Below are 110069 nucleotides of genomic sequence, written 5' to 3'. Positions count from 1 at the left end.
ATCGGACTGCTGCGTGTCCATACGAAACGGACCCCCTTCTCCGCCTCACGGGACGGACCTTAAAGGACGTCGGATTTTGCCGTGTCAACACTACCAGCCCCCGGAACATCACTGATCACCCGCCTGGAGGTGCGGGACGGCCGAATTCACGAGAAGGTCGGTACGGACCATTCGGCTTGACGCGGCCAAGTAACGCTGCGTAACCTCACAGTGAGTTACAGCCACGCGGCGCAGCCGCTTAGTGATGCAGTGTCCGGGGAGCTATATGTCCAGCGAATACGCCAAACAGCTCGGGGCGAAACTCCGCGCGATCCGTACCCAGCAGGGCCTTTCCCTCCACGGTGTCGAGGAGAAGTCCCAGGGACGCTGGAAGGCGGTCGTAGTCGGGTCGTACGAGCGCGGCGACCGTGCCGTGACCGTGCAGCGCCTCGCCGAACTGGCGGACTTCTACGGCGTGCCGGTGCAGGAGCTGCTGCCGGGCACCACCCCGGGTGGCGCCGCCGAGCCGCCGCCGAAGCTGCGCCTCGACCTGGAGCGTCTGGCCCACGTGCCGCCGGAGAAGGCGGGCCCGCTTCAGCGCTACGCCGCCACGATCCAGTCGCAGCGCGGTGACTACAACGGCAAGGTGCTCTCGATCCGCCAGGACGACCTGCGCACCCTCGCCGTCATCTACGACCAGTCGCCCTCGGTGCTGACCGAGCAGCTGATCAGCTGGGGCGTGCTCGACGCGGACGCGCGTCGCGCGGTGGCGCACGACGACGTCTGATCCGGCCACACGCAGCAGAAACGTCACAGCCCTGAGGGGGCGGAGCGATTGGGCTCCGCCCCTTCTGGGGTTTCGGGCCCGGAACACCGGGGCCCCGCGCCGCGTGGCCCCGCCCCGGACCCTGCTCCTCAAACGCCGGAGGGGCTAAAAATTCCGGTACAGCCGCCCGATCACCTCGGGCAGCAGGCGCGCGCTCAGCCTCGGTGGCAGCGCCTGGAGGACCGCGAGCACGGGCGCCATCCGCTCCGGCAGCCGGCCGCCCTCCCCCACCCCGGCGAGCGCCAGCGCGATCTCCACCTCCTCCGAGGTCAGCGCGTCCGGATCCAGCGTGGCCGCCGCCTCGACGACCTCGGGATCCACCCGAACGGGCCCCAGCTCACGCGCCCTTTTCACCGCCTTCTCCAGCTCCGCGAGGAGCAGCCGCGCGGTCTCCTCTTGCGCGACGGCCGCGGTCACTGTCAGATGCAGGGTTGCCGGTGACGCCCCGAACGCCGGCTGCGGCTGTAGATACCAGCCGCTCCCCCGCAGCTCGTCCGCCACCACGAAGACATCGATGTCCGGGTCGTCGGAGGCCACGGCGATCAGGGACGCCTCGGGCCGCGCGGCGAGCCGCAGACCGCCGATCCGTTCGACACCGTCGGCGAGCGCGCGGGTCGTGCGGTGTACGCGCGTCGACAGCACCGCGTAACCTTCGGCGCCGACGCGCTCCGTCACCGCCCAGGCCGCCGCGAGGGGCCCTGCCGACTTGGTGCCCTGGAGCGTGGAGTTGACCACGGGGTAGCCGGGCCAGGCGGCGTGCGCGAACCAGCCGTGGCGGCGCAGCCCCGCGTCCCGGAACAGGAGCAGCGAGGCCCCTTTCGCCGTGTACGCGTATTTGTGCAGGTCAACGGAGAGGGACGTCACGCCGGGGACGGACAGGTCGAACTCCGGGATGTCCGGTACGTCCCGCTCCTGCCGCGCCGCGTGCCGCAGATGCCCGAGGTACCAGCCGCCGATGCACGCGTCGACGTGGCACAGCACCCCGCGCCGCTCCGCCTCCCGGGCCACCTCGACGACCGGGTCGATGACGCCGTGCGCGTACGAGGGGGCGGAGACGACGACCAGGGCGGTGCGGTCGCTGATCGCCGCGGCGATGTCGTCCGGGCGTGCCTTGAAGGTGTCCGGGTCGACGGGGACGCTCACCACGCGCAGGCCGAAGAGCTCGGCGGCCTTGTGGAAGGCGGGGTGCGCGGTCTCGGGGAGTACGAGTTCGGGCTCGGTCACCCCGCGCTCCTTGCGGGCGTGCTGACGCGCGGTCAGGACGGCGAGCAGACAGCTCTCGGTGCCGCCGCTGGTGAACGTTCCCGCGCTGCCGCCGAGCAGTGCGGTGGCCCGGCGCACCAGGTCGTTCTCCAGCTCCACGACGCTCGGGAACGCCGTCATGTCGAGCCCGTTGACCCCGGCGAAGGCGGCCTGCGCGGCGTTCGCCAGTTCGTCGAGGCCTTCGAGCCCGGAGTCGTAGACGTACGCCATCGTGCGGCCGCCGTGCACCGGCAGATCCCCCGCGCGCAGTGCGGTCAGCCGGGCCAGGATCGGGTCGTCGGTCGTCATGCGGACTCCTCGTCTCGCCGGGTGGCCCTCGGTGCTCGCCCGGCGCGAAGGACTCGTCGAAGTCGGCGCGCAGGCGGATCAGTTCGGGCCACGTAGCCGATGCGCACGCGCGCGGGGAGGGAGTCCGGACCTGTCGGTGGCATGACCAGAACCTATGAAGAACCCCGGAAACGCACCAGGCCCGGAGCAGAACATCGTTCATGTTCTGCTCCGGGCCCGCGGAACGGTGCTGCGTCCGGCGGCGGGGCTCAGACCTCGTCGCGGCGCAGGGTCGGCTTCAGGTCCTTGAAACGACCCAACAGTCCGTTGATGAACGCCGGGGACTCGTCGGTGGAGAACTCCTTGGCCAGCGAAACGGCCTCGTCGAGCACCACGGCGTCCGGGGTCCCGTCGACCCAGACCAACTCATAGGCGCCGAGCCGCACGATGTTGCGGTCGACGACCGGCATCCGGTCCAGGGTCCACCCGACGGAGTACTGCGAGATGAGCTCGTCGATCCGGGACGCCTGCTTGGCGTACCCCTCGACCAGCTCCATCGTGTACTCGCTCACCGGCGGCTGCCGCGTGTCGCTGCGGGAGTGCCGGATCCAGTCCGCGAGGACCGTCAGGGTGTCGGCGCCGCGCTGGTCTGCCTCGAAGAGGATCTGAAAGGCGCGCTTGCGGGCCGTATTACGGGCAGCCACGGTTAGCTGTTCACCCGGCCGAGGTAGTCGCTGGAGCGGGTGTCGACCTTGATCTTCTCGCCCTGGGTGACGAAGAGCGGGACCTGGATCTGGTGGCCGGTCTCCAGGATGGCGGGCTTGGTGCCGCCGGTGGAGCGGTCGCCCTGGACGCCCGGCTCGGTCTCCTTGATGACCAGCTCGACGGCGGCCGGCAGCTCGACGAAGAGCACCTCGCCCTCGTGCTGGGCGACCGTGGCCTCGAAGCCCTCGATCAGGAAGTTGGCGGCGTCGCCGACGGCCTTGCGGTCGACGTGCAGCTGGTCGTACGTCTGCATGTCCATGAACACGAAGTAGTCCCCGTCCATGTACGAGAACTGCATGTCGCGCTTGTCAATGGTGGCCGTGTCGACCTTGACGCCGGCGTTGAACGTCTTGTCGACGACCTTGCCGGAGAGCACGTTCTTGAGCTTGGTGCGCACGAAGGCAGGGCCCTTGCCGGGCTTGACGTGCTGGAACTCGACGACGGACCAGAGCTGGCCCCCGTCGAGCTTGAGCACCAGGCCGTTCTTGAGGTCGTTCGTGGAAGCCACGGTTGCGGAATCTCCTGGACTGACGTGGACGACCCAGGGGCACGCGAGCAGCCTTTGCGGGCTAGAGCGCGAGCAGCTCCTTGGTCGTGATGGTGAGTAGCTCGGGTCCGCCGTCCGCCTCGGGGCGAACGACGAGCGTGTCATCGATCCGGACGCCGCCCCGCCCCGGGAGGTGGACCCCCGGTTCGACGGTGACCGGCACACAAGTGTCCAGTTTACCCATGGCTGCGGGGGCCAACTGCGGGTCCTCGTCGATTTCGAGTCCCACCCCGTGTCCGGTCAGCGACGCAAGCCCGTCACCATACCCTGCCGCGTCCAGGACGTGACGGGCGGCCCGGTCCACTTCGCGGCACTCGACGCCCGGCGCCAGGCTCTCCCGGCCGGCCCGCTGGGCAGCGAAGACGAGGTCGTACAGCTCGATCTGCCAGTCCGCGGGCGAGGTTCCGATGACGAACGTACGACCGATCTCGCAGCGGTAGCCGCGGTACGTCGCGCCCAGGCACACGGAGAGGAAGTCGCCCTCCTCGACCCGGCGGTCGCTGGGGCGGTGGGCGACGCGTCCCGAGTTCGGGCCCGTGCCCACGGAGGTGGGGAAGGCGGCGCCGTCGGCGCCGTGGTCGACAAGTCGACGTTCCAGTTCGAGGGCGAGGTGCCGCTCCGTGCGGCCGACGAGAATGGATTCGAGCAACTCGCCGAGCGCCTGGTCGGCGATCTCCGCCGCGATCCGCAGGCAGGAGATCTCCTCCTCGTCCTTGACGAGGCGCAGCTGTTCGACGCCGCTGTTGAGGTCGAGGAGGCGGAGTCGGGGTGCCACGGAGCCGATCGCCCGGTGCCGGGCCACGGTGAGGTGGTGCTCCTCGACGGCGAGCGAGTCCGCGCCGCGGAACGCCGCCACGTCGGCGGCGGCGACGGCCGGGTCGCCCGCGGGCACGTCCAGGACCTGTACGCGCAGTGCCTCGTCGATCCGTCCTTCGACGGGTTCGTCGCTCGGCGCCCGCGCGCACAGCAGGAGGTCGTCACCGCCGCCGGGGTCGCGGCCCAGCAGGAGGGCGGCGCCGTTCGGTGCCGTTCCCGCCAGGTAGCGGACGTTGGCGGGCCGCGAGACGAGGGTGGCCGCGCTGCCACCCGCTGTCGCGCGCTCTCTGAGCCGGTCCCGTCGGGCCGCGTACACCTCTGCCATGACGCCGAGCGTACGAGCGGCTGGGCCCCGCGGCCGTCCCAGCGCGTCCGGACGGGTCCCTCCGGTCGGAACGGGTGGGCTGCCGCCCGGGTGGGGTGGGGGTTGTTGCGGTGGGCGGAGTGGTGCGGGGGCGTGGGCGGCGGTGGGGTTCCGGCTGCCCGGGGCCGGTTGCCTCGTCGGGGGACGTCTGCCGCGATCGCTGCGGGGCGCCGTACCAACCCGGCTTCGTCGGCCCCCGGTCATCTCCCACCCGCCCGCCCCCTCCGGGGGCTGCGGCCGCCCGGGGCCGGGCCCGCTGCGGCGGGGTTGGCGCCTGCGTAGGCGCGGGGTGCGTGGCTTCCACGTGGTCGGGGCCTCACCTTCGTTGCGCGGCACCGTGCGCCGCCTTGCCCACCCTGCCGCCCAAGGCGGCAGATTGCCCAAGTCGGTGGCGGCCGACCGCAACGGGTGGGACCCCGTGAACGACGAAAGGCGGCCCAAGACGGTGGCGCGGCCGACCGCGGCGGGAGGCCGCACCCGTCGGGCCGATGCCCCCGGAGGGGGCGGGAGGGGGGGAGGTGGGCTAAGGGGACAGGCCGCGGCGCGCCGCATCCCCTCGTCCGGCAGAGCCACGGATGACCCCGGCCCGGCCGACCCACCGGAACCACATCCGACGGCCCCGCCGACTCCAGCCGAAACCTAGGCCGCCGACCCCGTCACCCCCACCGGAACCAAATCCACCGACCCCGCCGGGCTACGGCGGTGTCACCACTTCGGGGGGCTCGTGATCGCGCGGGCCAGGACCTCGTCCAGGACCTGGGCCGTGCCGGGGACGTCCAGCTGGGAGTTGTCGATGATCGGGAGGCCCGAGCCGTACCAGCCGGCCATGCGGCCGTGGATGCGGGCGACCTCCTCGTCGGTGAGGCGGCGGTTGCCGCTGCGCCGGGAGTTGCGCTCCAGGACGATCTCCAGGCCGGGGAGGAGGACGACCGGAAGAAGGCCGGGTCCCACGTGGCGCTTCCAGCCGCCCAGGCCCACCACGGGCCGGTCCGGGAACACGGCGTCGTCGAGGATGCAGGAGATTCCATTCGCCAGGAAGTTGCGCGCGGCGAAACCGCAGGTGCGGCGGGCCAGTCGGTACTGGGCCTCGCTGTTGTCGTTCCAGCCGCTCTGCGGGTCGGCGAAGCCCGAGCGCACCCATTCCCGTACGTCGTCGAGGCTGATGTGGGCCGTCGGGACGCGGCGGCTCTCCGCCCAGTGGCGGGCGACGCTCGTCTTGCCCGCGCCCGCGGGCCCGATGAGCAGCACGGCGAGCGTGGTCGAGGTGGAGTCGGCGGGCGCCTGCGCGGGCGGCGGGCTCGGCACGGCGACGGGCGCGCCGGTCGGGAGCTGCACATGGCCGGTGGTCTCGCGCGGCGGCTGCTGCGGCGGATGCGCGGCCTGCGGCGGTGGCGGGGCCGGGGCCTGCGGCGCCTGGATGTGCGGCTGCTGGGCCGGCGGGTGGTGCGGCGGCGCTCCGCTGAAGCCCGGCATGCCTGGCGGCGGCTGAGGCGCGTGACTCGCCTGCGGCAAAGGGCCGGACGGCACCTGCCCCGGCCGATGGGGCGGCGGCAGCGGAGACCCCCCTGCGTGCTGCATCCGGTGCCACTCCATCTCGTACGACGGTCACTTGGGCGCCGGCGAACGGGGCGCTACCGAACGGTACCGTCCCCGGCCGCCGTTGTGTGAACGGCCGGGGAGGTCCCGACGTGCCCGAACATCAACGGAACGGACTATTCCGCCACTTCGCCGTACGCGGCGAGCAGAACGGCCGGGTCCGGGCCCTCGAGAACGGTCGGTCGGCCGAGGCCGTCGAGGACGATGAAGCGCAGCAGGTCCCCGCGGGACTTCTTGTCGACCTTCATGGTCTCCAGGAGCTTGGGCCACTGGTCGTAGCGGTACGACAGCGGCAGCCCCACGGATTCCAGGACCGTGCGGTGGCGGTCCGCCGTCGCGTCGTCCAACCGGCCCGCCAGGCGGCCGAGTTCGGCGGCGAAGAGCATGCCGACGGAGACCGCCGCGCCGTGCCGCCACTTGTAGCGCTCGTTCTTCTCGATGGCGTGCGCGAGCGTGTGCCCGTAGTTGAGGATCTCGCGCAGGCCCGCCTCCTTGAGGTCGGACGAGACGACCTCGGCCTTGACCCGGATGGCGCGCTCGATCAGCTCGGCGGTGTGCTTGCCCGTGGGCGTACGGGCCGACTCCGGGTCCTCCTCGATGAGTTCGAGGATCTTCTCGTCGGCGATGAAGCCGGCCTTGATGACCTCGGCGAGACCGGACACGAAGTCGTGCACGGGGAGGGAGTCGAGCGCCGCCAGATCGCACAGGACCCCGGCCGGCGGGTGGAAGGCGCCCACCAGGTTCTTGCCCTCGGCCGTGTTGATGCCGGTCTTGCCGCCGACCGCCGCGTCCACCATGGCGAGCACGGTCGTCGGGATGGCGATCCAGCGCACACCGCGCAGCCAGGTCGCGGCCACGAACCCGGCGAGGTCCGTGGTCGCGCCGCCGCCGACGCCGACGACGACGTCGGAGCGCGTGAAGTTGGACTGCCCGAGGGCCTTCCAGCAGTACGCGGCGACCTCGGCGGTCTTGGCCTCCTCGGCGTTCGGCACCTGGATGGCGATCGCCTCGAAGCCCTGGTCGGCCAGGTCCCCGCGCAGCGCCTCGCCGGTCTCGGCGAGCGCCTCCGGGTGCACGATGGCGACGCGCTTGACCTTGTCACCGATCAACGAGCCCAGCTCGCCCAGGAGTTGACGCCCCACCAGGACCTCGTACGGGTCCGTGCCAGCGGTCCCGCCGACGTGGATACGGGTGACCTGCTCCGGCTGCTCGCTCATGCCTGCTTCAACTCCAGTGCGTCGAGGACCGCTTCGGTGACCTCGTCGGGGGTGCGGCCGTCGGTGGCGACGACCACCCGGGCGACCTCGGTGTACAGATGCCTGCGCGCCTCCATCAGCTCCCGCCACTGCTTGCGGGGGTTGACGGCGAGCAGCGGCCGGGCCGCGTTCAGGCCGGTGCGCTTGGCCGCCTCGTCGACGTCCATCGAGAGATAGACGACGGTCGGGTGGGCGGCGAGCAGGGCGCGGGTGTCGGCGTCGAGGATGGCGCCGCCGCCGAGCGAGAGCACGCCCTCGTGGTCGGCGAGCGCCGCCGCGACGGAGGCCTTCTCCAGGGCGCGGAAGTGCGCCTCGCCCTCGTCGACGAAGATGTCGGCGATGGTGCGGCCCTGTGCGGTGACGATGTCGTCGTCGGTGTCCCGGTAGGCGCAGCCGAGCCGCTCGGCGAGCAGCGCGCCCACCGTCGACTTGCCGACACCCATCGGTCCGACGAGGACGACCTGCGGGCCGCTCACCGGATCTGGAGGTTGTCGAGGTACGAGGTGACGTTGCGCCGGGTCTCGGAGACGCTGTCGCCGCCGAACTTCTCCGCGACCGCGTCCGCGAGCACCAGCGCGACCATCGCCTCGGCGACGATGCCGGCGGCCGGCACGGCGGAGACGTCGGAGCGCTGGTGGTGGGCCTGGGTGGCCTCGCCGGTGGCGACGTCGACGGTCTTCAGGGCGCGCGGCACGGTCGCGATCGGCTTCATCGCGGCACGCACGCGCAGCAGCTCACCGGTGGACAGGCCGCCCTCGGTGCCGCCCGCGTGTCCGGAGACGCGGCGGATGCCCTCGTCCGTCTTCACGATCTCGTCGTGCGCCTGCGAACCGGGCACCCGCGCCAGCTCGAAGCCGTCACCGATCTCGACGCCCTTGATGGCCTGGATGCCCATGAGCGCACCGGCGAGGCGGGCGTCGAGCTTGCGGTCCCAGTGCACGTGCGAGCCGAGGCCCACCGGCACGTCGTAGGCGAGGACCTCGACGACGCCGCCGAGCGTGTCGCCGTCCTTGTGGGCCTGGTCGACCTCGGCCACCATCTGCTTCGACGCGTCGGCGTCGAGGCAGCGCAGCGGGTCGGCGTCCAGCTTCTCGACGTCGGCCGGGGTCGGGTAGACACCCTGCGGGGCCTTCACCGAGCACAGTTCGACGACGTGGGAGACGATCTCGATCCCGGCCGTCTCCTTGAGGTACGAGCGGGCGACCGCGCCGAGCGCGACCCGGGCGGCCGTCTCGCGGGCGGAGGCGCGCTCCAGGATCGGGCGGGCCTCGTCGAAGCCGTACTTCTGCATGCCGGCGAGGTCGGCGTGGCCGGGGCGCGGGCGGGTCAGCGGCGCGTTGCGCGCCATGTCCTTGAGGATCTCCGGGTCGACCGGGTCACCGGACATGACCTGTTCCCACTTGGGCCACTCGGTGTTGCCGACCATGATCGCGACCGGCGAGCCGAGGGTCAGGCCGTGCCGCACACCGCCGAGGAAGGTGACCTCGTCGCGCTCGAACTTCATCCGGGCCCCGCGGCCATAGCCGAGGCGGCGCCGTGCCAGGTGGTCCGCCACCATCTCCGTGGTGATCGGAACGCCGGCGGGAAGTCCCTCCAGCGTCGCGACGAGTGCGGGGCCGTGCGACTCCCCCGCGGTCAGCCAGCGCAACCTGCTCAACGGTGCTCCTCATGCTCGCGCTCTGTGTATGGGAACGATCCTCCCACGTCCACGGAGCCCGGCGTTTCGGGTGTCCGGGGTGCGGACGCCACATGAGACGCGTGCCACACGCGCGAGCCCGGGAGCCGGGTCAGCCGAGCGCCTTGACGCCCGCCTCGCGCATCGCGGCGAGCACCGGGCGGGTGTCGCCGGTGAACTGCTCGAACTGGAAGACGGCCTGGTGCACGAGCAGGTCGAGCCCGCTGAGCACCGCCCCGCCGCGCCGCTCCCAGGCCGCGGCCAGCGGCGTGGGCCACGGATCGTAGAGGACGTCGAAGAGCGTGCCGACACTCTCGGGGACCGCCTCGACCAGGTGGTCCGTGCCGCCCTTGGGCGTCGTGGCGATCACCAGCGGCGCCTCGAAGGCCGCCGGCGCCTCGGCCCAGTCGGCCGTGCGCACCCGCACCCCGAGGCGTTCGCCCCAGCCGCGCATCTCGTCGGCGCGCTGCGCGCTGCGCACGTAGGTGACGACCTCACCGGTGCAGATCCGGGACAGGGCGGCGAGCGCGGAGGACGCGGTGGCGCCCGCGCCGAGGATCGCCGCGGACTCGACCTTCTCCACACCGCGCTCGTGCAGCGCCGCGATGAGCCCCGGGATGTCGGTGTTGTCGCCGACCTTCCGCCCGTCGGCGCGCAGTACGACGGTGTTCACCGCCTCCACGGAGCGCGCCGTCTCGGTGATCTCGTCGAGCAGCGGGATCACCGCCCGCTTCAGCGGCATCGTCAGCGAGAGCCCGGCCCACTCGGGCCCGAGCCCGGAGAGGAAGGCGGGCAGCGCCGCCTCGTCCGTCTCGAACCGGTCGTACCGCCAGTCGTCCAGACCCAGCGCCCGGTACGCCGCGATGTGCAGCTGCGGCGAGAGGGAGTGGGCGATGGGCGAACCCAGAACCGCCGCCCTGCGCACGTCAGTTGGACTGGCTGGCATTGAACTTTTCCTTCAGCTTCTCGAACTCGGCGTTGGTCTTCGCGAACTCGGTCTTGTGCATGCCGTCCGTGGCCACGAAGTAGAGCCAGCCGTTGCTCGTCGGCTTGAGCGTCGCGGCGAGCGCCACGTCGCCGGGGTTGCCGATCGGGCCGGGCGGCAGCCCCTTGCGCGTGTAGGTGTTGTACGGGTCCTTGTTGCTGTTGATCTCGGACTCGCCGATGTTGATGTTGCTCTGACCCTTGAGGTAATTGAAGGTCGAGTCGAACTGAAGGAGCTGGTTGGTCTCCGTGTTCGAGGTCTTGAGGCGGTTGTAGACGACCTCGGCCATCTTGCGGAAGTCGTCGTGCGTCTTGCCCTCGGCCTGTACGAGGCTCGCGACGGTGAGCACCTGCCACGGGTTGTCGAGGTGGAGCTGCTTGGCCTCGCCCTCGAGGTCGATCCGCTCGTACGTGTCGTTGGCCCGCGCGACCATGTCCTTCAGGACGTCCTCGGGCTTCATGCCCTTGGCGGCCGCGTAGCTCGACGGGTAGAGGAAGCCCTCCAGCGGGTCCTTCACGCCGCGGTGGTCCAGCGCCCAGTCGGGCAGGCCGAGATCCTTGTAGTCCTTCTTCGCGACCTTGGCCGTGGTGCCCTTGGCGACCTTGAGCTTCTGGTCGATCTTCTCGTAGACGGCCGCGTTGCGGGCGCCTTCGGGGATGGTGAGGTTGGCGCGGGCCGTCGGGCTGAGCAGCATGTCGACCGCGCTCGACGCGGACATCTGCTTCTCCATGACGTACGCGCCGTCCTGGATCGTCTTCCCCTTCGGGTCGGCCGCCTGGGCCGCGACGAACGCGTCGACGCTCTGCACGACGCCGGCGTCCTTGAGCTGCTGGCCGATGGCGTAGCCGCCCGCGTTCTTCGGGATGACGACGGTGACCTGCTCGCCGTTGCCGCTGCCCGCGTAGTCCGGGGCCGCGCCGAAACGATCCTGGTAGAACTGGTAGCCGAAGTAGCCGACGCCACCGACACCGGCCGCGAAGATCGCGGTCAGGACCAGGCAGGCACAGCCGCTGCGCCGCTTCTTCGGCTTCTTGCCGCCGCGGCCCCGGCGCCCGCCGCGCCCCTCGTCGTAGTCGTCCTCGTCGTCGCCACCGCCGTTGAAGAACGCTTCCTCGCCCTGGTCCGGTCCGGCGTCCCAGCCGGTCCCGGGGTCCTGCGGGCGACGGTTGCCCGGCGGCTCCGGCGGCGGGTAGGCGCCCGGAGTGTTGTAGTAGTCCGGCTCCTCGCCGTTGTACGCGGCGTGCTGACCGGTGCCGTACGGGTCCGCGGGGTCCACACCGTACGGGGGCTGACCGCCCTGGCCGTTGTCCCAGCCGCTCTGGCCCTGCTGTCCACCGCCGTACGACTGCTGCCCGTAACCGGGGTCCTGACCGTAGCCGGGATCCTGGCCGTAGCCGTAGCCCTGCTGACCGGTGTCCCAGTCACCGCCGTAGGCCTGCTGCGGGTCGTAACTCCCCTGGCCGCCGTAGGGCGCCTGGCCGCTCCCGGCCTGCTGCCCCCACCCCTGGTCCCCGTACAGCGGGTCCGCGGGATGCCACGGTTCGGGGCCTTGGCCCCGGCCATACTCAGTCATCGGTCCCCTACAAGCCGCGAGGCGGGGTGGGCCGCTCTCCGATCTGGAAGGTCAACCGTTCCGCCTCTTGATGCTGTGCGGCGGCTATTCGAACACCGCCGGTCGCGCGGAACGTTACCGTATCGCGATCAGACAACCACTTCGACGCCCTCGCCGGGAGCGGTTCCTGACGCCCGTTCGGACTCCAGGGCCTGCTGGAGGATGATGACCGCGGCCGCCTGGTCGATGACAGAGCGGCCCTTTTTGGACTTAACGCCGCTGGCGCGCAGTCCCTGACTGGCCGTCACTGTGGTCATCCTCTCGTCGAGAAGTCTCACCGGAACGGGTGCCACGCCTCGGGCGAGTTCCTGGGCGAAGCCGCGGACCTTGGCGGCCGCGGGACCCTCGCCGCCCTTGAGGGAGCGAGGGAGCCCGACGACGATCTCGATCGGCTCGTACTCCTCCACGATCTGCTTCAGACGGCGGTGGGCGGCCGGGACGTCGCGTCCCGGCACGGTCTCCACCGGAGTCGCGAGGATCCCGTCGGGGTCGCAGGACGCGACCCCGATCCGGGCGTCCCCGACGTCGATCGCCAAGCGGCGGCCTCGGCGCATCAGTTCGCGGTCTCCGCCACGAGGCGCTCGACGGCGTCGATGGCCTCACCGATCGCGGCCGGGTTCTGACCGCCGCCCTGCGCGACGTCCGGCTTGCCGCCGCCACCGCCGCCGAGGGTCTTCGCGGCCGTACGGACCAGGTCGCCGGCCTTGAGGCCGCGGTCGCGCGCGGCGTCGTTGGTGGCGATGACCGTGAGCGGCTTGCCGTTGGCCGTGGTGAAGAGCGCGACGACCGCGGGGCGGCCGCCCTGGATGCGGCCGCGCACGTCGAGGACCAGCTTGCGCAGGTCGTCGGCGGACGTGCCGTCCGGGACCTGGCCGGTGACGACGGCGACGCCGCGGACGTCCTTGGCGGAGTCGGCGAGACCGGCGGCGGCCTGGAGGACCTTCTCCGCGCGGAACTTCTCGATCTCCTTCTCGGCGTCCTTGAGCTTGCCGAGCATCGCGGAGATCTTGTCGGGCAGCTCCTCGGAGCGGCCCTTGATCAGCTCCTGGAGCTGGGCGACGACCGTGTGCTCCTTGGCGAGGAAGTTGTACGCGTCGACGCCGACGAGGGCCTCGATGCGGCGCACGCCGGAGCCGATGGAGGACTCGCCGAGCAGCTTCACCAGGCCGAGCTGGGCGGTGTTGTGCACGTGCGTGCCGCCGCACAGCTCCTTGGAGAAGTCGCCCATGGTGACGACGCGGACCCGCTCGCCGTACTTCTCGCCGAACTCGGCGATGGCACCCTGCTTCTTGGCCTCGTCGATCGACATGACCTCGGCGTGCACATCGAGCTCGCGCGCCAGGACCTCGTTGATCTTCTGCTCCACGTCGGTCATCACGGCCGTCGGAACGGCGGACGGCGAACCGAAGTCGAAGCGGAAGCGGCCCGGCTGGTTCTCGGAACCGGCCTGCGCGGCCGTCGGGCCGAGCGCGTCGCGCAGCGCCTGGTGCGTGAGGTGCGTGGCGGAGTGGGCGCGGGCGATGGCGCGGCGGCGCGCCACGTCGATGATCGCCTGGGCCGGGGCACCGACGGTCACCTCGCCGACCTGGACGACGCCCTTGTGGACGTAGACGCCGGGGACCGGCTTCTGGCAGTCGCGGACCTCGACGACCGCGCCGTTGTCCAGCTTGATGCGGCCGGTGTCGCCGATCTGGCCGCCGCCCTCGGCGTAGAACGGGGTGCGGTCGAGCACGACCTCCACCTCGTCGCCCTCGGTGGCGGCGGGCGAGGAGACGCCGTTGACCAGCAGGCCGACGACGCGGGACTCGCCCTCGGTCGAGGCGTAGCCGATGAAGTCCGTGGCACCGGCGGCGTCCGCGATCTCGCGGTACGCGCCGACGTTGACGTGGCCGGTCTTCTTGGCCTGGGCGTCCGCCTTGGCGCGCTCCCGCTGCTCCTTCATCAGGCGCCGGAAGCCGTCCTCGTCCACGGAGAGGCCCTGCTCGGCGGCCATCTCCAGGGTGAGGTCGATCGGGAAGCCCCACGTGTCGTGGAGCAGGAACGCCTTGTCGCCGGCGAGGACCGACTTGCCGGCGGCCTTCGTCTCGGTGACGGCGGTGTCCAGGATGTTCGTGCCGCCCTTGAGGGCCTTGAGGAACGCGGCCTCCTCGGCGAGCGCGACCTGCTCGATGCGCTTGCGGTCGGTGATCAGCTCCGGGTACTGCTGCCCCATCGTGTCGATCACGACGTCGAGCAGCTCCTGCACGACGGGACCGGTGGCGCCGAGGATGCGCATGTTGCGGATGGCGCGGCGCATGATGCGGCGCAGCACGTAGCCGCGGCCCTCGTTGCCGGGCGTGACGCCGTCGCCGATGAGCATCGTCGAGGTGCGCATGTGGTCGGCGACGACGCGCAGCGAGACGTCCGACTCGTGCTTGTCGCCGTAACCGACGCCGGTCAGCTCGGTGGCCTTGTCGATGACGACGCGCAGGGTGTCCGTCTCGTACATGTTCTGTACGCCCTGGAGGATCATCGCGAGGCGCTCGAGGCCGAGACCCGTGTCGATGTTCTGCGACGGCAGGTCGCCGAGGATCTCGAAGTCCTCCTTCGACGTGCCGGCGCCGCGCTCGTACTGCATGAAGACCAGGTTCCAGATCTCCACGTAGCGCTCGTCGTTGACGATCGGGCCGCCCTCTTCGCCGAACTCGGGGCCGCGGTCGTAATTGATCTCGGAGCACGGGCCGCAGGGGCCGGGGACGCCCATGGACCAGAAGTTGTCCTTCTTGCCGAGGCGCTGGATGCGTTCCTTCGGCACGCCGACGACCTCGTGCCAGATCCGCTCGGCCTCGTCGTCGTCGAGGTAGACGGTGATCCAGAGCTTCTCGGGCTCCAGGCCGTAGCCACCGTCCGCCACGGAGCTGGTGAGCAGCTCCCAGGCGTACTTGATGGCGCCTTCCTTGAAGTAGTCGCCGAAGGAGAAGTTGCCGCACATCTGGAAGAACGTGCCGTGCCGGGTGGTCTTGCCGACCTCTTCGATGTCCGGCGTGCGCACGCACTTCTGGACCGAAGTGGCGCGCGGCGCGGGCGGCTTGACCTCGCCCAGGAAGTAGGGCTTGAACGGGACCATGCCCGCGGGGACGAGCAGCAGAGTCGGGTCGTCCGCGATGAGCGACGCCGAGGGCACGACCTTGTGGCCACGCTCCTCGAAGAAGCTCAGCCAGCGGCGACGGATTTCAGCCGACTCCATCAGTGGTCCTCATTCCGATTGTTGATCGAGTACCTGGTGTTCTCGAGGTACTTGGGTTGCTTGGTGTGAACGGCCTTCGTGGTGAAGGTGTTCTGGATGACCGCGAAGCGGCGCTGCGGCAGCTCGGCGGGATCCGGCTGCTCGTTGATGCCGAGGGCGTCGCCCAGTTCGGCCTCGCGCTCCGCCATGTTGTCGCGGACGTCGAGGGCGAAGCCCTTGAGCTTGTGGCCCGCCTCGACGGCCTTGTTGGCGGCCTGCGCGGCGAGCGACTCCGGCGTCAGCTGCTTGAGCTTGCGGTTGACCTTGGTGGTGGCCCATACGCCGGCGGCTGCGCCCGCGGTGAACCAGAACGTACGGCGGAACATGTATGCGGTCAGTCCCTCTTGTTCCGGTTGGCCCGCTTGGCCCGCCGCGCCTCGGGGAGCGTGCGCCCCACGATCACGGTACGGCGCGACTCCTTGGCGGGCGCGTCCTTGCCCCGGCCACCGATGGCCCGGCGCACTCCGTAGCCGAACGCGGCCACCTTGACCAGCGGGCCGCCGAAGGTGGAGGCCACGGTGGAGGAGAGCGCCGACGCGTTCGAGGTGACTTCCTGGACGTCCGAGGCGATCGAGTCGACGCGGTCGATCTGGGTCTGCGCGGAGCGGACCGCGGCGGAGGCGTCGGCGAGCAGCGGGACGGCCTGTTCGGTCACGTCCGCGACCAGCTTGGTGGTCGCCCTGAGCGTCTGGGCCAGCCTCACGAGCGCCACCGCGAGGAAGGAGACCAGGATCGCCCAGAAGACAGCCACCAGAATCCCGGCAACCTCTCCACCGGACACTTGGCACCGCTCCCTAGCTCTGTGCGAAAGCCCTGTGCGAAAGCACAGCTGCTGAACATCGAAAAGTCGTCCCCCGAGCCTATCGCGCCCGACCCCGCGCTCCGTACCGCATTCGCGTCCCGAGCGGCGGACATTCGACGATGCGATTGTACGGACCGCACACGCGTGAGTACGCTCTGTGCCCCATGCGACGCTCTTCGCGCCCCACTGATGTCCCCGCCGGTCCCCCACAACCCGGCAACCTCCCCCACGAACTCAATCGTTTCGTCGGCCGTGCCGCCGAACTCACGGCGCTGGCGGCGGCCCTGGAGGCGGGCCGCCTGGTCACGGTCACCGGGGTCGGCGGCGTCGGCAAGTCCCGCTTCGCCGCGCATGCCGCCGCCCGGGTCCCGCGGTCCCTGTGTCCCGACGGGGTGTGGCGGGTGGAGCTGGCGACCGTGCGGCTGCCGGAGCTCGTCGAGTACACGCTCGCCGAGGCCCTCGGCCTCACCGATCACACCACCCGCGCCCCGCGCCAGGTCCTCGTGGACCACCTCGCCGAGCGCCGGCTCGTCCTCGTCGTCGACGGGTTCGAACACCTCGTCGACTCGTGCGCCTCTCTCATACGGGACCTGCTGCGCGCGGCGCCGGGGCTCCGGGTGCTCGCGGTGGGCCGCAGACCGCTCGCCGTCGACGGGGAGCAGGTGTTCCCGCTCGCCCCGCTGACGCCGGCCGACGCGGCGGAGCTGTTCACCGACCGGGCCGCGGCGCTGCTGCCCGACTTCCGGCTTGACGGGCGCACGCTGGTCGACGTGCTGGAGGTGTGCCGGCGCCTGGACGGTCTGCCGCTCGCGGTGGAACTCGCCGCCGGGCGGCTGCGGGTCCTTTCGCCGCCGCAGCTGATGGAGCGGCTCGACGACCGGTTCCGGTTGTTGCGGGGCGGCGGCCGCGACGTGTTGCCGCGGCATCAGACGCTGCGCACCACGATCGGCTGGAGCCATGAACTGTGCACGCCCCAGGAGCGGTTGCTGTGGGCGCGCCTCTCGGTGTTCTCCGGCTCGTTCGACCTGGAGGCGGCGGAGTACGTGTGCGGGGGCGAGGGCCTGCCCGCGGACGACGTCATCGACGTCATCGACGAGCTGCTCGCGCAGTCCGTGCTCGTCCGCGAGGAGGTCCGGGGCGAGGTGCGCTACCGGATGCTCGACACGGTGCGCGCGTACGGGGCCGAGTGGCTGGACGCCCTGGGCGACGGCCGCCGGATGCGGCGCAGGCACCGCGACTGGTACATGGGCCTGGCCACCTGGTGCGAGCTGGACTGGTTCTCGCCGCGGCAGGGCGAGGTGGCCTCCCGGATCGAGGCGGAGCTGCCGAATCTGCGCGCCGCCCTCGAACACTGCCTGACCGAACCGGGCGAGGCGCATCTGGGCCAGTACCTGGCGGGCACGCTCTGGTTCTACTGGGCGGGCTGCGGGCGGCTCTCCGAGGGACGGCACTGGCTGGACCGCAGCGTCGGCCTGGACGTCGAGTTCGACGACGGCGACGTCTGTCCGGGTGGCGGTGACGAGTCCATGGAGTACGCGGCCTCGCGCCTCAAGGCGCTGTGGGTGCTCGGCTACGTCGCGATCCTTCAGGGCGACACGGTGCCCGCGCTCGCCGCGTTGCAGGAGTGCCGCGAGGAGGCGGAGCGCACCGGCGACGCCACGGCGCTCGCGTACGCGGTGCACCGCACCGGGTGCCTGGCCCTGGTCAGCGACGACCTGCCGCGCGCCGAGGACCTGCTGCGCACCGCGCTGTCCAGCTACCGGGAGATCGGCGAGCTCAACAGCAACGTCCTGATGGGTCAGGTCGAGCTGGCGATGGCGCTCGCGTTCCAGGGCGATCTGGCGGAGGCGGTCGCGCTGTGCGCGGACGTACGGCAGGTGTGCGAGGACCACGGGGAGCGCTGGACCCTCGCGTACGCGCTCTATGTGCTGGCGTACGCGCAGTGGACGGAAGGCGGTCACGGGCAGGCCCGCGTGCTGCTCGACGAGTGCCTGGCGATCGACCACGAGTTCCGCGATCTGCTGGGCACCGTGCTCTCCCTTGAGCTGCTCGCCCTGGTCACGGTCGAGGAGGGGGACGCAGCCGAGGCGGCGGTGCTCCAGGGGGCGGCGGCCCGGATGTGGTCCTCCGTGGGGCTGCCGCTGTTCGGCTCGGCCCACTACAACGCGCCGCACGAACTGTGCGAGGTGCGGGCGCGGCAGTCGCTCGGTGACGCCAGGTTCGCCGAACTCGCGCGCGCGGGCGAGCAGTTGGAGCAGGAAGAAGCGGTGTCCCGGGCGCTCAGCCGCGGCGGTCGCCGGCGGGTGGCCGCGGCGGTACCGCATCCGGCCCGCCCCGCGGAGCCGGTCAGGGAGAAACGCGAACCCGCCGCCTCCCGCACCTGGAAGGGCGGGGAGACGGCGGGCTGAAACGCAGGTGGTACTGCGTCCGCTCTCCCGCGAGGGAGACTCCGGTGAGGGAGATCAGCGGGCGTAGTACTCGACGACGAGCTGCTCGTCGCAGATCACGGGGATCTCCTTGCGGTTCGGGTCACGGTCCAGGCGGAAGGCCAGGGCCTTCAGGTTCACCTGGAGGTAACGCGGGGTCTCGCCCTCGGGGGCGAAGCCACCCTCACGCGCGACCTGGAACAGCGGCTTGTTGCGGCTGCGCTCGCGGACCATGACGACGTCGTCCGGCTTCACGCGGAAGGACGGCTTGTCGACCTTCTGGCCGTTGACCTCGATGTGGCCGTGAACGACCATCTGACGGGCCTGGTAGATCGTGCGGGCGATGCCCGAACGGAGAACCAGGGCGTCGAGACGACGCTCGAGCTCGATGACGAGCGCCTCACCCGTCTTGCCCTCGACCTTCTTGGCGCGGTCGTAGGCGCGGGCGATCTGCTTCTCGCTCAGGTCGTACTGAGCGCGCAGACGCTGCTTCTCGAGCAGACGGACCTTGTAGTCCGAGTTCTGCTTGCGGCCGCGGCCGTGCTCGCCCGGCGGGTAGGGGCGGGCCTCGAAGTACTTGACGGCCTTCGGGGTCAGCGCGATACCGAGGGCACGCGACTTCTTGACCTTGGGGCGGGACTGGTTCGGCATGAACCAAACACCTCGTGTTTCTGATGCGAATACGGCTTCACCAGGGTTCGGGGAGGTCGCAATCCGCAGCCCGGGAAACCCCACCGCTGTCCTTGCGGACGGCAGGGCAGCCGCTCCCAGGTCTGGGCACATACGTGCAGCACGCGAGTGGCCCACCGACCGGGCTCCGGGCCCTTGCGGGCCGGGCTGGTGGTGGGCTGCCCGCGACACCTTCGACGGTGCGCGACGCTCCTGGATCTCCTGTGCCGTACGGCGAACGCACGGTTCGGGGGATCCGGCTTGATGTCCCGCTCTGGTGGTGCCGGTTTCCCTTTCGGGATCCCGGGCACGGGACACAGCACTTCGGGGCAGTCTACCGGATCAGTCGGACCCCTCGCCGCCAGGGCCGCCGAGCCGCTCGCGGACCCGCTCCACCACGTCCGCGTACCGGGCCTCCGCCCCGTAGCGCGTCGGCTGGTAGTAGCGGCGGCCCGCTATCGCGTCCGGCGCGTACTGCTGGGCCGCGATGCCGCCGGGCACATCGTGCGGATACACATAGCCCTGCGCGTGGCCCAGCTTGGCGGCGCCCTTGTAGTGCCCGTCGCGCAGGTGCGGCGGGACGGGGCCCGCCAGGCCCTTGCGGACGTCCTCCATGGCGGCGCCGATCGCGGTCGTCGCCGCGTTGGACTTCGGGGCCAGGGCGAGGGCGATCGTCGCGTGGCTGAGGGTGAGCGCGGCCTCCGGGAAGCCGATCATCGCGACGGCCTGGGCGGCGGCGACGGCGGTCGGCAGGGCCGTCGGGTCGGCGAGGCCGATGTCCTCGCTCGCGGAGATCATCAGGCGGCGCGCGATGAAGCGGGGGTCCTCGCCGGCCTCGATCATGCGGGCCAGATAGTGCAGCGCCGCGTCCACGTCCGAGCCGCGGATGGACTTGATGAGGGCGCTCGCCACGTCGTAGTGCTGGTCCCCGTCCCGGTCGTAGGTGACCGCCGCGCGGTTCACCGACTCCTCGACGCTTTCGAGGGTGATGCTCTCCTCGCCCTTGGCGATGGCCGCTCCGGCCGCCGCCTCCAGGGCGGTGAGCGCACGCCGGGCGTCTCCGCCGGCCACCCGCAGGATGTGTTCCTCCGCGTCCTCGGCGAGCGTCACCGCGCCGGCGAGACCGCGCTCCTCGGTGAGCGCACGCGCGAGCAGTCCGCGCAGGTCGTCGTCGGTGAGGGATTCGAGGGTGAGCAGCAGGGAGCGGGACAGGAGCGGGGAGATCACCGAGAAGTACGGGTTCTCCGTGGTCGCCGCGATCAGCGTCACCCAGCGGTTCTCCACGGCGGGCAGCAGCGAGTCCTGCTGGGCCTTGCTGAAGCGGTGGATCTCGTCGAGGAAGAGGACGGTGTCCTTGCCGTGGGCACCCAGGGCGCGGCGGGCGCCCTCGATGACGGCGCGGACCTCCTTGACGCCCGCGGTGATCGCGGACAGCTCCACGAACCGCTTGTTCGTCGCCTTGGACACCACGTACGCGAGCGTGGTCTTGCCGATGCCGGGCGGGCCCCAGAGGATCACCGAGGAGGCGCCCGCGGGGCCCGAGCCGCCATCGCCGACCAGCCGGCGCAGCGGCGAACCCTGCTTGAGCAGGTGCTGCTGGCCGACGACCTCGTCGAGGGTGCGCGGGCGCATCCGAACGGCCAGGGGGCTCGCGGTCGGGTCCTTCTCCTGGCGCTCTTCGGCTGCGGCGGTGAACAGGTCGGCTTCCACGGTCAAAACCCTAAGTCACGCCACTGACAACGCGACGGGCGCGGGCCGGTCGGGCCCCGCTCAGGCCCAGAGCGAGGCGCCCCAGCGCGTGAAGATCAGCACGGCGATGATGCCGATGTGCAGCACCGGCAGGGCCCAGGTGAAGTCCTCGAAGAACGTCCTGACCGGGCGCGGCGCGGGCAGGAAACCGTTGCGGATGTTGGAGGACGTGACGTACCAGAACATGATGATCGTGGCGACCCAGGCCAGGCAGCACCACAGGCACAGCGCGTTGATCCGGTACAGGGACTGGAACTGGAGCCAGGAGACGAAGCAGACGCCGAAGAGGCAGCCGAAGTTGAAGGTCAGCCAGTACCAGCGCGGGAACCGCGCACGGGCCAGCAGGCTCATGCCGACGCCGATCACGATGGCGTAGGTGACGAGGCCGAGCCACGGGTTCGGGAAGCCGAAGGCCGTCGCCTGGTCGCTCTTCATGATGTTGCCGCAGGAGATGACCGGGTTCAGGGAGCAGCCCGGCGTGAAGTTCGGGTCCTCGGCCAGCTTCAGCTTGTCGAGGGTGATGATCCACGAGGCGAGCAGCCCGGCCGCCCCTGTGATCACCAGAAGCAGCCCGAAGGCCCGGCTGCCGCCGACGGATCGCGGTGCGGGGTCGGCACCGGTGTCACGGGAGACGGTGTCACTTGCTGTCGTCGTCTTGCTCATCACGCCGATCCGTAGGTGAGTACGCGAGTGGGGGTGCTGCGGTGGTCATTCTGCCGCACCCGCGCCGGGGTCCACCGTTCGTTGGGCATAAGCATGTACGCCTCAGGGGGCGGAATTGTTCGAGCCCCCGGAAACCTGTTCCGGGGGCTCGAACATCAACTGTGTAAATCGGCCTACTTCAGCTTCGCGGTGAGCACGCCGACGATGTCGTCGACCGCGACGGCGTCCTGCTCGCCGGACTCCATGTCCTTGAGCTGCACGACGCCCTCGGCCAGGTCCCGCTCACCGGCGACGAGCGTGAACCGCGCGCCGGACCGGTTGGCGTTCTTCATGGCGCCCTTGAGGCCCTTGCCGCCGAAGGAGAAGTCCGCCGAGATCCCGGCCTTGCGCAGCTCGGTCACCTTGGCGAACAGCACGCGCCGCGCCTCGTCGCCGAGCGGCACCGCGAACACGCTGGTGGTGGCGGGCAGCGCGAGCTCGACGCCCTCCGCCTGGAGCGCCAGGACCGTACGGTCCACGCCGAGCGCCCAGCCGACGGACGGCAGCGAGGGGCCGCCGATCATCTCGGAGAGGCCGTCGTAGCGGCCGCCGCCGCCCACCGCGGACTGCGAGCCGAGGCCGTCGTGGACGAACTCGAAGGTGGTGCGGGTGTAGTAGTCCAGGCCGCGGACCAGCTTCTCGTCGTCCTCGAAGGCGACGCCCTCGGCGGTGAGGAGTTCGCGCACCTGCTCGTGGTACGCCTTGCAGGCGTCGCACAGGTAGTCGCGGAGCAGCGGCGCGTCCGTGAGCTGCTTCTGCACGTCGGGCCGCTTGTCGTCGAGGACGCGCAGCGGGTTGATGTCGGCGCGGCGCAGCGTGTCCTCGTCGAGGTCGAGTCCGCGCAGGAAGGTCTGGAGCGCCTCCCGGTACACCGGGCGGCACTCCTTGTCGCCCAGCGAGTTGAGCAGGATGCGGAAGTTGCGCAGCCCGAGCGAGCGGTACGCCTGATCGGCCAGGATGATCAACTCGGCGTCCAGGGCCGGGTCCTCTGCGCCGATCGCCTCGGCGCCCACCTGGGAGAAGTGCCGGTAGCGGCCCTTCTGGGGGCGCTCGTAGCGGTAGTACGAGCCCGAGTACCAGAGCTTGACCGGGAGGTTGCCGGCCTTGTGGAGGTTGGCCTCCAGGGCGGCGCGCAGCACGGAAGCGGTGCCCTCGGGACGCAGCGCGAGCCGGTCGCCGCCCTTGGTCTCGAAGGCGTACATCTCCTTGGTGACGATGTCCGTGGACTCGCCGACACCGCGCGCGAAGAGCTCGACGTTCTCGAAGCCGGGCGTCTCGATGTAGCCGTAGCCGGAGTTCCGCAGCGGCGCGGAGATCGCCTCGCGGACCGCGAGGTACGTCGCGGAGTCCGGCGGAAGCAGGTCGTAGGTGCCCTTGGGGGCCTGGAAGGTACTCACGGGAGGTTTCTCGTCACATTCCTCGTCGGGGGCCCTCGGTGGAGGGTCCCTGGCCGGCGGCCACCTGCCGCAGATACGGGTTGGTGGCGCGCTCCTGGCCGATGGTCGTCTGGGAGCCGTGTCCGGACAGCACCACGGTCGAGTCGTCGAGCGGCAGGCACACACGGCCCAGCGATTCGAGCATGTCGTCCATGGAGCCACCGGGAAGGTCGGTGCGTCCGATGGAGCCGGCGAAGAGCAGATCGCCCGAGAAGAAGACGGACGGGATGTCCGCCGCCTCGGGCATCTGGAAGGTCACCGACCCCTTGGTATGGCCCGGCGCGTGCGCGACGGTGAAGTCGAGCCCGGCGAGCTTCAACTGCGCGCCGTTGGACAGCTCCCGCACGTCGTCCGGCTCCCCCACCGTCAGCTCGCCCATCAGCGGCATGCCGATGGAACGGCCGATGCCCTTCTCCGGGTCGCTCATCATGTAGCGGTCCTCGGGGTGGATCCAGGCCGGGACGTCGTGCGCCCCGCAGACCGGGACGACCGAGGCGACGTGGTCGATGTGCCCGTGCGTGAGGACGACCGCCACCGGCTTGAGGCGGTGCTTCTTGAGCGCTTCCTCGACTCCCTGGGCGGCCTGGTGGCCGGGGTCGATGATCACGCACTCCTCACCCGCGGCGGGGGCAACCAGATAACAGTTGGTGCCCCAGGCTCCGGCGGGGAACCCGGCAATCAGCACAATCGTCCTTCGTAGGTCGTGGAATGTCGTCCAAACAGAATGCGGCGGATCAGAGCCTACCGGCGCGGCCGATTCCACAGCGAACCCATATACGGTACGGGGCACTATCAGGGGCCCGTAGAAGGTCACGAGACGTACGAGGAGAAGACCCGGTGGTCAGCAAGGATCAGCGGCAGCGTCAGCTCGCCCGGGAGAAGTTCCTGCGCCAGCAGCAGCGGCGCGAGTCCGCGCGACGCAAGGCGCGCACCCGCAACACCGTGATCGCCTCCGTGCTCGCGGTGGCCGTCCTCGGCACGGGCGGCGCGTACGCCGCCGGGGCGTTCAGCGGTGACGGCAAGAAGGACACCTCCAGCGCGAAGGAGAGCCCGTCGCCCTCGCCGAGCAAGAAGGCGTCGGAGCCCAAGATGGCGATCGACAAGAAGGCCAAGTACGACATGGCCTTCAAGACGAGCGCCGGCGACATCACGATCGCGATGGACGCGGCGAAGACCCCGCACACGGTGAACTCGTTCAAGCACCTCGCGGACAAGGGCTTCTTCGACGGGACGAAGTGCCACCGCCTCACCACCAAGGGCATCTACGTCCTCCAGTGCGGCGACCCGGAGGGCACCGGCGCGGGCGGCCCCGGCTACACGATCCCCGACGAGAACCTGAAGGGGCTCGGCAAGCCGGCCAAGGACGGCTCGGTGACCTACAAGGCGGGCACGGTGGCGATGGCCAACACCGGACAGCCGAACTCGGGTGGCAGCCAGTTCTTCCTGGTCTACAAGGACAGCAAGCTGACGCCCACGTACACGCCCGTCGGCACGATGGACGCGAAGGGCCTCAAGGTCGTCCAGGACGTCGCCGCGAAGGGCGTCGCCGGTGGCTCGCAGGACGGGGCGCCGAAGCAGGCCGTCAAGGTCAGCAAGGCGACGGTCGGCAAGGAGTGAGGCCACAGGGCCGCCCCACGCGCGCGTAGGCGCGGAATTGTGCCGCGCTGAGTGCGGACAGTGGGGCGGCCGGTCGCCTAGATTGGCTTCGTGCGGCGCGGATTCGAGCCGCGTTGTGGAGGGCGGGCCGGGCCCGCCAGGAAACTGTGGACGATGCCCCGGGGTGGGACACCCCCGCGCAGGCATCATGTGGAGGAGGCGCTGTGAGCAGCGACCCGTGGGGCCGCGTCGACGAGACGGGGACCGTGTACGTGCGTAATGCCGACGGCACCGAGCGTGAGGTCGGTTCGTGGAAGGCGGGGTCCCCTGACGAGGCCCTGGCCTACTTCAAGCGCAAGTACGACGGCCTGGTCGTCGAGATCGGGCTCCTCGAACGCCGGGTGAAGACGACCGACCTGTCGGCCAAGGACGCCATGACGGCGATCGAGCACCTGCGCGCGCAGGTCACGGACGCCCACGCGATCGGCGATCTGGACGCGCTCGGCAAGCGGCTCGACAAGCTGGTGGAGACCGTCGAGGCCCGCCGCGAGGAGCGCAAGGTCCAGAAGGCCAAGCAGTCCGACGAGGCCCGGCACGCCAAGGAGGCGCTGGTCGTCGAGGCGGAGGAGCTGGCCCAGTCCGAGCAGTGGCGGGCGGCCGGCGAGCGGCTGCGCGCCCTGGTGGACACCTGGAAGGGGCTGCCGCGCCTGGACCGCAAGTCGGACGACGAGCTGTGGCACCGCTTCTCGCACGCCCGCTCGGCGTTCTCCAAGCGCCGCAAGGCCCACTTCGCCTCGCTGGACGCGCAGCGCGAGGAGGCCCGCAAGACCAAGGAGAAGCTGGTCGCCGAGGCCGAGTCGCTGTCGAACTCGACGGACTGGGGGGCCACGGCCGCCCGTTACCGCGATCTGATGACGGACTGGAAGGCCGCGGGCCGCGCCCAGCGCGAGCACGAGGACGACCTGTGGAACCGCTTCCGCGGCGCCCAGGACATCTTCTTCGCGGCCCGCAGCGCGGTGTTCGCTGAGCGCGACGCCGAGCAGGGCGAGAACCTCAAGCTCAAGGAGGCGCTCGCCGACGAGGCCGAGAAGCTGCTGCCGATCGGGGACCTGAAGTCGGCGCGCGCCGCGTTCCGCTCGATCAACGAGCGGTGGGAGGCCATCGGTCACGTCCCGCGGGACGCCCGGCCGAAGGTGGAGGGCCGGATGCACGCCGTGGAGCGCGCCATCCAGGAGTCCGAGGAAGCCGAGTGGCGTCGCACGAACCCGGAGGCACGCGCGCGTGCGGAGGGCCTCACCGGCCAGTTGCAGGCGGCGGTGGACAAGCTCACGGGTCAGATCGAGCAGGCTCGTGCCCAGGGCAACAACTCCAAGGCGGACAAGCTTCAGAAGGAGCTGGACGGCCGTCAGGCGTTGCTGGACCAGGCGGTGAAGGGCTTGCACGAGTTCGGGGGCTGAGCCTCCGCCTCCGGCCGGAACGTGGGAACGGCCCCCGAGCACTGTGCTCGGGGGCCGTTCCCACGTCTCGGGGCTCTGCCCCGGACCCCGCGCCTCAATCGCCGGCGGGGCTTGATACACCTACGGGCGGCGTGCGGATGTCACCCGGTACACGTCGTACACGCCCTCCACGCCGCGCACCGCCTTCAAGACATGGCCCAGGTGCTTCGGATCGCCCATTTCGAACGTGAAGCGGGACGTGGCCACCCGGTCGCGGGACGTCTGGACCGCCGCGGACAGGATGTTCACGTGCTGGTCCGACAGGACCCGGGTCACGTCCGACAGGAGCCGCGAGCGGTCCAGGGCCTCGACCTGTATGGCGACCAGGAAGACGGACGACTGGGTGGGGGCCCACTCGACCTCGAGGATGCGCTCCGGCTCGCGGGACAGCGAGTCCACGTTGACGCAGTCGCTGCGGTGAACCGATACGCCGCTGCCGCGCGTGACGAAGCCGATGATCGGGTCGCCGGGCACCGGCGTGCAGCAGCGCGCCAGCTTCACCCAGACGTCGTCGACGCCCTTGACCACCACGCCCGGGTCCGCGTTCGACCGGCGCTTGGAGCGGCCGCGCGAGGGCGGTGCGCTCTCGGCGATGTCCTCGTTGGCCGCCTCCTCGCCGCCGAGCGCCTGCACGAGCTTCTGCACGACGGACTGCGCCGTGACGTGGCCCTCGCCTATGGCGGCGTACAGGGACGAGATGTCCGGGTAGCGCATCTCGTGCGCGAGCGTGACGAGCGAGTCGCCCGTCAGGATCCGCTGGATCGGCAGGTTCTGCTTGCGCATGGCCCGCGCGATGGCGTCCTTGCCCTGCTCGATGGCCTCCTCGCGGCGCTCCTTGGAGAACCACGCCCGGATCTTGTTGCGCGCACGCGGCGACTTCACGAAGCCGAGCCAGTCGCGGGACGGGCCCGCGCCCTGGGCCTTGGAGGTGAAGACCTCCACCAGGTCGCCGTTGTCCAGGGTCGATTCGAGCGGGACCAGGCGTCCGTTGACGCGTGCTCCTATGGTCCGGTGGCCGACCTCCGTGTGGACCGCGTACGAGAAGTCCACCGGGGTGGCCCCGGCCGGGAGCGCTATGACGTCGCCCTTCGGCGTGAAGACGAAGACCTCGTTGCGGGAGAGGTCGAAACGCAGCGACTCCAGGAACTCGCCCGGGTCCTCGGTCTCCTTCTGCCAGTCCAGCAACTGGCGCAGCCACGCCATGTCGTTGAGGTGGTCGTCCTTGCCCTTGCCGGACGACTTCGGCGCGTCGGTGCGCACCTTGGAGGCGCCGGCGACGGCCTCCTGCTTGTACTTCCAGTGCGCGGCGATGCCGTACTCGGCACGGCGGTGCATGTCGAACGTACGGATCTGGAGCTCGACGGGCTTGCCGTTGGGGCCGATCACCGTCGTGTGCAGCGACTGGTACATGTTGAACTTGGGCATCGCGATGTAGTCCTTGAACCGCCCCGGAACCGGGTTCCAGCGGGCGTGGACGGTGCCCAGTGCCGCGTAGCAGTCGCGGACCGTGTCGACGAGGACGCGGATGCCCACCAGGTCGTAGATCTCCGCGAAGTCACGGCCGCGGACGATCATCTTCTGGTAGACGCTGTAGTAGTGCTTCGGGCGTCCGGTGACGGTCGCCTTGATGCGGGCCGCGCGCAGGTCGGACTGCACCTCGTCGGTCACTATGGCCAGGTACTCGTCGCGCTTGGGCGCGCGCTCGGCCACGAGCCGCACGATCTCGTCGTACATCTTGGGGTAGAGGATCGCGAAGGCGAGGTCCTCCAGCTCCCACTTGATGGTGTTCATGCCCAGGCGGTGCGCCAGCGGAGCGTAGATCTCCAGCGTCTCGCGGGCCTTCTTCTCCTGCTTCTCGCGCTTGAGGTAGCGCATCGTGCGCATGTTGTGCAGGCGGTCGGCGAGCTTGATGACCAGGACGCGGGGGTCCTTGGCCATCGCGACGACCATCTTGCGCACCGTCTCTGCCTGCGCGGCCTCGCCGAACTTGACCTTGTCCAGCTTGGTCACGCCGTCGACGAGCAGGGCGACCTGGTCGCCGAAGTCCCGCTTCAGGGTGTCCAGGCCGTACTCGGTGTCCTCGACGGTGTCGTGCAGGAGGCCGGCCATCAGCGTGGCCGGGTCCATGCCCAGCTCGGCGAGGATCGTCGTCACGGCGAGCGGGTGCGTGATGTACGGGTCGCCGCTCTTGCGCTTCTGGCCGCGGTGCCAGCGCTCGGCGACCTGGTAGGCGCGCTCGACCTGGCGCAGCGTGGACGTCTCGATCTTCGGGTCGTTGCTGCGCACTATCCGCAGCAGCGGCTCCAGGACCGGGTTGTACGGGTTCGAGCGCTGCACGCCGAGGCGGGCGAGGCGGGCGCGGACGCGGTTGGAGGAGCCGGAGCGCGACGCCGGCTGGTTCGCGGCGGCGCGGATCGCGGGCGGCGGCGTGGGGCGCGGCTGGTTGGCGGGAGGCTTGGTGCGCGGCTGCTCGGCCGCCGTGCCGCTCGGCGGCGCAGGCCTCGCCGCCTTCGCGTCCTTCTCGGGCGCACGGGAGGGAGCCGCGGCGCGCGTGGCCTGTTCGTCATGCGTGGCGGCGGAGAGTGGCTTGGCCTCGTCTGGCAACGGCGCTCCTCGTGCGCGACGGGTCCCCCGTTCAGGTCCCGGAGAGCCCATGGTATCGATCCGGCGTCCTCGGCTCGCCCTGGGCCGACGGGACGTCTTCGTACTGGTGAAACACCAGAGGCGGGCACCGGATTCCTCCGGGCCCGCCGCCAGGGCTGTGAGCTGCGGTTTTACACCACGAGCAGGGCGTCGAGCGGCGCGCCCCGAAGTGTGGATTCCAGTCGTCCGCGGCCGGGCAGAAAACCCAGTTCCATGAGGACGGCGCAGCCCGCGACCTCGGCGCCGGCCCGGCGGATCAGATGCACCGCGGCCTCGGCGGTGCCGCCGGTGGCCAGCACGTCGTCGATCACCATGACGCGGTCCTCGGCACCGAGGTCCTCGGCGTGCACCTCGATCTCGGCGGAGCCGTACTCAAGGTCGTACGACTGCGCGAGCGTCGCACCGGGGAGCTTGCCCGCCTTGCGTACGGGGATGAACCCGAGGCCCGCACGGATCGCGACGGGGGCGCCCAGGATGAAGCCGCGCGCCTCCAGGCCGACGATCTTCGTGGCGCCGTTGCGGACACAGAGCTCCGCGAGCGTGTCGGTGAGGGCCGTGAAGGCCGCCGGGTCCGCGAGCAGCGGCGTGATGTCCTTGAACAGGACGCCGGGCTCCGGATAGTCCTGCACATCGCGGATGCGGCTGAGGAGCAGCTCCTTGATGTCGGTCATTTCTGCACCTCAGCGAGTATGTGAAGAGTTTTTCCAGAAGATTCGACCGCTTTGCGGCGACCGCCAACCCTAGCAGCCGCGGCTGTCGGGGAACGCCAAGGGCGCCAGGGCCTCGAAGGCTCCTGGCGCCCTTGTGACGACCTGCGGGACCGGCTCAGCGGCGCTTGCCCGAGGGGCGGCCGCGACCGCGGTTGCGGGCCGGCTGGCTGCGCGGACCCGAGGCCGTGGAACCGGCGCCCGCGGGGGCGGCGTCCTCCGGGTCGGTCTCCGCCTCCAGCGAGCCGTCGGCCTGGTGGCCCACGACGGCCGTGTCGGCCTTCGCCGCGGCGGCGGACCGCTTGGCGAGCACCCGCTTCTTGAGCGCCTTCATCTTCGGCTCGCGCTCCTTGAGGTCGGCGACCAGCGGAGTGGCGATGAAGATCGACGAGTACGCACCGGCGGCGAGGCCCACGAAGAGCGACAGGGAGATGTCGTTCAGCATGCCCGCGCCGAGGAAGCCGCCGCCGATGAACAGCAGGCCACCGACCGGCAGGAGCGCCACGACCGTGGTGTTGATCGAGCGCACCAGGGTGCTGTTGATCGACCGGTTGGCGACCTCGCTGTACGTCCAGCGGGTCTGCTTCTCCAGCCCCTTCGTCTGCTCCTTGAGCGAGTCGAAGACGACGACCGTGTCGTAGAGCGAATAACCGAGGATGGTCAGCAGACCGATCACCGTGCCCTGCGTGACCTCGAAGCCCACCAGGGCGTAGATCCCGACGGTGATCGTGATGTCGTGGATGAGCGCGACGAGTGCCGCCACCGCCATCCGCCACTCGAAGGCGATCGCCAGATAGATCACGACGAGGACCATGAAGATGGCCAGGCCCTGCCACGCCTTGTTGGCGATCGACGCGCCCCAACTGGGGCCCACCAGGTCGGCGTTGATGTCGTCGGCCTTGATGTCCATGTCCTTGGACAGCTCGGCCTTGACCTGGTCCGACTTGGCGGTGTCGACGCCCGCGACCTGGATGCGCAGACCGCCCGAGCCGAGCTCCTGGACGACCGCCGGGTGACCCGAGGCCTCCACCGCGTACTCCTCGGCCTTCTGGGCCGAGACGCTGGTCTTGGGCGTCGTGAAGATCGCGCCGCCCTCGAACTCGATGCCCATGTTCAGGCCGCGCACCCCGAGGCCGACGATGGCCGTGATGGTGATGAGGATCGAGACGCCGTACCAGATCATGCGCTTGCCGATGAAGTCGTAACCGACCTCACCGCGGTACAGCCTGGCGCCGAGATTGCCCAGCTTCGACATCTCACGCCTCCTTCGGGTCGACAGGGCGGGTGGCGCGGCGGGTGCGACGCAGCGGGGGCTGCACGCCGAGGCGCTTCGGGTCGAGGCCGGACCACTTGTGCCCGCCCGTGAAGAACTTCGTGCGGGCCAGGAGCGTCATCAGCGGCTTCGTGAAGAGGAAGACCACGACGATGTCGAGCAGGGTGGTCAGGCCGAGCGTGAACGCGAAGCCCTGCACCTTGCCGACGGTCACGATGTAGAGCACCGCGGCCGCGAGGAACGACACGAAGTCGGAGACCAGGATGGTGCGTCGGGCCCGCGGCCAGGCGCGCTCCACCGCGGGACGCACGGAGCGTCCCTCTCTGATCTCGTCCCGGATGCGTTCGAAGTACACGATGAACGAGTCCGCGGTGATACCGATGGCCACGATGGCACCGCAGACGGCCGGCAGGTTCAGCGCGAAGCCGATGGCCGGGCCGAGCAGCGTCATCAGCGTGTACGTGAGGATGCCGGAGGTCAGCAGGGAGGCCAGGGCGACGAGCGACAGGCCCCGGTAGTAGACGACCAAGTAGATGATGACCAGCGCGAGGCCGATGGCGCCCGCGATCAGGCCGGCGTCGAGCTGCTCACCGCCGAGCGCGGCGGTCACCGAGGTGACGCTCTGCTCGTGGAAGGTCAGCGGCAGGGCACCGTAGGACAGCACGTTCGCGAGGTCCTGGGCGGACTCCTGGGTGAAGGAGCCGGAGATCTCGGCGTTCTGGCTCAGGGTGGAGCTGACGCTGGGGGCGGAGACCACGTCGCCGTCGAGCACGATGGCGAACTGGTTCATCGGCGACTGCTGGCTCTTGAGCTTGCTGGTCGTCGCGGCGAACTTCTTCGATCCCGCGCCCGTGAACTCCATGTTCACGACCCACTGACCGGACTGCTGGTTGATGGTCGCCTGGGACTTCTTGACGTCCTTGCCGCCCACCTCGGACGGGCCGAGGATGTACTTCTGCCACTGTCCCTGGCTCTGACCGCAGGCAATGATCGGGTCCGAGGACTTCGCACCCTCGTTGATCTTGGTGCGGGCCGCCTTGTCCGTGCAGTCGAGCTGCATGAACTTCTTCTGGAGCGCGGCGGTCGCCGGGTCGGTGCTGGGGCTCGGGGCCGCCTTCGCCTCGTCACCGCTCTTCGCGGAGGCGCTCGGCGTCGCGTCGGCCTTGAGGCTGTCGGTGACGGCGCGGCCCTGCGTCGTGGCGCTGGGCGTCGGCGTGGCCGTCGACTTGTCGGTCGCCTTGTCCGGGCCGGTGGTCTTGTCGGTCGCCTTGCCGCCGGTCGAGGCGCTCGGGGACGGGGTGGCCGACTTGTCGCCCTTGCCGGCGGGCTGGCCGGCGGTCATCGTGAGCACGGGACGGAAGTAGAGCTGCGCGGTCGTACCGACCTGCTCGCGAGCCTGCTTCTCGTTCGTCCCTCGCGGGATGTTGACGATGATGTTGCTCTTGCCCTGCGTCTGGACCTCGGCCTCGGAGACACCCATGCCGTTGACACGGCGGTTGATGATGTCCGCCGCCGTGTCCATGTTGGTCTTGTTGATCGCGTTGGGCTTGCCCGGCTCGTTCTTGGCCTCCAGCGTGATGCTGGTGCCGCCCGCGAGGTCGATGCCAAGGCGCGGGGTGAACGTGCCGGAGGCGAACATCCCCCCGACGAGCGCGACCATGATGATCACGATCAGGCCCAGGGCGCGCCCCGGCTTCGACTGGGCACCTGCCCCTCGGCTCTTCTTAGGTGTGGCCACCTTCTCGTACTCCCTCTCCATCCGTCCGGCATCGGGGTTGGGTGCCAGGACGGCCATGAAATGGTCGAGAGTCCGCGCGGATCACGCACGGACAGGAACCGCGGGGCACATCGAGCGGTCACCCCACGGTTCCGGCCGTACTACTTCGCGTCGGACTCGCCGTCGGTCTTCTTCACCTCGGCGTCGTCGGCCTTCTCGACCTTCTCGGCCTCGACCTTCTCGGCCTTGTCGGCTTCGGCGTCCTCGGCAGGCTCGTCCTTCTTGCCGAGGTCGATGCGCGAGTCGTCGGCGGCGGTCTCGTCGGTCTCGGTGAGGGAGGACGCGTCGTCCGGCACGACGGCGTCGTTGGTCAGTTCATCATCACCAACGACTTCCTCGCCGTGGACGATGCGGTTGTACTCGTCATCGGTGAGCACGGCACCGATGGCGTTCTTCGCGAACATGAGGTGGACCCCGGGGCCGGCGTCGAGAAGGACCGCGTCGTCGTGGACCTCCTTGACCGTGGCGTACATGCCCCCGATCGTGCGGACGCCGGAACCGGGCTGCATCTCATTGCGCATGTCCGCGGCTTGCTTCTGCTTCTTCTTGGCAGACCGGGTCATCAGGAACATAGCCCCGATGAGCACAATGAACGGGAGGAGGGTCACAGGACTCACGGGTAGGAACTTCCTTCATTCGGCCGCGTCGAGATGCGGCCGTGTCGATGATGGGGTATCACGCCACCGTAATGGCGACGTCGGCGGAGTCTAAGCGAGTCCGCACGGTGGGAACAACGCTCAGCATGGCACCGGGGTTCCAGCCCCGGCGACTACGCGCGCCGTCATGCCCCGAAGAGGTCTTGTTGTCCGCCTGCCCCAGGTCTCCCTTGGGGTGCGGTGAGTCCCAGGTGGGCCCACGCGGCGGGAGTCGCCACACGTCCCCTGGGGGTGCGCGCCAGAAGCCCCTCTCTGACGAGGAAGGGCTCGGCGACCTCTTCCACCGTCTCACGCTCCTCCCCCACGGCGACGGCGAGTGTCGAAAGTCCTACGGGTCCGCCGCTGAACAGCTTGAGCAGGGCTTCGAGGACGGCGCGGTCCAGGCGGTCGAGGCCGCGGCCGTCCACCTCGTAGACGCCGAGGGCGGCGGAGGCGATGTCCCTGTCGATCTGCCCGTCGGCCTTGACCTGCGCGTAGTCGCGGACGCGGCGCAGCAGGCGGTTGGCGATGCGGGGGGTGCCGCGGGAGCGCCCGGCGATCTCGGCGGCGCCCGCTGTGTCGATCTCCACATCGAGGAGGCTCGCCGAGCGGTGGATCACCCGCTCCAGCTCGGGAGGCCCGTAGAACTCCATGTGCGCGGTGAAGCCGAAGCGGTCGCGCAGCGGCGGCGGCAGCAGGCCCGCGCGCGTGGTCGCGCCGACGAGGGTGAAGGGCGGCAGCTCCAGCGGGATGGCGGTGGCGCCGGGGCCCTTGCCGACGATGACGTCGACACGGAAGTCCTCCATCGCCATGTAGAGCATCTCCTCGGCGGGCCGCGACATCCGGTGGATCTCGTCGAGGAAGAGGACCTCGCCCTCCTGGAGCGAGGAGAGGATCGCCGCGAGGTCGCCCGCGTGCTGGATCGCGGGTCCTGACGTGATGCGGATCGGGGCGCCCATCTCGGCCGCGATGATCATGGAGAGGGTGGTCTTGCCGAGGCCGGGGGCGCCGGAGAGCAGGACGTGGTCGGCGGTGGCGCCACGCGCGCGGGCGGCGCGCAGGACCAGGTCGAGCTGTTCCCTGACCTTCTCCTGGCCGATGAACTCGCCCAGGTCCTTGGGGCGCAGCGCCGCCTCTACGGCCTGGTCCTCGGTGTCGGCGGACGCACCGACGAGCCGGTCGGCCTGCGGCGTCGCGGCGTCGTCGGTGGTCTCGTCCCAGTTCATGTGTGGTGCCTCGCGTTACGGGTGGGGGCGGGTGGCGGCCGGGTGGCTAGCGGGTGCGGTTGAGGGTTTGCAGGGCCGCCTTCAGGAGCTGGCCCACCTGCGGCGTGCCCTCGGCGGCCTCGGCCTGCGGGGCGACCGTGTCGACCGCCTCGTCGGCCTCGCGGGTGGCGTAGCCGAGGCCGATCAGCGCGGCGTGCAGCTGTTCGCGCCAGCCGTTCGTGACGGCCGTGCCGATGGCCGGGCCGCCCGTGCCGAGGGGCTCGCCGAGCCGGTCCTTCAGCTCGAGGAGCAGCTTCTGAGCGCCCTTCTTGCCGATGCCGGGGACGGCGGTGAGCGACTTCTCGTCGCCGGTGGAGACCGCTCTGCGCAGCGCGTCCGGGCTGTGCACGGCGAGCATCGCCTGGGCCAGGCGCGGGCCGACCCCGCTCGCGGTCTGGAGCAGCTCGAACGTCTGCTTCTCGTCGTCGTCCGCGAAGCCGTACAGGGTGAGCGAGTCCTCGCGCACGACCAGGGAGGTGGCGAGCTTGGCCTGCTGGCCGATGCGGAGCGTGGACAGCGTGTTCGGCGTGCACTGGAGGGCCATGCCGACACCACCCACCTCGACCACCGCGGCGTCGGGGGCGAGGGCGGCGACGGGGCCGCTGACGAAGGCGATCATGCGGTACGGCCTTTCGGTGCGTGGGCCGCGCGGGCGGCGCGGGAAGCGGGGGTTGCCTTGGGCGCCTGGGCCGTGTGCCGGGCGACGGCCTGCTGGAGTCTGTTCTGCGCGGGGGCGCGCCAGATGTGGCAGATGGCGAGGGCGAGCGCGTCGGCGGCGTCGGCCGGCTTGGGCGGTGCGTCGAGCCGGAGCAGCCGCGTCACCATGGCGCCCACCTGTGCCTTGTCGGCGCGGCCCGAGCCCGTGACGGCGGCCTTGACCTCGCTGGGCGTGTGCAGCGCCACGGGGATGCCGCGGCGCGAGGCGCACAGCATGGCGACGGCGCTGGCCTGGGCGGTGCCCATCACCGTACTGACGTTGTGCTGGCTGAACACCCGCTCCACGGCGAGGACTTCGGGCCGGTGCTCGTCGAGCCACTGCTCGATGCCCTGCTCGATGGCGACGAGGCGGTGGCCCAACTCGGCGTCCGGGGGCGTCCGTACGACACCGACGCCGCGCATGGTCAACGGCCGTCCCGCGACGCCCTCGACGACGCCGACACCGCAGCGGGTGAGCCCTGGGTCGACCCCCAGTACACGCATGCGCGCCCCCTCCCGACCGCGAGTGATCTTCGAACGTCCTCCAGGCTATCCGCTGCCACCGACAACGACGGCGGGCCGGGGAGACGTGTCTCCCCGGCCCGCCGTCGCGTTGCTGCCCGCTCAGGCGTCGACCTTCTCCATGACCTCGTCGGAGACGTCGAAGTTGGCGAAGACGTTCTGCACGTCGTCGCTGTCCTCGAGCGCGTCGATGAGCTTGAAGATCTTGCGCGCGCCCTCCTCGTCCAGCTCGACCTGCATGGTCGGGACGAAGTTGGCGTCGGCGGAGTCGTAGTCGATGCCGGCGTCCACCAGCGCGGTGCGGACCGCGACCAGGTCGGTGGCCTCGGAGAGCACCTCGAAGGACTCGCCCAGGTCGTTGACCTCCTCGGCGCCCGCGTCGAGCACGGCGCCCAGGACGTCGTCCTCGGAGAGGTCGGCCTTGGGGACGATCACGACGCCCTTGCGGTTGAACAGGTACGAGACCGAACCCGGGTCGGCCATGTTGCCGCCGTTGCGGGTCATGGCGACGCGCACGTCGGACGCGGCACGGTTGCGGTTGTCGGTGAGGCACTCGATGAGCACCGCGACACCGTTCGGCCCGTAGCCCTCGTACATGATCGTCTCGTAGTCGGCGCCGCCGGCCTCGAGGCCGCCGCCGCGCTTGACCGCGGAGTCGATGTTCTTGTTGGGAACCGACTGCTTCTTCGCCTTCTGGATGGCGTCGTACAGCGTCGGGTTGCCCTCGATGTCGGTGCCGCCCATGCGCGCCGCGACTTCGATGTTCTTGATCAGCTTCGCGAAGAGCTTGCCGCGCTTGGCATCGATCACGGCCTTCTTGTGCTTCGTCGTAGCCCATTTAGAGTGGCCGGACATCTGCCTGTCTCCTTCGCGTAACCAATTTACGAACGCCAGAGATCCTACAAGGAACCCGGGGCGCCCTTCGCCCGCACCATGTCGACGAACATGGCGTGGATCCTGTGGTCGCCCGTGAGTTCCGGGTGGAAGGACGTCGCGAGGGCGTCCCCCTGGCGCACGGCCACGATGTGGCCCTCGTACTCGGCGAGCACCTCCACCTCGGCGCCCACGGACTCCACCCAGGGAGCCCGGATGAAGACGCCCTCCACAGGATCGCCCTCGACGCCCCGAACGTCGACCGCCGCTTCGAAGGACTCGTTCTGACGTCCGAAGGCGTTGCGCCGCACGATCATGTCGATGCCGCCGATGGTCTCCTGGCCCGAGCGCGGGTCGAGGATCTTGTCGGCGAGCATGATCAGGCCCGCGCACGAGCCGTAGACGGGCAGTCCTTCGCGCACACGCGCGCGCAGGGGCTCCATCAGGCCGAAGAGGTGGGCCAGCTTCGAGATGGTGGTGGACTCGCCGCCGGGGACGACGAGACCGTCGACCTCCGCCAGTTCCTCGGGGCGCCGCACCGGCCTGGCCACGGCGTCGGCCGCGGCCAGGGCGACGAGGTGCTCGCGCACGTCGCCCTGGAGCGCGAGCACTCCGACTACAGGAGTGGTCATCACCAGCCCCGGTTCGCGTAACGCTCACCCTCGGGGAGCGTGTCGCAGTTGATTCCGACCATGGCCTCGCCGAGGTTGCGGGACGCCTCCGCGATGATCTTCGGGTCGTCGTAGAAGGTGGTGGCCTTCACGATGGCGGCGGCGCGCTTGGCCGGGTCGCCGGACTTGAAGATGCCGGAGCCGACGAAGACGCCCTCGGCGCCGAGCTGGCGCATCAGCGCGGCGTCGGCGGGGGTGGCGACACCACCGGCGGAGAACAGCACGACCGGCAGCTTGCCGAGCTCGGCGACCTCCTTGACCAGCTCGTACGGGGCGCGCAGGTCCTTGGCCGCGGCGTACAGCTCGTTGTTGTCGAAGCCGCGCAGGCGGGCGATCTCGTTCTTGATCTGCCGCATGTGGCGGACGGCCTCGACGACGTTGCCGGTGCCGGCCTCGCCCTTGGAGCGGATCATCGCGGCGCCCTCGGCGATGCGGCGCAGGGCCTCGCCCAGGTTGGTGGCGCCACAGACGAACGGGGTCGTGAAGGCGAACTTGTCGCTGTGGTTGACCTCGTCGGCCGGGGTGAGCACCTCGGACTCGTCGATGTAGTCGACACCGAGGGACTGGAGCACCTGGGCCTCGACGAAGTGGCCGATGCGGGACTTGGCCATCACCGGGATCGAGACGGCGCCGATGATGCCCTCGATCATGTCCGGGTCGGACATCCGGGCCACGCCGCCGTCCTTGCGGATGTCGGCCGGCACCCGCTCCAGGGCCATCACGGCCACGGCGCCGGCGTCCTCGGCGATCTTCGCCTGCTCGGGCGTGACGACGTCCATGATGACGCCGCCCTTGAGCTGCTCGGCCATGCCGCGCTTGACGCGTGCGGTGCCGGTGGCGGTGTTTTCGGAAGTGGACACGGGTGACCTCACTCGGTGAACGAAGGCTCTTGCAGCACCGAGGAAACCTCTGGGGAACAGGCCACTACAAGGGCCAATGGGTAGCCGGTGGCTCCTTTTGGCCTGGGAACTAGGTGGTGGCGCGGTCGGCGAGGGCCGCCGGGGGCTCGTCGTCCATCTCGAAGGCGAGCGGGAACGGGGCGTGTCCTGCGAGCCGGAACCAGCGGACCTTGCGGTGGCGGCGCAGCGCGCGGGCCGCGCGCACGGCGTCGTTGTGGAAGCGGCGGGCCATGGGCACGCGGCGGACCGCCTGGGCGAGCTCCTCCGCGGCTTCTTCGCCGCCGGGGGCCTCCCGGACCACCTCCACCTGGTCGGGTTCGCTGAAGACCGCCCTGAGCGCCTGGCTGAGCTCGCTCTCGGCGACCTCGCGCTGCTCCTCCTCGGCCTGGCGCGCGGCGTGCGCCGCCTCGTACAGCACGATCGACGCGGCCGGGTCGAGCACGCCCGACGTCGCCAGTTCCTGGGCGACGGAGGCGCGGCGCAGGAGTTGGGCGTCGAGCGCGGCGCGGGCCGCGTCGATGCGGGCGTGCAGGCGGTCGAGCCGCCCCGCGGTCCAGCTCAGGTAGAGCCCGATCGCGAAGAGGGCTACGGCGATCCAGATGAGGGTGACGGTCACGGGCGGCAAGGCTACCCGGGCAGCGGCAGGGGTCAGTCCCGCGCCAAGCCGAAGCGCGCCCGCAGGCCCGTCCGCTCGTCGGCCGCCACCGCCGCCGCGCCCTGGGTCACCGTCTCGTACACCGAGAGGATGTCCGCGCCGACCGTGGACCAGTCGAAGCGGCGGACGTGCCTGCTGCCACGCGCGCGCAGTTCCTCACGGCGCTCCGGGTCGCCCAACAGGCGCAGGGCCGCGAGGGCGAGGTCGTCCGCGTCCTCGTTGGCGAAGAGTTCGCCGGCCGCGCCCTGGGCGAGGACCTGGGCGAAGGCGTCCAGGTCGGAGGCGAGCACGGGCGCGCCCGCCGACATCGCCTCGACGAGGATGATGCCGAAGCTCTCGCCTCCGGTGTTGGGGGCGACATAGACGTCGACGCTCGCCAGGAGGCGCGCCTTGTCCTCGTCGCTGACCATGCCGAGGAACTCGACGCGGTCGCGCATCTCCTTGGGGAGCGAGGCGACCGCCTCCTCCTCGTCACCGCGCCCGGCGACCAGAAGGCGGGTCTGCGGGCGCTCGGCGAGGATCTTCGGGAGCGCCTTCATGAGTACCGGCAGGCCCTTGCGGGGCTCGTCGATGCGGCCGATGAAGCCGATCGTGCCTCCCGCCCGTCTCCCACCACCGCCCTCAACCGAGCTTCGCGCCCCTTCTGTTTGCCACTCGGCCTTGGGTTCGGCCCGCGCGAAGAAGTCGACGTCGACGCCGTTCGGGATCACGACCGCGTCGCCGCCCAAGTGCTCGACCAAGGTGCGGCGCGCGTACTCGCTCACCGCGATGCGCGCGCTGATCTTCTCCAGCGCGGGCTGGAGGATCGGATACGCGGCGATCATGGCGCGCGAGCGCGGGTTCGACGTGTGGAAGGTCGCGACGATCGGCCCCTGCGCCGCCCAGCAGGTCAAAAGGCCGAGCGACGGGGACGCCGGTTCGTGGATGTGGATCACGTCGAAGGTGCCGTCGTGCAGCCACCTGCGCACGCGCGCGGCGCTCAGGAAGCCGAAGTTCAGGCGCGCCACCGAGCCGTTGTACGGCACGGGAACCGCGCGGCCCGCCGACACGACGTACGGCGGCAGCGGGGTCTCGTCGTCCGCGGGCGCGAGGACGGACACCTCGTGCCCCAGGGCGATGAGGTGCTCCGCCAGATCGCGGATGTGGAACTGGACGCCGCCCGGCACGTCCCAGGAGTACGGGCAGACGATTCCGATCCTCACGCCGACCTCTCTTCGAAGTTGTCGAGGTCGGCCAGCCACAGGCGCTGCAACATGTGCCAGTCCTCCGGATGGTCCGCGATCCCCGTGGCGAAGGCATCGGCCAGCGCCTGCGTCATGACAGACGTCTTCTCGGCCCGCGTACCTGTCTCCGGCACGTCGACGGGTGGGTGGACGCGCCCCCGCATGATGGGCGAGTCGTCGTACCAGAGGGTGACCGGCAGCAGCAGCGCGCCGGTCTGCTGGGCGAGCATCGCGGGCCCGGCGGGCATCCGCGTCGTCTCGCCGAAGAACTTGACCTCCACACCGGAGGACGACAGGTCCCGGTCGGCGACCAGGCAGACCAGGCCGCCCGCGCGCAGCCGCCGGGCGAGCGTCCCGAAGGCGGAGCCGCCCGTGTGCGGCAGCACCTCCATGCCGAGGCCCTCCCGGTAGGCGACGAAGCGGTCGTACAGGGTCTCCGGCTTGAGCCGCTCGGCGACGGTCGTGAACGGCGTGTCCAGCTTGGTGGTGACCCAGGCGCCCGCCAGGTCGTAATTGCCCATGTGGGGCAGCGCGAGGACGACGCCCCGGCCGGAGTCGAGGCCCTCGGTGAGGTAGTGGACGTCCTTGACCGAGAAGCCGTCCCGGATGCGCTCCTTGCTCCACGCGGGGAGCCGGAAGGACTCCATCCAGTAGCGCAGGTACGAGCGCATGCCCTTCCTGGAGAGCTGTTGCAGACGCTGTGGCGTGGCGTCGGGCACCACGCGCGCGAGGTTGGCCTCCAGGCGCAGCACGCCCTTGCCGCGCTTCTTCCAGGCGGCGTCGGCGATCGTGCGGCCGAGGCGCCGGGCGACCGGCTCGGGGAGCTTCTTGACGGTCGCCCAGCCGAGCCCGTACAGCGCGTCGGTGATCCGCTCCTGCGTCCCACTCACGAGGTGGCCCCCTCCTGGGCGGCCGCGTCGGCCTCCGCGGACTCGCGGCGCACCGTGACCACGCGCTGGATCAGTGTGACCAGGCTGCCCACGGCGACGATCCACAGGGCTACCGGCAGCAGGTACTGGATGCCGGGCACGCCGAACTTGTGCAGCCCGGCGAAGCCCGCGGCGACGAGCGAGATGACGAGGCGTTCGGCGCGCTCCACGAGTCCGTTCACGGCGACCGGCAGGCCGATCGATTCGCCACGTGCCTTCGTGTAGGAGACGACCTGGCCGCTGGCGAGGCAGAAGATCGACACGGCGCACAGGACGCTGTCGTTCCCCCCACCGGCGTACCAGAGCGCCAGGCCGCCGAAGATGGCGCTGTCGGCGACGCGGTCGAGCGTGGAGTCCAGGAAGGCGCCCCAGCGGCTGGAGCGGCCCAGCTGGCGCGCCATGTTTCCGTCCACGAGGTCCGAGAAGACGAACAGCGTGATGACGACGGTTCCCCAGAAGAACTCACCGCGCGGATAGAAGACCAGCGCACCGGCCACGACTCCGGCGGTGCCCAGGAGCGTGACCGCGTCGGGGCTGACTCCGCGGCGGATGAGAAACGCGGCGAACGGTGTGAGGACACGCGTGAAGAATGCACGCGCGTACTTGTTCAGCATGGCCTTCCCGAGGGTCGGTGGCCGCGCGGCCCCTCTGGCCACCGGCTGGCCCATCGTAGCCACGCACACGTGCGAACCGCCGACGGGCCGCACGCGTGGGCGTGCGATCCCGTACGACGTATGGACGCACAGTGACCCGAGTGGAAAGCTCGAAGACACCGCGGGCGTCGCCGAAGCCGCCTCCGCACGCGGATTCGCGTGTCCGCGCCCTCAGGACCTCACCGAGCAACAAACCGGGAGGCAAGGCATGGGCGACAAGAGCAACGGACACCCCGGAGCCGCCGGCAGGGCAGCGACGGCCGACCATCCCGCGTCCGTACGGAATGTGGTGCTGGTCGGCCACAGCGGATCGGGCAAGACGACCCTCGTGGAGGCCCTCGCGCTGACCGCGGGGGCGGTGAACAGGGCGGGCCGCGTCGAGGACGGCACCAGCGTCTCCGACTACGACGAGATCGAGCACCGCCAGCAGCGATCGGTCCAGCTCTCGCTCGTCCCTCTGGAGTGGGACGGCTTCAAGATCAATCTCCTGGACACCCCCGGCTACGCGGATTTCGTCGGGGAGCTGAGGGCCGGTCTGCGGGCTGCGGACGCGGCCCTTTTCGTCGTCTCGGCGGCCGACGGGCCCGAGACGATGGCCGGCGCGACGCGCATGGTGTGGGAGGAGTGCGCCGCGGTCGGCATGCCGCGGGCCATCGTGATCACGCACCTGGAGGCGGCGCGCGCCGACTTCGAGGACATGACGCGGACCTGCGCGGAGATCTTCGGCGGCGACGACCCGGACGCCGTGCTCCCGCTGTACCTCCCGCTGCGCGGCGAACGGGCGCCGGACGGGCACGCGCCCGTGACGGGCCTGATCGGGCTGCTCACGCAGCGCCTCTTCGACTACGCGTCGGGCGAACGCAAGGAGTCGGAACCGGACGCCGGGCAGGCCTCGCTGATCGAGGAGGCCCGCAACCGGCTCATCGAGGGGATCATCGCCGAGAGCGAGGACGAGACCCTCATGGACCGCTATCTGGGCGGCGAGGAGATCGACGTCAAGACGCTGATCGACGACCTGGAGCGGGCCGTGGCGCGCGGCGTCTTCCACCCGGTCCTCGCGGCGGCCCCGGCGGCGGAGGACGCACGGCAGGGCATCGGCACCGTCGAACTCCTCGAACTGATCACCGGCGGCTTCCCGACCCCCCTGGAGCGGGCCGCTCCCGCCGTACGGGCGCGCGACGGGAAGGAACTCGACATCCACGCCTGCGACCCGGAGGGGCCGTTGGTGGCGGAGGTCGTGAAGACCGCGTCCGACCCGTACGTGGGGCGGGTCTCGCTCGTCCGCGTCTTCTCCGGCACCCTGCGGCCCGACGAGACGGTGCACGTGTCGGGCCACGGCCTGACCGACCACGGGCACGAGACGCGCGCCCTGCACGAGGCGGACGAACGGATCGGGGCGCTCTCGGCCCCCTTCGGGAAGCAGCAGCGCACGCTGACGCACTGCATCGCCGGCGATCTGGCGTGCGTCGCGAAGCTGAGCCGGGCCGAGACCGGGGACACGCTCTCGGCGAAGGAGGCCCCGCTGCTCATGTCGCCGTGGGAGATGCCCGATCCGCTGCTCCCGCTGGCCATCCAGGCGCACAGCAAGGCCGACGAGGACAAGCTCTCGCAGGGGCTCTCACGCCTGGTCGCCGAGGACCCGACGATGCGCCTGGAACAGAACCAGGACACGCACCAGGTGGTGCTGTGGTGCCTCGGCGAGGCGCACGCGGACGTCGCTCTCGAACGGTTGCGCAGCCGCTACGGGGTGCAGGTCGACGTCGTCCCGCACAAGGTCTCCCTCCGGGAGACGTTCGCGGGCAAATCGGCGGGGCGCGGCCGGCACGTGAAACAGTCCGGTGGCCACGGCCAGTACGCGATCTGCGAGATCGAGGTGGAGCCGCTGCCCGGCGGCTCGGGCATCGAGTTCGTGGACAAGGTCGTCGGCGGCGCGGTGCCCCGGCAGTTCATCCCGTCCGTGGAGAAGGGCGTGCGGGCGCAGGCGGCGAAGGGCGTCGCGGCCGGATATCCGCTCATCGACGTGCGGGTGACGCTGCTCGACGGCAAGGCGCACTCGGTGGACTCCTCCGACGCGGCGTTCCAGACGGCGGGGGCGCTGGCGCTGCGCGAGGCGGCGGCCGATGTGCGGATCCATCTCCTGGAGCCGGTGGCCGAGGTCGAGGTCCTGGTCGCCGACGACTACGTGGGCGCCGTGATGAGCGATCTGTCCGGGCGGCGCGGCCGCGTCGTCGGAACCGAACAGGCAGCGGGCGGGCGGACGTTGATCCGGGCCGAGGTGCCGGAGATCGAGATCGGCCGCTACGCGGTGGACCTGCGTTCCCTGTCGCACGGCACCGCGCGTTTCAGCCGCGCGTACGCCCGGCACGAGCCGATGCCGGCCCAGCTGAGCGAGCGGATCCGCGAACAGGCCCAGGACGTCCCGTAATCGACTCCGGTGCGCGCACCGGCACCGGCTTCCCGTTCCACGGGGCCGGTGTCGGTGGCGGCCGCTACGCTGGTCGAAGATCAGCCGGATCCGGCCGACGGCGCGCCCAACAGGTGTGCGGGACGGGCAAGTCGGGAAAAGCCGCAGCGACGGCGTGCGGTGATGGGGGTGGCAGTGGCGGACACGATCAAGCCGGCTTCGGCCGACGGAATATTCGACTTCCGGCCGGGCGCGCAGATCCCGCTCCAGGGGTCCGCGGGCCAGACCGCCGCGACGTTCGCCATCGCCTCGGCCGCGTACCGGGACGACCCGGCGGTGAAGATCGAGGAGACCAACAACGAGTGGCACAAGTCCCAGGTGAAGAGGGGCATGTGGTCGCTCATGGCGCCGAATCTCGGTGAGGCCTTCGCGCGGGCGGTGCAGGTACGGATGCTGGGTGGCGCCCGCAAGCCGCTCATCCAGTCGTTCGGCACGGAACCGCAGGTCGTGGTGGAGCACTGCCTCGCGGCCAACCGCATCCGGCGCCAGCGCGACAGCCTGCTGACGCTCGTGACCGTGGTGTTCGGCTTCCTGTTCCTGCCCGGATTCCTGCTCTGGGTGACCGCGTTCGAGATCCGCCGCAGGGACACCATCCGGGTGGGACTGGCCGAGAAGGAGGTCAAGGAGGCCGAGGGCAAGAGCACCAAGGAGAAGCGCGAGGCCAAGAAGCACGAGCGCGCGGCGCACGGCCGGGCCGCCCTCACCATGGCGATCATGGCCGTCGTGTTCGTCGCCGTCGTGATCGCGCTCGTCAAGCTTCCGTCCGACAGCGGCTGGACCTGGTATCTGCGCGCCTGTTTCGTGGCGCCCGTGATCGGCGGCTGGTGGGCACGCCGGATCTGCGAGCGCACCGCCCACGACCTGCGGGACCGCTGGGGCGGGTTGCTGTCCGGCGGCGGGATCGGGGCGAAGATCCCCGAGGCCGTGCCCGGCAGCCCCGGTGAGACCGCCGCGGAGCAACTGCGCCAGAACCTCGCCAAGTTGTCGGCCGAGCAGCAGTCGAACTCGGTGTTCTACGCCGGCCCCAAGGGCATCCTGGGCATGGGCACGCGCTGGGGCGGCTGGCAGCTCGCCGAGGACCTGGTGTCGAAGGAGCCCGGCAAGGACATCCACCCGTTCCGCAGCTGGGACGTGGTCCGCGCGATCCACGACCAGCTCCGCCTCCTGGAGCGCAAGCCGATCCACACGGGCGGCTTCCCGACGCCTTCGGTGAAGCACTGGATCGTCTCGCCGATCGGGGAGAACGCGAAGAGCGTGACGCGCCCCTCGGGCGTGAACGTGGAGGCGTTCGAGACCAGGACGCACGAGATAGAGCGGATCTGCAACGAGCAGCAGTTCGGCGGCGGCAGCCGCCACTACCTGGGCGTGCAGTTCACGCTCTGGGACGGCCAGTTGGTCATCACCATGCTGATCACGGTCACGGTGCTGCACCAGACGCTGCGGATCGAGGTGACCGGGCACGCGCTCGGACCGGTGCACTCCCTGTTCACGTCGAAGCCGGAGCCGCGGAAGAAGGAGATCTCCAAGCCCATACGGTTCTGGGAGACCACGGAGAAGACGCTCCCGCTGATCACCTCCGACGAGGCGGTCCGGATCGCGGTCCGCGCCCCCTTCACCTGGTACCCGCCGCTCCTGGACCACCTCGGCGGGAAGCTGGTGCTGCCCGAGCCGTTCGGCCTGCGGCACGCCTGGGCGGACCAGCCGTGGCGGCACCGCTTCATGGCGGACGACGCGCTGCGCACGGCCACGCCCGTGCTGCGCGTGGTGCACGCCGCGGCCATCAAGGTGCTCGACGAGAACGGCGTGGACACCGAGAAGTTCGGTGCCCGCTCGGGCTTCCTCAGCGGCGCGGTCCAGGACCCGACGCCGGGGAAGGCCGACACGTACAACGCGTAGGGGCCCGCTCGGTCAGTCGGTCGGCCAGGCCTTCGCCAGGGCCGTACGCGTGTCTGCGAGCATCTGCGGCAGCACCTTGGTGTGGCCGACGACCGGCATGAAGTTGGTGTCGCCGCCCCAGCGCGGAACGATGTGCTGGTGCAGATGGGCGGCGATACCGGCGCCCGCGACCGCGCCCTGGTTCATGCCGATGTTGAATCCGTGCGCTCCCGAGGCGGAGCGCAGCGCGGCCATCGCGCGCTTGGTGAAGTCGGCGAGTTCCGCGGTCTCGTCCAGGTCGAGGTCGGTGTAGTCGGCGACGTGCCGGTAGGGCAGCACCATCATGTGCCCGCCGTTGTACGGGTACAGGTTGAGGATGGCGAAGACGTGGCTGCCGCGGGCCACGATCAGCGCGTCCTCGTCCGACTTGCCGGGAGCCGCGCAGAAGGGACAGCCGTCGTCGGCGCCGGGGCCGCTCGGTTTGCCCTCGCCCTGGATGTACGCGATGCGGTGCGGGGTCCACAGACGCCCGAATCCGTCCGGCTCGCCCACTGGACCGACCTGCTGCTCCGGCTCACTCGTCATGCAATGCAGCATATGGCGTCACCTCACGGGGGCGTGTCGGCGGGTACCACCCCAGGTCGGCGCGGGTGATGCTGTCGGGATGACCGACACCCCACTCGCTCGCTGGGAGCGGCACAACGGCGTCGTCCTGGCGGTGGCCTCGCTCGTCTACCTCGCCGGGTACGCGGTCCGGGTCCTCGGCCAGGCCCTGCCCGGCGCCCTTCGGGATCTGTGCCTCGCCCTCACGCTCGCCGCGTGGGCGGTGTTCATCGTGGACTACGTGGTGCGCCGGCGCCTGAGCGGGCAGCGCTGGCCACGCTTCGTCCGCACGCACTGGCTGGACACGCTGGTCCTGCTGCTTCCGCTGCTGCGTCCCGTCCGGATCGTGCAGGCCTACCAGGCGGTGCAGCGCCGGCGGAACGAGCCGCGGCTCTCGCTGCACGCGCGCGTGATCGCGTACGCGGGGCTGTCCGTGACGCTGCTCGGCTTCGCGGCCTCACTGGCCCTGTACCAGCAGGAGCACACGGCGCCGGACGCGGACATCCGCACATACGGCGACGCGGTGTGGTTCACCTGCACGACGCTGTCGACCGTGGGCTACGGCGACCTGGCGCCGGTGACCCCGCTCGGCAGGCTCGTCGCGGTGGGCGTGATGGCCTGCGGCCTGGCGCTGCTCGGCGCCGTCACGGGTTCGTTCTCGTCGTGGCTGTTGCAGGTGTTCGCGCGGGAAGGGGAGAGGCCCCCGGAGCACGCTCCGGGGGCCTCTCGACGCGATACCGACTGACGGGACGGGTGGTCAGACCTGCGCCCGCTCCTCGACGACCTTCGCGATCTTCGCGATGGCCTCGTCGACCGGGATGCCGTTCTCCTGCGAGCCGTCGCGGTAGCGGAAGGACACCGAACCGGCGTTCATGTCCTCGTCGCCCGCGATGACCATGAAGGGCACCTTGGCCTTCTGCTGGTTGCGGATCTTCTTCTGCATGCGGTCCGAGGACTTGTCGACCTCGACGCGCAGGCCCTGGGCGCGCGCCTTCTCGGCGAACTCCTCCAGGTACGTCACGTGCCCGTCGCCGATCGGGATGCCGACGGCCTGGACGGGGGCGAGCCACGCCGGGAAGGCGCCCGCGTAGTGCTCCAGGAGCACACCGAAGAACCGCTCGATCGAGCCGAACAGGGCACGGTGCAGCATGACGGGCTGCTGGCGCGAGCCGTCCGCCGCCGTGTACTCCAGGCCGAACCGCTTGGGCTGGTTGAAGTCGACCTGGAGGGTCGACATCTGCCAGGAGCGGCCGATGGCGTCCTTGGCCTGCACGGAGATCTTCGGGCCGTAGTACGCGGCGCCGCCCGGGTCGGGCACGAGGGGCAGCCCCTGCTTCTCGGCGGCGGAGCGCAGCGCCTCGGTGGCCTCCGCCCAGTCCTCGTCCGTGCCGATGAACTTGTCGGAGTCGTCGCGGGTGGACAGCTCCAGCTCGAACTCGTTCAGGCCGTAGTCGCGCAGCAGGTCGAGGACGAAGGTGAGGAGGTTGTCGAGCTCCCCCGCCATCTGCTCCTTGGTGCAGTAGATGTGCGAGTCGTCCTGCGTGAAACCGCGCGAGCGGGTCAGGCCGTGCACGACGCCCGACTTCTCGTAGCGGTACACGGTGCCGAACTCGAAGAGCCGCAGCGGCAGTTCACGGTAGGAACGCCCGCGGGACTTGAAGATCAGGTTGTGCATCGGGCAGTTCATCGCCTTGAGGCGGTAGTTCTGCTCGTCGAACTGGATGGGCGGGAACATGCCCTCCGCGTAGTGCGGCAGATGGCCCGAGGTCTCGAAGAGCGCTTCCTTCGAGATGTGCGGGGTGTTCACGAACTCGTAGCCGGAGTCCTCGTGGCGGCGCCGCGAGTAGTCCTCCATGACCTTGCGGATCACGCCGCCCTTGGGGTGGAAGACCGCGAGGCCCGGGCCCAGCTCGTCCGGGAAGGAGAACAGGTCCAGCTCGGCGCCGAGCTTCCTGTGGTCGCGCTTCTCGGCCTCGACGAGGAACTCCAGGTACGCCTTCAGCTCGTCCTTCGACGGCCACGCGGTGCCGTAGATGCGCTGGAGCTGCGGGTTCTTCTCGCTGCCCCGCCAGTAGGCGGCGGCCGAGCGCATCAGCTTGAACGCGGGGATGACACGGGTGGTGGGCAGGTGCGGACCCCGGCAGAGGTCCTTCCAGCACAGCTCGCCGGTCTTGGCGTCGAGGTTGTCGTAGATGGTCAGCTCGCCGCCGCCCACCTCGGCGTCCGCGCCGTCGGCGGCCTGCGCCGCGTTGCCCTTGAGGCCGATGAGCTCCAGCTTGTACGGCTCGTCGGCGAGCTCCACGGCGGCGGCCTCGTCGGTGGTGACGCGGCGCGAGAAGCGCTGCCCCCGCTTCTGGATCTCCTGCATCTTCTTCTCGATGCGCTTGATGTCCTCGGGGGTGAACGGCTCCTTGACGTCGAAGTCGTAGTAGAAGCCGTCCTTGATGGGCGGGCCGATGCCGAGCTTGGCCTCGGGGAACAGCTCCTGCACGGCCTGCGCCATGACGTGCGCGGTCGAGTGCCGCAGGATGTTCAGACCGTCCTCGGAGGAGATCTCCACGGGCTCGACGGTCTCGCCGTCGGCGACCTCGTACGCGAGGTCCTTCAGCTCACCGGCCACGCGGGCCGCGACGATGCTGCGCTCACCGGGGAAGAGCTCGGCGGCCGTAGTGCCCGTCGTCACCACGCGCTCTTCCCGCTCGGAATCGCGTTGGATGGTCACACGGACGTCAGACACCGGACTTCTCCTACCTGAAGATGGAACGCCGCGCCATTACCTGTGACGCGCGCAGCCACGATCGTACCGAGTCACCAGGGCCGCTCGCGAAACGGTTGACCGGGGCAGCCGTCCGCAGGCAGGGCGGCTGTCGGTGCCGGGATCTAGCGTGAGACGTATGACACTCGACTGGAACACGCTCCTCGCCGACCAGCTCGACTGGCACTGGCGTCACCAGCTCCGCGACCGGCTCGCGGGGCTGACCGACGACGAGTACTTCTGGGAGCCCGTGCCGGACTGCTGGACCCTGCACCCGCGCGGCACCGGCACCGCCGCCATCCAGGGCGGCTCCGGGGACCTCACGATCGACTTCGCGTACCCGGAGCCGGTCCCCGCCCCCGTGACGACGATCGCGTGGCGCCTCGGCCACATCCTGGTGGGTGTGCTCGGCCTCCGGAACGCCTCGCACTTCGGGGCGGAGCCGGTGGACTACATGTCGTACGACTATCCCGGCACGGCCGCCGAGGCCCTGGCCCGTCTCGACGCCGCGTACGCGCGGTGGATCGCGGGCGTGCGCGGCCTGGACGAGGCGGGGCTCGCCCGCCCGTGCGGTCCGGCCGAGGGCCCCTTCGAGAAGGAGCCGATGGCGACGCTCGTGCTGCACATCAACCGCGAGATGCTGCACCACACGGCGGAGATCGCCCTGCTCAGAGACCTGTACGCGCACCGGTAGCGGTCACGGCTCCTCCCCCGCGCAGGCCTCCTCGAAGAAGTCCAGGTTCTCCTGGAGCGACTTCATCATCCGGTCCCGCTCGGCCTCCTCCACCTGTACGGGGACGATCCCGGTCGCGTCGGTGAGGCGGCGGAACCCGCCCCGGCTCTCAAGGCGCCCGTGCACCCGGATCGGCAGACCCACCAGGTGCGCGTGGCCCGCGATCCGGTACGCCTCCTCGTCCAGCGTCATCCGTACGTGCGGCACCTCGACGCCCGCGAGCACCCGAAGGCGCACCGTGCCCGCGCCGCGCGGCCCGGCGCGGCGCATGCGGACGACGGTGCCGGTGACGCGGACGGAGACGGCGGGTTCGGCGTACAGGAAGCGGGCCCCGGCCTCGCGCAGCACATCGAGGTCGCCGGGTGAGAACTCGACGGGCGCGTCGCCGTCCGTGCACTCCCCCGGCACCCCGGCGGCGGGTGCCCAGGCCACGCCGACGCGCGCGCCCTCGGTGCCGCGCACCAGCGCGACGAGCGCCTCGGTCAGTTCATGGCTGACGCCCGCCTCGATCGCGCTGTCGAACGCGTCCATGCCACCGGTGGCCCGCCGGTAGTCGATGGCCTCGCGCACCGCGTACAGCGCCTGGTGCAGCCGGACGGCGAGCGCCCGCCCCGTGGCGACGGGCACGAAGGCGGTGAGACGGCGGCCGCCGGACGCCGTCTGCACCAGTACGTTCTCCAGGGCCGCGGCCGCGGGCCGCCGGTGCCTGGCCCCGTAGTACCCGGCGCGGCCGCGCGCGGCGAGGGCCCCCGCGAGCAGCATCTGCCGCGCCGCGCCCCGCAGTCGCTCCTCGGCGGGCCAGGACGAGGCGCCCGCGGGTCCGGCCGGGACGTCGCGCGTCCAGCGGATCTCGTCGCTCGGCACGGCGAGGGAGACCAGCACCTCGCGCGCGGACGGCGTACCGCTGCGCTCCAGGGCGACGAGCGCCTCGCCGAGGAGTTCCTCGCTGTCCGGGAAGGCCCGGCTCTCCGGCACGAGCAGGCTGGTGCGGGCGCCGGCCCCCGGCAGCGTCCAGCGCGCGTACCGTCCTGCGGCCCCACCGCGCCGCTGCCAGCCGTGCCGGTCGAGCAGGGCGCCGAGCACCGCGGGGTCGACCTGCCCCGGCTCGGGTCCGACGAGGTCGACGGGGTGGCCGCGCCCCGCGCCGAGCGGACGCAGGGATTCATCGATCGGGCGGTGCTGCATCACACAACTCCCTTCGGCCCAGGCCGAGTCGAACCGTCAGGGACGTCCACCCGCGCCGGCCCTCGCCATGATTTCGCAGAGCGCGCGGTCGTCGAAGATCCGTGCCGTCGGGACGCGCACGGTGGTCCTGCGCCGCCCGGTGACCGGGTGTCCGGCGAGGTTGATCCAGTAGCAGCAGTGCCGCAGGTCGAGCCGGTCGTGGGCGGCCCGCAGCCAGTCGTCCTGGGAGCGCGGCACGAGCATCACGACGAGGATCTTGTGCACCGAGACCGGGGTGCGGGCGAGCTTCTCCAGGTGCGCGTTGTCGAGCGTGAACGCGAAGGACGGCCCCGGCGGATCGGGCGCGACCTGGTACGTCGCCTTGAGCTGCACCTTGATGGTGACCTCGTCGTCGATGGCGTGCCCGGGCGAGCTGTGGCTGACGTGCCAGTCGATGCCGTTGTCCGGAAAGGGCTGGGAGAGCGAGCACCCCGCGGCGGCGGCCACGGCGTGCAGATAGCCCACCTGGAGGGTCTCCATGCAGGCGGTGGTGGCGAGTGTGCCGCGCGGCGGTGCGATCCGCTCGGGCAGCAGCCCGCCTCGTTCGGGCCGCGCGAGCGCCATGGTCCAACTGGCCTTCCGGGAAAGCGGGTTCGCGACGATGGCACCCCGCTGAACTGCCGTGTACCTGTGTTGTCACCGCTCGGCGTACGACGCAAACAGCGCGGGTATCACCGCTTGGGGCAGGGACAACACGTCGACGGGACGTCATCTGCCGCGCGGGAAGCAGGAGTTGAGAGATCATGACGTGCTGGTACGAAGGGCCGCTGGCCGCCTTCGACACCGAGACGACCGGCGTGGACGTGGAGAACGACCGCATCGTGTCGGCCGCTGTCGTGGTGCAGGACGCGGCGGGAACGCGACCGCGGGTGACGCGCTGGCTGGTGAATCCCGGGGTGCCGGTACCCCCCGGTGCCACCGAGGTGCACGGCCTGACCGAGGAACATCTTCAACGCAACGGGCGCTGGCCCGCGCCCGTGATGGAGGAGGTCGGCCGCGCGCTCGCCGAGCAGGCCGCGGCCGGCCGGCCGCTGGTCGTGATGAACGCCCCGTTCGATCTGACGCTGCTGGACCGCGAGTTGAAGCGGCACCGGAACTCGGCGCTCTCCCACTACCTGGAGACCGCGTCCCTGTGCGTGATCGACCCGCGCGTCCTGGACAAGCACCTGGACCGCTACCGCAAGGGCCGCCGCACGCTGACCGACCTGTGCGAGCACTACGAGGTGGAGCTGACGGGGGCGCACGACGCGGGGGCGGACGCCCAGGCGTCCCTCGATGTGGTGCGGGCGGTGGGCCGCCGGTTCGCGTCCCGCCTCGAACGCCTCTCCCCCGCCGAGCTGCACACCTTGCAGGCGGTCTGGCACGCGGCGCAGGCCCGCGGCCTGCAGGCCTGGTTCGCCCGCAGCGGCAACCCGGAGGTGGTGGACCCGGCGTGGCCGCTGCGCCCGGAACTTCCCGCGGCGGCCTGACCGTTCCCCCGTCGGGGCCCCGAAGGCAGAAACGACACCGCACCCACCAGGTCCGCCACCCCGTACCCGCACAACGAAAAACCGGCCCGTCTGTGCGACGGACCGGTCATTCTCGGGTGGGCGATACTGGGTTCGAACCAGTGACCTCTTCGGTGTGAACGAAGCGCTCTCCCACTGAGCTAATCGCCCGGGAACGCGTTGAACAATACAGGTCGCGACGCCCTGTGTTCAAACCGGTTGCGTCAGGCCGGTCGCAGATGGGCGGCAAGCCCCCGCCGCCCGCCGCGCATCATCCACGCGTGGTTCGCGAGGAACACCGGCCGGCCCGCCACCGCGAACCGGCGCATCAGCGGTTTGGCCACCTCGACCTCCTGGTCGTAGGCGGCGCGGGTGCCGCCGCCCGGCAGCGGCGTCAGCGTCCAGCGCGCCCAGCCCTCCAGGTCCCCCGTCATCGCGACCTCCAGGATCCCGGCGGCCGGGTCCCGACGCGTCTCGCGCGCCGTGACGTGCAGCTCGTACGGGAGGAAGGACCGGAAGACGGCGACGCCGCTGGAGTCGCTTCCGTCCAGCGGCGTCACGGAGCGGACCTGGGGCCACCACCGCGGGTACTCCTCGGCCCGCTCGAGCACCGCGTACACGGCGCCCGGCGGAGCGGGCAGTTCCCACACGCTGCGAAAGCGGTAATGGTTCCAGTCCACGTTCCACGGCCTCCCGGTCCACGGCCTCCCGTCCATGGCCAGAGTCTGCCGGGGTCAGGGCATCTTGTCTCCGACCAGCGCCAGGTTCTCGATGGCGGCGAGTCCGTACAGGGCCGTGTCGTTGGTGTAGACCCAGTTCGCCTCGGTGCCCGCGACGAGCGTCACCGGCCCCTCCACCTTCTCCGTCCTCCACGGCGAGGCCTCGGTGTAGCCGTCGCTCTTGAAGAACTTCTCCCAGGCCCGCTCGGCCAGCTTGTCGTCGCCGGTGCGCACGGCGGCGTAGGCGTCGAGCCGGGAGTGGCCCTGGAAGAGGATGAGCGAGCCGAAGTCGGAGCCGTAGCGCGCCTTCTGTTCCGCCTTCGTGGCGTTGAAGCAGCGGCAGTAGTCGTAGTACGCCTCCTCGAAATTCGGCATGTCGACGATGTCGATCAGCTCGGCGCACAGTTCGTTGAGGCCGAAGACCGCCGACAGATGGGAGACGCCGACGACGGGCTTGTCGGCGATCGCGAACTTTCCCGTGTCGAGGTCGTAGAGCCCGCTGCCCTGCACGAACCCGTTGGGCTTCGGGTCGGCGACGATCCCGGACTTCACGCGCTTGTAGTAGTCGGACCACCACTGCGTCAGATCGTCCTGGGTGAAGCCGAGTTCGCCGTCCTTGAAGAAGGCCTTGCCGTTCTGACGGAGGTACAGGTCGTAGAGGTACATGACCCCGGCGTAGCCCGTGTCGCCCGCGATCCCCAGCTTGTCCTGAATGATCTGGAGCGACGTGAAGTACTCGCCCCAGGTCCAGCCGAACTTCGGCTCCACGCCCGCCTTGTCCCAGGCCTTCTTGTCGATGACGAGCGACATGGTGTTGGCACCGACCGGAACCGCGACCTGCTTGCCGCCGGAGACCTGACCGGCCGTCTCGACGCCGCCGCGGAACTGCTTGAGGCTCAGATTCCCGGCGTCCACCTGGGACTTGAGGTCGAGCAGAACTCCACGCTTGTCGTACTTCGCAAGGAAGGCAACGGAGTTGAGGAATACATCCGGAGGATTTCCGCCCGAGGCCTGCGTCTGAAACTTCTCCCAGAATGCCTGGTAATCGGTGAATTCGGGCTTGATTTTGATCTTTGGATTCTTCTTCTCGAAGAGCGCGATCGCCTTCTTGATTTTCACGGCGCGCGGTTCGCCGCCCCACCAGGCGAATCGCAGGGTCGCCGGCCCTTCCGCATCCCCCGCGGCTCCTGACCCTCCGTCACCACCGCACCCGGCCGCCGTCAGGCCGAGCGCGGCGACCGACGCCCCCGTGACCTTCAGCAGGCCACGACGATCAAGATCCCTGTTCATAGGCACAGCCAGCCCCTCCACCCTGCGCATTGAATCGTTTTAGGCAAGCGCTTGCCGAGCAAAAGTAGAGACGGGTGGGGGGTGCGTCAACAGTTCGGACGAAGTTGAGGCTCGAAGCGCCTCGAAACCGCAGGTGGGCGCCGGAAAACGCCGAGGGCCCCGGAGACTCGACGTCTCCGGGGCCCTCGGTCCGGGGTGGGCGATACTGGGTTCGAACCAGTGACCTCTTCGGTGTGAACGAAGCGCTCTCCCACTGAGCTAATCGCCCGGGCGCAGGAAGAACATTACCCCATGTCAGGGGGCGCCTGGGACCACCCCGCACCCCCTGCTCGGCACCACATCGTCACTGCTTGATGTTCCACGGCATCTCGAGCCCGAACTTCCATACGTAGACCCCGCCGAGCACGGCGATGATCACCACGCCGATCGTCGTCAGGATGATGTTCCGCCGCCGCACCCTGGGATCGAGCGCGCGCTGCGTCGCCTCCGTGACCTTCCGCTTCGTCCAGCGCAGGACCAGCTGCGCCCAGACGAACTCGGTCGCCCAGATCGCCATGCCACCGAAGATCACCAGCCAGCCGGGGCCGGGCAGCGGCAGCATGATCACGCCACCCACGACGACCGCGAGGCCCACGATGAAGACGCCGACCTGCCAGCTCAGGTGCAGCGTCCGCCTGGCCTGGATGAACCCCGGCGCCCGCGAGCCCAGCGGCTTCCCCCCGGCCGCCTCGCCCTCGGCACCGGCCCCGGAGGCCTCTTCGGCCCGCTCCGGCGCCTCGGGCTCCTTGGCTCCCTTGTCACTCCCCGTATTCATGCACTCAAACCTACCCGACTCTTTCGCGTCACCGGAATGGGCGTTCTCTCACAGATAAGACTCGGCCGTACGAGCTACCTAAAGACGCTCAAAACACTCAGAGGGGTTTACAACGGCACCGTAGGTGGCATGTCGATTTCGCCGACGTGCGAATCCCCGAGCGCACACTGAGCGAAAGGCCCTGGCGCTTATGAACACCACGGTCAGCTGCGAGCTGCACCTGCGCCTCGTTGTGTCGAGCGAGTCCTCACTGCCCGTTCCCGCAGGTCTGCGGTATGACACGGCCGATCCGTATGCCGTGCACGCCACCTTCCACACCGGAGCCGAGGAGACAGTCGAATGGGTGTTTGCCCGCGACCTCCTCGCCGAAGGCCTTCACCGGCCGACCGGCACCGGAGACGTCCGAGTCTGGCCGTCCCGCAGCCACGGTCAGGGCGTTGTCTGCATCGCCCTGAGCTCCCCCGAGGGCGAGGCTCTGCTCGAGGCCCCGGCGCGGGCCCTTGAGTCGTTCCTCAAGCGAACGGACGCCGCCGTGCCACCCGGCACGGAACACCGCCACTTCGACCTCGACCAGGAGCTGTCGCACATCCTCGCGGAAAGTTAGCGCCGCGGAACGAGGAGGCCCGCGCCGGCACCCGGTCGGCGTGAGCTGCGCGAGAGCGTGCCGTGCCGTCCACTCGGGGAACGGCACGGCATCACGGTCGGGACAACCGCATACGGCATACACCGGCGCCGCCGCCGTGGGAGTTTCCACGGCGGCGGCGCAGGTGCGTTCCCGGAGGCCGCCAGGTACTAGGCTCGTGCGGCATCGGCGGGCAGGAGCCCTACCCCAGGCCAGGGAGCGAATCGTGCTGATCACCCACGACACCCGGTGCGCGCTCGACACCGTGGTCGATCTGGTGAACACGACACCGGACGGCGACACGAAGGCGGACGGGCTCACGAGTCCGGCCGAGCTGACGGATTTCGTACGAAGGAACGATGTCAGCGATGTCGGCGTGATAACCGAAGACGATCTTCAATCGGTGCGTACGGTGCGTGACCGCTTCGCGGCGGTGTTCGCGGCGAGTGACCAGCGTGCGGCGGCGACGGTGATCAACGAACTGGTCGCGGAGGCGGGCACCACTCCCCGCCTCACGGACCACGACGGCTACGACTGGCACATGCACTACTTCGCGCCCGGGGCCTCCGTCGCCGACCACCTGGCGGCCGACTGCGGGATGGCCCTGGCGTTCTTCGTGGTCGCCGGGGAGCAGGAGCGGCTGCGCCGCTGCGAGGCGCCCGACTGCCGGTTCGCGTTCGTCGATCTCTCCCGCAACCGCTCGCGCCGCTACTGCGACAGCCGTACGTGCGGGAACCGGCTGCACGTCGCGGCGTACCGGGCGCGGCGCAAGGAAGCGACGGGCTGAAACCGTTCACAGCAGCAGGAGGTCGTGCAGCGCCGCCAGCAGGAGCAGGCTGCCGATCACTCCCAGGAAGATCATCAGCGGTGGTTGGGAGAGCGCGAAGAGACAGCCGCGCTGACTCGGCCGCTCCTCGGTTCGTACGGGTACGGGCGGCGTGGGCTCGCTGTGGAGGGCCTGCCCCGGGTCGGCGTCCAGCTGATCGGGCAGCTGCGGTGTGTCCAGCATCTCGTCGCGATGATGTCGCACTCATCGGGTGACGGGTACTCAACGGACCACTTTCGAGGGGGAGTTCGCCGCAACCCGTGACAGCGGGGCGGCCGCGTCCGTTGACGTCAGATGCCGTGCTTCTTGAGGATCGCCTCGATGTCGCTGAAGTCCTCTGCGGGCTCGGCCTTCGGCTGCTTCGGCTGCGCCGCGGGCGTCGGGCGCCGGCTCTCGCCGAGCGAGGGGGCCGACGCGGCGGGGGCGACGGCGGCCTTGCCCTCCTTGCCCTCCACACCGGTGCGGCCGGAGCGGCGGCGCTCGACGGCGCGCGTCCCCATGAACATCAGCCAGGCGACGCCGAGCACGCCGAAGCCGGCCCAGGCGGTCGGACTGAACGCCGTGTCCACGATCCACTCCACCGCGCCCGTCATCACCAGGCCCAGCGGCACGAGGGCGTAGGCGGCGGTCCTGGCGGCCTTGAGGAACCGCTTGCGGAAGGCGAGAACCCCGGCGATGCCCAGGCCCGCCACGGCGACGGCGGAACACACGGTCTCGGCAATCATCGGGTCCTCCCGAGTTAGGACATCGCGGGGCGCTTCCCCCTCCCATCCTGCACCGCCCGGGGGTCCGCGGGCCACGCCCGGAGCCCACCTCGGCCACATCTGGGGGACATCTCGGGGTCGCCGCTCCTCCGCAGGTCCAGGTTGGGCCCGGCGGGCGCTCCTGGGAGACTTGCCCCCATGAACGCCCCGAACCCCATCCTTGACGTGTGGTGCGAGTTGCAGTGCCCCGACTGCCGCTCGGCCCTGGACGATCTCCGCGCGTTGCGCGAGCGCTACGGCGACCGCGTCGAGCTGCGCCTGCGGCACTTCCCGCTCGACAAGCACAAGCACTCCTTCGCCGGTGCGCAGGCCGCCGAGGAGGCGTTCGCGCAGGGCAAGGGGTGGCCGTACGTGGAGGCCGTGCTCGGCCGGGTCGAGGAGTTCGACCGCAAGGGCGAGCCGTTCCTCGTCGAGGTGGCGGGCGAACTCGGCCTGGACGCCGAGGAGTTCGACACCGCGCTCGTCGACGGCCGGCACATCCTGATCGTCGACGCCGACCAGGCCGAGGGCAAGGTCATCGGCGTGACGGGCACGCCCACGTACGAGATCGGCGGGGAGCTCCTGCACGGCGGGAAGAGCCAGGAGGGGCTGCGGGAGCGGATCGAGGAGATCGCGGACCGGCTCCTCGCCGAGCAGGCCTGACCCTCACCACAGCTGCTTGTAGAGGTAGTACGTCGTCGGCTCGTAGCCGAGCGAGGCGTACAGGCTCAGCGCGGCCGTGTTGCGCGCGAAGACGTTGAGGCCGATCCGGGTGGCGCCCGCCGCGATCGAGTCGGCCTCGGCGAGCAGCATCAGCGAGCGCCCGTGGCCGCGCCCCCGGTGCTCGGCCGCCACCTCGACGTCGAAGACGAACGCCCCGTCGGGGCGCTGCGCCACCCAGAGCGTTCCGACCCGCTCCCCCGCGTGCTCGAGCACGCCGAGCAGGACGTCCGGGGTGGCGACGCCCTCCGGGAGCAGCGCCGCGTGGTCGCGCTCCGCCTTCTGGCGCGCCTCCTCCTCGGTGACGCCGCGCTCGACCCAGGTGCGCGCGTACGCGGCCTTGGTGTGCGCGAGCCACGGCCCGTACTCGGCCTCCGTCATGCGCCGCCCGACGCCGCCCTCGGGGAGGGCGGGCGGCTGGTCGGGCAGGGCCTTCGCCATGTTCCGGTTGCGCTCCACGTAGCCGAGGGCGCCCGCGAGACGGAGCATGCCCTGCGCGTCGGCGGGGACGGCCACCTCGACGCGGCGGCAGTTCCAGGAGCGGGCGACCTCCTCGGCGGCGAGCGCCGCGACGGTGCCGCGGCCGCGCCCCCGGTCCTTGTCGTCGACGCTCAGTTCGAGTATCTGGGCGACGGAGGGGCCGAAGACCGGGTGCGTGGCGAGGTGCAGGGTGCCGACGGGGCGGCTGTTCACACACACCGCGTAGTGACGCGAGCGCGAACCGTCGGGGGTGCGCTGGAGCGGCTCGGTCGGCCGCAGGGTCGTGGTCATCAGGGGAGTTGTACCCGCCCGCACCCCCGACGCGACAAGGGATTTACGGGTCGAGGCGGTCTGCTGCCCGCTCGTCCCACACGCGCATCGCCTTCGCGGTGACGGGGCCCGGCGCGTCGTTGAGGTTCCGGTCGTCGACGCGGTGCACTGCCTGGATGTCGCGCAGCGTGGACGTCAGGAACACCTCGTCGGCCTCCGAGAGCACGGAAAGCGGCAGGTCGGTCTCCTTGGCGCCGGTCCACTCGACGGCGAGGGCGCGCGTGATGCCGGCGAGCGGGCCCGCGGTGAGCGGCGGGGTGTGGATCTCGCCGTCGAGGACGACGAAGACGTTGGAGCCGGTGCCCTCGCACAGCTGCCCCACGGTGTTCGCGAACAGGGCCTCGGAGGCGCCGTGTTCGTGGGCGCGGGCCAGGGCGACGACGTTCTCCGCGTACGAGGTGGTCTTCAGGCCCGCGAGGGCGCCGCGCTCGTTGCGGGTCCAGGGGACGGTGATCACGGCGGTGGTGTCGGGGCGCCGCTGCACCTCGCCGAGGGCGACGACGAGCGTGGCGCCGTGGTCGCCGCGGTCGGAGCCGAGCGGCGAGAGGCCGCCGGTGTAGGTGATGCGCAGGCGGCCGAGGGCCATCGGGTTGGCGTCCAGGACGGCGGCGCAGGCGCGGCGCACCTCGTCGAGGTCGGGCTCGGGGAGGCCGAGCCCGCGGGCCGAGCGGGCGAGCCGGTCGAGGTGGCGGGTGAGCGCGAACGGCTTGCCTTCGACGGCCTTCACCGTCTCGAAGATGCCGTCGCCCACGGTGAGCCCGTGGTCGAAGACGGAGACGCGCGCCGCTTCCGGGTCCTGCAACCGGCCGTCGAGCCAGATCTTCACGGGTTCTTGCCTCTCACTGTTCGAGTGCGTACGTTCCCGACGCTACCGCCAACAGCCGCGCCGCCTTCAGCTCGGTCTCCCGCCATTCCCGCTCCGGCTCCGAGCCCCAGGTGATCCCGGCGCCGGTGCCGAAGCGCAGGAAGTCGCCGTCGGCGCCGCGGTCGATCCAGAACGTGCGGATCCCGACCGCCAGTTCCCCGCTCCCCCGGTCCGCGTCCACCCAGCCGATGCCGCCGCAGTAGGGGCCGCGCGGCGCCGTCTCCAGCTCGTCGATGATCCGCAGGGCGCTGGACTTCGGGGCGCCGGTGACGGAGCCGGGCGGGAACGCGGCGTCGAGGAGCTCGGGCCAGCCGGCCGCCTCCGGCAGCTCGCCGCGCACGGTGGAGACGAGGTGGACGAGGCCCGGGTGCTTCTCGACCACGCACAGTTCGGGGACGGTCACGCTGCCGGTGGCGCAGACGACGCCCAGGTCGTTGCGGACCAGGTCGACGATCATCACGTTCTCGGCGTGGTCCTTGTCGAGGAGGTCGTCCTCGGTGCGCCCGGTCCCCTTGATCGGCCCGGATTCGACGACCCGGCCGTCCCTGCGCAGGAACAGCTCGGGCGAGGCCGTGGCGACCTCCACGCCGTGCTCCGGCAGCCGGATCGTTCCTGCGTACGGCGCCGGGTTCCCGCGCGCGAGGAGAGCGGTGAGGGCGTCCACGTCGGCGTCGGCGGGGACCGGCGCGGACAGCACGCGGCAGAGGTTGGCCTGGTAGACCTCGCCGGTCGCGATGCGCGCACGGATGCCGCGCACGCCGTCCGTGTACGCGGCGTGGTCGAGCGACGACGTCCAGTCGATCGGCGCGGGCCCGTGCCAGGCGCCGGACCGCGGGGCGGGGACCGGTTCCTCGCGGACGTCGCCGAAGCGGGCGCAGGTCAGGCGGCCCTCGAAATCGGCGCAGACGGCCCAGAAGCCGCTGGAGTCGAGGGCCGCGGGATCGCTGGTGACGTCGCGCAGATCGGTCGCGACGAGCCCGCCGAAGCGGGCCAGAGCAGGGAGGTCGTGCACACCTTCGAGTCTATGACTGATGACGGTGGGCCCACCTGAGCAGGACCTTCGTCGGTCGCACCGCAGCACGCTGCGCAAACGCGTTTTGGACCTCCCCCAGGAATCCGCTAGAGTTCAACACGTCGCCGGGACGCGCAAGCGGACCGGAAAGACACGCGAACGTAGCTCAGTTGGTAGAGCGCAACCTTGCCAAGGTTGAGGTCGCCGGTTCGAACCCGGTCGTTCGCTCAGGATGTGGGGGATCTTCCCGAACCCCTACGCTCCTGGTGGAGTGGCCGAGAGGCGAGGCAACGGCCTGCAAAGCCGTCTACACGGGTTCAAATCCCGTCTCCACCTCCAAGCGCGATTAGCTCAGCGGGAGAGCGCTTCCCTGACACGGAAGAGGTCACTGGTTCAATCCCAGTATCGCGCACTGAGGCCGCAAGGCTTCCATCCCGGACGATTAGCTCAGCGGGAGAGCGCTTCCCTGACACGGAAGAGGTCACTGGTTCAATCCCAGTATCGTCCACTGCCCCCTGTGGGTTCCCGCGCGATTAGCTCAGCGGGAGAGCGCTTCCCTGACACGGAAGAGGTCACTGGTTCAATCCCAGTATCGCGCACAAGCAAGAAGCCCCCGGTCCTCGTGGCCGGGGGCTTCTGCCGTTCCGAACGGCCCGGGGGCCGGGCGGCCCTTCGAAGAAGAGCCGCTCAGCGCCTCAGGAGGAGAACAGCATCCGGCCGAAGCCACGGTTGTGGTGACCGTGGTGGCCGTGGTGACCGCCGTGGTGCGGGGCTCCCCAGGCCGGGGCCGCGGGGGCCGGGTAGCCCTGCGGGGCGGGCGGGGGCGGCGGGGCCTGCTGCTGCCACTGCGACTCCATGCGGGTCAGCGACTCCAGCTCGCCGTAGTCCAGGAATATCCCGCGGCAACCGCTGCACTGCTCGATCTGGACGCCATTGCGGTTGTACGTGTGCATCGGTGCGTGGCACTTCGGACACTGCATGCTCGGCTCAACTCCTTGCCGCTCGGTGCTGCTTCGCCGGAACACTGCCCGGCTTCCGTCCCCCGCACCCTACTTGGCCGGTTCGTCCTCGAACTGCGGTGGCACCGATGCCATTCGGGCGCAGGCGTCGACGACCGCCTCCTCCACCTCGTCGAGCGCGCGGCCCGCGTCGGTGGCCTTCGCGACGGCGAGCGCGGCGGTCTGCACGCTCAGGGCGCGGGCCGGGGCGTCGAGGGCGGGCCAGGGGTCGGGGACGCACAGTTCCTTTGCGCCGCCGTTCCGTTGGTACGCGCCGAGGAAGCGGGTCCAGTCCTCGGCGGACAGCAGCCCGCAGGCGAACCAGGCGGCGGGGCGGGCCAAGTCCCAGGCGGGGTCGCCGATTCCGAGGTCGTCGACGTCGATCAGCGTCCACGCGGCGGAGTCCGCGGGGTGGCGGACCAGCTGGCCGAGGTGCAGGTCTCCGTGGCAGAGGGCGCTCGCGTGCCCGTACGGGGCTTCGGCGCGGGCCCAGGGCGGCAGGGTGCGCCAGGCGTCGAGGATCGGCCGTGCGGCCGGGTGATCGGGTGCCGAGGCACGGAGGCGGGCCACTGCGGCGGCCGCCTTGAGCGGCCCGCGCATGGGCGGAAGCGCGGGCGGGAGCTCGTGCGCCGGCGTGCCGTGCAGGCGGGCGACGAGGGCGCCCACGGCCTCCCAGGGGGCGTGCTCCGGGTGGTCCGGGTCCACGGGGGTGCCGTGCGGCCAGAACGTGACGAGCCGGTCGTCCAGGGCCGCCGCCGTCGGGCGCAGCGGGCGCAGCAGTACGCCGGCCAGGGACGGGAGGGTGGCCACGGCGAGGCGCAGGTTCAGCTCGGCCGGGTCGGTGCCGGGGGCGTGCGCCTTGGCGACCGTGTCGCCGTGCCGGACCACCGTGGCGTCGGGGCGGTCGGCGAGGGTCGTGGCGCCGCAGACGCAGGCGATCCCCGACGGGTGGGCCGCGCCCCGGGCCTCGGCCCTGAGCGCGGGAACGATGAGCGTGGTCACGGCGGCAGACTACGGGGCCGCGTGGGCACAAAATAATGCTGCGCGCAGCTCCCCAGCTGCGCGCAGCATTTGTGCCGTCCGCCGCACCCCCGTCCCCACGGGGTTTCATGGCCGGATGTCCCCGCCCGGACCGCTCTTCCGGGCCTGGGAGCGCCGCTCAGCGCCCCAGCATCACACCCACGGACGACGCCTGTGTGACCACCGCGTCCCAGCCGCCGAACACGACGACGAGAAGGGCCGCGAGAGGGAGAACCATGGCCGCGGCCACCAGCGGATGCCGGCGGTCGGTCGCGGGGCCACCGAAAAGGCCCGCCCTGCGGGCCACTGTGCGGAACGCTGTCGTCCGCGGTGCCGTGTCCGCCATGGTCCTCTCCCGGTCGAAATCTTGAGTTCTTGCGTCTTGTGGTTGTCGCTTCTTGGCAAGCGGCGGGCACCTGACCTCGGGGGACGAGTGCCGCACCCGCCGCTTGACCTCAAATCTATGAGTCGCGGGCGTCCGGGACGTCATGCCCTCGTACCGATTGCCGGGCCTCCCCGAGGATGACCACCTGCGCCCGATGTACTCCCCTGGGTGGAGATGGAGTCCTAGGCCTCGGGGTCTTCCCCGAGGGGGCGTCCGACGCGGGCCTCCCGCTCGGCGGGCTCCTCGCGCGGGACAGGGTGCTCCACCAGCGCCAGGACCCTGGTGGCCATGAAGCGCGCGGTGCGCACCACGGATCCGGATCGGGTGACTTCGCTCACTTCCACCACCCCTCTGCGCACCGCTGTCTCCACCCTCCGGCCCGCCCTGCCGGCCACCACCTCGTACGTACGCGTCGTGTCCCCGGCATCCACGACTATCTCGACCCGGTCACCCTTCATGGGTCCAATCCCCCTCCGAAGCCGCCCTGTTGGTCCGTGGGCACGGAACAAGCCGCCCCGCTCCCGCGCTCCCTGACCGCTCTTCAAGTTTCCCACCGGGCACTGACAATCGAATCGGCCACGAGGGCGCGGCCTTTGCGCGCCGCCGTGCGCGAAAACGTAAGCTGTGGCTCGTCAGACGGACCGGGCAGCAGCGGGGATGAACATGGCGATGATGCGCCTGAGGCGCGAGGACCCGCGCGTCGTCGGCTCGTTCAGGCTTCACAGACGCCTCGGGGCCGGCGGGATGGGCGTGGTCTATCTCGGGTCCGACCGGCGCGGCCAGCGGGTCGCGCTCAAGGTGATCAGGCCTGACCTGGCGGAGGACCAGGAGTTCCGGTCGCGGTTCGCGCGCGAGGTGTCCGCCGCCCGGCGGATCAGGGGCGGCTGCACCGCCCGGCTCGTCGCCGCCGATCTGGAGGCGGAGCGGCCGTGGTTCGCGACGCAGTACGTGCCGGGTCCCTCGCTGCACGACAAGGTGGCCGAGGAGGGCCCGCTGGCCGCCTCGGACGTGGCGGCCGTGGGGGCCGCGCTGTCCGAAGGTCTCGTCGCCGTCCACGAGGCCGGGGTCGTGCACCGCGACCTCAAGCCGTCCAACATCCTGCTGTCCCCGAAGGGGCCGCGGATCATCGACTTCGGCATCGCGTGGGCGACCGGCGCCTCGACGCTGACCCATGTGGGCACCGCCGTCGGCTCCCCCGGCTTCCTCGCGCCCGAGCAGGTGCGCGGCGCCGCCGTGACGCCCGCGACCGATGTGTTCGCCCTGGGGGCCACGCTCGCGTACTCCGCGATGGGCGACTCGCCCTTCGGGCACGGCAGTTCCGAGGTCATGCTCTACCGGGTCGTGCACGAGGAGGCGCAGCTGGCCGGGGTGCCGGACGCGCTCGCGCCGCTGCTGCGCGCGTGCCTGGCGAAGGATCCGGAGGAGCGGCCCAGCACGCTGCAACTGTCGCTGCGGCTCAAGGAGATCGCGGCCCGGGAGGCGCAGGGCATCGCCGCCGAGCCGCGCCCGCCCGCGCCCCGCACCGCCGAGCAGGACCGGCCGACCGGGCGGCTCGCGGACACCTACGAGGGGCAGCGCACCCAGCGGCGTACGCAGCCGGGGACTCCCACCTCGCGGCCCAGCAACGGCAGGAGCAACGGTTCGGCGCCCGCGCGGAACACGAACAGCCGTTCAAGCAACGGCCGCTCCGGGCCGCGCAGCGGTGCGGGACGCCCGGCGCCGCGGACGAACGGCACGGGCAGCGGCAAGAAGCTGCGGCCCGCGAACCCCCGGCTGCTGCGCCAGCGGCTCTTCGTGTTCGTCGTCGTGACGCTGCTCGTGGCGCTCGCGATCGCGGCGGCGCAGAGCCTGTGACCGCACCCGGGGCCCCGTCCGCGGCGCGGGCGGGGCCCCGGGAACGTCAGAGTTCGGGGCGGCCCGTCGCCACCGCGTAGAACGCGACGGCGGCCGCCGCGCCCACGTTGAGGGAGTCGACTCCGTGGGCCATCGGGATGCGGACCCATTCGTCCGCCGCCATCAGGGCCTGGGTCGACAGTCCTTCGCCCTCCGCGCCGAGCATCAGCGCGACGCGGTCCATGCGGTGCGGCGCCACCTCGTCCAGGGACTTGGCCTGCTCGGCGGGGGTGAGCGCGAGGAGTTCGTAGCCGGCGTCGCGGACCGTCTCCAGGGACTTCGGCCAGGCCTCCAGACGCGCGTACGGCACGGAGAAGACCGCGCCCATGGAGACCTTCACGGAGCGGCGGTAGAGCGGGTCGGCGCAGTCGGGCGAGAGCAGGACCGCGTCCATGCCGAGCGCGGCGGCGCTGCGGAAGATCGCGCCGATGTTGGTGTGGTCGTTGACCGACTCCATGACGACCACGCGGCGGGCCGTGGTCAGGAGGTCGTCCGCGGTCGGGAGCGGTTTGCGCTGCATGGAGGCGAGGGCGCCGCGGTGCACGTGGTAGCCCGTGACCTGTTCGGCGAGGTCGGGGGCGACCGCGTAGACCGGGGCGGGGACCTCGTCGATGACGTCGCGCATGACGTCGACCCACTTCGCGGACAGCAGCATCGAGCGCATCTCGTACCCGGCGAGCTTGGCCCGCCGGATGACCTTCTCGCCCTCGGCGATGAACAGGCCCTCGGCCGGTTCACGTTTGCGACGCAGTTCTACGTCGGTCAGGCCCGTGTAGTCGGACAGGCGGGGGTCGTCGGGGTCATCGATGGTGATGATCCCTCGATGTTCAGCTTCAGCCACGGGTCGATACTGCCTTGTTCTGGGTGTGGTGCCAACGGCTCGGAACGAGTTGCGTTACCGCTGGTTACTTCTGGTGCTTGTGCGGGTTCTCGTTCACCACGTCGCCGATCACGATGACCGCCGGGGGCTTGACCCCTTCGGCGACGACCGTGTCGCCGACCGTCGCGAGGGTGGCGTCGACGCGGCGCTGGGCCGCCGTCGTGCCTTCCTGGACGAGGGCGACGGGGGTCTCGGGGCTCTTGCCGTACGAGACGAGGGCCTCGGCGATCTTTGCGATCTTGTCGACTCCCATGAGGATCACGAGGGTGCCGGTCAGCTTCGCCATCGCCTCCCAGTCGACCAGGGAGCGCTCGTCGTCCGGCGCCACGTGGCCGCTGACGACGGTGAACTCGTGGGCGACGCCGCGGTGGGTGACCGGGATGCCGGCGGCGCCGGGCACCGAGATCGAGCTGGAGATGCCGGGGACGACCGTGACCGGGATGCCCTCGGCGGCGAGCGCCTGGGCCTCCTCCATGCCGCGGCCGAAGACGAACGGGTCGCCGCCCTTGAGGCGGACCACGGCCTTGCCCTGCTTGGCGTGGTCGATCAGGGCGTCGTTGATGGCCTCCTGGACCATCTGGCGGCCGTACGGGATCTTCGCTGCGTCTATCACCTCGACGTGCGGCGGCAGTTCGTCGAGGAGGTCGCGCGGGCCGAGGCGGTCGGCGATCACGACGTCGGCCTCGGCGAGGAGGCGGCGGCCGCGCACGGTGATGAGGTCCGGGTCGCCGGGGCCGCCGCCGACGAGCGCGACGCCGGGCTTGTGGGTGCGCTGGACGGTGACCGTGCCGTCGTGGAGGGCCTCGACGATCGCGTCGCGGACGGCGGCGGTGCGGCGGGGGTCGCGGTCCGCGGCCGAGGTCGTCAGGACGGCGACGGTCACGCCGTCGGCGCGGCCCGTGGCCGGGGTCCAGGCGGTCGCCTCGTCGGCGTCGTCGGAGCGGACGCACCAGACGCGGCCCGCCTCGGCCTCGGTGGAGGCCGCGTCGTTCGCCTGCGCGTCGCTGGTGGCCACGAGGGCGTACCAGGTGTCGGCGAGGTCACCCCGCTCGTAGCGGCGCTTGGTCCAGGTCAGCTCGCCGGCCGTCGCCATCGCCTCGACGGAGGGGGTGGCGGAGGGGGAGATCAGCGTGATGTCCGCGCCCGCGGCGATCAGGGCGGGGAGCCTGCGCTGGGCTACCTGGCCGCCGCCCAGGACGACGACTCGGCGGCCGGTCAGGCGGAGCCCTACGGGGTAGGCGGGGTGGTCGGCGGCGGGCATGGGGTGTCCTCTGGCGTGCGGTGGTTTTTTGTGAGCGTACGTCGTGGGCGTGACGGGGATGTTTCCCCCTCCCCGCCCCTTCCCGAAACCGGGGCTCCGCCCCGGACCCCGCTCCTCAATCGCCGGAGGGGCTCCATGTGGAGCCCCTCCGGCGATTGAGGAGATTCGGGGGCTACTTCTCTGTCACACCCGCCGAGTCGAACGTCGCCACCTCGTGCATCGCCCGCGCCGCGCTCTGGACGATCGGGAGGGCCAGGAGGGCGCCCGTGCCCTCGCCGAGGCGCAGGTCCAGGTCGACGAGCGGGCGCAGGCCCAGCTTGTTGAGCGCGGCGACGTGGCCGGGCTCGGCGCTGCGGTGGCCCGCGATGCAGGCGGCGAGCACCTCGGGGGCGATGGCGCGCGCGACCAGGGCGGCCGCACCGGCGCTGACGCCGTCGAGGATCACCGGCGTGCGCAGCGAGGCGCCGCCGAGGAGCAGGCCGACCATGGCCGCGTGCTCCAGGCCGCCGACCGCCGCGAGGACGCCGATCGGGTCCGCCGGGTCGGGCTTGTGCAGGTCGAGGGCGCGGCGCACGACCTCGACCTTGCGGGCGTGCGTCTCGTCGTTGATGCCCGTGCCCCGGCCGGTGACCTCGGCGGGGTCGACCTCGGTGTATACGGAGATCAGGGCGGCGGACGCCGTCGTGTTCGCGATGCCCATCTCGCCGGTGAGCAGCGCCTTGTTGCCCGCCGCCACGAGGTCGCGGGCCGTCTCGATGCCGACCTCGATGGCCTCCTTGACCTCTTCGCGGGTCAGGGCGGGGCCCGTCGTCATGTCGGCGGTTCCGGCGCGGACCTTGCGGGGCAGCAGGCCGGGCGTCGCCGGGAGTTCGCCCGCCACGCCGACGTCGATGACGCAGACCTCGGCGCCGACCTGGCTCGCGAACGCGTTGCAGACCGCGCCGCCGCCCAGGAAGTTGGCGACCATCTGGCCGGTGACCTCCTGCGGCCAGGGGGTGACGCCCTGGGCGTGCACGCCGTGGTCGCCCGCGAAGATCGCGACGGCCGCGGGCTCCGGGATCGGCGGCGGGCACACCCGGGACAGGCCGGACAGCTGGGCGGAGATGATCTCCAGCATGCCGAGCGCGCCCGGCGGCTTCGTCATCCGCTTCTGCCGCTCCCACGCCTCGCCGAGCGCCTTGGCGTCCAGCGGGCGGATGTTGGAGACGGTCTCCGCGAGCAGGTCGTGCGGGTCCTCGCCGGGCAGGGCGCGGCGGCCGTACGTCTCCTCGTGCACGACCCACGACAGCGGGCGGCGCTTGGACCAGCCGGCCTGCATCAGCTCCGGCTCCTCCGGGAACTCGTCGACGTAGCCGACGCAGAGGTAGGCGACGACCTCAAGGTGTTCCGGCAGGCCCAGGGAGCGGACCATCTCGCGCTCGTCGAAGAAGCTGACCCAGCCGACGCCGAGGCCCTCGGCGCGGGCCGCGAGCCACAGGTTCTCGACCGCGAGCGCGGAGGAGTACGGGGCCATCTGCGGCTGCGTGTGGCGGCCCAGGGTGTGGCGGCCGCCGCGGGTCGGGTCGGCGGTGACGACGATGTTCACCGGGGTGTCGAGGATGGCCTCGATCTTCAGTTCCTTGAACTGCTTCGCGCGGCCCTTGGGCAGGGACTTCGCGTACGCGTCCTTCTGGCGCATGGCCAGTTCGTGCATCGCGCGGCGTGTGTCAGCGGAGCGGATGACCACGAAGTCCCAGGGCTGCGAGTGGCCCACGGACGGCGCCGTGTGGGCGGCCTCCAGGACGCGGAGCAGCACCTCGTGCGGGATGGGGTCGCTGCGGAAGCCGTTGCGGATGTCGCGGCGCTCGCGCATCACACGCAGCACGGCCTCGCGCTCGGTGTCGTCGTAGCCGGGGGCGGCGGGGTGCGGCTCGGCGGTCTCCGCCTCCGGCGTCAGGTGCTCGGGTTCGCCCGTCAGCTCGGCGGGGGCGACGGTCTGCTCCGCCGGGTCCTCGGTGTCGGCGGACTCGGGCAGCGGGATCGCGCCGGAGTCGCCTCCGCGGGGGGCGGGAACGCTCGCGGCCCCGTCCGGGGAGGCGGCACCCTGCGGGGGGAGCCCGGCGGACTCGGGGCCCGGGGTGTCCCACTCCGCGACGTTCTCGGGTGCGAACGACGCGTCGCCCGCGGGCGCCTGCTCGGCGGACTGCTGGTTGGCCATGGCGTGCGGGTCCTGCGGGTCGGTGACGGGGTGGGCGGCCTGCTGGCCGGGGGCGTCCTGCTGACCGGGGCCGACTGCGGCGTGCGGGTCGGCGGCGGACTGCTGGTCGGCCGGGAGCTGCTGGCCGGTGGCCACCTGCTGATCGGCGGCGGCCTGCGGATCGGCCAGGGGCTGCTGCCCGGTGGCCACCTGCTGATCGGCCGGGAGCTGCTGGCCGGCGACGGGCTGCTGGCCGGCAGCGGACTGCGGATCGGCAGCCGACTCCGGTCCGGCGACCGCTGCGTCGACTGCGCCTTGCTGGTCGCCCACGGCTTGCTGGTCGGCCGGGAGCTGCTGACCGGTGGCCGCCTGGTGTTCGGCGGCGGCCTGCGGATCGACCAGGGGCTGCTGACCGGTCGCCGCCTGCTGATCGGCGGTGGCCTGCTGGTCGACCGGGAGCTGCTGCCCGGCGACGGGCTGCGGCCCGGCAGCGGACTGCGGATCGGCACCGGACTGCGATCCGGCGACCGCGCCGTCGACCACGGCTTGCTGACCATCAACGACCTGCTGGTCGGCGGCAGTCTGCGGGTCGGCCGGGAGCTGCTGACCGGCGGCGGACTGCTGATCGGCCACGCCCTGCTGCCCCGCAAGGGACTGCTGATCGGCCACAGCCGCGTGCTCGCCCGCGACGTGCGGATCGGCCAGGACCTGCTGGCCACCCACGGAGTGCTGGTCGGCCACGCCCTGCTGCCCCGCAAGGGACTGCTGATCGGCCACGGCCACGTGCTCGCCCGCGACGTGCTGGTCGGCCGGAACCTGCTGACCGCCACCGGCCATCTGGTCGGCCAGGACCTGCTGATCGGCGACAGCCTGCCGGTCACCGGCGGACAGCTGGTCGGCCAGGACCTGCTGGCCGCCGCCGGACTGCTGGCCACCCACGGCCACCTGGTCGGCCAAGACCTGCTGGTCAGCGGGAACCTGCTGGTCGGCCGCGCCCGGCGCGGGCTGTTCGACGGACGTGCCGCCCTGCTCAGCCGGCACCTCCTGCTGGTCCGCGCCGGTCCACTCGGCCGCGCCTTCCTGACCGGCGCCGGACCGCGCGCCCTGCTCGGCGTCGGTCTCCGGCCGCGCGGCGGCAGCCTGCTCACCGGCCGCGTCCTGCCGGCCCGTATCGGCCGACTGCGCGGAGACGTCCTGCACGCCGCCACCCGGGCCCTGGCGGTCGGCGCCGTCCTGCTGGCCGGGAACGCTCGGCTGCTCGGCGGCGACGTCCTGCTCCTCCGGGAGCGGGGGGACCACCATCGCCTGCGGCGGCGTCGGGGCCAGGTGTGGGGTCGTGGGGACGATGCCGTCCACCGGGACGAACTGGCCGAGCGTCTGGTCCGCGGCGGGCTGCTCGGTGTAACCGTGCTGCGCGTGCTCGTAGCCGCCCTGGCCGTGCTCGTGCGCGGCGTACGGGGCCTGGCCCGCGTACGCGCCCACCGGCATCGGCTCGGCGCCGACCTGGGCGAATTCCTGGGCATGCGCGGGCGTTTCGGGCTGCGCGTGCTGCGGAGCGACCGTTTCTGCGGGGGCCGTGCCCTGTGGCGCCTGGGCCGGCTGCCACGGGGCGGCGCCCTGCGGCGGGATGTCCAGGTACTCGGGGCCGGTGGTGGGCGGGCCCGACTGGCGGGTCGGCATCGGCGCCTGCGGCGCGGGGCCGCGGTCGGCGAGCGTGCGGACGGGGCTGCCGTTGGTGTCGGGGACGGCCGGGCCCATGTGCAGCGGACGGCGCGGCTGGGCCTGGGCCTGGGCGTACTGCTGGCCCTGCCCCTGGCTGTGGCTCTGGTCCGCGGCCTGCGCCTGCGGCTGGCCCCAGGCGCCCTGCGCCCCGGGCATCAGGAGGATCTCGTCCTCCTCGGCCGTGGCGTCGGCGGGATCGAGGTAGGTGTACGCGCCGGGTGCGGGAACGCCCGGCGGCTCCGCCGTGCCTGCGTCCTCCGGCAGCCCTTCGCCCGGAACCTGACCGGTGTCGGTCATGCCTACCCCTCGCCCATCGAATGAGAACTTCCTGGCCGCCCCCGGCCGTCCGCCGGAACTGCGAGCACTTTCACGCTTCACTGTTTCGCTGTCCGGGGCGACGCTTCGACCGCCCGTCAACAACAACGAGCGCGCGTGCCGCGCGGCACGAACCGCTCCGGACAACAGGCATTGTCCCGGTCGGACCGCGGCCACGGAACGTAGTTCGACCATGGCCTTCTGTGGACTGCGCCACGTTGCGCGTCCTCCGGTCGGTGCCGTACCACACGCACCCCAAAAGTGGTGCGTTTTCGGGACATTGGCGTACGAAGAACTCAACGTTCCGGTGCGGTACAACGATCGGCCAGCCTACCGCGCGCGGCGCGCCGCCAGGGTCACGGGTGGCGGACGGGAAGACGACCGGAGAGGAGGAACCCCACGGTCCGCTCCTTCTCCGTCCAGGCGCGAGTGTCCAGTTCGACGGATTGCAGGAGGGCGCACTCGACGTCGTATCCGTGCTCCGTCAGGTCCCTGCCGATGAGTTCGGCGTCGTCGCGTGTCGCGGCGTGCGTGACGATGCGGGCGGGGCGCCGGTCCGCGACGGCCGACACGACGGCCGCTCCCCCGCCCCCGACGCGGACGACGTCGGGCTCCGGAAGGTCTTCGAGGGCGTGCGGGGCGGTGCCGTTCACGATCTGGACCTGGACGCCGAAGCGGCGCGCGACGGCGAGGGTGCGGGCGCAGGCGTCGGCGTCCCGGTCGACGGCGATGACGGCGGCACCGAACCGCCCGGCCTCCGTCGTGAAGGCTCCGCTGCCGCAGCCGATGTCCCACACCAGGTCGCCCGCGCGGGGCCCGAGGCGGGCGAGTTGGGCGGCGCGCAGCTGTTCGGTCTCGCCCTCGCCGAACGGCCCCGCGTACTCCTCGGTGGGCAGCGCCCAGCCGCGCGGTCCGGCGTCGGGGTCGCCGCCGGCCAGCCAGTTGCCGTTCTCGGGGGCGCCGGTGACCGGTCCCCCGATGACGATGACGACGTTGGGGTCGCGCCACGCGTGGTCGGCGGCCTTGTCGGAGGTGACGACGGTGACCTGTTCGCGGTCGGTGCCGAGTTCCTCGCAGATGACGAAGGTGCGGTGGACGCCCTCCATCAGCAGGCCCAGTTCGGCGGGCCCGGCACCCGGGGACGTGAGCACGGCGACCTTGGTGTGGGCGCGGCACACATTCACCGCGCGTCGCAGGGTGCGGCGGTGTGCGACGACCACCTGTGCGTCGTCCCAGGGCATGCCCGCGCGGGCGAACGCCTGGGCGACGGAGGACACGGCGGGTACGACCTCGACCTCAAGGCCGTACTGGGGTGCCCGCAGGGTGCGGACGACGCCGAAGAAGCCGGGGTCGCCGTCCGCGAGCACGACGGCCGTGCCGCGGTGGCCCGCGATGCGGCGGGCGGCGAGGGCCACGCTGCCGAGCCGGACGCGCTCGGCGCGCTCGGGCACCTCGGGCAGTGCCAGGTGGTGCCCGGCGCCCGCCACGAGCGTGGCCGCGCCGAGTGCTGAGCGGGCCGCGTCCGTCAGCGGCGAACCGTCCCAGCCGATCACCGTGACCCGGTCGGCCATCGTCGTCAGTCTCCTGAGTGTGCTCGGGTACGTACGTGCCCATGCGGCACGGAGGCCGGGGGCGCCACCGGGGCCGGGGCACCGTGAGCGTACCTGCCCGGCCGTTCGACCGCCCGTGGGGTCAGTTCCAGTCCGAGAAGGCGGTGAAACCCCCGGCCTCGGCCAGCTGCTCGGTGACGCCCTCCAGGTCCTCGGGCAGCAGGCTCCACACGATGAAGTCCGTGCGGGCCTCCATCAGGCCGCCGTCCTCGGTGCGCGTACGCGCTATGCAGGCGTTGCGCAGCACGCCCTCGCTGATGCAGCCGATCTTCTGGGCGACCTGCTGGGAGGCGGTGTTGTCGGCGGCGGTGCGCAGCTCGATGCGCTCAAGGCGCTGGTCGCGGAAGAGCCACTGGGCCGTGGCGAGCGCGGCCTCGGACGCGTAGCCCTCGCCGCGCGCCCAGGGGGCGACGATGTAGGAGAGCTCGGTGGACCGCACGTGCCAGTTGGTCTTGGAGAGCTGGATGACGCCGACGAGCCGCTGGGTGAGGAACTCGGCGACGGCGAGGGTGAGTCCGGCGCCGGACTCCCGCTCCTTCGGCGCGTCCTCGAAGATCCAGGTGCGGGCGCCTTCCTCGGTGAACGGCTGCGGCACCGCGGTCCACGCGGCGACCAGCTCGTCGTTCATCATCTCCGCGAGCGCGGGCACGTCGTCCTCGTCGAGGGGGCGCAGCACCAGGCGTTCCGTGCTGATGGAGATCTCCGGGAAGGTGTTCGTCATGCGCCGCTCTCCGTAACCTTCGTCGGCCTTCTACCTTCGCGTCGGCCTCGTGAACTGCCCAGCATGCAGCATGAAGGCACGTAACTGCACATGGGGGCCGCCCCTGTTGCCAGGTGCGGCCCCCAGGGGCGTGCGTCGGACGGGCCCCTCAGACGGGGAGCACCGAACCCTTGTACTTGGTCTCGATGAACTTCTTGACCTCGGGTGAAGTCAGCAGCTTCGCCAGCTTCTTGACCCGGGGGTCGTCCTCCTCGCCCTTCTTCACGGCGAGGATGTTGTTGTACGGGTTGTCCTTGACGGACTCCAGAAGGATGGCGTCCTTCTTGGGGTTCAGTCCCGCGTCCATCGCGAAGTTGTTGTTGACGGCGGCCACGTCGACGTCGTCCAACGAGCGCGGCAGCTGGGCCGCTTCGAGCTCCTTGAACTTCAGCCCCTTGGGGTTCTTCGCGACGTCCTTGGGCGTCGCGTTCAGACCGGCGCCCTTCTTGAGGCCGATCACACCCTGGGAGGCGAGGAGTTCGAGCGCCCTGCCCTCGTTGGTGATGTCGTTCGGCAGCGCGACGGTCGCCCCGTCGCGCAACTTCGTGACGTCCTTCGTCTTCTTGGAGTAGAAGCCGAGCGGCGGCAGGTACACCTGCGTGACCGGCGTGAGCGTCGTGCCCTTGGACTTGTTGAAGTCCTTCAGGTACGGCGTGTGCTGGAACAGGTTGGCGTCGAGCTCGCCCTGCTGGAGCGCGGTGTTCGGCAGGACGTAGTCCGTGAACTCCTTGATCTCCAGGTCGAGTCCGGCCTTCTTGGCCAGGTTCTTCTGTACGTACGTGAGGACTTCGCCTGCCGGGGTCGGGGTGGCCCCGACGACCAGCTTCTCGCTCGCGTCCGCCTTGTCGCTGCCGCAGGCCGTGAGGCCGAGGACGAGTGCCCCGGCGATCACGGCGGCGGGAATCGTGGACTTCAAGGGAATCGGCATCAGAAGGAGGGGAGCACCGAACCCTTGTACTTGTCCTCGATGAACTTCTTCACCTCGGGCGACGTCAGGAGCTTCGCGAGCTTCTTCACGCGCGGGTCGTCCTGGTTGCCGTCCTTGATGGCGAGCACGTTGTTGTACTCGTTGTTCTTGGTGGACTCCAGGGCGAGCGCGTCCTTGGCCGGGTTGAGGTCGGCACCGATGGCGTAGTTGCCGTTGATCACCGCGGCGTCGACGTCCTTGAGGGAACGCGGCGTCTGGGCGGCCTCGACCTCCTTGAACTGGAGGTCCTTCGGGTTCTTCGCGATGTCCTGCGGCGTCGCGGCGGCCTCGGAGCCCTTCTTGAGGGTGATGAGGTCGTTGGCGGCGAGGAAGCGCAGGGCGCGGCTCTCGTTGTCGGCGTCGTTCGGAAGGGCGACGGTGCCGCCCTTCTTGAGGCCGTCGAGCTTCTTGGCCTTCTGCGAGTAGAGGCCGAGCGGCTCCAGGTGGACGGTGGCGACCGACTTGAGGTGCGTGCCGTTCTTCTTGTTGAAGTCTTCCAGGTAGGGCGTGGTCTGGAAGTAGTTGGCGTCGACCGAACCGTCCTCGGTGGCGTTGTTCGGCGTGACGTAGTCGGTGAACTCCTTGACCTCGAGCTTGAGGCCTTCCTTCTTCGCCAGGTCCTTCTTGATGAAGTTGAGGATCTCGGCGTGCGGGACGGGAGTCGCGGCGACGACCAACGGGTCGGAGGCCTTGGCCTTGGAGCCAGCGTCGTCGTTGCCGGATCCACAGGCCGTCAGACCCAGGGTGAGGGCGCCGGTGGCGAGGACAGCTGCGGTGATCTTGGTGGTGTTACGCACGAAAAGTGCCTTTCCATCAGTGGTGCAACCCTTCCCCAAGCTCTCGAACAACCTCGAGCAGGGGAGACCCCATTGAGGGGCGGGGAGAACGGGATTCAGCCGGTCTTGGTGGCGGTGGCGGCCGTACGACCGGCGAACAGGTTGAAGCGGATCGGGTCGCCGCCCTTGCCCGCGCGGCGGTGCAGGACGCGTGCGCCGCTGTCGCCGGCGAACTGGATGAGCGAGATGACGACGGCGAGGATCGCCACCGTGATCCACATCAGGTTGGCCTCGAAGCGCTGGTAGCCGTAGCGGATCGCGATGTCGCCGAGGCCGCCCGCGCCGACCGTTCCGGCCATGGCCGAGTAGCCGATGAGCGCGACGATCGTCGTGGTGGTCGCCGAGATCAGCGAGGGCAGCGACTCCGGCACGAGGACCTTGCGCACGACGGTCCAGGTGTTGCCGCCCATCGACTGCACGGCCTCGATCAGGCCACCGTCGACCTCGCGCACGGACGTCTCGACGAGCCGCGCGAAGAACGGGATGGCGCCGATGGCGAGCGGCACGATGGCGGCCTCGCGGCCGATGGTGGTGCCGACGACGGCGCGCGTGAAGCCCATGAGGGCGACCATCAGGATGATGAAGGGCATCGAGCGGACGATGTTCACGATCTGCCCGATGACCTTGTTCACGAACGTGTTCTGCAACAGTCCGCCGCGGTCCGTGAGGACGAGCAGGACGCCGAGCGGCAGCCCGAAGACGATCGCGATCAGCGTGGACCAGCCGACCATGTAAAGGGTGTCCCAACACGCCTGGGACAGCAGCGGCTGCATCTCCGACCAGGTCACTTGGTGACACCTTCCTTCAGCAGAGCGGCGGGCGCGGTGCCCTGGACGTCGACCTGGAGGCCCTGTTCGCGCAGGAAGCCGATGGGCACGACGTTGTCGTCGTAGCGGCCGGGCAGTTCGATGCGCATGCGGCCGACCTGCTTGCCCGCGACGGTGTCCATCGCGGCGCCGAGGATCGAGATGTCGACGTTGTAGGTGCGGGAGAGCTGCGAGATGACCGGCTGGGTCGTCGACTCGCCGTGGAAGGTGACGTCGATGACGGTGCGGTCGTCGCCGGAGGCCTCGCCGCTGACCGGGAAGAGCGCGGAGGCGAGCTCGGAGCCGGGCGTCGCGAGGAGCTCGCTGACGGTGCCGGACTCGACGATCCGGCCGCGCTCCATGAGGGCGGCGGAGTCGCAGACGGTCTTGACGACGTCCATCTCGTGCGTGATGAGCAGCACGGTGAGGCCGAGCTGCCGGTTGAGGTCGCGAAGGAGCTGGAGGATCGAGCGGGTGGTCTCCGGGTCGAGGGCGCTGGTGGCCTCGTCGGAGAGCAGCACCTTCGGGTCGCCGGCGAGCGCGCGGGCGATGCCGACGCGCTGCTTCTGACCGCCGGAGAGCTGGGCCGGGTAGGACTTGGCCTTGTCGGCGAGGCCGACCAGGTCGAGCAGTTCCAGCGCCTTGGTGGAACGTTCCTTCCCCGACTTGCCGAGGATTTCGAGCGGCAGCTCGATGTTGTCCTGCACGGTGCGCGAGGACAGCAGGTTGAAGTGCTGGAAGACCATGCCGATACGGCTGCGCCCCTCGCGCAGCTCCTTGCCGGCGCGCGAGCCGCGGCCGACGAGGGCGGTGAGGTCCTGTCCTGCGACGGTCACGGTGCCGGAGGTCGGACGCTCCAGGAGGTTCACGCAGCGGATCAGCGAGGACTTGCCGGCGCCGGACTGTCCGATGACGCCGTACACCTCGCCTTCGCGCACGTGGAGATCGACGCCGTCGAGGGCGGTGACCTCGCGGCCGCGCGAGCGGTAGACCTTGGTGAGGCCCTTGGTGGTGATCACGTGGGTTTCCGTAGCTGTCGAGTGCGCGGCGCGGGTGGCACCGGGCACGGGGCATTCGTTCGGGAACTTGGCTCGTTTCCGGGCGCGCGACAGGTCTCGCAGAGGCGGATGAACCCGTGAGGAGAAGCTGTGCGCGGGGCAGGCCCGGTCACGTAGGCGGACTGTTTCTCCCTGCGGAGTCACTCCCTACGGAACAGGGCGCGCGGGTCTCGCTTCGGGGCGCGAGAACAGGCGATGTGGGGGCCCTCAGAAGGCGCACATTCGACACATACAAGCAGCACCGGGCGTCATGGTCGCCTCGGTCGCAAGGGTGCGGCTGCTCGTCGTGGTCATGTCGGCAAGTAAAGCAGACGTGAGGACGCGGACGGCCCCCGCTGTCCGCTATTCGGACAGCGGGGGCCGGTGTTCCACTTGCCCTCAGGGGGCGGCCGTGATCTCCACGCCCGCGTCCGTGACCTGCGCGGACACCGCGGAGAGGTCCTTCACCACGACATCGGCGGAGAGCTCGTCCGCCTCGTGCGTTGTGGTCAACGCCACGGTCCTCATGCCGCCCACGCGGCCCGCGGTGAGACCGGCCGGGGCGTCCTCGAAGACGACGCAGCGCTCCGGGTCCACGCCCAGCTTCCCGGCGGCGAGCAGGAACGGCTCGGGGTTCGGCTTGCCGTGCGTGATGTCGTCCGCGGCGATCAGCAGCGGCGTCCTGATCCCGACGGCCGCGAGCCGGGCCTCGGCGAGGCGGCGGGTGGCGGAGGTGACGACGGCCCAGTTCTCGTCGGGCAGCGAGGTGAGCAGGTCGAGGGTGCCGGGCAGGACGTGGGTGCCTCCGTTGGGCACGTCCTCGACCTCCAGCTCCTCGATGCGCCTGACGGCGTCCGCGACCTTGTCGGCGGGCAGCAGGTCGGCGGCGATTTCGGCGGCGGGGCGGCCGTGCAGTTCGACGGCGGCGAAGGCCTCGGCGGTGATCCCGTACTCCTCGGCCCAGCGGGTCCAGCAGCGGTACACCGACTCCATCGACGAGAGCAGGGTTCCGTCGTTGTCGAACAGCAGGGCGTCAGCGGTGATCTTCATATGTCCCAAGGCTAAACGTGACACCGGGGTCGAGCGCATCGGGTCTTTTGGCCCGTAATAGGCTCACGGCCATGCTTGATGTCCTGACCCTGGTGACGGGTCTCGCCGCGCTGGCGCTCGCGGCCTGGTGCGGTTTCGCCGCGTATCGCGACCAGCCCACCAAGGACTGGCACTTCATCGGCATGGCCGTGGTGTCGGTGCTCGCGCTGGTGCAGCTGGTGGTCGGGATCGTGCAGCTCGCGCGGGGCGAGAAGCCGGACCAGGGCACGACGATCTTCGTCGCGTATCTGATCGGGGCGTTCGCCTGCGTTCCGGCGGCGGGCTTCATGTCGCTCGCCGAACGCACCCGCTGGGGCTCGATCACGGTCGCCGCGGGCGGCGTCGTGCTGGCCGTGCTCGAAGTACGGCTCTTTGACATCTGGGGAGGCTGAGGTGGCTGTGACCGCTGAAGAGAAGGACACCTCGAAGGACACCTCGAAGGCCGCCGCGAAGGCCTCGGCGAAGGCCGAGAAGAAGCGGCGCCGCCTCATCAGCGGGCCCGGCATGCTGCTGGTGTGGCTGTACGGCGTGATGGTCGTCGGTGCCGTGTCGCGGTCGGCCGTGCAGATCTCCACCGAGTTCGACAAAGCGCCGCTGGCGTACTCGCTGTCGGCGGTGGCGGGGCTCGTGTACGCCTTCATCACGTACTCGCTGGTGCGCGGCGGGGACACGGCCCGACGGGCCGCTTTCGTGTGCTGCGGCCTGGAGCTCGCGGGCGTGCTGATCGTCGGTACGTGGACGCTGGTGGAGCCGTCCGCGTTCCCGGACGCGACCGTGTGGTCGGACTTCGGGGTCGGCTATCTGTTCATCCCCGTACTGCTGCCGCTGAGCGCGATGTACTGGCTGCGCAAGGGTGTGCTGCAACGGCAGCAGCCGGAGAGCTGACCGGCAGGGCCCTCTAGGCGCTCGCCGCAAAGGCGTTCGCCTCGGTGTCCTTGGCGAGCGTCACCACGGTGAGCCTCTCGTCGACCCGCTCGGTCGACACGGGCGCGTAGCCGTGCTGGCGGTACAGGCGCAGGTTGTGGTCGCTGCGGTGGCCGGTGAACAGCTGGAAGCGCTTGGCCGTGCCCGCCGCGCCCAGCTCGGCCTCCACCGCCGAGAGCAGCCGGCCGCCCAGGCCGTGGCGCTGCATGCGCGGATGGACGATCAGCTTGTTGATGTGCGCCGTGCCGTCGGCGTCGACCGTGCCGCGCACCGACGCGACGACCTCGTCGCCGAGGCGTGCCACGAGCACGGTGCCGCTGGTGAGTTCGGCCCTCACGGAGTCCAGGGACTGTGTGAGCGGCTCGATCGTGTAGTCCCCGTAGAGCTGCGCCTCGCTCTGGTAGCAGAGGTACTGGAGCTTCAGAATCTGCTCGGCATCCGCTTCGGTCGCCGCAGAGATGGTCACGCTCATGCCCATGTGTGCATGCCTCCCGCTCACCTGTTCGCCGGTTGTCCTTCACCCTTTTCCCCGGCGGGCCCTGGGCGCAACCTCGGAGGGCAGGATTCTGCGCAGGCAACCCAGACATCTGGAACGTTCCGGCCCAAGGCTGCCCTGTGAGATACCCAACTCGCCCGCGATCTCACGGTAAGTGAGGTCCTGCGGGGACAGCAGGGCGCCGATGAGGCGCGGGCAGCGCCCCGGCAGCCGGCTCACCGCACGGCGCAGTGCCCGGTCGCGTTCGTGGGTGAGCGCGCGGCGCTCCGGGTCCACGGCGGCCGGATCGGCGGCGGCCGTCAGCCCGTACGGCTGCTCGCGCAGCGCCGCGCTCCGCTGGAGCCGGGCCTCGGCGCCGACCGCTTCGCGCAGCCACGCGGCGGGGTCCGCGGGCGGCCCCTGGGTGCGCAGGCGTTCCAGGAGGCGGACCCAGACGGCCTGTTCGAGGTCGCCGGGGTCGACGGCGGCGCCCGGGAGCTCCGCGCGGACCTCGGCGGCGAGGAGCGGGCGCAGGGACGCGATCACGGTGTCGTACGTCATGCCTTGCGCGACGAGGCCGCCCCGGGGGCCGGTTGCCGGGGCGGCCTCGTCTCACTCCAACCGGCGTGCCGGGGTCACCCGTTGACGAAGTCCTCGCGGGCGAGGAGCGCCGTGTCGCAGTTGTCCGAGAAGATGCCGTCGATGCCGGTCCCGTAGTACGCCTTGAACGCGCCGAACGCGTCGCCGTACGCGTTCGGGTCCGTGCCCTTCTTGAAGTCGGCCGGCAGGAAGGTGTTCTCGTTGCGCATCGTGTACGGGTGCAGGACGAGACCCGCCTTGTGCGCGTCCCTCACCAGGGTGGTGGGTTCGAGCAGCTTGCCGTTCGCGTCCTTCGGGATGATCAGGTCGAGCGTCGGGCCGATGCCGTTCGCGTACGACGCGATCTCCGCGAGGCCCTTGGGCGTGATCAGGTCGGCGACGGTGCGCGGGTCGCCGCTGTCCACGAAGTCGTACGGCCGGGACTTCGCCGTGGACAGCAGGACCGCGAGCGGGTTGTCGACCAGCTTGTTCATGCGCTGGATGCTCGTCGGCTCGAAGGACTGGATGATGACGGGCGAGTTCTTCCGGTGCAGTCCGTGGGCGCGCAGCACCTTGGCGAGGCGCTCCTCCAGGGCGAGGTTCTGCTTGCGGAAGTAGGTGGGGTGCTTGAGCTCCGGGTAGATCCAGACCTCGCGGCCGAGCTTCTTGCTCTGCTCGGCGCGCCAGCGAAGCACCTCCTCGAAGGTGGGGATCTCCCAGCGGCCGTCGTAGATCGTGTTGTGCTGGCGGGTGCCCGGGATGCGCTCCTTGGCGCGCAGCGTCTTCAGCTCGGCGAGCGTGAAGTCCTCGGTGAACCAGCCGGTGGTGGCCACCCCGTCGAGGCTCTTCGTCTTCTTGCGGTCGGCGAACTCGGGGTGGTCCGACACATTCGTCGTGCCGCCGATCTCCGGTTCGTGACGGCATACGAGATGGCCGTCCTTGGTCGGACAGAGGTCGCCAGCCTCGATGATGTGCGCGCCCATGTCGAGCGCGAGCTGGTACGAGCCGAGGGTGTGCTCCGGCCGGTAGCCGCTGGTGCCGCGGTGCGCGATGACCGTGGGCACGGGGAGGCCCGCGAGGCCCTTGTTCATGTTATTCGCGCCACTTTCTCTCTCGGCGGCTCTCGCCGTTCCGGCCGCCCCGAGTGCCGTCGCGCTCGCGCCGAGGACCGCCGCGCCGAGCAGCGAGCGGCGGCCGAGCGCCGCCATGCCCTGTGGCTGCCGCGCCCCCTGTGCGGCCTGCGACTTCTCGTTCCCCTTGTTCCCCATGAAGAACTCCTCCCACCAAGTACTGCCTTGCACCTGTCAAAGCGAGACCGATCGTAGGGGTGGGGAAGTGACGAGTGGGAGACCCCGGGCGGAACGTCAGGGTGATGCGGCGTGGCGTCCGGGCGTTGCACACACATCAACGGGGCGCAAACTTCGGTCAACTCCGCGTATCCAGTCCGTGAACCCGATGTGCAACGGGTACTCGTGCGCGAGTATCGTCCTCACCTGCACAGACTCCTCAGTCCAATCCAGGTGTTCACCACCATTCATTCCTTGACATCGGAGGGCTCGTTGTCCCGCTTCGCGCTCATCAAGGCAGTGCTCGGTCCGATCATGCGCCTGATGTTCCGCCTACGTGTGGAAGGCGCAGAGAAGATTCCGGGGAACGGTCCCGTCATTCTGGCGGGCAACCACCTGACGTTCATCGACTCGATGCTCCTGCCGCTCGTCTGTGACCGGCAGGTCTTCTTCATCGGCAAGGACGAGTACGTCACCGGCAAGTCCCTCAAGGGCCGCCTCATGGCGTGGTTCTTCACCGGGGTCGGCATGATCCCGGTCGACCGCGACGGGGCCAACGGCGGTGTGGCCGCGCTGATGACCGGCCGCCGCATCCTGGAAGAGGGCAACATCTTCGGGATCTACCCCGAGGGCACGCGCTCCCCCGACGGCCGCCTGTACCGCGGCCGGACCGGTATCGCCCGGCTGACGCTGATGACGGGTGCGCCCGTCGTTCCCTTCGCGATGATCGGCACCGACAAGTTGCAGCCGGGGGGTGCGGGGATTCCGCGTCCCGGCAAGGTGACGGTGCGGTTCGGTGAGCCGATGGAGTTCTCCCGCTACGACGGGATGGGGCGCGACCGGTATGTGCTGCGGGCCGTGACGGACTCGGTCATGACCGAGGTCATGCGGCTCTCCGGCCAGGAGTACGTGGACATGTACGCCTCGAAGGCGAAGGCGGCGTAAGCCTTTCGGCGGGTGCCGTGGACCCGGCCGACCGAGTGTCTCGGTCGACCGGGTTTTTTGCTGCGCCGGGGCCGGGGGCCGCCTTGCCCACCCTGCCGCCCAAGGCGGCAGATTGCCCAAGGCTCGGTCGGCCGAATCAAGCCCCGCCGGCGATTGAGGCGCGGGGTCCGGGGCGGAGCCCCGTGGCCGGGGGACGGGTCACTGTTCCAGGCGCTGGCCGCGCAGCAGGAACCACGCCGCCACCGACGTCGCCAGAAGCACCACCGCTCCGACGCCCGCCGCGACCTGAAGACCGTCCACGAAGGCCGACCGCGCCCCCGCGAGAAGCGCATCCGCCTGCCCCGCCGGCAGGCCGCCCGCCACCTCGACCGCCCCACCGAGCGAGTCATGCGCCGCCACGGCCACGTCCTCCGGCGTCCCCGCCGGAACCGTGAACCCGGAGTAGACCCCGGTCACGATCGAGCCGAGCAGCGCGATACCCAGCGCCGTACCGAGCTCGTACGCCGTCTCGGACACCGCCGACGCCGCACCCGCCTGTTCCTTGGGCACGCTGGAGAGGATCACGTCGGCCGTCACCGTGAACGAGAAGCCCGCGCCGACGCCGACGACGAGCAGCACCGCGCCGAGGAGTGGATAACCGGTCGACTGGCTCAGCGTGGTGAGCGCGGCGAGGGCCAGGCCCACCGCCGCGAGCCCGCCCGCGACCACGGCACGCACCGAGAAGCGCCGCGCCACCGTACCGGCGATCAGACCCGCCACCACCGCGCCCACCGCGGCCGGGAGTTCGGCGAGCCCCGCCTCGAACGGCGCCCGCCCCTGCACCAGTTGCAGGAACTGGGAGAGGAAGAAGACCAGACCCGCGAGGCCGAGAATCGTCAGGAGGTCGGCCAGGACCGCGCCCGAGAACCCGCGGTTGTGGAACAGCCGCATGTCCAACAGGGGCTCCCGGAGCGAGAGCTGACGCCGCACGAACCACACGAGCGCCGCCACACCGAGCACCGCCGACACCGCCACCCCGGCACCGAAGCCGTGCGCCGCCGCTTCCTTCACCGCGTAGACGACACCGATCATGCCGACGAGGGACAGCACCACGCTCAGCAGGTCCCAGGGGCCCGGCACCGGGTTCTTCGACTCGGGGATGAGCTTCGCGCCGACGATCACCAGGATCGCCATCACGGGCAGGTTGATCAGGAAGACCGAGCCCCACCAGAAGTGCTCGAGCAGGAATCCGCCGACGACCGGGCCGACCGCTGCGCCCGCCGAGGCCATGGCACCCCAGATGCCGATGGCCAGCGAACGCTCGCGCGGGTCGTGGAAGATGTTGCGGATCAGGGCCAGCGTGGAGGGCATCAGGGTCGCGCCCGCGACACCCAGCAGGGCGCGCGCCAGGATCATCAGCTCAGGCGTCGTGGCGTACGCGTTGAGCACGGAGACCGCGCCGAAGGCGACCGCTCCCACGAGGAGCAGCTTCTTGCGGCCGATGCGGTCGCCGAGGCTGCCCATCGAGACGAGCAGTCCGGCGATGACGAACGAGTAGACGTCGCCGATCCAGAGCAGCTGGGTGCCGGAGGGCTTCAGGTCCTCGCTGATGTACGGGGTCGCGAGGCCGAGGACGGTCGCGTCGACGGCGACGAGCAGCACGGCCAGCACGAGGACGGAGAGGGCGAGCCACCGCGCGGGACGGGACTCCACCACCTCCGCCGCAGGGGTGCGCTGTGGTGTGCTGGTCATGGTTCCACTCTCCGTAGTGCGCCGCCGAGCAGCAGCTCGACGATCATGAATTGGAAGTCCTTGGCCGCGACGCGGCCGTCCTGTACCGCCCAGGCGCCGCTGCCGATGAGCCCGTAGAGCGCCTCGGTCAGCCAGGCGGGTGTCAGGTCGATCCGGAACTCGCCCGTCTCCTGGCCGCGCCGGAACAGCGCTTCGATGCGGGAGTCGAGGCGGGCCCAGCCCTCGTGCTGCTGCTCGCCCTCGAACAGCTGGTTCTCCGTGACGAGGAAGGCGAGCAGTGGCGCCGCGGGCTCCAGCTCGCGGACGAGGGCGCGCAGCGCGTCCGCGGCCGGCCCCTCGTCGGGCCCGGCCCGGTCGAGCGCCGATTCACACTCGGCGATGCCGAGCTCCTCCAGCGCGCGGACCAGCGCGTCCCGGCCCGCGAACTGGCGGTGCAGGGTCGCGCGGCTGATGCCGGCGGCCCGCGCCACCTCGTCCATGGTGGCCGTGGATTTGCGGGTCAGCAGGGCGGCGGCGCTGTGCAGTACCTGGGCGCGATCGACTGGCATGAGACGAGAGTACATCAAGTGAGACATGAATGTCTCACGCGAGGCGGGGGCGTCTCCAGTGGTCGCCCTTCTCACGCGGTGCTACGACTGTCGGGACGTCCGACTCTCGGGAGGTACCGGCATGGGGTGCTGCATCTTCGCGGCGATGGCCGCCATCGGGCCGCGCGTGGCCCTGGTGATCACGTGGCTGTTCACCAACCTTGTGGACCGCGCCTTCAACGGCGTTCTGCTGCCGCTCATCGGCCTGATCCTGCTGCCCTGGACCACCCTGGGCTACGTCATCGCGTACGCGCCCGTGGTCGGCGTCCGCGGGATCGGCTGGGTCGTGATCGTCTTCGGCCTGCTGCTCGACCTGTCGAGCTACGGAGGCGGGGCCCGGGCCCGCCGCTGACGCTCCGCCCGCGCTCGACCCACGCACGACGTACGCACACCGAAGGGCCCGGCCGTCCACGGATGGACGAACCGGGCCCTGTTCGGTACCTACCGGGTACCTACGGGGTCACTTCTTCGCGTCGGCCCAGGTGCGCTGCACCGTCAGGTCCCGCTTGACCTCGGCGAGCTGGACGGCGACCGCGCTCGGCGCCGTGCCACCGCGGCCGGAGCGGGAGGCCAGGGCGCCCGGAACGTTGAGCACCGTGCGGACCTCGGGGCTGAGGTGCTCGGAGATCTTGGCGAACTGCTCGTCGGTGAGGTCGTCGAGCTCCTTGCCCTCGGACTCCGCGACCTTGACGCACTCGCCCGCGACATCGTGCGCCACGCGGAACGGCACGCCCTGCTTGACCAGCCACTCGGCGATGTCCGTGGCGAGCGAGAAACCGGCCGGGGCCAGCTCCTCCATGCGCTCCCGGTTGACCGTGAGCGTCGCCATCATGCCGGTGAACGCCGGGAGCAGAAGGCGCAGCTGGTCGCAGGAGTCGAAGACCGGCTCCTTGTCCTCCTGGAGGTCACGGTTGTACGCGAGCGGGAGCGCCTTGAGCGTCGCCATCAGGCCCGTGAGGTTGCCGATGAGGCGGCCCGACTTGCCGCGCGCCAGCTCCGCGATGTCCGGGTTCTTCTTCTGCGGCATGATCGACGAGCCGGTGGAGAAGGCGTCGTGGAGCGTGACGAAGGAGAACTCCTTCGTGTTCCACAGGATGATCTCCTCGGCGATCCGCGAGATGTTCACGCCGATCATCGCGGTGATGAAGGTGAACTCGGCGACGAAGTCACGGGAAGCCGTGCCATCGATGGAGTTGGCCGAGCTGCCGTGCTCGAAGCCGAGGTCGCGCGCCACCGCCTCCGGGTCGAGGCCGAGGCTGCTGCCGGCCAGGGCGCCGGAGCCGTACGGCGAGACGGCCGTCCGCTCGTCCCACTGGCGCAGCCGCTCCGCGTCCCGGGACAGTGCCTGGACGTGCGCCAGGACGTGGTGGGCGAAGAGCACGGGCTGGGCGTGCTGAAGGTGCGTACGACCGGGCATCGCGACGGCCGGGTGCGCCTCGGCGAGGCCGACGAGGGCCTCCTGGAGGTCGGCGATCAGGCCGCCGATGACCCGGGCCTCGTCCCGCAGGTACATCCGGAAGAGCGTCGCCACCTGGTCGTTCCGGGAGCGGCCCGCGCGCAGCTTGCCGCCGAGGTCCACACCGAGACGCTCGAGGAGGCCGCGCTCCAGGGCCGTGTGCACGTCCTCGTCGGCGATCGTGCCGACGAAGGAGCCGTCCGCGACGTCCGTCTCCAGCTGGTCGAGGCCGGCGATCATGCGGGCCAGCTCGTCCTCGGTGAGCAGTCCCGCCTTGTTCAGCACGCGCGCGTGGGCACGGGAACCCGCGATGTCGTACGGGGCGAGGCGCCAGTCGAAGTGGACGGAGGCGGAGAGTTTCGCCAGGGCCTCGGCCGGGCCGTCGGCGAACCGGCCGCCCCAGAGGCGGACATCGCCGGTGTTGCTGCTCACGTGCTCTGCTCCTCGGGCCGGTGGATCTGAATGCCGGTGCGTTGTGCCGGTCGTTTCAAGCTGTGCATGATTATGCAGGGTCCCGTATGTTTCGTCAATCGCGCCCGGGTCACCCGTTCGGGGCCGCCGCACCGGAACCCGCGCATGACCGTTCGGACGCGGGGTACCCGGCGATGTCATGATCACGCGGCCTGCCCTCCCGACGCGCACCCGCGCCCTCATCGGCATGGGTGTCGGCGGACTCTCGCTCTCCCTCGCCCCCGTCCTCATCGACCTCTCCGGCACCTCGCCGGGCACGGCCTCGTATCTGCGCTGCGCGCTGGCCCTGCCGCTGCTCGCGCTGCTGTGCGCGCCGGAGCGGCGCAGGGAGGGGGCGCCGGGCGCCCGCCGTCTCGCGCTCGCGGCGCTGGCGGGAGCGCTGTTCGCGGGCGACATGCTGCTGTGGACGGCGGCCATCGGGGAGGTCGGGGCCGGCCTGTCCACGGTCCTGGTCAATGTCCAGGTGGTGCTCGTGCCGCTGCTCGCGTGGCTGGTGGACGGCGAGCGGGTCACGCGGCGCTTCCTGCTGTGGCTGCCGCCGCTCGTCGTCGGCGTCGCGCTGACCGGCGGCGTGTTCTCCGACGCGGTCGGCGCCGAGCCGCTCCTGGGCACCGTGCACGCGCTGCTCGCCGCGCTCTGCTACTCGGGGTTCCTCTTCCTGCTGCGGCGCGGCGGGCTCTCCGGGCAGGTGCGGCAGACGTATCTGGTCGTCACCGCGTCCGCGGCCGTCGTCTCGCTGGGGGCCGGAGCCCTGTGGTCCGGTGTCGAGTTCGCGCCGGGGTGGGCCGCCGTCGGGTGGCTGGCCGGGGCCTCGCTGACGAGCGGCGTGATCGGGTGGCTGCTCGTCGCCGTGCACTCCCCGCACCTGGCGAGCCATGTCGGCGCCGTGCTGCTCCTGCTCACCCCGGTCGGCGCGCTCGTCTGCGGGGCCCTCGTCCTCGGCGAACGCCCGGCACCGCTCCAACTGGCGGGCTGTGTCCTGTTGTTGGCCGCCGGATATTTCGCGGTGCGGACTGCCACCACAAAGGATGCGTGAACCGGGCATCATCCCGGTATGGGAAAAAGTCATGAACGCATAGAGGGCCGCCTGCGCACGTTCATCGAGGAGCAGCCGGTCTTCTTCACCGCCACCGCCCCGCTCTCCGACGACGGGACGGTCAACCTCTCCCCCAAGGGCCTCAAGGGCTCCTTCGCCGTGCTCGACGAACGGACCGTCGCCTACCTGGACTTCGCGGGTTCCAATGCGGAGACCATCGCCCACCTGCGCGAGAACGGCCGGATCACGCTGATGTGGTGCGCGTTCCAGGGCCCGCCGAACATCGTCCGGGTGCACGGCCGCGGCGAGCCCGTGTTCCGCGACGACCCGCGCTTCGCCGAGCTGGTCGGTCGCTTCCCGGACATCGACCCGACCCGCAACGGCCTGCGCGCGGTCATCGTCGTGCGCGCCGAGCACATCCGCGACACCTGCGGCTACGCCGTGCCCTTCATGACGTACGACGAGGACCGCGACCTGCACGGCAGGCGCTTCGCGCGCGAGGACGACGCGGGGCTCGACGCGTACTTCCAGAAGAAGGAGTACATCGCGGAGAGCCTGGACGGCCTGCCCGGGCTGCCGTTGCCGCTGCCTCCCGCTACGTTCTGACGCATGCGCCCCATTCGAGCAGGTATCGCCACCGCCGTCGCCGCCTGTGCCGCCCTCGCGGCGGCCCCCTCCGCCTCCGCCTCCGACCCGCTGCCCGCCCGGATGGCGGACACCGGCGGCGGCCGTCAGCTGATCACCGCCGAGGCGCCCCGTACGTCCTCGACCACTGGGACCGTCACCTGGTGGGACCGGGGCGCGGACGGCCGCTGGATGAAGGCCGGTTCGGCGCCCGCGCGCTTCGGGGCGAAAGGGCTCGTGGCGGGGAGCAAGCGCAAGCAGAGCACCAACACGACCCCGACCGGCCTCTACGACCTGCCCTTCGCGTTCGGCGTCAAGGCGGCGCCCGAGGGCACCACGACGACGTACCGGCGCGTGCACCGCGACTCCTGGTGGTGCCAGGACAACGCCTCCCGCTCGTACAACCGCTGGACCGAGCCGCGCCCCCGCGACTGCCGGGCCGCCGAGTCCGAGCACCTCGCCGACTACGCGACGCAGTACGCGCACGCGCTCGTGGTCGGCTTCAACTACCACCGCCCCGTGCGCGGCCGCGGAGCCGGAATCTTCCTGCACGTCAACGGGCGTGGGGCGACGGCCGGTTGCGTCTCCGTGCCGAAGGACGCGATGCGCGAGATCCTGACCTGGGTGGCCCCCGGGCGGTCCCCGCACATCGCGATCGGGACGACGGGCGGGGCGACGGCCCTCACCCGGTACTGATACGTATACGGATATGGCCACCTATACGGGCACCGACTCCCGTGTAGGGACCACATAACGAGACGGGGTTGCGGGGATTCACCGCGGAGGCGTTGCATCGCCCGGTGCGAAGCGAATCCGAACAGACGTCCCCCGCCTCCCCCGCGGCGGAGCCCACCACCGACGCGGCCGCGGAGACCGGGGCCACCGACCGCGCGGCCCGGCTCGCGGTCACGGTCTTCCCCGTCCTCGTCCTCGTAGCGGGCGCCTGGGGCCTCGCGTCCCCCGGCACCTTCGCCGGCTGGGGCACGAACGTGCCCTACCTGCTGGGCGTCGTGATGTTCTGCATGGGCCTCACCATGACCCTCACGGACTTCAAGGGGGTCGCGCAGCGGCCGTGGGCCGTGGGCCTCGGGCTCGTCGCGCACTACGTGATCATGCCGGGGCTCGGCTGGGCCATCGCCCACGCGCTGGGCCTGTCCCCGCAGTTGGCGGCCGGTGTCATCCTCGTCGGCTGCGCGCCCAGCGGCACCGCGTCCAACGTCGTGACCTATCTGGCGCGCGGCGACGTCGCCCTGTCGGTGTCCGTCGCGACCGTCTCCACGGTGCTCGCCCCGCTCATCACGCCGCCGCTGACGCTGCTGCTCGCGGGCGCGTACCTGCCGGTGGACGCCGGGTCGATGATGACGGACATCCTGAAGACCGTGCTGCTCCCGGTGATCGCGGGCCTGGTCGTGCGTCTCGTGCTCGGCCGGTACGTCGACCGGCTGCTCACGGTGCTGCCGTGGCTGTCCGCCCTGACCATCGCCGTGATCGTGGCCGTGGTGGTGGCGGGCAGCGCCGACGCCATCAAGTCCGCCGCCGCCCTCGTCGTGGTCGCGGTGGTGTTGCACAACGGTCTCGGCCTCGCGCTCGGCTACGGCGCCGGAAAGCTCGGCCGGCTCGGCAAGCCCGCGTCGCGCGCCATGGCCTTCGAGGTCGGCATGCAGAACTCCGGCCTCGCGGCCTCCCTGGCCACGGCGCACTTCAGCCCGCTGGCCGCACTGCCCGCCGCGGTCTTCTCCGTCTGGCACAACGTGTCGGGTGCGCTGGTCGCGGCATGGATGTCGTACCGGGCGCGGAAGGCTTCGGCCGCCTGATCGCACACGCCAGAGGGTGGGCACCGGATCTTGTCCGGTGCCCACCCTCTGGCGTGGGGACGGGAGGCGTCAGTGCTCGTTCTGCGCCAGGCGGAGCATGTGGTCCGCCAGGGACTGGCCGCCCGCCGGGTCCCGGCTGATCAGCATCACCGTGTCGTCGCCCGCGATCGTGCCGAGGATGACGTGCAGTTCGGCCTGGTCGATCGCGGAGGCGAGGAACTGGGCCGCCCCCGGAGGCGTGCGCAGGACCACCAGGTTCGCCGAGGCCTCCGCCGAGATGAGCAGTTCGCCGGCCAGACGGCGCATCCGCTCCTCCTTGGCCGATTCGCCGAGCGGGGCCTGCGGGGTGCGGAAGCCGCCCTCGCTGGGCACGGCGTAGATCAGCTCACCACCGGTGTTGCGGATCTTGACCGCGCCCAGCTCGTCGAGGTCGCGGGAGAGCGTCGCCTGCGTGACCGTGAGGCCGTCGTCGGACAGCAGCTTCGCCAACTGGCTCTGGGAGCGCACCGGTTGACGGTTGAGGATGTCCACTATCCGGCGGTGCCGCGCGGCGCGGGTCTGCGGCACGGCCGCCGCGGCGTGCGCCAGCCGCGTGGCCGCGGCCACGTCTCTCTCCGCTTTGCTGCTCATCGTCGTCCCATTCCCTCAGGCTCGTCCTTCGTCCTCGGCGGCCGTGTCCAGTACGGCGGGCAGCGCCGCGAGGAACGCGTCCGCCTCGGCGTCGCTCAGGTTCAGCGGCGGCATGAGCCGGACGACGTCGGGTGCGGGCGCGTTCACCAGGAGGCCCGCGTCCTGGGCCGCCTGCTGCACCTGCGGTGCGCGCGGCCCGGTGAGCACGATACCCAGGAGCAGGCCCGCACCCCGGACATGGCCGACCAGCGGGTGGCCGAGTGCCTCGACGCCGGCCTTGAGGCGCTCGCCGACGGCCTTGGTGTTCTCCAGGAGTCCTTCGCCCGCGATGGTGTCGAGGACCGCGAGGCCCGCCGCGCAGGCGACCGGGTTGCCGCCGAAGGTGGTGCCGTGCTGGCCGGGCTTCAGGAGCTTCGCCGTGTCGCCGAAGGCGACGGTGGCGCCGAGCGGGAGGCCACCGCCGAGGCCCTTGGCGAGCGTGACGACGTCGGGCTCGATGCCCTCCTCCGCCTGGTACGCGAACCAGTGCCCGGTCCTGCCGACGCCGGTCTGCACCTCGTCGAGCACGAGCAGGGTGCCGGTGGCGCGGGTGATCTCGCGGGCCGCCTTGAGGTAGCCGGCGGGGGGTACGACCACGCCGTTCTCGCCCTGGATGGGCTCGATGATGACGAAGGCCGTCTCTTCGGTGACCGCTGCCCGCAGCGCGTCCACGTCCCCGTACGGAACGTGCGTGACGTCGCCGGGCATCGGCGTGAAACCGTCCTGCTTGCCGGGCTGGCCGGTCAGCGCGAGGGAGCCCATGGTGCGGCCGTGGAAGCCGCCGGTCGTGGCGACCATGTGCGTCCGGCCGGTGAGCCGGCCGATCTTGAACGCGCCCTCGTTGGCCTCGGCGCCCGAGTTGCAGAAGAAGACCGCGCCGTCCCGGCCGAAGAGCTGGAGGAGACGCTCGGCGAGGGCGACGGGCGGTTCGGCGACGAAGAGGTTCGAGACGTGGCCGAGGGAGGCGATCTGCGTGGAGACGGCCTCGACGATCGCCGGGTGGGCGTGGCCAAGGGCATTGACCGCGATGCCGCCGACGAAGTCCAGGTACTCCTTGCCTTCGGCGTCCCACAGCTTGGCGCCCGCGCCCTTGACCAGCGGCAGCCTCGGGGTGCCGTAATTGTTCATCAGGGCGCCCTGCCAGCGCTCCGTCAACTCCTGGTTAGCGGTCACGAGTTGTCCTCCCCCTGTTCGTCGCCCTCTTTGTCGGCCATGACCATCGTGCCGATGCCTTCGTCGGTGAAGATCTCCAGCAGGATCGAGTGCTGGACCCGCCCGTCGATGACGCGGGCGGTGTGCACGCCGTTGCGCACGGCGTGCAGGCAGCCCTCCATCTTCGGGACCATGCCGCTCGCCAGCTCCGGGAGCAGCTTCTCTAGTTCGGTGGCGGTGAGCCGGCTGATGACCTCGTCGGAGTTGGGCCAGTCCTCGTAGAGGCCCTCGACGTCGGTCAGCACCATCAGCGTCTCGGCGTCCAGCGCAGCAGCGAGTGCCGCAGCCGCCGTATCAGCATTGACGTTGTAGACATGCGAGTCGTCCTGGGAACGGGCGATCGAGGAGACGACCGGGATCCGGCCGTCGGCGAGCAGGGCCTCGATGGCTCCGGTGTCGATCTCGGTGATCTCTCCGACCCGGCCGATGTCGACCAGCTCGCCCTCGATGCGGGGCTGGTGCTTGGTGGCGGTGATGGTGTGCGCGTCCTCGCCGGTGATGCCGACGGCGAGCGGCCCGTGCTGGTTGAGCAGGCCGACGAGCTCGCGCTGCACCTGTCCGGCGAGCACCATCCGTACGACGTCCATGGCGTCCTCGGTGGTGACCCGCAGGCCCGCCTTGAACTCGCTGACGATGCCGTGCCGGTCGAGCGCCCTGCTGATCTGCGGGCCGCCGCCGTGCACCACGACGGGCTTGAGCCCCGCGTGGTGCAGGAAGACGACGTCCTGCGCGAACGCGGCCTTCAGGTCCTCGTCGATCATGGCGTTGCCGCCGAACTTGATGACAACCGTCTTGCCGTTGTGCCGGGTCAGCCAGGGCAGCGCCTCGATGAGCGTCTGGGCCTTGGGGAGCGCGGTGTGCTTCCGCGCGGTGGCCTGCTTGCTGTCGTTCGTCTCGCTCATGAGGAGTACGCGCTGTTCTCGTGGACGTAGTCGGCGGTCAGGTCGTTGGTCCAGATCGTCGCGGTCTCGGTGCCCGCGGCGAGGTCGGCGGTGACGACGACCTCCCGGTAGCGCATGTCGACCTTGTCGCGGTCCTCGCCGACGCCGCCGTTCTTGCAGACCCACACGCCGTTGATCGCGACGTTCAGCTCGTCCGGCTCGAAGGTGGCCTTCGTGGTGCCGATGGCGGACAGGACGCGGCCCCAGTTGGGGTCCTCGCCGTGGATGGCGCACTTGAGGAGGTTGTTCCGGGCGATGGAGCGGCCCACCTCGACGGCCTCGTCCTCGCTCGCGGCGTTGATGACCTCGACCTTGATGTCCTTGCTGGCGCCCTCGGCGTCGCCGATGAGCTGTCGGCCGAGGTCGTCGCAGACGAGGCGGACGGCGTTCGCGAACTCCTCGTACTCCGGCGTGACTTCGGCGGCTCCGGAGGCGAGCAGCAGCACCGTGTCGTTCGTGGACATGCAGCCGTCCGAGTCGACCCGGTCGAACGTGACGCGCGTGGCGTCGCGCAGTGCCTTGTCCAGGACCTCGCTGTCGAGGTCGGCGTCCGTGGTGAGGACGACCAGCATCGTGGCGAGGCCGGGGGCCAGCATGCCGGCGCCCTTCGCCATGCCGCCGACGGTCCAGCCCTCGCCCTGGTGCACCGCCGTCTTGTGCACGCTGTCGGTGGTCTTGATGGCGATGGCGGCCTTCTCGCCGCCGTGCTCGGAGAGCTGGGCGGCGACCTTGTCGACGCCCGGCAGCACCTTGTCCATGGGCAGCAGCTCGCCGATGAGGCCGGTCGACGCGACGGCCACCTCCCCGGCGTTCACCTCCAGCACCTCGGCGACCTTCTCGGCCGTCGCGTGCGTGTCCTGGAAGCCCTTGGGCCCGGTGCAGGCGTTGGCGCCACCGGAGTTGAGGACGACCGCGGAGACGGCGCCGCCCTTGAGGACCTGCTCGGACCAGAGGACCGGGGCCGCCTTGACGCGATTGGAGGTGAACACGCCCGCGGCCGCCTGGCGGGGGCCGCGGTTGACCACGAGGGCCAGGTCCGGGTTCCCGCTGTCCTTGATTCCGGCGGCGATGCCCGCGGCCTGGAATCCCTTGGCTGCCGTCACACTCACGGCGCGACTCCGATCGTCGAGAGGCCCGTGGTCTCGTCGAGACCGAGGGCGATGTTCATGGATTGAATGGCACCGCCGGCGGTGCCCTTGGTCAGGTTGTCGATCGCGCTGATGACGATGACGCGACCCGCCGCTTCGTCGTGGGCGACCTGGATCTGCGCCGCGTTCGACCCGTACACGGCGGCCGTCTGCGGCCACTGGCCCTCGGGCAGCAGGTTGACGAACGGCTCGTCGCCGTACGCCTTCTCGTACGCCGCGCGCACCTGGTCGGCGGTGACGCCGGGCTTCGCCTTCGCGCTGCACGTGGCGAGGATGCCGCGGGGCATCGGCGCGAGCGTCGGCGTGAAGGAGACGGAGACCCGCTCCCCCGCCGCCGCGCTGAAGTTCTGGATCATCTCGGGGGTGTGCCGGTGACCGCCGCCCACCCCGTACGGCGACATGTTCCCCATGACCTCGCTGCCGAGCAGGTGCGGCTTGGCCGCCTTGCCCGCTCCGGAGGTGCCGGAGGAGGCGACGATCACGGCCTCGCTCTCCACGAGCGCCGCGGCGTACGCGGGGACGAGGGCGAGCGAGACGGCCGTCGGGTAGCAACCGGGCACCGCGATGCGCTTGGACCCCTCAAGGGCGGCACGGCCACCGGGCAGTTCGGGCAGGCCGTACGGCCACGTACCGGCGTGCGGCGAGCCGTAGAACGTCTCCCAGTCGCCCGCGTCCTTCAGCCGGAAGTCGGCGCCCATGTCGACCACGAGCACGTCCGGGCCGAGCTGCTCGGCGACGGCGGCGGACTGCCCGTGCGGCAGCGCCAGGAAGACGACGTCGTGCCCGGAGAGCACGTCGGCCGTGGTCTCCTGGAGGACTCGGTCGGCGAGCGGGAAGAGGTGCGGCTGGAGCGCGCCCAGGCGCTGCCCCGCGTTCGAGTTGCCCGTCAGGGCGCCGATCTCCACCTCGGGGTGGGCGAGCAGCAGGCGCAGCACTTCGCCGCCCGCGTATCCACTCGCTCCCGCCACTGCTGCGCGTACCGCCATGGAACCCTCCTCCTTGATGGCATGACTATACGTCGCGGTGCACGTTTATGCAACGAGTCGCGTGATCGACGCGGGAGGGCCGTGGGTCGCGGTGCGCACGGTTCAGCCGCGCTCCAGGCGGACGACGACGGGCGCGCCGAACGGGTCGCCGCTCTGCATGACCTCCACCTTTCCGGCACCGATCCATGCGTCGGTGCCGGGCACCCGGTGGATCTCCTTCAGCCACAGCTGCTGGTTCGAGGACTTGCGGGCGCCGGTCGACAGGGGCAGCCGCTGGCGCCCGATCTTCACGCAGCGGTTGTCGTCGGTCAGGTACCAGTTGCCGTCGAGGAAGAGGCCGCCCTCGTCCTGGCCGACCGGGAGCCGCTGCTCGCACTGGCCGGGGGCGGGGTCCTGGTCGACCCATTTCGCGCCGTCACGGCGCAGCCGGATGTACTCGTCCTGCGGTTCGGGCTCGACCTCTCCGTGATTGAAGGAGTTGATGCCGTAGGCGCGCACCTCGCCGCCTTCGAGGGCGACGACCCGGGTCAGGCCCGCGCCGGGCTCGGGCGGGACCGGCTCCTCGAAGCGGGCCCCGGGCGTGTCCACCGGCTTCCATGACGTGCCGTCCCAGTGCGCGGAGGCGGGCTGGGCGTACGCCTCGCCGTGCACCGCCTCGGTACCGGGCCCGGTCGAGCGGCTGCCGACCGCCCACACGTCGTCGGGCCCCGCGACGGCCAGGTCGGCCACCTTGTACGGGAGGCGGGTCGTGGTCCACCGTGTGCCGTCCCAGTGGGCCGCGGTCTGCTCGCCGGTGAGCGTCCAGATGTCGTCGGGGGACGCGGCGTCGAGGTCGGCGGCCGCTCCTGGCGGCGGGTTCGGCACCGGGGACCAGCGGGCGCCGTCCCACCGCACCCACGTGGCCGCCGAAGCGTCCGCCTGCGGCACGCCTCCCCGGCGCGGGTTCGACCGCATCCACAGGGCCTTGTCGCCGACCTCTTCGAGCATCGGTGGGTAGCCGTCACCGTCACCGAGCGCGTCGGGCAGCGGCTCGCGACTCCACCGCTTGCCGTCGTAGTGCAGGAGCAGCGGGGAGTAGCTTCCGTCGTTCTCGGCGCCGGCCGCCCAGATGTCGTCCTCGGCGAGGACCGCGACGTCGGTCAGCTCGCCGTTGAAGTCCGCGATGTGCTCGAACTTCCAGGAGAGCGAAGCCTGTTCGGCCTTGGACGGGGCCGGGGACTGGCCGTCCGGGACCTTCGCCTGCCCGCCGGGCGTCCCGCACCCCGCGACGGCGAACAAGGATGCCGCGAGCACGGCACGCACCGCCGTCCCTCCGCGCCGGATCCGCGCTGCGTTCATGACCGCTCCCCCTCGTCGCCCCGCCGGCGTGCCCGGCGCGCGGGCAGCGTACCCGGGGGCGCATCGCTTGCCCTGGAGTGCGCTCCAAGTCATACGGTCGAGCGCGTACGGCACCGGCACCACAACTGGAGGCAGCACACCCATGTCGAACCTTCCCGCTCGCCGCCTGGGCGCGCTCACCGTCTCCGCGCAGGGTCTCGGCTGCATGGGCATGAGCCACGGCTTCGGACCGTCCGACGACGAGCAGTCGATCGGCACGATCCACCGCGCCCTCGACCTCGGCGTCACCCTGCTCGACACCTCGGACTTCTACGGAACCGGGCACAACGAAGAGCTGATCGGCCGCGCCCTCGCCGCACCGGGCCGCCGCGAACAGGCCGTCCTCGCCACGAAGTTCGGCTTCGCCAACAAGCTCGGCGAGCCCGTCGAGATCCGCGGCGACGCGGCCTACGTCCGCCAGGCCTGCGAGGCCTCGCTGCGCCGGCTCGGCGTCGACCACATCGACCTGTACTACCTGCACCGCGTCGACCGGGACGTGCCCATCGAGGAGACCGTGGGCGCGATGGCGGAGCTGGTGAAGGAGGGCAAGGTGCGCCACCTCGGCCTCTCGGAGGCGGGCGCGGACACGCTGCGCAAGGCGTACGCGACGCACCCCATCGCGGCGCTTCAGAGCGAGTTCTCGCTGTGGACGCGCGACCTGGAGGCGGAGATCCTGCCGGTGTGCCGGGAGCTGGGCATCGGCCTCGTCCCGTTCTCCCCGCTGGGGCGCGGCTTCCTCACCGGCGCCTACAAGTCGACGGAGCAGTTCCAGGAGGGCGACCTGCGCCGCCACCAGCCGCGCTTCACGGACGGCAACCTGGAGCGCAATCTCGCGATCGTCGCCCGTCTGGAGGAGTTGGCGGACCGGAAGGGCGTCACGGCGGGCCAGTTGGCGCTCGCCTGGGTCCAGCACCAGGGCGACGACGTGGTCCCGATCCCCGGCACCCGCCGCCAGAAGTACCTGGAGGAGAACGTGGCGGCGGCGACCCTGGAGCTGTCGGCGGACGACCTCGCCGCGATCGACGCGGCGGCCCCCGCCACCGAGGTGGCCGGGGACCGCTACGACGCGAACAGCATGCGGTTCGTCAACGGCTGAGCACCGCTCGGGCTCAGCCCTTCTTGAGCCTCAGGAACGTCACCGAGTTCCCCGGGAACGTGTACGTGAATCGGTCGGCGACGCCGTCGAACGTCGACGTCGCCGGCTTCACGGGCCGTTCGGTCGCCGTGTTCTCGGCGTCGGGCGCCGCGGTCAGTGTCGTCACCGCCGCCGAGTCCGCGACGTCGGCGCCGCCGAGGTCGACCTTCGTACGGGCCGCGGAGTCCTGGGCGTTGACGACCTTGACGATCAGGTCGCCGGTCTTCCGGTCCTTGGTCACGACCTGGCGGAACGGCTCGGCCGGCTTGTCGTCCTTGAAGGAACCCCACTCCTGACCGTCGAGGTACAGGGTGACCTGGCGGCCGCGGACCTTGATGTCGATGTCGTAGGCGCGGCCGGTCTCGATCGAACCCGCCTTGGCGACGAGCGTCGACTTGCCGCCGTTCACGGCCTGTTCGACGGCGGACTGGGTGTTGTTCCAGCCGCCGAGGTTCCACCAGTAGTAGTTCCCGGTGTCCTTGACGCCGAAGGCCACGAGGAAGCCCTCCTTGCCGGACTTCTTGGTGGCCTTCACGTGCAGGTCGTAGTTCTGCCAGCTCGGGTCGCCCGCCGTGACCAGGGTGTTCTCGGCGGCCGCGTCGGACTGCACGTACTGGCCGTCCTGGACGGTCCACGCCCCCCTGCCGCTGCCGGTCCACTGCGCGGCGTCACCGCTGAAGTCGTCGCTCAGCAGCGTCTTCCCGTCGGCGTCGGTGACCTTGACGTCGTCGTACGCGGCACTGGTGGCCCAGGTCGACAGGCCCACGGCGCCAGTGATCGGCTCCAGGGTCGACGGGGTGGCGGTGGCACTGGACGGAACCACCCGGTCGCCGACGTTGCGCATGAAGAGCTTCTGCACCTCGTAGTCGGCCGAGCCCCACGACTTCTGGTCGTCGAACCAGATCATGTCGGGCTTCCACTGCACGGTGTCGGTGCGGGCGAACAGCGGCGCGTAGGAGGCGAGCTTGACGACGTCCGCGTTGCGTTCGAGGCCCGTCATATAGGCGGCCTCGGACATGGCGTTGGTCCACTGGTTGCCGAGCGAGGCGTACTCGCCGAGGAAGACCTTGGGGCCCTGCCGGTCGTAGGAGTCGTAGCGCTCGTTGTTCTGGAGGAACCACTGCGGGCTGTTGTAGTAGTGCTCGTCGACCATGTCGACCTTCGCGTCCTTGTTGAGCTTCCAGGCCGTGTCGAAGACCGAACCACTGTCGTCCGGGCCGGAGTTGGAGATGACGGTGATGCCCGGGTACTTCGCCTCGATGGCGGCGCGGAACTGCTTGAAGCGCGCCATGTACTCGTTCGGCAGGTTCTCCTCGTTGCCGACCGCGAGGTGTGTGAGGTGGAAGGGCTTCGGGTGACCCATGTCGGCGCGGAGCTTGCCCCACTTGCTGCCCGTGGGGCCGTTGGCGAACTCGATCAGGTCGAGCGTGTCCTGGATGTGCCGCTTCAGGAGCGCGTCGTCGTCGGTGGCCCTGTTCTGGCCGCAGCCGGAGACGAGGGCGGGGACGACGGGCAGCGGCATCGCGCCGATGTCCTCGGAGAACTGGAAGTACTCGTAGTAGCCGAGTCCGTAACTCTGGTTGTAGCCCCAGAAGTTGGCGTTGGTGGGCCGCTGCTCGACCGGGCCGACCGTGTCCTTCCACTGGTAGGCACGCTTGCGCTCGTAGCCGGAGGCCTCGTCGTACCCCTTCATGGAGCCGGTGTTCACCAGGCAGCCACCGGGGAAGCGCACGAAGCCGGGCTTGAGGTCCGCGACCTTCCGCGCGAGGTCCTCGCGCAGGCCGTTCTTGCGGCCCTTGTAGGTGTCGCGCGGGAACAGCGACACCATGTCGAGCGCGGCGTCCTTCGCCGTGGCGACGGCGAGGCGGCCCGTCGCGGTGTCCTCGCTCGGCGTGAACGTCGCCCGGTACTGGGCCCAGCCGCCGCGTGTCCGGATCGTGCGGGGCGTGGCGAGGGCGCCGTCGGCGTCGCCGAGGGTCACGGTGAGTTCGGAGTCGCCGCGCGCCCAGAGGGAGAAGTCGTACGTGGCGCCCTTCTTGAGGGTGTAGCCGGTGCCGTAGCCGGAGTTGGTGGCGCTCGCACCGGCGGCCAGCGAGAGGTAGTTGCGGTTGCGGGCGTTCAGCCGTCCGTCGTCGTCGAGGACCTTCGCCGTGCCGCTCGTCCTCCAGGCGGTCAGCGGGGCGTAGGAGCCGTTGTCGGCGGTGGAGTACTCGAAGGACCGGTTCTGGACGAGTTCGGCGTAGAGCCCGCCGTCGGCGGCCCGGTTGATGTCCTCGAAGAAGACGCCGTACATCGTGTCGTCGATGGCCGCGCCCGAGCGGGCGGGGTCGACGGTCATGGAGTAGTCGGTGGTGCCCGCCGTGGCCTCCGCCTGCGCCGCCGACGACGGCAGCACCGCCGCGCCCACCAGCAGGGACCCCACCGCGGCCCCGAGGCCCCACGTCCAGCGTCTGCGTCGTCCACGCGGCATGCGCACTCCCCAATTCTGTTCGATATCCCGTACGGCGTCCTAAACTGCGAACGGCAAGATAGGAAGCAGTGGTGCGCGCGTCAACGGTTCGCGCAGAGGTGAGCGGGAGTGGTGTGCGTGACGGGCGAACTCTGGCCGGTTTCCGATGTGTTGGTGTTCCTGGCGGGGCATTGGCGGGTCGAGCGGACGGTGCGGGACCTCGCTGCGGACGCGACGGGGACGTTCACCGGCACGACCGGCTTCACGGCCGAGGGCGAGGGGCTGCTGCACTTCGAGTCGGGGACCTTCGAGTGGCACGGGGTCGCCCGGCCCGCCGAGCGCACGCTCCGCTACCTGCCGGGCGCGGACCCCGGCACCGCCGTCGTGCGCTTCTCCGACGGGCGCTTCTTCCACGACCTGGACCTGCGGGCGGGCCACCACGTCGCCGACCACCCGTGCTCGGCCGACCTCTACCGGGGCGAGTTCACCGTGTACGACGCGGACCGGTGGCGGACCGTGTGGCGGGTGCGGGGGCCCGCCAAGGACCTGTTGCTCACGACGGACTACCGCCGAGCCGCAGATTCCAGCGGCCCTCGTGCCCGGTGACGACCGCCGTCGACAGCGGCCGCACCTCGATGTTCCAGTACGTCGACGGGGGCGCCTTCAGCGCGTAGACGAGCGCCGCGCGGACCACGGACGGTTCGGCTATCGCGACCATGCGGGTGCCGCCCTCGGCGAGTGGGGTCTCCCCTGCTCGCGCGCAGCCGAGAGCTTGGGGACGGGTGTCCAGCCAGGCCCCCGTCCGGCCGATGAACGTGAGCAGCGACTCGCCGCCGTGCGGGGCCGACCGGGGATCACCCAGCCAGCGCTCGACGGCGTCCGGTTCCACGGCCGCGATCTCCGTGAGCGTACGTCCGCGCCAGCGGCCCATGTCGCAGTCCCGCAGCGCGGGCTGGGCGAGCGGCGTGAGGCCCAGGGCGTCGCCGGTGGCGCGGCTGCGGGGTGTGGGTGAGCAGTAGCGCAGCTCGGCCGCGGCGAGGTGGGCGAGTCGCGGTGCGGCGCGCTGCACCGTGGACCAGCCGGCGTTGTCCAGCGGACGGTCGTCGTCGAAGCGCTCGTCAAGCAGGGTGGAGCTGCGGGCGGCGGCGACGAGCGTGACCGTGAGGTGCATGTGGCTGATCGTGTACTTGCGGGTAGCCGGGGTCAAGGTCTCGGGGTTCCGCCCCGGACCCCGCTGCTCAATGGCCGCAGGGGCTTGACTACGAGAAGTACAAGGCCATCCACCGCTCCGGCTGCTCCAAGGGCTTGAAGCCCACCTCCTCGTACACCCCGTGCGCGTCCTCCGTCGCCAGCAGGACGCGGCGGATGCCCAGCGGCCGGAGGTGGTCGCGGACCGCTGTCACCATCGCCTTGCCGATGCCCTTGCCGCGCACCGAGCGGTCCACGTACACGTCGCAGAGCCAGGCGAACGTCGCCTCGTCCGTGACCACGCGCGCGTAGGCGACCTGTTCGCCCGAAGCCGTGTCGTAGACGCCGAAGTTGAGGGAGCCGGCGAGGGCCTTGTCCTGCTTGTCGCGGGGGCGGCCGAGCGCCCAGTACGCGTCCTCGGACAGCCACGCGTGGACGCGGTCCGCGTCGATGCGGGCGGGGTCGGTGGATATCGCGTAGCCGTCGGGCAGAGAGCTGGTCATACGGGGATCCTCACAGGTCGGACGCGGGCGCGTCGAGCGGATTCGGGGCCGGTGCCTCCGCGCAGGCCGCCTTCAGACGGCGTACGCCCTCGGTGATCTCGGCGGTCGCCGCGACACCCACGAAGCTCAGCCGGATGTGCGGCGCCGGGGGTTCGGCCGAGAAGTACGGGCGGCCGGGGGCGACGGCGACGCCCGCGCGCAGGGCGCCAGCGACCAGCGCCGCCTCGTCGCTGCCCTCCGGCAGGCGCAGCCACAGGTGGTAGCCGCCCGCCGGGATGTGGGTGAGGTCGAGTCCGGGGAGGTCCGCGGTGACCGCGGCCGCCAGGATGTCGCGGCGCGACCTCAACTCCCCGGCCAGCGTGCGCAGATGGCGCGGCCAGGCCGGGGAGCCGACGAGTTCGAGCGTGGCCTCCTGAAGGGGGCGCGGGACGAAGAGGTGGTCGACGACCTGGATCGCGCGCAGCCGCTCCAGGACCGGGCCGCGGGCCGCGAGACAGCCGATGCGCAGGCTCGGCGACGTCGCCTTGGTGAGCGAGCAGACGTGCACCACGACGCCGTCGGGGTCGTCGGACGCGAGCGGCCGGGGCAGCGGCCCCGCGTCCTCGTGGACGAGGCGGCGCACGAAGTCGTCCTCGACGATGAACGCCCCGGCCTCCCGCGCGATCCGCAGCACCTCGGGGCGCCGGTCGGCGGAGAGCACCGCCCCCGTCGGGTTCTGGAACAGCGGCTGGCAGACGAAGAGCTTGGCGCCGGTCGCCCTGAACGCCTGCGCGAGGAGTTCGGGGCGCACCCCGTCCCGGTCCACCGGCACCGGCACGGGCCGCAGCCCCGCCGCCCGCGCGATCGCCAGCATGCCGGGATACGTGGGCGATTCGACGAGCACGGGAGCGCCGGGCGGCGCGAGCGCGCGCAGCGCTGTGGTCAGCGCGGACTGTCCGCCGAACGTGATCAGCACGTCCGAGGCGGAGACCGCCCCGCCGATGCCGCGCGCGAACCACTCGCGCAGTTCGGGCAGGCCGTCGACGGGCGGCTTGGCCCAGGCCCCGGGGCGCCGTCCGGCGCGCGCGAGCGCCGCGGACATGGCGGCGCCCGGTTGCAGTACCGGGTGCAGATAGCCGGTGTTGAGCTCGATCACGCCGGGTGGCGACGGCGAGAGCGTCACCAGGACGCCCGCCGCGTCGACGGCGCGCGGCACGACCTCCGCCGCGGCGTCCGCGCTCAGCGCGACCTCCTGCCAGGAGGTGTCGCCGACGGGCCCGGCCGAGGCCCGCGTCTCGGCCCGGTAGGCGCCGGATCCGGGGCGGGTGACGACGAGGCCCTCGGCGGCGAGCTGGCCGAGCGCCCGGGAGACCGTCACCGGGCTCACCTTGAAGCGGTCGACGAGGGAGCGGCTCGACGGCAGCTTTTCACCCGGTGAGTAGCGGTTCAGCTCGGATCGGAGCTGTTTCGCCAGTTCGGCCACGCTGCTACTCTGTTGCATGAGAGCACAGAATAGCGCTATCGAGCCGAGCCGGGTAGCAGTTCGGGCAGCGGCCACCGAGCGTCCGGCCGCCGCGCCCGCACCTTCGCAGCGGCCGGGCAGGCTGGCCGGAACGCTGCTCGGCGCCGTCGGCGTCACGTCCTTCTCGCTCACCTTCCCCGCCACCGTCTGGGGCCTGGAGGGCTTCGGCCCCTACTCCCTGATCAGCGTGCGCTGCGCGCTTGCCGCGCTCGTCGCGGGCGCCTGCCTGCTGGCCCTGCGCGTGCGCGTGCCCGAGCGGCGGCACTGGGCGGGCCTCGCCGTCGTCGCCGCGGGAGTGGTCGTCGGCTTCCCGCTGCTCACCACGCTCGCGCTGGAGACGGCGACGACCGCGCACTCCGCCGTGGTGGTCGGCCTGCTGCCGCTGACCACGGCCGTCTTCTCGTCGATACGCACCGGCTCCCGCCCCTCGCGCACGTTCTGGATCGCCGCGTGCGTGGGCGCCGTCGCGGTCATCGCGTTCACGGTGCAGCAGAGCGGCGGCTCCCTCACCCGCGCCGACCTCTTCCTGTTCGCGGCGCTGCTGATCTGCGCGGCGGCCTACACCGAGGGCGGCCGGCTCGCGTCCGTGATGCCGGGCTGGCAGGTCATCGCGTGGGCGCTCGTCCTGTGCCTGCCCCTCGCGGTGGCGGGCGCCGCGGTCTCCCTCCCGTACGAGCCCGTGCACCTGACCGGGCACGCCGTGGCGGGGCTGCTGTGGGTGGCGGTCGGCTCGCAGTTCCTCGGCCTGGTCGTCTGGTACAAGGGCATGGCGCTGATCGGCATCCCGAAGGCGAGCCAACTCCAGCTCGCCCAGCCGCTGTTGACCCTCATCTGGTCGGTCGCCCTGCTCGGCGAGGCGCTGCCGGTCGCGGCGCCGCTCACCGCGGTGGCGGTCCTGCTGTGCATCGCGGCCACCCAGCGCGCGCGTGGCTGAGGAGGGTCCCAAGCCCCGCGCGGCGCCGTACACTTGCCGCCAAACGCACGGTACGTACAGCCGTCGAGGAGGTCACTCCTGATGCGCGCAACCGTAGGGGACCAGCTCCTGGTGCACGGCCGGATCGTCGGCCAGCACGACCGGGTGGCACAGATCGTCGAAGTACTCGGGGCGGACGGCGATCCGCCGTTCCGGGTGCGGTTCGCGGACGGCCACGAGGCGATCATGTCGCCGGGCCCGGACGCGGTGGTCAGGCACCCGGCCGCGAAGAAGCCCTGACCCGGCCGGAGCGGCCGGGCGGGCAGGCGGTCAGCTGTAGTGGTCCGCCACCACGCGGGCCATCGCCCCGTTCCTGTCCTGCCCGACCTCCTTGGCCGAGAAGAAGACGTGCCCGCGCACCTCCGGGAAGCGCTCCGCGAACGTGAGGTGCCGGGACAGCTCGGCGGGGTCCTGCCAGGCGGCGGGCTGCGCCGGATCGCCCGCCTTGTAGAGCGCCTCGCCGATGTAGAGGCGCACGCCCGTGCCCCGTACGACCTTGGCCCACCACGGCACGAGCTTCGCGTAGTCGGCCGCCGCGAAGCCGATGTTCCAGTACACCTGCGGGCAGATGTAGTCGATCCACCGCTCGCGCACCCACTTGCGGGTGTCCGCGTGCAGGTCGTCGTAGGTCTGCACGCCCGCCGTGGTGTCGGAGCCCAGCGGGTCCGTGGCCCTGTTGCGCCACACCCCGAAGGGGCTGATGCCGAACCGGGTGCGGGGTCTGGTCTTCTTGATCCGCGCCGCCATCTCCCGGATCAGCCGGTCGATGTTGTCGCGCCGCCAGGCCGCCCGGTCCGGGAAGCCGCCGCCGTACTCGGCGTAGGCCGCGTCGTCGTCGAAGGTCTGGCCCGCGACGGGATACGGGTAGAAGTAGTCGTCGAAGTGCACGGCGTCGACGGGGTACTTCTCGACCGCGTCCAGCATCGCGTCCACGACGAAGCGGCGGACCTCCGGGAGGCCGGGGTTGTAGTAGAGCTTGCCGCCGTAGTTGACGACCCACTCGGGGTGCAGCCGCGCCGGGTGGGTGGGGATCAGCCGGCTCGGGTCCGTGTGGTTGGCGATCCGGTACGGGTTGCACCAGGCGTGCAGTTCGAGGCCGCGCGCGTGCGCCTCGGCGACCGCCGTGCCCAGCGGGTCCCAGCCCGGGTCCTGCCCCTGCGTTCCGGTGAGGACGACGGACCACGGTTCGTAAGCTGACGGCCACAACGCGTCGGCGGTCGGCCGGATCTGGAAGATCACGGCGTTGAGCCGACGGCGAACGGCCGTGTCCAGGTGCGCGATCAGCTCGGCACGCTGCTCGGCGGCGCTCAGCCCCGCCCGCGAGGGCCAGTCCCGGTTCGCCACCGTGGCCAGCCACATGCCCCGCAGCTCCCGCCGCACCGGCACCGACGCGACGGCGTCCGCCGCCGTCAGGGCGGTCAGCGCGAGGGCCGCCCCGAGCGTGAAACCGCGCCGCGAAATACGTGAGATACGTCCCATAGGTTCCCCCCAACCTCCTGTGACACCGTGGAGCCCGTATGAACAGGCGTTAACCCGGGCTCCACCCCACTCATGTCTACGGGGTAACGTGCGGATCCGGAAGCCCCCGGAAGGACACTGTGCCCCTGGCATCCAGGGTCCCCGGAAGAAGAGCGAAAGGCACGAGGTGACGGACCCCTTGAGTGACATCCAACGCGTCGGCGTGGTCGGCTGCGGCCAGATGGGCGCCGGAATCGCGGAGGTCTGCGCCCGTGCGGGACTCGACGTGAAGGTGGCAGAGACCACTGGCGAGGCCCTGGAGTACGGGCGCACGCGGCTGCTCAGCTCCCTGTCCAAGGCGGCCTCGCGCGGCAAGATCACCGAGGAGGAGCTGGCCGAGACGCAGGAGCGCCTCACCTTCACCACGGACCTCGGCGAGTTCTCCGACCGCGACCTCGTCATCGAGGCGGTCGTCGAGAACGAGCAGGTCAAGACGGAGATCTTCCAGGTCCTCGACCAGGTCGTGACGCGGTCCGACGCGATCCTCGCGTCGAACACCTCCTCCATCCCGCTGGTGAAGCTGGCCGTGGCGACGTCCCGCCCGGACCACGTGGTCGGCATCCACTTCTTCAACCCGGCGCCGGTGCAGAAGCTCGTCGAGCTGATCCCGGCGCTCACCACCTCCGAGGGCACGATCAGCCGCGCCCAGGCCATGGTGGAGAAGATCCTCGGCAAGCACGCGATCCGCGCCCAGGACCGCTCGGGCTTCGTGGTGAACGCGCTGCTCGTGCCGTACCTGCTCTCCTCCATCCGGATGTTCGAGTCGGGCATCGCGAGCCGCGAGGACATCGACAACGGCATGGAGCTCGGCTGCGCCCACCCGATGGGCCCGCTCAAGCTCTCCGACCTCATCGGCCTCGACACCATCGTCTCCATCGCGGACTCGATGTACGACGAGTACAAGGAGCCGCTGTACGCCGCTCCCCCGCTGTTGCAGCGGATGGTCGACGCGGGCCGGCTCGGCCGCAAGAGCGGTTCGGGCTTCTACACCTACGCCTGACCACGCTGCGTAGTCCGCGAGTGGGCCCGGTGCTCTTTGGAGCACCGGGCCCACTGCGTTCGCACGGGGAGTGCGGCGGTGACCCGCATATGCCGTTCGCACACGCTCCCGCCGCGTCCACCAGGCGAGTTGACTTCCGGTGCGTACATCAGTGACGACACGACTGATGTCACGATCGAGAAAGGAGCCAACTCGTGACGACCGACCCGGATAATCCCGTGGTCCCTGAAGAACTCGCAGAGTTACGACGGGTCTTCGAGGTCCAACTGGCCCGCATCGACGGTCAACTGGCCCTGCACACACACCGCGACGACCAGACCGCCAAGGATCAGGACGATCTCAGCACCCGGCTCAGCGCGCTCGAGAACACCCGCTGGCCGCTGCCCACGGTGGCCGCGCTGACCTCGGTCGGCGCATTGGCCATCGCGGTGTGGCAGGCCCTCGGCCATTAGCCCCGAAGGGCGCTAGCCGAGGCTTTGGTGGTGCAGGAGAAGTAGTGCGGCCGCCATGTTGGCGGCCGGGACCTCTCCGCGAGCGATCATGTCGGGGACGAGTTTGAGCGGGACCCATTCCCTGCGGTCCGACTCGAAGTCGTCCTGGGGGTGGCCGATGTACGTTCCCTCGTCGGTCCAGTAGATGTGGTGCCGGGCGTCCGTGAGGCCGTTGGACGGTTCGACGCTCATCAGGTGCCGCAGCGGTCCCGGCCGCCAGCCGGTCTCCTCCTCCAACTCCCTTGCCGCCGCGTACGCGATGTCCTCCCCGTCCTCGACGACACCCGCGGCGAGTTCCCAGCCCCAGCTGTCGGTGATGAAGCGGTGCCGCCACAGCAGGAGCACTTCGTGTGCCTCGTTGACGATCGTGGCGACGGCCACGGGGCGCAGCCGTATCACGAAGTGGTCGAGGTGCCGGCCGTCCGGCAGAGCGACGTCTGCCAGGTTGACGCTGAACCATCGGTTTGCATACACAGTTTGTTCGTTCTTTTTCGTCCACTGCACGGTTCTGCCACCTTCCGCCGAGTTGCTGGCAATATCGCAGCAGCGGCGTTCGCGGGCTCCCCGCGTAAAGGCTCACAGTGGTACGCGCAGCGCTCCGTCGATGAGTTCGGCGGCCTCGGCCGTGCCTGCACAGCCGCTACGCACGAGGTGTTCGCGGACGGCCCGGAGTCTGTCGCGCAGCCGCTGCGACTCCATGCCCCGGGCGGTCTCGGCCATTTCCACGGCGGTGGCCACGGCCTGTTCCGCGTTCCCCTGTCTGAGCTGGATCTGGCTGAGCACGGCGAGCCGGTGCACACGCCCCCGATCGTGCGCCGGGGTGTGCACCGCCTCCTGCGCGTGCTCCTTGGCGGCGGCGTAGTCCCCGAGACTCAACAGTGCCTCCGCCACCTGTACGTTGACGAATCCCGGCTGCACGTAACCCGTCTCGTCCGGCTCGTGCCCGCGCCGGATGCGGTCGGCGGCGGCCTCGGCCCGCCGGATGCACTCCAGGGCGCTCGTGCCGTCGCCGAGGTGCGCGTACGCCTTCGCCTGCATCGCGTACAGATCGGAGGCGAGCGCGGGCGAGATGTGCCGGCCCGCGGCCCGCAGCGCGGCCTCCGCGAAGGCGACCGCCTGCCGGTGGTCGCGCATGTGCAGCGACTGGTTGACGAGCAGCGCGATGACGTACGCCCCGAGTCCCCTGTCGCCGCTGGCCTTCGCGAGCCGCAGCGCCTGGTGGAAATAGCGCTGCGCGAGCCCGTGCGCGTCCGAGTCGTAGGCGCAGATGCCCGCGATGGCGACCAGGCCGCCCGTCGCCCGGTGCAGTTGGCGTCCGGTGTCGTCGGTGTAGCTGCCGCGAAGGAGCGGCGCCGCCTCGGTGTTGAGGAAGCCGACGATGCGGCTGCGCGTCGCGATGCCGCCCGCCTTGCGGTACATCTGCTCGTAGTGGGCGCGGGCCGAGCGCATCATCTCCAGGTCGGCGATGCTGACGGGGTGGCGGCCGCCGCGGGAGACGTCGTTGTCCTCGGGCGGGTTCTCCCACTCCCACACCGGCATCACGGCCGGGGTGCCGGTGACGGCCGGCGCGTCCAGGATGTGCCGGCGCTGCTGCTGGTCGGAGCGCCACAGCGCGGTGGCCCGCTCCACGAAACCGGAGAGCGTCGTCACGTGCGCCGCGGCCGGTTCGCAGGAGACGCCGAGGCCGATGTCGTCGAGGGTGACGTGCCGCTGCAACCGCGCCGCGAGGACCTCGCAGATCAGGTCGGGCACCTGGCCGCGCGGGCGCTGCCCCTTGAGCCAGCGGGCGACCGCGGTGTGTTCGTAGCGGAGGGCGAGGCCGCGGGCCTTGCCCTCCTGGTTCACATGGGCCGCGAGTCCCGCGTGGGAGATCCCGGCCTCGTCGAGAATCGCGTCCAGCAGAGTGTTGGGCTGCATCGAGAGCCTCCATTGGCTCGGTGCCGCCAGCCTAGTCGAGCGGCCTTCACACGGGGTGTGATCGGAATGCCCAACTCCGTGGCATGTGCGCTCTGTTGTGGCTGATTGGGGCCCGGTTGACTGAACTGCCTCGAAAGAGGCCGGCCGGGCCGTCGGCTCCCCCTCGTACAGCGCGGCGGCCCGTATCCGCGTCGTCCGCCCGCTCGCCTGCCCGACACACTCCGCGACGGGCGGACGACGCGGTCCCCGGCCTCGTACGGCCGGGAACCACCGGGAACGGCCGGGATCTCAGAGCACCTTGTG

General features: G+C 70.9%; 108 protein-coding genes and 7 tRNA genes (2 of these 115 running past the window's edge). 32 read left to right on the top strand and 83 right to left on the bottom strand.

The genetic code is table 11. The annotated features are described in order from the left end of the window. Nucleotides 1–21, bottom strand: the beginning of a protein-coding gene (gene pyrR / locus ACNYS0_RS32975; RefSeq protein ID WP_266721807.1) for a bifunctional pyr operon transcriptional regulator/uracil phosphoribosyltransferase PyrR. The gene continues 552 nt to the left of window position 1, outside the view; only the first 21 of its 573 coding nucleotides appear in the window; the start codon lies at nt 19–21; the stop codon falls past the left edge of the window. Nucleotides 22–265: 244 nt separating this feature from the next. Here pyrR and bldD point away from each other — a divergent pair, with 244 nt between their 5' ends. Beyond that, the gene (bldD, locus tag ACNYS0_RS32970) at nt 266–766 is read left to right on the top strand and encodes a transcriptional regulator BldD (protein ID WP_266721805.1); all 501 of its coding nucleotides are present in this window, start codon (nt 266–268) and stop codon (nt 764–766) included. Between the two features lie 144 nt (nt 767–910). Here bldD and ACNYS0_RS32965 read toward each other — a convergent pair whose 3' ends face one another. From ACNYS0_RS32965 to ACNYS0_RS32900, 14 genes are all read right to left on the bottom strand, one after another. Next, a complete protein-coding gene (locus ACNYS0_RS32965; RefSeq protein ID WP_422478820.1) occupies nt 911–2356 on the bottom strand; it encodes a pyridoxal phosphate-dependent decarboxylase family protein in 1446 nt (481 codons plus the stop codon). 248 nt (nt 2357–2604) lie between these two features. Continuing rightward, nucleotides 2605–3039 (bottom strand): transcription antitermination factor NusB, encoded by a 435-nt coding sequence (nusB, locus tag ACNYS0_RS32960; protein ID WP_422478818.1) that lies wholly within the window; start codon nt 3037–3039, stop codon nt 2605–2607. A gap of 2 nt (nt 3040–3041) precedes the next feature. Further along, nucleotides 3042–3608, bottom strand: a complete 567-nt coding sequence (efp, locus tag ACNYS0_RS32955) for an elongation factor P (RefSeq protein ID WP_385763064.1) — start codon at nt 3606–3608, stop codon at nt 3042–3044. A 61-nt stretch (nt 3609–3669) separates the two neighbouring features. Then, nucleotides 3670–4788, bottom strand: coding sequence for a M24 family metallopeptidase (locus tag ACNYS0_RS32950; protein WP_422478816.1), 1119 nt, complete (start codon nt 4786–4788; stop codon nt 3670–3672). Nucleotides 4789–5532: 744 nt separating this feature from the next. Then, nucleotides 5533–6405: a Pro-rich N-terminal domain-containing protein gene (locus tag ACNYS0_RS32945; RefSeq protein WP_422478814.1), complete on the bottom strand. Its 873-nt coding sequence runs from the start codon at nt 6403–6405 to the stop codon at nt 5533–5535. Between the two features lie 134 nt (nt 6406–6539). After that, nucleotides 6540–7640, bottom strand: coding sequence for a 3-dehydroquinate synthase (aroB, locus tag ACNYS0_RS32940; RefSeq protein ID WP_422478812.1), 1101 nt, complete (start codon nt 7638–7640; stop codon nt 6540–6542). Beyond that, on the bottom strand, nt 7637–8155 hold the full coding sequence (locus tag ACNYS0_RS32935; RefSeq protein ID WP_422478810.1) for a shikimate kinase: 519 nt from the start codon (nt 8153–8155) through the stop codon (nt 7637–7639). Before ACNYS0_RS32935 ends, aroB begins: the two co-directional genes overlap by 4 nt. Then, nucleotides 8152–9336: a chorismate synthase gene (gene aroC / locus ACNYS0_RS32930; RefSeq protein ID WP_422478808.1), complete on the bottom strand. Its 1185-nt coding sequence runs from the start codon at nt 9334–9336 to the stop codon at nt 8152–8154. The genes ACNYS0_RS32935 and aroC overlap by 4 nt, the downstream gene beginning before the upstream one ends. A gap of 130 nt (nt 9337–9466) precedes the next feature. Continuing rightward, nucleotides 9467–10300, bottom strand: coding sequence for a shikimate dehydrogenase (locus tag ACNYS0_RS32925; RefSeq protein WP_422478806.1), 834 nt, complete (start codon nt 10298–10300; stop codon nt 9467–9469). Beyond that, complete coding sequence (mltG, locus tag ACNYS0_RS32920; RefSeq protein WP_422478804.1) at nt 10281–11912, bottom strand: endolytic transglycosylase MltG; 1632 nt, start codon at nt 11910–11912, stop codon at nt 10281–10283. Before mltG ends, ACNYS0_RS32925 begins: the two co-directional genes overlap by 20 nt. A 128-nt stretch (nt 11913–12040) precedes the next feature. Then, entirely contained in the window at nt 12041–12505 is a 465-nt protein-coding gene (gene ruvX / locus ACNYS0_RS32915) for a Holliday junction resolvase RuvX (protein WP_326014249.1), read from the bottom strand. After that, complete coding sequence (gene alaS, locus ACNYS0_RS32910; protein WP_422478802.1) at nt 12505–15177, bottom strand: alanine--tRNA ligase; 2673 nt, start codon at nt 15175–15177, stop codon at nt 12505–12507. The genes ruvX and alaS overlap by 1 nt, the downstream gene beginning before the upstream one ends. Continuing rightward, nucleotides 15177–15542: a DUF6167 family protein gene (locus tag ACNYS0_RS32905; protein ID WP_422478800.1), complete on the bottom strand. Its 366-nt coding sequence runs from the start codon at nt 15540–15542 to the stop codon at nt 15177–15179. The genes alaS and ACNYS0_RS32905 overlap by 1 nt, the downstream gene beginning before the upstream one ends. 8 nt (nt 15543–15550) lie before the next feature. Then, the gene (locus ACNYS0_RS32900; RefSeq protein WP_385763044.1) at nt 15551–15997 is read right to left on the bottom strand and encodes a DUF948 domain-containing protein; all 447 of its coding nucleotides are present in this window, start codon (nt 15995–15997) and stop codon (nt 15551–15553) included. Nucleotides 15998–16182: 185 nt separating this feature from the next. Between ACNYS0_RS32900 and ACNYS0_RS32895 the strand changes: the two genes are divergently transcribed. Further along, nucleotides 16183–18426: an ATP-binding protein gene (locus ACNYS0_RS32895; protein ID WP_422478798.1), complete on the top strand. Its 2244-nt coding sequence runs from the start codon at nt 16183–16185 to the stop codon at nt 18424–18426. Nucleotides 18427–18480: 54 nt separating this feature from the next. On the opposite strand, the gene rpsD is transcribed toward ACNYS0_RS32895, so the two are convergent. The 5 genes from rpsD to ACNYS0_RS32870 all read right to left on the bottom strand — a co-directional run bounded on the left by rpsD (nt 18481) and on the right by ACNYS0_RS32870 (nt 23685). After that, nucleotides 18481–19095 (bottom strand): 30S ribosomal protein S4, encoded by a 615-nt coding sequence (gene rpsD, locus ACNYS0_RS32890; protein WP_327664298.1) that lies wholly within the window; start codon nt 19093–19095, stop codon nt 18481–18483. A gap of 360 nt (nt 19096–19455) precedes the next feature. Continuing rightward, nucleotides 19456–20823, bottom strand: coding sequence for a replication-associated recombination protein A (locus tag ACNYS0_RS32885; RefSeq protein WP_422478796.1), 1368 nt, complete (start codon nt 20821–20823; stop codon nt 19456–19458). A gap of 60 nt (nt 20824–20883) precedes the next feature. After that, nucleotides 20884–21525 carry a vitamin K epoxide reductase family protein gene (locus ACNYS0_RS32880; protein WP_422430028.1) on the bottom strand — a complete coding sequence of 214 codons (642 nt, stop codon included), beginning with the start codon at nt 21523–21525 and terminating at the stop codon, nt 20884–20886. A gap of 173 nt (nt 21526–21698) precedes the next feature. Then, nucleotides 21699–22961, bottom strand: coding sequence for a histidine--tRNA ligase (gene hisS / locus ACNYS0_RS32875; RefSeq protein WP_422478794.1), 1263 nt, complete (start codon nt 22959–22961; stop codon nt 21699–21701). Nucleotides 22962–22974: 13 nt separating this feature from the next. After that, nucleotides 22975–23685: an MBL fold metallo-hydrolase gene (locus ACNYS0_RS32870; RefSeq protein WP_422478792.1), complete on the bottom strand. Its 711-nt coding sequence runs from the start codon at nt 23683–23685 to the stop codon at nt 22975–22977. Nucleotides 23686–23837: 152 nt separating this feature from the next. On the opposite strand from ACNYS0_RS32870, the gene ACNYS0_RS32865 reads away from it, so the two are divergent. Together ACNYS0_RS32865 and ACNYS0_RS32860 are read left to right on the top strand one after the other, a co-directional pair. Beyond that, nucleotides 23838–24617 carry a peptidylprolyl isomerase gene (locus tag ACNYS0_RS32865; RefSeq protein ID WP_422478790.1) on the top strand — a complete coding sequence of 260 codons (780 nt, stop codon included), beginning with the start codon at nt 23838–23840 and terminating at the stop codon, nt 24615–24617. A gap of 203 nt (nt 24618–24820) precedes the next feature. Then, the gene (locus ACNYS0_RS32860; RefSeq protein ID WP_422478788.1) at nt 24821–26053 is read left to right on the top strand and encodes a DUF349 domain-containing protein; all 1233 of its coding nucleotides are present in this window, start codon (nt 24821–24823) and stop codon (nt 26051–26053) included. A 120-nt stretch (nt 26054–26173) separates the two neighbouring features. Here ACNYS0_RS32860 and ACNYS0_RS32855 read toward each other — a convergent pair whose 3' ends face one another. The 15 genes from ACNYS0_RS32855 to pgsA all read right to left on the bottom strand — a co-directional run bounded on the left by ACNYS0_RS32855 (nt 26174) and on the right by pgsA (nt 41528). Beyond that, nucleotides 26174–28696, bottom strand: a complete 2523-nt coding sequence (locus ACNYS0_RS32855; RefSeq protein WP_422478786.1) for a RelA/SpoT family protein — start codon at nt 28694–28696, stop codon at nt 26174–26176. A gap of 170 nt (nt 28697–28866) precedes the next feature. After that, nucleotides 28867–29406, bottom strand: a complete 540-nt coding sequence (locus ACNYS0_RS32850) for an adenine phosphoribosyltransferase (RefSeq protein ID WP_422478784.1) — start codon at nt 29404–29406, stop codon at nt 28867–28869. A 154-nt stretch (nt 29407–29560) separates the two neighbouring features. Next, nucleotides 29561–30697 (bottom strand): protein translocase subunit SecF, encoded by a 1137-nt coding sequence (gene secF / locus ACNYS0_RS32845; protein WP_422478782.1) that lies wholly within the window; start codon nt 30695–30697, stop codon nt 29561–29563. Between the two features lies 1 nt (nt 30698). Then, on the bottom strand, nt 30699–32453 hold the full coding sequence (secD, locus tag ACNYS0_RS32840) for a protein translocase subunit SecD (protein WP_422482843.1): 1755 nt from the start codon (nt 32451–32453) through the stop codon (nt 30699–30701). A gap of 140 nt (nt 32454–32593) precedes the next feature. Then, nucleotides 32594–33109, bottom strand: a complete 516-nt coding sequence (gene yajC, locus ACNYS0_RS32835; protein WP_422478780.1) for a preprotein translocase subunit YajC — start codon at nt 33107–33109, stop codon at nt 32594–32596. Between the two features lie 164 nt (nt 33110–33273). Beyond that, nucleotides 33274–34353 (bottom strand): Holliday junction branch migration DNA helicase RuvB, encoded by a 1080-nt coding sequence (ruvB, locus tag ACNYS0_RS32830; protein WP_385763020.1) that lies wholly within the window; start codon nt 34351–34353, stop codon nt 33274–33276. Between the two features lie 46 nt (nt 34354–34399). Beyond that, nucleotides 34400–35011, bottom strand: coding sequence for a Holliday junction branch migration protein RuvA (gene ruvA, locus ACNYS0_RS32825; protein WP_422478778.1), 612 nt, complete (start codon nt 35009–35011; stop codon nt 34400–34402). After that, nucleotides 35008–35592 (bottom strand): crossover junction endodeoxyribonuclease RuvC, encoded by a 585-nt coding sequence (ruvC, locus tag ACNYS0_RS32820; RefSeq protein WP_422478776.1) that lies wholly within the window; start codon nt 35590–35592, stop codon nt 35008–35010. Before ruvC ends, ruvA begins: the two co-directional genes overlap by 4 nt. Before the next feature lie 120 nt (nt 35593–35712). Next, nucleotides 35713–36465, bottom strand: a complete 753-nt coding sequence (locus ACNYS0_RS32815; RefSeq protein ID WP_422478774.1) for a YebC/PmpR family DNA-binding transcriptional regulator — start codon at nt 36463–36465, stop codon at nt 35713–35715. A gap of 44 nt (nt 36466–36509) precedes the next feature. Then, on the bottom strand, nt 36510–37115 hold the full coding sequence (gene pdxT / locus ACNYS0_RS32810) for a pyridoxal 5'-phosphate synthase glutaminase subunit PdxT (RefSeq protein ID WP_422478772.1): 606 nt from the start codon (nt 37113–37115) through the stop codon (nt 36510–36512). After that, nucleotides 37115–38014 carry a pyridoxal 5'-phosphate synthase lyase subunit PdxS gene (gene pdxS, locus ACNYS0_RS32805; protein ID WP_385763009.1) on the bottom strand — a complete coding sequence of 300 codons (900 nt, stop codon included), beginning with the start codon at nt 38012–38014 and terminating at the stop codon, nt 37115–37117. The genes pdxT and pdxS overlap by 1 nt, the downstream gene beginning before the upstream one ends. 109 nt (nt 38015–38123) lie before the next feature. Further along, on the bottom strand, nt 38124–38669 hold the full coding sequence (locus tag ACNYS0_RS32800; protein ID WP_422478770.1) for a LemA family protein: 546 nt from the start codon (nt 38667–38669) through the stop codon (nt 38124–38126). 32 nt (nt 38670–38701) lie between these two features. Continuing rightward, on the bottom strand, nt 38702–39910 hold the full coding sequence (locus tag ACNYS0_RS32795) for a glycosyltransferase family 4 protein (protein WP_422478768.1): 1209 nt from the start codon (nt 39908–39910) through the stop codon (nt 38702–38704). Continuing rightward, nucleotides 39907–40821 carry a phosphatidylinositol mannoside acyltransferase gene (locus ACNYS0_RS32790; RefSeq protein ID WP_422478766.1) on the bottom strand — a complete coding sequence of 305 codons (915 nt, stop codon included), beginning with the start codon at nt 40819–40821 and terminating at the stop codon, nt 39907–39909. The genes ACNYS0_RS32795 and ACNYS0_RS32790 overlap by 4 nt, the downstream gene beginning before the upstream one ends. Next, nucleotides 40818–41528 carry a phosphatidylinositol phosphate synthase gene (pgsA, locus tag ACNYS0_RS32785; RefSeq protein WP_422482842.1) on the bottom strand — a complete coding sequence of 237 codons (711 nt, stop codon included), beginning with the start codon at nt 41526–41528 and terminating at the stop codon, nt 40818–40820. Before pgsA ends, ACNYS0_RS32790 begins: the two co-directional genes overlap by 4 nt. A 193-nt stretch (nt 41529–41721) precedes the next feature. Between pgsA and ACNYS0_RS32780 the strand changes: the two genes are divergently transcribed. Together ACNYS0_RS32780 and ACNYS0_RS32775 are read left to right on the top strand one after the other, a co-directional pair. Beyond that, nucleotides 41722–43938: an elongation factor G-like protein EF-G2 gene (locus ACNYS0_RS32780; RefSeq protein WP_422478764.1), complete on the top strand. Its 2217-nt coding sequence runs from the start codon at nt 41722–41724 to the stop codon at nt 43936–43938. A 162-nt stretch (nt 43939–44100) separates the two neighbouring features. After that, nucleotides 44101–45873: a hypothetical protein gene (locus tag ACNYS0_RS32775; protein WP_422478762.1), complete on the top strand. Its 1773-nt coding sequence runs from the start codon at nt 44101–44103 to the stop codon at nt 45871–45873. A gap of 12 nt (nt 45874–45885) precedes the next feature. Here ACNYS0_RS32775 and ACNYS0_RS32770 read toward each other — a convergent pair whose 3' ends face one another. Then, on the bottom strand, nt 45886–46449 hold the full coding sequence (locus ACNYS0_RS32770; RefSeq protein WP_422478760.1) for an HIT family protein: 564 nt from the start codon (nt 46447–46449) through the stop codon (nt 45886–45888). Nucleotides 46450–46516: 67 nt separating this feature from the next. On the opposite strand from ACNYS0_RS32770, the gene ACNYS0_RS32765 reads away from it, so the two are divergent. Beyond that, complete coding sequence (locus tag ACNYS0_RS32765; protein WP_422478758.1) at nt 46517–47200, top strand: potassium channel family protein; 684 nt, start codon at nt 46517–46519, stop codon at nt 47198–47200. A 12-nt stretch (nt 47201–47212) separates the two neighbouring features. Here the strand turns inward: ACNYS0_RS32765 and thrS are convergent, their stop codons facing one another. Beyond that, the gene (gene thrS, locus ACNYS0_RS32760; RefSeq protein ID WP_422478756.1) at nt 47213–49192 is read right to left on the bottom strand and encodes a threonine--tRNA ligase; all 1980 of its coding nucleotides are present in this window, start codon (nt 49190–49192) and stop codon (nt 47213–47215) included. Nucleotides 49193–49349: 157 nt separating this feature from the next. Here thrS and ACNYS0_RS32755 point away from each other — a divergent pair, with 157 nt between their 5' ends. Further along, nucleotides 49350–49904 (top strand): DinB family protein, encoded by a 555-nt coding sequence (locus tag ACNYS0_RS32755; RefSeq protein WP_422478754.1) that lies wholly within the window; start codon nt 49350–49352, stop codon nt 49902–49904. 3 nt (nt 49905–49907) lie between these two features. Here the strand turns inward: ACNYS0_RS32755 and ACNYS0_RS32750 are convergent, their stop codons facing one another. Next, nucleotides 49908–51128, bottom strand: coding sequence for a hypothetical protein (locus tag ACNYS0_RS32750; protein WP_422478752.1), 1221 nt, complete (start codon nt 51126–51128; stop codon nt 49908–49910). 36 nt (nt 51129–51164) lie between these two features. Beyond that, nucleotides 51165–51731 (bottom strand): DUF4365 domain-containing protein, encoded by a 567-nt coding sequence (locus tag ACNYS0_RS32745; protein WP_422478750.1) that lies wholly within the window; start codon nt 51729–51731, stop codon nt 51165–51167. A gap of 179 nt (nt 51732–51910) precedes the next feature. Between ACNYS0_RS32745 and ACNYS0_RS32740 the strand changes: the two genes are divergently transcribed. Next, the gene (locus ACNYS0_RS32740) at nt 51911–52636 is read left to right on the top strand and encodes a 3'-5' exonuclease (protein WP_422478748.1); all 726 of its coding nucleotides are present in this window, start codon (nt 51911–51913) and stop codon (nt 52634–52636) included. 117 nt (nt 52637–52753) lie between these two features. Here the strand turns inward: ACNYS0_RS32740 and ACNYS0_RS32735 are convergent. The 5 genes from ACNYS0_RS32735 to ACNYS0_RS32715 all read right to left on the bottom strand — a co-directional run bounded on the left by ACNYS0_RS32735 (nt 52754) and on the right by ACNYS0_RS32715 (nt 55477). Then, nucleotides 52754–52825: transfer RNA gene (locus tag ACNYS0_RS32735), tRNA-Val, on the bottom strand. A gap of 53 nt (nt 52826–52878) precedes the next feature. Further along, nucleotides 52879–53334 carry an SRPBCC family protein gene (locus tag ACNYS0_RS32730; RefSeq protein ID WP_422482841.1) on the bottom strand — a complete coding sequence of 152 codons (456 nt, stop codon included), beginning with the start codon at nt 53332–53334 and terminating at the stop codon, nt 52879–52881. A 54-nt stretch (nt 53335–53388) separates the two neighbouring features. Continuing rightward, a complete protein-coding gene (locus tag ACNYS0_RS32725; protein WP_422478746.1) occupies nt 53389–54663 on the bottom strand; it encodes an extracellular solute-binding protein in 1275 nt (424 codons plus the stop codon). 196 nt (nt 54664–54859) lie between these two features. Then, nucleotides 54860–54931 (bottom strand) — tRNA-Val (locus ACNYS0_RS32720). A gap of 75 nt (nt 54932–55006) precedes the next feature. Continuing rightward, nucleotides 55007–55477, bottom strand: coding sequence for a TIGR02611 family protein (locus ACNYS0_RS32715; protein ID WP_422478744.1), 471 nt, complete (start codon nt 55475–55477; stop codon nt 55007–55009). A 190-nt stretch (nt 55478–55667) separates the two neighbouring features. Here ACNYS0_RS32715 and ACNYS0_RS32710 point away from each other — a divergent pair, with 190 nt between their 5' ends. Both ACNYS0_RS32710 and ACNYS0_RS32705 read left to right on the top strand, forming a co-directional pair. Then, nucleotides 55668–56081, top strand: a complete 414-nt coding sequence (locus tag ACNYS0_RS32710) for an SsgA family sporulation/cell division regulator (protein ID WP_004002642.1) — start codon at nt 55668–55670, stop codon at nt 56079–56081. A 244-nt stretch (nt 56082–56325) separates the two neighbouring features. Then, nucleotides 56326–56886 carry a CGNR zinc finger domain-containing protein gene (locus tag ACNYS0_RS32705; protein WP_385762968.1) on the top strand — a complete coding sequence of 187 codons (561 nt, stop codon included), beginning with the start codon at nt 56326–56328 and terminating at the stop codon, nt 56884–56886. Between the two features lie 6 nt (nt 56887–56892). Here ACNYS0_RS32705 and ACNYS0_RS32700 read toward each other — a convergent pair whose 3' ends face one another. Next, complete coding sequence (locus ACNYS0_RS32700) at nt 56893–57108, bottom strand: hypothetical protein (RefSeq protein ID WP_422478742.1); 216 nt, start codon at nt 57106–57108, stop codon at nt 56893–56895. A 107-nt stretch (nt 57109–57215) separates the two neighbouring features. Beyond that, nucleotides 57216–57650: a hypothetical protein gene (locus tag ACNYS0_RS32695; protein WP_422478740.1), complete on the bottom strand. Its 435-nt coding sequence runs from the start codon at nt 57648–57650 to the stop codon at nt 57216–57218. 177 nt (nt 57651–57827) lie between these two features. Between ACNYS0_RS32695 and ACNYS0_RS32690 the strand changes: the two genes are divergently transcribed. After that, nucleotides 57828–58331, top strand: coding sequence for a DsbA family protein (locus ACNYS0_RS32690; RefSeq protein WP_422406153.1), 504 nt, complete (start codon nt 57828–57830; stop codon nt 58329–58331). A gap of 3 nt (nt 58332–58334) precedes the next feature. Here the strand turns inward: ACNYS0_RS32690 and ACNYS0_RS32685 are convergent, their stop codons facing one another. The 3 genes from ACNYS0_RS32685 to ACNYS0_RS32675 are packed head-to-tail and all read right to left on the bottom strand — an operon-like array spanning nt 58335 to nt 61075. Further along, entirely contained in the window at nt 58335–59159 is an 825-nt protein-coding gene (locus ACNYS0_RS32685; RefSeq protein WP_422478738.1) for a GNAT family N-acetyltransferase, read from the bottom strand. Nucleotides 59160–59202: 43 nt separating this feature from the next. After that, nucleotides 59203–60024 (bottom strand): aminotransferase class IV, encoded by an 822-nt coding sequence (locus ACNYS0_RS32680; RefSeq protein ID WP_422478736.1) that lies wholly within the window; start codon nt 60022–60024, stop codon nt 59203–59205. A gap of 13 nt (nt 60025–60037) precedes the next feature. Next, nucleotides 60038–61075, bottom strand: coding sequence for a chorismate-binding protein (locus ACNYS0_RS32675; protein ID WP_422478734.1), 1038 nt, complete (start codon nt 61073–61075; stop codon nt 60038–60040). A gap of 155 nt (nt 61076–61230) precedes the next feature. Between ACNYS0_RS32675 and ACNYS0_RS32670 the strand changes: the two genes are divergently transcribed. The 5 genes from ACNYS0_RS32670 (at nt 61231) to ACNYS0_RS32650 (ending at nt 61674) form a co-directional block, all read left to right on the top strand. Further along, nucleotides 61231–61303 (top strand) — tRNA-Gly (locus ACNYS0_RS32670). Nucleotides 61304–61340: 37 nt separating this feature from the next. Continuing rightward, nucleotides 61341–61414 (top strand) — tRNA-Cys (locus tag ACNYS0_RS32665). 1 nt (nt 61415) lies between these two features. Continuing rightward, a tRNA-Val gene (locus ACNYS0_RS32660) sits at nt 61416–61487 on the top strand. A gap of 24 nt (nt 61488–61511) precedes the next feature. Then, a tRNA-Val gene (locus ACNYS0_RS32655) sits at nt 61512–61583 on the top strand. Between the two features lie 19 nt (nt 61584–61602). Further along, a tRNA-Val gene (locus tag ACNYS0_RS32650) sits at nt 61603–61674 on the top strand. A 96-nt stretch (nt 61675–61770) separates the two neighbouring features. Here the strand turns inward: ACNYS0_RS32650 and ACNYS0_RS32645 are convergent. From ACNYS0_RS32645 to ACNYS0_RS32630, 4 genes are all read right to left on the bottom strand, one after another. After that, nucleotides 61771–62055, bottom strand: coding sequence for a TFIIB-type zinc ribbon-containing protein (locus ACNYS0_RS32645; protein ID WP_422406157.1), 285 nt, complete (start codon nt 62053–62055; stop codon nt 61771–61773). 69 nt (nt 62056–62124) lie between these two features. After that, the gene (locus tag ACNYS0_RS32640) at nt 62125–63075 is read right to left on the bottom strand and encodes a phosphotransferase family protein (RefSeq protein WP_422478732.1); all 951 of its coding nucleotides are present in this window, start codon (nt 63073–63075) and stop codon (nt 62125–62127) included. A 157-nt stretch (nt 63076–63232) separates the two neighbouring features. Further along, nucleotides 63233–63439 (bottom strand): hypothetical protein, encoded by a 207-nt coding sequence (locus ACNYS0_RS32635; protein WP_385762950.1) that lies wholly within the window; start codon nt 63437–63439, stop codon nt 63233–63235. 221 nt (nt 63440–63660) lie between these two features. Continuing rightward, nucleotides 63661–63936 (bottom strand): hypothetical protein, encoded by a 276-nt coding sequence (locus ACNYS0_RS32630; RefSeq protein WP_422478730.1) that lies wholly within the window; start codon nt 63934–63936, stop codon nt 63661–63663. 199 nt (nt 63937–64135) lie between these two features. Here ACNYS0_RS32630 and ACNYS0_RS32625 point away from each other — a divergent pair, with 199 nt between their 5' ends. Next, nucleotides 64136–65332 carry a serine/threonine-protein kinase gene (locus ACNYS0_RS32625; protein WP_422411341.1) on the top strand — a complete coding sequence of 399 codons (1197 nt, stop codon included), beginning with the start codon at nt 64136–64138 and terminating at the stop codon, nt 65330–65332. A gap of 46 nt (nt 65333–65378) precedes the next feature. Here the strand turns inward: ACNYS0_RS32625 and ACNYS0_RS32620 are convergent, their stop codons facing one another. From ACNYS0_RS32620 to ACNYS0_RS32575, 10 genes are all read right to left on the bottom strand, one after another. After that, entirely contained in the window at nt 65379–66212 is an 834-nt protein-coding gene (locus tag ACNYS0_RS32620; protein WP_422478728.1) for a TrmH family RNA methyltransferase, read from the bottom strand. A 64-nt stretch (nt 66213–66276) separates the two neighbouring features. Next, nucleotides 66277–67512, bottom strand: a complete 1236-nt coding sequence (gene cobA / locus ACNYS0_RS32615) for a uroporphyrinogen-III C-methyltransferase (RefSeq protein ID WP_422478726.1) — start codon at nt 67510–67512, stop codon at nt 66277–66279. A 172-nt stretch (nt 67513–67684) separates the two neighbouring features. After that, the gene (gene cobT, locus ACNYS0_RS32610) at nt 67685–71707 is read right to left on the bottom strand and encodes a nicotinate-nucleotide--dimethylbenzimidazole phosphoribosyltransferase (RefSeq protein ID WP_422478724.1); all 4023 of its coding nucleotides are present in this window, start codon (nt 71705–71707) and stop codon (nt 67685–67687) included. A 374-nt stretch (nt 71708–72081) separates the two neighbouring features. Beyond that, the gene (gene cbiE, locus ACNYS0_RS32605; RefSeq protein WP_422478722.1) at nt 72082–73296 is read right to left on the bottom strand and encodes a precorrin-6y C5,15-methyltransferase (decarboxylating) subunit CbiE; all 1215 of its coding nucleotides are present in this window, start codon (nt 73294–73296) and stop codon (nt 72082–72084) included. A gap of 121 nt (nt 73297–73417) precedes the next feature. After that, complete coding sequence (locus ACNYS0_RS32600; protein WP_422478720.1) at nt 73418–74056, bottom strand: GNAT family N-acetyltransferase; 639 nt, start codon at nt 74054–74056, stop codon at nt 73418–73420. 148 nt (nt 74057–74204) lie between these two features. Beyond that, nucleotides 74205–75023 carry a MetQ/NlpA family ABC transporter substrate-binding protein gene (locus ACNYS0_RS32595; protein WP_422478718.1) on the bottom strand — a complete coding sequence of 273 codons (819 nt, stop codon included), beginning with the start codon at nt 75021–75023 and terminating at the stop codon, nt 74205–74207. Beyond that, nucleotides 75023–75859: a MetQ/NlpA family ABC transporter substrate-binding protein gene (locus ACNYS0_RS32590; RefSeq protein WP_422478716.1), complete on the bottom strand. Its 837-nt coding sequence runs from the start codon at nt 75857–75859 to the stop codon at nt 75023–75025. The genes ACNYS0_RS32595 and ACNYS0_RS32590 overlap by 1 nt, the downstream gene beginning before the upstream one ends. A 95-nt stretch (nt 75860–75954) precedes the next feature. Further along, nucleotides 75955–76686: a methionine ABC transporter permease gene (locus tag ACNYS0_RS32585; RefSeq protein WP_422478714.1), complete on the bottom strand. Its 732-nt coding sequence runs from the start codon at nt 76684–76686 to the stop codon at nt 75955–75957. Beyond that, on the bottom strand, nt 76683–77723 hold the full coding sequence (locus tag ACNYS0_RS32580; RefSeq protein WP_422478712.1) for a methionine ABC transporter ATP-binding protein: 1041 nt from the start codon (nt 77721–77723) through the stop codon (nt 76683–76685). Before ACNYS0_RS32580 ends, ACNYS0_RS32585 begins: the two co-directional genes overlap by 4 nt. Nucleotides 77724–78140: 417 nt before the next feature. Beyond that, nucleotides 78141–78791, bottom strand: coding sequence for an HAD-IA family hydrolase (locus ACNYS0_RS32575; RefSeq protein ID WP_422478710.1), 651 nt, complete (start codon nt 78789–78791; stop codon nt 78141–78143). A 71-nt stretch (nt 78792–78862) separates the two neighbouring features. Between ACNYS0_RS32575 and ACNYS0_RS32570 the strand changes: the two genes are divergently transcribed. Both ACNYS0_RS32570 and ACNYS0_RS32565 read left to right on the top strand, forming a co-directional pair. Beyond that, a complete protein-coding gene (locus tag ACNYS0_RS32570; protein WP_422430053.1) occupies nt 78863–79222 on the top strand; it encodes a hypothetical protein in 360 nt (119 codons plus the stop codon). A 112-nt stretch (nt 79223–79334) separates the two neighbouring features. Then, on the top strand, nt 79335–79715 hold the full coding sequence (locus ACNYS0_RS32565; protein WP_422482840.1) for a hypothetical protein: 381 nt from the start codon (nt 79335–79337) through the stop codon (nt 79713–79715). 13 nt (nt 79716–79728) lie between these two features. Here ACNYS0_RS32565 and ACNYS0_RS32560 read toward each other — a convergent pair whose 3' ends face one another. The 3 genes from ACNYS0_RS32560 to ACNYS0_RS32550 all read right to left on the bottom strand — a co-directional run bounded on the left by ACNYS0_RS32560 (nt 79729) and on the right by ACNYS0_RS32550 (nt 82016). Then, nucleotides 79729–80232, bottom strand: coding sequence for a GNAT family N-acetyltransferase (locus ACNYS0_RS32560; protein ID WP_422478708.1), 504 nt, complete (start codon nt 80230–80232; stop codon nt 79729–79731). A 39-nt stretch (nt 80233–80271) separates the two neighbouring features. Next, nucleotides 80272–80790: a sigma-70 family RNA polymerase sigma factor gene (locus ACNYS0_RS32555; RefSeq protein ID WP_422478706.1), complete on the bottom strand. Its 519-nt coding sequence runs from the start codon at nt 80788–80790 to the stop codon at nt 80272–80274. A gap of 74 nt (nt 80791–80864) precedes the next feature. Beyond that, complete coding sequence (locus ACNYS0_RS32550; RefSeq protein WP_422482839.1) at nt 80865–82016, bottom strand: glycerophosphodiester phosphodiesterase; 1152 nt, start codon at nt 82014–82016, stop codon at nt 80865–80867. 333 nt (nt 82017–82349) lie between these two features. On the opposite strand from ACNYS0_RS32550, the gene ACNYS0_RS32545 reads away from it, so the two are divergent. Then, entirely contained in the window at nt 82350–83039 is a 690-nt protein-coding gene (locus ACNYS0_RS32545) for a lysophospholipid acyltransferase family protein (RefSeq protein ID WP_327664252.1), read from the top strand. Between the two features lie 198 nt (nt 83040–83237). Here the strand turns inward: ACNYS0_RS32545 and ACNYS0_RS32540 are convergent, their stop codons facing one another. After that, nucleotides 83238–84770: an MFS transporter gene (locus ACNYS0_RS32540; protein ID WP_422478704.1), complete on the bottom strand. Its 1533-nt coding sequence runs from the start codon at nt 84768–84770 to the stop codon at nt 83238–83240. Then, nucleotides 84767–85318, bottom strand: a complete 552-nt coding sequence (locus ACNYS0_RS32535) for a TetR/AcrR family transcriptional regulator (protein WP_422478702.1) — start codon at nt 85316–85318, stop codon at nt 84767–84769. Before ACNYS0_RS32535 ends, ACNYS0_RS32540 begins: the two co-directional genes overlap by 4 nt. Before the next feature lie 121 nt (nt 85319–85439). Between ACNYS0_RS32535 and ACNYS0_RS32530 the strand changes: the two genes are divergently transcribed. Next, a complete protein-coding gene (locus ACNYS0_RS32530) occupies nt 85440–85709 on the top strand; it encodes a hypothetical protein (RefSeq protein ID WP_385759817.1) in 270 nt (89 codons plus the stop codon). A 108-nt stretch (nt 85710–85817) separates the two neighbouring features. Here the strand turns inward: ACNYS0_RS32530 and argH are convergent, their stop codons facing one another. Continuing rightward, nucleotides 85818–87245 carry an argininosuccinate lyase gene (argH, locus tag ACNYS0_RS32525; RefSeq protein ID WP_422478700.1) on the bottom strand — a complete coding sequence of 476 codons (1428 nt, stop codon included), beginning with the start codon at nt 87243–87245 and terminating at the stop codon, nt 85818–85820. 178 nt (nt 87246–87423) lie between these two features. On the opposite strand from argH, the gene ACNYS0_RS32520 reads away from it, so the two are divergent. From ACNYS0_RS32520 to ACNYS0_RS32505, 4 genes are all read left to right on the top strand, one after another. Then, on the top strand, nt 87424–88320 hold the full coding sequence (locus ACNYS0_RS32520) for a DMT family transporter (protein WP_422478698.1): 897 nt from the start codon (nt 87424–87426) through the stop codon (nt 88318–88320). An 18-nt stretch (nt 88321–88338) separates the two neighbouring features. Beyond that, nucleotides 88339–88926, top strand: a complete 588-nt coding sequence (locus ACNYS0_RS32515) for a pyridoxamine 5'-phosphate oxidase family protein (RefSeq protein ID WP_422478696.1) — start codon at nt 88339–88341, stop codon at nt 88924–88926. A gap of 12 nt (nt 88927–88938) precedes the next feature. Beyond that, on the top strand, nt 88939–89640 hold the full coding sequence (locus ACNYS0_RS32510) for a L,D-transpeptidase family protein (protein ID WP_422482838.1): 702 nt from the start codon (nt 88939–88941) through the stop codon (nt 89638–89640). Nucleotides 89641–89744: 104 nt separating this feature from the next. Beyond that, nucleotides 89745–90758, top strand: a complete 1014-nt coding sequence (locus ACNYS0_RS32505) for a bile acid:sodium symporter family protein (RefSeq protein WP_422478694.1) — start codon at nt 89745–89747, stop codon at nt 90756–90758. A gap of 69 nt (nt 90759–90827) precedes the next feature. Here ACNYS0_RS32505 and ACNYS0_RS32500 read toward each other — a convergent pair whose 3' ends face one another. The 6 genes from ACNYS0_RS32500 to ACNYS0_RS32475 form a co-directional block, all read right to left on the bottom strand. Further along, nucleotides 90828–91388, bottom strand: a complete 561-nt coding sequence (locus tag ACNYS0_RS32500) for an arginine repressor (protein ID WP_422406183.1) — start codon at nt 91386–91388, stop codon at nt 90828–90830. Between the two features lie 15 nt (nt 91389–91403). After that, complete coding sequence (locus tag ACNYS0_RS32495) at nt 91404–92600, bottom strand: acetylornithine transaminase (protein ID WP_422478692.1); 1197 nt, start codon at nt 92598–92600, stop codon at nt 91404–91406. Then, nucleotides 92597–93541: an acetylglutamate kinase gene (argB, locus tag ACNYS0_RS32490; protein ID WP_385759788.1), complete on the bottom strand. Its 945-nt coding sequence runs from the start codon at nt 93539–93541 to the stop codon at nt 92597–92599. The genes ACNYS0_RS32495 and argB overlap by 4 nt, the downstream gene beginning before the upstream one ends. Beyond that, entirely contained in the window at nt 93538–94689 is a 1152-nt protein-coding gene (gene argJ, locus ACNYS0_RS32485; protein ID WP_422478689.1) for a bifunctional glutamate N-acetyltransferase/amino-acid acetyltransferase ArgJ, read from the bottom strand. The genes argB and argJ overlap by 4 nt, the downstream gene beginning before the upstream one ends. Then, on the bottom strand, nt 94686–95714 hold the full coding sequence (gene argC / locus ACNYS0_RS32480; RefSeq protein WP_422478687.1) for an N-acetyl-gamma-glutamyl-phosphate reductase: 1029 nt from the start codon (nt 95712–95714) through the stop codon (nt 94686–94688). Before argC ends, argJ begins: the two co-directional genes overlap by 4 nt. A 102-nt stretch (nt 95715–95816) precedes the next feature. Beyond that, a complete protein-coding gene (locus ACNYS0_RS32475) occupies nt 95817–97052 on the bottom strand; it encodes a hypothetical protein (RefSeq protein WP_422478685.1) in 1236 nt (411 codons plus the stop codon). A gap of 142 nt (nt 97053–97194) precedes the next feature. Between ACNYS0_RS32475 and ACNYS0_RS32470 the strand changes: the two genes are divergently transcribed. Beyond that, nucleotides 97195–98187 (top strand): aldo/keto reductase, encoded by a 993-nt coding sequence (locus tag ACNYS0_RS32470; protein WP_422478683.1) that lies wholly within the window; start codon nt 97195–97197, stop codon nt 98185–98187. A 13-nt stretch (nt 98188–98200) separates the two neighbouring features. Here ACNYS0_RS32470 and ACNYS0_RS32465 read toward each other — a convergent pair whose 3' ends face one another. Beyond that, nucleotides 98201–100696, bottom strand: coding sequence for an alpha-L-arabinofuranosidase C-terminal domain-containing protein (locus tag ACNYS0_RS32465; protein ID WP_422478681.1), 2496 nt, complete (start codon nt 100694–100696; stop codon nt 98201–98203). 117 nt (nt 100697–100813) lie between these two features. Between ACNYS0_RS32465 and ACNYS0_RS32460 the strand changes: the two genes are divergently transcribed. Next, nucleotides 100814–101281, top strand: a complete 468-nt coding sequence (locus ACNYS0_RS32460) for a DUF6314 family protein (RefSeq protein ID WP_422478679.1) — start codon at nt 100814–100816, stop codon at nt 101279–101281. Here ACNYS0_RS32460 and ACNYS0_RS32455 read toward each other — a convergent pair. The 3 genes from ACNYS0_RS32455 to ACNYS0_RS32445 all read right to left on the bottom strand — a co-directional run bounded on the left by ACNYS0_RS32455 (nt 101229) and on the right by ACNYS0_RS32445 (nt 103846). Further along, entirely contained in the window at nt 101229–101846 is a 618-nt protein-coding gene (locus ACNYS0_RS32455; RefSeq protein ID WP_422478677.1) for a histidine phosphatase family protein, read from the bottom strand. The genes ACNYS0_RS32460 and ACNYS0_RS32455 overlap by 53 nt on opposite strands. 88 nt (nt 101847–101934) lie before the next feature. After that, nucleotides 101935–102366 carry a GNAT family N-acetyltransferase gene (locus tag ACNYS0_RS32450; protein ID WP_422478675.1) on the bottom strand — a complete coding sequence of 144 codons (432 nt, stop codon included), beginning with the start codon at nt 102364–102366 and terminating at the stop codon, nt 101935–101937. 10 nt (nt 102367–102376) lie between these two features. Next, nucleotides 102377–103846, bottom strand: coding sequence for an aminotransferase-like domain-containing protein (locus ACNYS0_RS32445; RefSeq protein ID WP_422478673.1), 1470 nt, complete (start codon nt 103844–103846; stop codon nt 102377–102379). On the opposite strand from ACNYS0_RS32445, the gene ACNYS0_RS32440 reads away from it, so the two are divergent. After that, entirely contained in the window at nt 103845–104801 is a 957-nt protein-coding gene (locus ACNYS0_RS32440; RefSeq protein ID WP_422478671.1) for a DMT family transporter, read from the top strand. The two genes, ACNYS0_RS32445 and ACNYS0_RS32440, sit on opposite strands and share 2 nt — an antisense overlap. Nucleotides 104802–104882: 81 nt before the next feature. Then, nucleotides 104883–105080 carry a DUF1918 domain-containing protein gene (locus ACNYS0_RS32435; protein WP_422478669.1) on the top strand — a complete coding sequence of 66 codons (198 nt, stop codon included), beginning with the start codon at nt 104883–104885 and terminating at the stop codon, nt 105078–105080. Nucleotides 105081–105110: 30 nt separating this feature from the next. Here the strand turns inward: ACNYS0_RS32435 and ACNYS0_RS32430 are convergent, their stop codons facing one another. Next, a complete protein-coding gene (locus ACNYS0_RS32430; RefSeq protein ID WP_461859079.1) occupies nt 105111–106310 on the bottom strand; it encodes a glycoside hydrolase family 10-like protein in 1200 nt (399 codons plus the stop codon). Between the two features lie 187 nt (nt 106311–106497). Here ACNYS0_RS32430 and ACNYS0_RS32425 point away from each other — a divergent pair, with 187 nt between their 5' ends. Then, complete coding sequence (locus ACNYS0_RS32425; protein ID WP_422478665.1) at nt 106498–107358, top strand: 3-hydroxybutyryl-CoA dehydrogenase; 861 nt, start codon at nt 106498–106500, stop codon at nt 107356–107358. Nucleotides 107359–107552: 194 nt separating this feature from the next. Beyond that, nucleotides 107553–107810 (top strand): hypothetical protein, encoded by a 258-nt coding sequence (locus ACNYS0_RS32420; protein ID WP_422478663.1) that lies wholly within the window; start codon nt 107553–107555, stop codon nt 107808–107810. A 12-nt stretch (nt 107811–107822) separates the two neighbouring features. Here the strand turns inward: ACNYS0_RS32420 and ACNYS0_RS32415 are convergent, their stop codons facing one another. The 3 genes from ACNYS0_RS32415 to ACNYS0_RS32405 all read right to left on the bottom strand — a co-directional run. After that, entirely contained in the window at nt 107823–108353 is a 531-nt protein-coding gene (locus ACNYS0_RS32415) for an NUDIX hydrolase (protein ID WP_422406197.1), read from the bottom strand. 72 nt (nt 108354–108425) lie between these two features. Further along, the gene (locus ACNYS0_RS32410) at nt 108426–109766 is read right to left on the bottom strand and encodes an NsdA family TPR-like regulatory protein (protein WP_422406198.1); all 1341 of its coding nucleotides are present in this window, start codon (nt 109764–109766) and stop codon (nt 108426–108428) included. A 288-nt stretch (nt 109767–110054) separates the two neighbouring features. Further along, on the bottom strand, nt 110055–110069 hold the 3' portion of the coding sequence (locus ACNYS0_RS32405; RefSeq protein WP_422478661.1) for a PP2C family protein-serine/threonine phosphatase. It continues 1071 nt past the right edge of the window; 15 of the gene's 1086 nt are visible here — the last part of the coding sequence; its start codon lies beyond the right edge, outside the window; the stop codon is at nt 110055–110057.

The organism is Streptomyces anthophorae (genome assembly GCF_049310305.1).
GTDB lineage: Bacteria > Actinomycetota > Actinomycetes > Streptomycetales > Streptomycetaceae > Streptomyces.
This window is presented reverse-complemented; position numbering and strand designations above follow the sequence as displayed.

Excerpts from the sequence above, each read along its gene's own strand:
- bldD (WP_266721805.1), top strand. The coding sequence starts at position 266 with ATGTCCAGCGAATACGCCAAACAGCTCGGGGCGAAACTCCGCGCGATC.
- ACNYS0_RS32965 (WP_422478820.1), bottom strand. The coding sequence starts at position 2,356 with ATGACGACCGACGACCCGATCCTGGCCCGGCTGACCGCACTGCGCGCG.
- ACNYS0_RS32950 (WP_422478816.1), bottom strand. The coding sequence starts at position 4,788 with ATGGCAGAGGTGTACGCGGCCCGACGGGACCGGCTCAGAGAGCGCGCG.
- ACNYS0_RS32945 (WP_422478814.1), bottom strand. The coding sequence starts at position 6,405 with ATGCAGCACGCAGGGGGGTCTCCGCTGCCGCCGCCCCATCGGCCGGGG.
- aroB (WP_422478812.1), bottom strand. The coding sequence starts at position 7,640 with ATGAGCGAGCAGCCGGAGCAGGTCACCCGTATCCACGTCGGCGGGACC.
- ACNYS0_RS32925 (WP_422478806.1), bottom strand. The coding sequence starts at position 10,300 with ATGCCAGCCAGTCCAACTGACGTGCGCAGGGCGGCGGTTCTGGGTTCG.
- mltG (WP_422478804.1), bottom strand. The coding sequence starts at position 11,912 with ATGACTGAGTATGGCCGGGGCCAAGGCCCCGAACCGTGGCATCCCGCG.
- ruvX (WP_326014249.1), bottom strand. The coding sequence starts at position 12,505 with ATGCGCCGAGGCCGCCGCTTGGCGATCGACGTCGGGGACGCCCGGATC.
- alaS (WP_422478802.1), bottom strand. The coding sequence starts at position 15,177 with ATGGAGTCGGCTGAAATCCGTCGCCGCTGGCTGAGCTTCTTCGAGGAG.
- ACNYS0_RS32905 (WP_422478800.1), bottom strand. The coding sequence starts at position 15,542 with ATGTTCCGCCGTACGTTCTGGTTCACCGCGGGCGCAGCCGCCGGCGTA.
- ACNYS0_RS32895 (WP_422478798.1), top strand. The coding sequence starts at position 16,183 with ATGCGACGCTCTTCGCGCCCCACTGATGTCCCCGCCGGTCCCCCACAA.
- rpsD (WP_327664298.1), bottom strand. The coding sequence starts at position 19,095 with ATGCCGAACCAGTCCCGCCCCAAGGTCAAGAAGTCGCGTGCCCTCGGT.
- ACNYS0_RS32880 (WP_422430028.1), bottom strand. The coding sequence starts at position 21,525 with ATGAGCAAGACGACGACAGCAAGTGACACCGTCTCCCGTGACACCGGT.
- ACNYS0_RS32850 (WP_422478784.1), bottom strand. The coding sequence starts at position 29,406 with ATGACCGACATCAAGGAGCTGCTCCTCAGCCGCATCCGCGATGTGCAG.
- secF (WP_422478782.1), bottom strand. The coding sequence starts at position 30,697 with ATGTCGAAGCTGGGCAATCTCGGCGCCAGGCTGTACCGCGGTGAGGTC.
- ruvB (WP_385763020.1), bottom strand. The coding sequence starts at position 34,353 with ATGAACTGGGACGAGACCACCGACGACGCCGCGACGCCGCAGGCCGAC.
- ruvA (WP_422478778.1), bottom strand. The coding sequence starts at position 35,011 with ATGATCGCCTTCGTCAGCGGCCCCGTCGCCGCCCTCGCCCCCGACGCC.
- ruvC (WP_422478776.1), bottom strand. The coding sequence starts at position 35,592 with ATGCGTGTACTGGGGGTCGACCCAGGGCTCACCCGCTGCGGTGTCGGC.
- ACNYS0_RS32815 (WP_422478774.1), bottom strand. The coding sequence starts at position 36,465 with ATGTCCGGCCACTCTAAATGGGCTACGACGAAGCACAAGAAGGCCGTG.
- pdxT (WP_422478772.1), bottom strand. The coding sequence starts at position 37,115 with ATGACCACTCCTGTAGTCGGAGTGCTCGCGCTCCAGGGCGACGTGCGC.
- pgsA (WP_422482842.1), bottom strand. The coding sequence starts at position 41,528 with ATGGGCCAGCCGGTGGCCAGAGGGGCCGCGCGGCCACCGACCCTCGGG.
- ACNYS0_RS32780 (WP_422478764.1), top strand. The coding sequence starts at position 41,722 with ATGGGCGACAAGAGCAACGGACACCCCGGAGCCGCCGGCAGGGCAGCG.
- ACNYS0_RS32775 (WP_422478762.1), top strand. The coding sequence starts at position 44,101 with ATGGGGGTGGCAGTGGCGGACACGATCAAGCCGGCTTCGGCCGACGGA.
- ACNYS0_RS32770 (WP_422478760.1), bottom strand. The coding sequence starts at position 46,449 with ATGCTGCATTGCATGACGAGTGAGCCGGAGCAGCAGGTCGGTCCAGTG.
- ACNYS0_RS32765 (WP_422478758.1), top strand. The coding sequence starts at position 46,517 with ATGACCGACACCCCACTCGCTCGCTGGGAGCGGCACAACGGCGTCGTC.
- ACNYS0_RS32755 (WP_422478754.1), top strand. The coding sequence starts at position 49,350 with ATGACACTCGACTGGAACACGCTCCTCGCCGACCAGCTCGACTGGCAC.
- ACNYS0_RS32750 (WP_422478752.1), bottom strand. The coding sequence starts at position 51,128 with ATGCAGCACCGCCCGATCGATGAATCCCTGCGTCCGCTCGGCGCGGGG.
- ACNYS0_RS32745 (WP_422478750.1), bottom strand. The coding sequence starts at position 51,731 with ATGGCGCTCGCGCGGCCCGAACGAGGCGGGCTGCTGCCCGAGCGGATC.
- ACNYS0_RS32740 (WP_422478748.1), top strand. The coding sequence starts at position 51,911 with ATGACGTGCTGGTACGAAGGGCCGCTGGCCGCCTTCGACACCGAGACG.
- ACNYS0_RS32725 (WP_422478746.1), bottom strand. The coding sequence starts at position 54,663 with ATGAACAGGGATCTTGATCGTCGTGGCCTGCTGAAGGTCACGGGGGCG.
- ACNYS0_RS32715 (WP_422478744.1), bottom strand. The coding sequence starts at position 55,477 with ATGAATACGGGGAGTGACAAGGGAGCCAAGGAGCCCGAGGCGCCGGAG.
- ACNYS0_RS32710 (WP_004002642.1), top strand. The coding sequence starts at position 55,668 with ATGAACACCACGGTCAGCTGCGAGCTGCACCTGCGCCTCGTTGTGTCG.
- ACNYS0_RS32700 (WP_422478742.1), bottom strand. The coding sequence starts at position 57,108 with ATGCTGGACACACCGCAGCTGCCCGATCAGCTGGACGCCGACCCGGGG.
- ACNYS0_RS32695 (WP_422478740.1), bottom strand. The coding sequence starts at position 57,650 with ATGATTGCCGAGACCGTGTGTTCCGCCGTCGCCGTGGCGGGCCTGGGC.
- ACNYS0_RS32690 (WP_422406153.1), top strand. The coding sequence starts at position 57,828 with ATGAACGCCCCGAACCCCATCCTTGACGTGTGGTGCGAGTTGCAGTGC.
- ACNYS0_RS32685 (WP_422478738.1), bottom strand. The coding sequence starts at position 59,159 with ATGACCACGACCCTGCGGCCGACCGAGCCGCTCCAGCGCACCCCCGAC.
- ACNYS0_RS32645 (WP_422406157.1), bottom strand. The coding sequence starts at position 62,055 with ATGCAGTGTCCGAAGTGCCACGCACCGATGCACACGTACAACCGCAAT.
- ACNYS0_RS32635 (WP_385762950.1), bottom strand. The coding sequence starts at position 63,439 with ATGGCGGACACGGCACCGCGGACGACAGCGTTCCGCACAGTGGCCCGC.
- ACNYS0_RS32630 (WP_422478730.1), bottom strand. The coding sequence starts at position 63,936 with ATGAAGGGTGACCGGGTCGAGATAGTCGTGGATGCCGGGGACACGACG.
- ACNYS0_RS32625 (WP_422411341.1), top strand. The coding sequence starts at position 64,136 with ATGAACATGGCGATGATGCGCCTGAGGCGCGAGGACCCGCGCGTCGTC.
- cobA (WP_422478726.1), bottom strand. The coding sequence starts at position 67,512 with ATGCCCGCCGCCGACCACCCCGCCTACCCCGTAGGGCTCCGCCTGACC.
- cobT (WP_422478724.1), bottom strand. The coding sequence starts at position 71,707 with ATGACCGACACCGGTCAGGTTCCGGGCGAAGGGCTGCCGGAGGACGCA.
- cbiE (WP_422478722.1), bottom strand. The coding sequence starts at position 73,296 with ATGGCCGACCGGGTCACGGTGATCGGCTGGGACGGTTCGCCGCTGACG.
- ACNYS0_RS32600 (WP_422478720.1), bottom strand. The coding sequence starts at position 74,056 with ATGACGAACACCTTCCCGGAGATCTCCATCAGCACGGAACGCCTGGTG.
- ACNYS0_RS32595 (WP_422478718.1), bottom strand. The coding sequence starts at position 75,023 with ATGCCGATTCCCTTGAAGTCCACGATTCCCGCCGCCGTGATCGCCGGG.
- ACNYS0_RS32575 (WP_422478710.1), bottom strand. The coding sequence starts at position 78,791 with ATGAAGATCACCGCTGACGCCCTGCTGTTCGACAACGACGGAACCCTG.
- ACNYS0_RS32570 (WP_422430053.1), top strand. The coding sequence starts at position 78,863 with ATGCTTGATGTCCTGACCCTGGTGACGGGTCTCGCCGCGCTGGCGCTC.
- ACNYS0_RS32565 (WP_422482840.1), top strand. The coding sequence starts at position 79,335 with ATGCTGCTGGTGTGGCTGTACGGCGTGATGGTCGTCGGTGCCGTGTCG.
- ACNYS0_RS32560 (WP_422478708.1), bottom strand. The coding sequence starts at position 80,232 with ATGGGCATGAGCGTGACCATCTCTGCGGCGACCGAAGCGGATGCCGAG.
- ACNYS0_RS32555 (WP_422478706.1), bottom strand. The coding sequence starts at position 80,790 with ATGACGTACGACACCGTGATCGCGTCCCTGCGCCCGCTCCTCGCCGCC.
- ACNYS0_RS32550 (WP_422482839.1), bottom strand. The coding sequence starts at position 82,016 with ATGGCGGCGCTCGGCCGCCGCTCGCTGCTCGGCGCGGCGGTCCTCGGC.
- ACNYS0_RS32540 (WP_422478704.1), bottom strand. The coding sequence starts at position 84,770 with ATGACCAGCACACCACAGCGCACCCCTGCGGCGGAGGTGGTGGAGTCC.
- ACNYS0_RS32535 (WP_422478702.1), bottom strand. The coding sequence starts at position 85,318 with ATGCCAGTCGATCGCGCCCAGGTACTGCACAGCGCCGCCGCCCTGCTG.
- ACNYS0_RS32530 (WP_385759817.1), top strand. The coding sequence starts at position 85,440 with ATGGGGTGCTGCATCTTCGCGGCGATGGCCGCCATCGGGCCGCGCGTG.
- ACNYS0_RS32520 (WP_422478698.1), top strand. The coding sequence starts at position 87,424 with ATGATCACGCGGCCTGCCCTCCCGACGCGCACCCGCGCCCTCATCGGC.
- ACNYS0_RS32515 (WP_422478696.1), top strand. The coding sequence starts at position 88,339 with ATGGGAAAAAGTCATGAACGCATAGAGGGCCGCCTGCGCACGTTCATC.
- ACNYS0_RS32500 (WP_422406183.1), bottom strand. The coding sequence starts at position 91,388 with ATGAGCAGCAAAGCGGAGAGAGACGTGGCCGCGGCCACGCGGCTGGCG.
- argB (WP_385759788.1), bottom strand. The coding sequence starts at position 93,541 with ATGAGCGAGACGAACGACAGCAAGCAGGCCACCGCGCGGAAGCACACC.
- argC (WP_422478687.1), bottom strand. The coding sequence starts at position 95,714 with ATGGCGGTACGCGCAGCAGTGGCGGGAGCGAGTGGATACGCGGGCGGC.
- ACNYS0_RS32475 (WP_422478685.1), bottom strand. The coding sequence starts at position 97,052 with ATGAACGCAGCGCGGATCCGGCGCGGAGGGACGGCGGTGCGTGCCGTG.
- ACNYS0_RS32470 (WP_422478683.1), top strand. The coding sequence starts at position 97,195 with ATGTCGAACCTTCCCGCTCGCCGCCTGGGCGCGCTCACCGTCTCCGCG.
- ACNYS0_RS32465 (WP_422478681.1), bottom strand. The coding sequence starts at position 100,696 with ATGCCGCGTGGACGACGCAGACGCTGGACGTGGGGCCTCGGGGCCGCG.
- ACNYS0_RS32455 (WP_422478677.1), bottom strand. The coding sequence starts at position 101,846 with ATGCACCTCACGGTCACGCTCGTCGCCGCCGCCCGCAGCTCCACCCTG.
- ACNYS0_RS32450 (WP_422478675.1), bottom strand. The coding sequence starts at position 102,366 with ATGACCAGCTCTCTGCCCGACGGCTACGCGATATCCACCGACCCCGCC.
- ACNYS0_RS32440 (WP_422478671.1), top strand. The coding sequence starts at position 103,845 with ATGAGAGCACAGAATAGCGCTATCGAGCCGAGCCGGGTAGCAGTTCGG.
- ACNYS0_RS32445 (WP_422478673.1), bottom strand. The coding sequence starts at position 103,846 with ATGCAACAGAGTAGCAGCGTGGCCGAACTGGCGAAACAGCTCCGATCC.
- ACNYS0_RS32435 (WP_422478669.1), top strand. The coding sequence starts at position 104,883 with ATGCGCGCAACCGTAGGGGACCAGCTCCTGGTGCACGGCCGGATCGTC.
- ACNYS0_RS32410 (WP_422406198.1), bottom strand. The coding sequence starts at position 109,766 with ATGCAGCCCAACACTCTGCTGGACGCGATTCTCGACGAGGCCGGGATC.